This is a genomic window from Empedobacter sp. GD03797 (assembly GCF_029842105.1).
Classification (GTDB): domain Bacteria; phylum Bacteroidota; class Bacteroidia; order Flavobacteriales; family Weeksellaceae; genus Empedobacter; species Empedobacter falsenii_C.
On record NZ_JAOCFS010000009.1, the window covers coordinates 1 to 95,533 of the forward strand.

General features: G+C 31.3%; 84 protein-coding genes and 1 pseudogene. 36 read left to right on the forward strand and 49 right to left on the reverse strand.

All coding sequences use genetic code 11. The features are described 5' to 3' along the window. Positions 1 to 17: 17 nt before the first annotated feature. A complete protein-coding gene (locus N5D90_RS08140) occupies positions 18 to 2,522 on the reverse strand; it encodes a T9SS type A sorting domain-containing protein (protein WP_280062134.1) in 2,505 nt (834 codons plus the stop codon). Positions 2,523 to 2,849: 327 nt separating this feature from the next. On the opposite strand from N5D90_RS08140, the gene N5D90_RS08145 reads away from it, so the two are divergent. Continuing rightward, on the forward strand, positions 2,850 to 3,608 hold the full coding sequence (locus N5D90_RS08145) for a T9SS type A sorting domain-containing protein (protein ID WP_038335920.1): 759 nt from the start codon (positions 2,850 to 2,852) through the stop codon (positions 3,606 to 3,608). 34 nt (positions 3,609 to 3,642) lie between these two features. Here N5D90_RS08145 and N5D90_RS08150 read toward each other — a convergent pair whose 3' ends face one another. Beyond that, complete coding sequence (locus N5D90_RS08150; RefSeq protein WP_135835150.1) at positions 3,643 to 4,113, reverse strand: DUF1810 family protein; 471 nt, start codon at positions 4,111 to 4,113, stop codon at positions 3,643 to 3,645. A 63-nt stretch (positions 4,114 to 4,176) separates the two neighbouring features. Next, positions 4,177 to 5,949 carry an arginine--tRNA ligase gene (gene argS, locus N5D90_RS08155; protein ID WP_115001017.1) on the reverse strand — a complete coding sequence of 591 codons (1,773 nt, stop codon included), beginning with the start codon at positions 5,947 to 5,949 and terminating at the stop codon, positions 4,177 to 4,179. A gap of 110 nt (positions 5,950 to 6,059) precedes the next feature. Here argS and N5D90_RS08160 point away from each other — a divergent pair, with 110 nt between their 5' ends. After that, on the forward strand, positions 6,060 to 7,415 hold the full coding sequence (locus N5D90_RS08160; protein ID WP_038335923.1) for a DEAD/DEAH box helicase: 1,356 nt from the start codon (positions 6,060 to 6,062) through the stop codon (positions 7,413 to 7,415). Between the two features lie 28 nt (positions 7,416 to 7,443). On the opposite strand, the gene msrA is transcribed toward N5D90_RS08160, so the two are convergent. Both msrA and N5D90_RS08170 read right to left on the reverse strand, forming a co-directional pair. Further along, positions 7,444 to 7,977, reverse strand: a complete 534-nt coding sequence (gene msrA / locus N5D90_RS08165) for a peptide-methionine (S)-S-oxide reductase MsrA (protein WP_280062135.1) — start codon at positions 7,975 to 7,977, stop codon at positions 7,444 to 7,446. 66 nt (positions 7,978 to 8,043) lie between these two features. Then, on the reverse strand, positions 8,044 to 8,505 hold the full coding sequence (locus tag N5D90_RS08170; protein ID WP_115001022.1) for an Lrp/AsnC family transcriptional regulator: 462 nt from the start codon (positions 8,503 to 8,505) through the stop codon (positions 8,044 to 8,046). A gap of 329 nt (positions 8,506 to 8,834) precedes the next feature. Here N5D90_RS08170 and metK point away from each other — a divergent pair, with 329 nt between their 5' ends. Further along, a complete protein-coding gene (gene metK / locus N5D90_RS08175) occupies positions 8,835 to 10,094 on the forward strand; it encodes a methionine adenosyltransferase (RefSeq protein ID WP_038336123.1) in 1,260 nt (419 codons plus the stop codon). Between the two features lie 57 nt (positions 10,095 to 10,151). On the opposite strand, the gene N5D90_RS08180 is transcribed toward metK, so the two are convergent. Together N5D90_RS08180 and N5D90_RS08185 are read right to left on the reverse strand one after the other, a co-directional pair. Next, entirely contained in the window at positions 10,152 to 10,529 is a 378-nt protein-coding gene (locus N5D90_RS08180; RefSeq protein ID WP_280046299.1) for a hypothetical protein, read from the reverse strand. A 97-nt stretch (positions 10,530 to 10,626) separates the two neighbouring features. Further along, complete coding sequence (locus tag N5D90_RS08185) at positions 10,627 to 11,010, reverse strand: hypothetical protein (RefSeq protein WP_280062136.1); 384 nt, start codon at positions 11,008 to 11,010, stop codon at positions 10,627 to 10,629. Between the two features lie 145 nt (positions 11,011 to 11,155). On the opposite strand from N5D90_RS08185, the gene fabG reads away from it, so the two are divergent. Continuing rightward, positions 11,156 to 11,899, forward strand: a complete 744-nt coding sequence (gene fabG, locus N5D90_RS08190; protein WP_038336119.1) for a 3-oxoacyl-[acyl-carrier-protein] reductase — start codon at positions 11,156 to 11,158, stop codon at positions 11,897 to 11,899. An 82-nt stretch (positions 11,900 to 11,981) separates the two neighbouring features. Further along, a complete protein-coding gene (gene menD, locus N5D90_RS08195) occupies positions 11,982 to 13,652 on the forward strand; it encodes a 2-succinyl-5-enolpyruvyl-6-hydroxy-3-cyclohexene-1-carboxylic-acid synthase (RefSeq protein WP_280062137.1) in 1,671 nt (556 codons plus the stop codon). 20 nt (positions 13,653 to 13,672) lie between these two features. Here menD and N5D90_RS08200 read toward each other — a convergent pair whose 3' ends face one another. The 3 genes from N5D90_RS08200 to N5D90_RS08210 form a co-directional block, all read right to left on the reverse strand. After that, positions 13,673 to 14,119, reverse strand: a complete 447-nt coding sequence (locus N5D90_RS08200; protein WP_280062138.1) for a hypothetical protein — start codon at positions 14,117 to 14,119, stop codon at positions 13,673 to 13,675. 7 nt (positions 14,120 to 14,126) lie between these two features. Further along, the gene (locus N5D90_RS08205) at positions 14,127 to 14,609 is read right to left on the reverse strand and encodes a hypothetical protein (RefSeq protein WP_280062139.1); all 483 of its coding nucleotides are present in this window, start codon (positions 14,607 to 14,609) and stop codon (positions 14,127 to 14,129) included. A 506-nt stretch (positions 14,610 to 15,115) separates the two neighbouring features. Next, positions 15,116 to 15,772, reverse strand: coding sequence for a vancomycin high temperature exclusion protein (locus tag N5D90_RS08210; protein ID WP_280062140.1), 657 nt, complete (start codon positions 15,770 to 15,772; stop codon positions 15,116 to 15,118). Between the two features lie 155 nt (positions 15,773 to 15,927). On the opposite strand from N5D90_RS08210, the gene N5D90_RS08215 reads away from it, so the two are divergent. Both N5D90_RS08215 and N5D90_RS08220 read left to right on the forward strand, forming a co-directional pair. Beyond that, on the forward strand, positions 15,928 to 17,634 hold the full coding sequence (locus N5D90_RS08215) for a M64 family metallopeptidase (protein ID WP_280062141.1): 1,707 nt from the start codon (positions 15,928 to 15,930) through the stop codon (positions 17,632 to 17,634). 45 nt (positions 17,635 to 17,679) lie between these two features. Then, positions 17,680 to 18,459 carry a DUF2971 domain-containing protein gene (locus N5D90_RS08220; protein WP_280062142.1) on the forward strand — a complete coding sequence of 260 codons (780 nt, stop codon included), beginning with the start codon at positions 17,680 to 17,682 and terminating at the stop codon, positions 18,457 to 18,459. Positions 18,460 to 18,509: 50 nt separating this feature from the next. Here N5D90_RS08220 and efp read toward each other — a convergent pair whose 3' ends face one another. From efp to N5D90_RS08245, 5 genes are all read right to left on the reverse strand, one after another. Then, positions 18,510 to 19,076 carry an elongation factor P gene (efp, locus tag N5D90_RS08225; protein ID WP_038336113.1) on the reverse strand — a complete coding sequence of 189 codons (567 nt, stop codon included), beginning with the start codon at positions 19,074 to 19,076 and terminating at the stop codon, positions 18,510 to 18,512. 19 nt (positions 19,077 to 19,095) lie between these two features. Beyond that, entirely contained in the window at positions 19,096 to 19,881 is a 786-nt protein-coding gene (gene lpxA / locus N5D90_RS08230; RefSeq protein WP_115002092.1) for an acyl-ACP--UDP-N-acetylglucosamine O-acyltransferase, read from the reverse strand. A 17-nt stretch (positions 19,882 to 19,898) separates the two neighbouring features. Further along, complete coding sequence (locus N5D90_RS08235) at positions 19,899 to 21,287, reverse strand: bifunctional UDP-3-O-[3-hydroxymyristoyl] N-acetylglucosamine deacetylase/3-hydroxyacyl-ACP dehydratase (protein ID WP_135835139.1); 1,389 nt, start codon at positions 21,285 to 21,287, stop codon at positions 19,899 to 19,901. A 6-nt stretch (positions 21,288 to 21,293) separates the two neighbouring features. Beyond that, positions 21,294 to 22,319, reverse strand: coding sequence for a UDP-3-O-(3-hydroxymyristoyl)glucosamine N-acyltransferase (gene lpxD / locus N5D90_RS08240; protein ID WP_280062143.1), 1,026 nt, complete (start codon positions 22,317 to 22,319; stop codon positions 21,294 to 21,296). 87 nt (positions 22,320 to 22,406) lie between these two features. Beyond that, a complete protein-coding gene (locus N5D90_RS08245) occupies positions 22,407 to 23,597 on the reverse strand; it encodes an HD domain-containing protein (RefSeq protein ID WP_244957948.1) in 1,191 nt (396 codons plus the stop codon). A 277-nt stretch (positions 23,598 to 23,874) separates the two neighbouring features. Here N5D90_RS08245 and N5D90_RS08250 point away from each other — a divergent pair, with 277 nt between their 5' ends. Genes N5D90_RS08250 through N5D90_RS08265 form a run of 4 tightly spaced genes read left to right on the forward strand, consistent with a single transcriptional unit; the run spans position 23,875 to position 27,422 of the window. Further along, the gene (locus tag N5D90_RS08250) at positions 23,875 to 25,428 is read left to right on the forward strand and encodes a bifunctional response regulator/alkaline phosphatase family protein (protein ID WP_115001042.1); all 1,554 of its coding nucleotides are present in this window, start codon (positions 23,875 to 23,877) and stop codon (positions 25,426 to 25,428) included. Continuing rightward, positions 25,429 to 25,833, forward strand: coding sequence for a tRNA (adenosine(37)-N6)-threonylcarbamoyltransferase complex ATPase subunit type 1 TsaE (gene tsaE, locus N5D90_RS08255; protein ID WP_280062144.1), 405 nt, complete (start codon positions 25,429 to 25,431; stop codon positions 25,831 to 25,833). A gap of 6 nt (positions 25,834 to 25,839) precedes the next feature. After that, positions 25,840 to 27,045, forward strand: coding sequence for an alanine dehydrogenase (locus N5D90_RS08260; protein WP_280062145.1), 1,206 nt, complete (start codon positions 25,840 to 25,842; stop codon positions 27,043 to 27,045). 17 nt (positions 27,046 to 27,062) lie between these two features. Next, on the forward strand, positions 27,063 to 27,422 hold the full coding sequence (locus tag N5D90_RS08265; RefSeq protein ID WP_147280013.1) for a hypothetical protein: 360 nt from the start codon (positions 27,063 to 27,065) through the stop codon (positions 27,420 to 27,422). Between the two features lie 269 nt (positions 27,423 to 27,691). On the opposite strand, the gene N5D90_RS08270 is transcribed toward N5D90_RS08265, so the two are convergent. From N5D90_RS08270 to N5D90_RS08280, 3 genes are all read right to left on the reverse strand, one after another. After that, positions 27,692 to 28,927 carry a porin gene (locus N5D90_RS08270; RefSeq protein WP_280062146.1) on the reverse strand — a complete coding sequence of 412 codons (1,236 nt, stop codon included), beginning with the start codon at positions 28,925 to 28,927 and terminating at the stop codon, positions 27,692 to 27,694. A gap of 67 nt (positions 28,928 to 28,994) precedes the next feature. Then, positions 28,995 to 29,525, reverse strand: coding sequence for a YqiA/YcfP family alpha/beta fold hydrolase (locus tag N5D90_RS08275; RefSeq protein ID WP_219035345.1), 531 nt, complete (start codon positions 29,523 to 29,525; stop codon positions 28,995 to 28,997). Positions 29,526 to 29,669: 144 nt separating this feature from the next. Beyond that, on the reverse strand, positions 29,670 to 32,546 hold the full coding sequence (locus tag N5D90_RS08280; RefSeq protein WP_280062147.1) for a S9 family peptidase: 2,877 nt from the start codon (positions 32,544 to 32,546) through the stop codon (positions 29,670 to 29,672). Positions 32,547 to 32,664: 118 nt separating this feature from the next. On the opposite strand from N5D90_RS08280, the gene N5D90_RS08285 reads away from it, so the two are divergent. The 5 genes from N5D90_RS08285 to N5D90_RS08305 all read left to right on the forward strand — a co-directional run bounded on the left by N5D90_RS08285 (position 32,665) and on the right by N5D90_RS08305 (position 39,565). Then, on the forward strand, positions 32,665 to 33,606 hold the full coding sequence (locus N5D90_RS08285) for an MBL fold metallo-hydrolase (RefSeq protein WP_280051594.1): 942 nt from the start codon (positions 32,665 to 32,667) through the stop codon (positions 33,604 to 33,606). A 150-nt stretch (positions 33,607 to 33,756) separates the two neighbouring features. Further along, entirely contained in the window at positions 33,757 to 34,191 is a 435-nt protein-coding gene (locus N5D90_RS08290; RefSeq protein WP_038336095.1) for a hypothetical protein, read from the forward strand. 348 nt (positions 34,192 to 34,539) lie between these two features. After that, entirely contained in the window at positions 34,540 to 35,790 is a 1,251-nt protein-coding gene (locus N5D90_RS08295) for a site-specific integrase (protein WP_280062148.1), read from the forward strand. Positions 35,791 to 35,878: 88 nt separating this feature from the next. Then, the gene (locus N5D90_RS08300) at positions 35,879 to 38,329 is read left to right on the forward strand and encodes an McrB family protein (protein ID WP_260136335.1); all 2,451 of its coding nucleotides are present in this window, start codon (positions 35,879 to 35,881) and stop codon (positions 38,327 to 38,329) included. A gap of 3 nt (positions 38,330 to 38,332) precedes the next feature. Then, a complete protein-coding gene (locus tag N5D90_RS08305) occupies positions 38,333 to 39,565 on the forward strand; it encodes an McrC family protein (RefSeq protein WP_260136336.1) in 1,233 nt (410 codons plus the stop codon). A gap of 40 nt (positions 39,566 to 39,605) precedes the next feature. Here the strand turns inward: N5D90_RS08305 and N5D90_RS08310 are convergent, their stop codons facing one another. The 4 genes from N5D90_RS08310 to N5D90_RS08325 all read right to left on the reverse strand — a co-directional run bounded on the left by N5D90_RS08310 (position 39,606) and on the right by N5D90_RS08325 (position 41,664). Beyond that, the gene (locus N5D90_RS08310) at positions 39,606 to 39,887 is read right to left on the reverse strand and encodes a helix-turn-helix domain-containing protein (RefSeq protein WP_347881112.1); all 282 of its coding nucleotides are present in this window, start codon (positions 39,885 to 39,887) and stop codon (positions 39,606 to 39,608) included. Beyond that, a complete protein-coding gene (locus N5D90_RS17110; protein WP_317167696.1) occupies positions 39,884 to 40,228 on the reverse strand; it encodes a helix-turn-helix domain-containing protein in 345 nt (114 codons plus the stop codon). The genes N5D90_RS08310 and N5D90_RS17110 overlap by 4 nt, the downstream gene beginning before the upstream one ends. 52 nt (positions 40,229 to 40,280) lie before the next feature. Beyond that, complete coding sequence (locus tag N5D90_RS08320; RefSeq protein WP_059333860.1) at positions 40,281 to 40,664, reverse strand: hypothetical protein; 384 nt, start codon at positions 40,662 to 40,664, stop codon at positions 40,281 to 40,283. Positions 40,665 to 41,169: 505 nt separating this feature from the next. After that, positions 41,170 to 41,664, reverse strand: a complete 495-nt coding sequence (locus tag N5D90_RS08325; RefSeq protein ID WP_099366022.1) for a DUF3408 domain-containing protein — start codon at positions 41,662 to 41,664, stop codon at positions 41,170 to 41,172. A 543-nt stretch (positions 41,665 to 42,207) separates the two neighbouring features. On the opposite strand from N5D90_RS08325, the gene mobA reads away from it, so the two are divergent. From mobA to N5D90_RS08345, 4 genes and pseudogenes are all read left to right on the forward strand, one after another. After that, positions 42,208 to 42,642: a conjugal transfer protein MobA gene (gene mobA, locus N5D90_RS08330; RefSeq protein ID WP_280062149.1), complete on the forward strand. Its 435-nt coding sequence runs from the start codon at positions 42,208 to 42,210 to the stop codon at positions 42,640 to 42,642. Positions 42,643 to 42,646: 4 nt separating this feature from the next. Next, a pseudogene (gene mobB, locus N5D90_RS08335) lies at positions 42,647 to 43,905 on the forward strand (conjugal transfer protein MobB). Between the two features lie 168 nt (positions 43,906 to 44,073). Next, entirely contained in the window at positions 44,074 to 45,624 is a 1,551-nt protein-coding gene (locus N5D90_RS08340; RefSeq protein ID WP_002984843.1) for a type I restriction-modification system subunit M, read from the forward strand. 47 nt (positions 45,625 to 45,671) lie between these two features. Continuing rightward, on the forward strand, positions 45,672 to 46,826 hold the full coding sequence (locus N5D90_RS08345; RefSeq protein ID WP_280062150.1) for a restriction endonuclease subunit S: 1,155 nt from the start codon (positions 45,672 to 45,674) through the stop codon (positions 46,824 to 46,826). Here the strand turns inward: N5D90_RS08345 and N5D90_RS08350 are convergent. Beyond that, positions 46,819 to 47,409 (reverse strand): restriction endonuclease subunit S, encoded by a 591-nt coding sequence (locus tag N5D90_RS08350; protein WP_280062151.1) that lies wholly within the window; start codon positions 47,407 to 47,409, stop codon positions 46,819 to 46,821. The genes N5D90_RS08345 and N5D90_RS08350 overlap by 8 nt on opposite strands. Positions 47,410 to 47,533: 124 nt before the next feature. On the opposite strand from N5D90_RS08350, the gene N5D90_RS08355 reads away from it, so the two are divergent. Next, complete coding sequence (locus N5D90_RS08355; protein WP_260136724.1) at positions 47,534 to 48,028, forward strand: restriction endonuclease subunit S; 495 nt, start codon at positions 47,534 to 47,536, stop codon at positions 48,026 to 48,028. Here the strand turns inward: N5D90_RS08355 and N5D90_RS08360 are convergent. Next, on the reverse strand, positions 48,021 to 49,130 hold the full coding sequence (locus N5D90_RS08360) for a restriction endonuclease subunit S (RefSeq protein ID WP_280062152.1): 1,110 nt from the start codon (positions 49,128 to 49,130) through the stop codon (positions 48,021 to 48,023). The two genes, N5D90_RS08355 and N5D90_RS08360, sit on opposite strands and share 8 nt — an antisense overlap. Before the next feature lie 84 nt (positions 49,131 to 49,214). Here N5D90_RS08360 and N5D90_RS08365 point away from each other — a divergent pair, with 84 nt between their 5' ends. Continuing rightward, on the forward strand, positions 49,215 to 50,141 hold the full coding sequence (locus N5D90_RS08365; protein WP_078795224.1) for a site-specific integrase: 927 nt from the start codon (positions 49,215 to 49,217) through the stop codon (positions 50,139 to 50,141). A 90-nt stretch (positions 50,142 to 50,231) separates the two neighbouring features. Beyond that, positions 50,232 to 53,099, forward strand: a complete 2,868-nt coding sequence (locus N5D90_RS08370; RefSeq protein WP_280062153.1) for a type I restriction endonuclease subunit R — start codon at positions 50,232 to 50,234, stop codon at positions 53,097 to 53,099. Between the two features lie 284 nt (positions 53,100 to 53,383). Here the strand turns inward: N5D90_RS08370 and N5D90_RS08375 are convergent, their stop codons facing one another. The 6 genes from N5D90_RS08375 to N5D90_RS08400 all read right to left on the reverse strand — a co-directional run bounded on the left by N5D90_RS08375 (position 53,384) and on the right by N5D90_RS08400 (position 59,046). Next, the gene (locus tag N5D90_RS08375; protein ID WP_038336092.1) at positions 53,384 to 54,196 is read right to left on the reverse strand and encodes a purine-nucleoside phosphorylase; all 813 of its coding nucleotides are present in this window, start codon (positions 54,194 to 54,196) and stop codon (positions 53,384 to 53,386) included. Then, the gene (gene lpxK, locus N5D90_RS08380; protein ID WP_280062154.1) at positions 54,180 to 55,220 is read right to left on the reverse strand and encodes a tetraacyldisaccharide 4'-kinase; all 1,041 of its coding nucleotides are present in this window, start codon (positions 55,218 to 55,220) and stop codon (positions 54,180 to 54,182) included. The genes N5D90_RS08375 and lpxK overlap by 17 nt, the downstream gene beginning before the upstream one ends. Positions 55,221 to 55,341: 121 nt before the next feature. Then, complete coding sequence (locus N5D90_RS08385) at positions 55,342 to 55,959, reverse strand: DUF4230 domain-containing protein (protein WP_052217853.1); 618 nt, start codon at positions 55,957 to 55,959, stop codon at positions 55,342 to 55,344. Then, complete coding sequence (locus N5D90_RS08390) at positions 55,952 to 56,503, reverse strand: thioredoxin family protein (protein ID WP_280062155.1); 552 nt, start codon at positions 56,501 to 56,503, stop codon at positions 55,952 to 55,954. The genes N5D90_RS08385 and N5D90_RS08390 overlap by 8 nt, the downstream gene beginning before the upstream one ends. 35 nt (positions 56,504 to 56,538) lie before the next feature. Continuing rightward, entirely contained in the window at positions 56,539 to 57,696 is a 1,158-nt protein-coding gene (locus N5D90_RS08395; protein ID WP_280062156.1) for a M14 family zinc carboxypeptidase, read from the reverse strand. Positions 57,697 to 57,921: 225 nt separating this feature from the next. Beyond that, positions 57,922 to 59,046 carry a GNAT family N-acetyltransferase gene (locus tag N5D90_RS08400; protein ID WP_280062177.1) on the reverse strand — a complete coding sequence of 375 codons (1,125 nt, stop codon included), beginning with the start codon at positions 59,044 to 59,046 and terminating at the stop codon, positions 57,922 to 57,924. A gap of 204 nt (positions 59,047 to 59,250) precedes the next feature. On the opposite strand from N5D90_RS08400, the gene N5D90_RS08405 reads away from it, so the two are divergent. Then, positions 59,251 to 59,940: a zinc metallopeptidase gene (locus tag N5D90_RS08405; RefSeq protein WP_280062157.1), complete on the forward strand. Its 690-nt coding sequence runs from the start codon at positions 59,251 to 59,253 to the stop codon at positions 59,938 to 59,940. A 70-nt stretch (positions 59,941 to 60,010) separates the two neighbouring features. On the opposite strand, the gene N5D90_RS08410 is transcribed toward N5D90_RS08405, so the two are convergent. The 5 genes from N5D90_RS08410 to N5D90_RS08430 form a co-directional block, all read right to left on the reverse strand. Further along, entirely contained in the window at positions 60,011 to 61,786 is a 1,776-nt protein-coding gene (locus N5D90_RS08410) for a long-chain fatty acid--CoA ligase (protein WP_280062158.1), read from the reverse strand. Positions 61,787 to 61,907: 121 nt separating this feature from the next. Continuing rightward, on the reverse strand, positions 61,908 to 62,144 hold the full coding sequence (locus N5D90_RS08415; RefSeq protein ID WP_038336082.1) for a hypothetical protein: 237 nt from the start codon (positions 62,142 to 62,144) through the stop codon (positions 61,908 to 61,910). Between the two features lies 1 nt (position 62,145). Beyond that, positions 62,146 to 63,597, reverse strand: coding sequence for an MATE family efflux transporter (locus N5D90_RS08420; protein ID WP_280049542.1), 1,452 nt, complete (start codon positions 63,595 to 63,597; stop codon positions 62,146 to 62,148). 149 nt (positions 63,598 to 63,746) lie between these two features. Continuing rightward, positions 63,747 to 65,906: a carbohydrate-binding domain-containing protein gene (locus N5D90_RS08425; RefSeq protein ID WP_280062159.1), complete on the reverse strand. Its 2,160-nt coding sequence runs from the start codon at positions 65,904 to 65,906 to the stop codon at positions 63,747 to 63,749. Then, positions 65,903 to 66,391: a T9SS type A sorting domain-containing protein gene (locus tag N5D90_RS08430; RefSeq protein WP_280062160.1), complete on the reverse strand. Its 489-nt coding sequence runs from the start codon at positions 66,389 to 66,391 to the stop codon at positions 65,903 to 65,905. The genes N5D90_RS08425 and N5D90_RS08430 overlap by 4 nt, the downstream gene beginning before the upstream one ends. A 191-nt stretch (positions 66,392 to 66,582) precedes the next feature. Between N5D90_RS08430 and N5D90_RS08435 the strand changes: the two genes are divergently transcribed. The 3 genes from N5D90_RS08435 (at position 66,583) to N5D90_RS08445 (ending at position 68,774) form a co-directional block, all read left to right on the forward strand. Next, on the forward strand, positions 66,583 to 67,548 hold the full coding sequence (locus N5D90_RS08435; protein WP_038336079.1) for a nitronate monooxygenase family protein: 966 nt from the start codon (positions 66,583 to 66,585) through the stop codon (positions 67,546 to 67,548). Positions 67,549 to 67,556: 8 nt separating this feature from the next. Then, complete coding sequence (locus tag N5D90_RS08440; protein WP_280062161.1) at positions 67,557 to 68,426, forward strand: acyl-CoA thioesterase II; 870 nt, start codon at positions 67,557 to 67,559, stop codon at positions 68,424 to 68,426. A gap of 84 nt (positions 68,427 to 68,510) precedes the next feature. Beyond that, positions 68,511 to 68,774, forward strand: a complete 264-nt coding sequence (locus tag N5D90_RS08445) for a hypothetical protein (protein ID WP_280062162.1) — start codon at positions 68,511 to 68,513, stop codon at positions 68,772 to 68,774. Here N5D90_RS08445 and N5D90_RS08450 read toward each other — a convergent pair. The 4 genes from N5D90_RS08450 to N5D90_RS08465 all read right to left on the reverse strand — a co-directional run bounded on the left by N5D90_RS08450 (position 68,768) and on the right by N5D90_RS08465 (position 74,794). Beyond that, positions 68,768 to 70,354 (reverse strand): hypothetical protein, encoded by a 1,587-nt coding sequence (locus N5D90_RS08450; RefSeq protein WP_280062163.1) that lies wholly within the window; start codon positions 70,352 to 70,354, stop codon positions 68,768 to 68,770. The two genes, N5D90_RS08445 and N5D90_RS08450, sit on opposite strands and share 7 nt — an antisense overlap. Positions 70,355 to 70,846: 492 nt before the next feature. After that, a complete protein-coding gene (locus tag N5D90_RS08455) occupies positions 70,847 to 72,409 on the reverse strand; it encodes a hypothetical protein (protein WP_280062164.1) in 1,563 nt (520 codons plus the stop codon). A gap of 4 nt (positions 72,410 to 72,413) precedes the next feature. After that, complete coding sequence (locus N5D90_RS08460; protein WP_219034486.1) at positions 72,414 to 73,460, reverse strand: HlyD family secretion protein; 1,047 nt, start codon at positions 73,458 to 73,460, stop codon at positions 72,414 to 72,416. A gap of 2 nt (positions 73,461 to 73,462) precedes the next feature. Beyond that, entirely contained in the window at positions 73,463 to 74,794 is a 1,332-nt protein-coding gene (locus tag N5D90_RS08465; protein WP_257468115.1) for a TolC family protein, read from the reverse strand. 161 nt (positions 74,795 to 74,955) lie between these two features. On the opposite strand from N5D90_RS08465, the gene N5D90_RS08470 reads away from it, so the two are divergent. The 3 genes from N5D90_RS08470 to N5D90_RS08480 all read left to right on the forward strand — a co-directional run bounded on the left by N5D90_RS08470 (position 74,956) and on the right by N5D90_RS08480 (position 76,947). Beyond that, positions 74,956 to 75,768 carry an AraC family transcriptional regulator gene (locus tag N5D90_RS08470; RefSeq protein ID WP_280062165.1) on the forward strand — a complete coding sequence of 271 codons (813 nt, stop codon included), beginning with the start codon at positions 74,956 to 74,958 and terminating at the stop codon, positions 75,766 to 75,768. A gap of 15 nt (positions 75,769 to 75,783) precedes the next feature. Beyond that, positions 75,784 to 76,311, forward strand: a complete 528-nt coding sequence (locus N5D90_RS08475; RefSeq protein WP_280062166.1) for an NAD(P)H-dependent oxidoreductase — start codon at positions 75,784 to 75,786, stop codon at positions 76,309 to 76,311. Positions 76,312 to 76,401: 90 nt separating this feature from the next. Further along, the gene (locus N5D90_RS08480; protein ID WP_280062167.1) at positions 76,402 to 76,947 is read left to right on the forward strand and encodes an NAD(P)H-dependent oxidoreductase; all 546 of its coding nucleotides are present in this window, start codon (positions 76,402 to 76,404) and stop codon (positions 76,945 to 76,947) included. A gap of 61 nt (positions 76,948 to 77,008) precedes the next feature. On the opposite strand, the gene N5D90_RS08485 is transcribed toward N5D90_RS08480, so the two are convergent. After that, positions 77,009 to 77,425: an OsmC family protein gene (locus N5D90_RS08485; RefSeq protein WP_038336062.1), complete on the reverse strand. Its 417-nt coding sequence runs from the start codon at positions 77,423 to 77,425 to the stop codon at positions 77,009 to 77,011. Between the two features lie 119 nt (positions 77,426 to 77,544). Here N5D90_RS08485 and N5D90_RS08490 point away from each other — a divergent pair, with 119 nt between their 5' ends. Both N5D90_RS08490 and N5D90_RS08495 read left to right on the forward strand, forming a co-directional pair. Beyond that, positions 77,545 to 77,922: a VOC family protein gene (locus N5D90_RS08490; RefSeq protein ID WP_180904698.1), complete on the forward strand. Its 378-nt coding sequence runs from the start codon at positions 77,545 to 77,547 to the stop codon at positions 77,920 to 77,922. Positions 77,923 to 77,939: 17 nt separating this feature from the next. Further along, on the forward strand, positions 77,940 to 78,407 hold the full coding sequence (locus N5D90_RS08495; protein WP_280062168.1) for a DUF6265 family protein: 468 nt from the start codon (positions 77,940 to 77,942) through the stop codon (positions 78,405 to 78,407). On the opposite strand, the gene N5D90_RS08500 is transcribed toward N5D90_RS08495, so the two are convergent. Then, positions 78,408 to 79,601: a Pycsar system effector family protein gene (locus tag N5D90_RS08500; RefSeq protein ID WP_280062169.1), complete on the reverse strand. Its 1,194-nt coding sequence runs from the start codon at positions 79,599 to 79,601 to the stop codon at positions 78,408 to 78,410. A 24-nt stretch (positions 79,602 to 79,625) separates the two neighbouring features. Between N5D90_RS08500 and N5D90_RS08505 the strand changes: the two genes are divergently transcribed. Further along, complete coding sequence (locus N5D90_RS08505; RefSeq protein WP_280062170.1) at positions 79,626 to 83,348, forward strand: metallophosphoesterase; 3,723 nt, start codon at positions 79,626 to 79,628, stop codon at positions 83,346 to 83,348. Between the two features lie 32 nt (positions 83,349 to 83,380). Here N5D90_RS08505 and N5D90_RS08510 read toward each other — a convergent pair whose 3' ends face one another. The 4 genes from N5D90_RS08510 to N5D90_RS08525 form a co-directional block, all read right to left on the reverse strand. After that, complete coding sequence (locus N5D90_RS08510) at positions 83,381 to 83,794, reverse strand: SRPBCC domain-containing protein (protein ID WP_038336053.1); 414 nt, start codon at positions 83,792 to 83,794, stop codon at positions 83,381 to 83,383. 3 nt (positions 83,795 to 83,797) lie between these two features. Then, complete coding sequence (locus N5D90_RS08515) at positions 83,798 to 86,116, reverse strand: hypothetical protein (RefSeq protein WP_280062171.1); 2,319 nt, start codon at positions 86,114 to 86,116, stop codon at positions 83,798 to 83,800. A 65-nt stretch (positions 86,117 to 86,181) separates the two neighbouring features. Next, positions 86,182 to 86,937: a peroxide stress protein YaaA gene (yaaA, locus tag N5D90_RS08520; protein WP_280046276.1), complete on the reverse strand. Its 756-nt coding sequence runs from the start codon at positions 86,935 to 86,937 to the stop codon at positions 86,182 to 86,184. Positions 86,938 to 86,957: 20 nt separating this feature from the next. Beyond that, positions 86,958 to 87,578 carry an L-threonylcarbamoyladenylate synthase gene (locus tag N5D90_RS08525; RefSeq protein ID WP_038336126.1) on the reverse strand — a complete coding sequence of 207 codons (621 nt, stop codon included), beginning with the start codon at positions 87,576 to 87,578 and terminating at the stop codon, positions 86,958 to 86,960. A 195-nt stretch (positions 87,579 to 87,773) separates the two neighbouring features. On the opposite strand from N5D90_RS08525, the gene N5D90_RS08530 reads away from it, so the two are divergent. Beyond that, on the forward strand, positions 87,774 to 88,229 hold the full coding sequence (locus N5D90_RS08530) for a VOC family protein (RefSeq protein WP_280062172.1): 456 nt from the start codon (positions 87,774 to 87,776) through the stop codon (positions 88,227 to 88,229). A 4-nt stretch (positions 88,230 to 88,233) separates the two neighbouring features. Here N5D90_RS08530 and N5D90_RS08535 read toward each other — a convergent pair whose 3' ends face one another. Both N5D90_RS08535 and N5D90_RS08540 read right to left on the reverse strand, forming a co-directional pair. Continuing rightward, positions 88,234 to 88,557, reverse strand: coding sequence for a helix-turn-helix domain-containing protein (locus tag N5D90_RS08535; RefSeq protein WP_280062173.1), 324 nt, complete (start codon positions 88,555 to 88,557; stop codon positions 88,234 to 88,236). Positions 88,558 to 88,617: 60 nt separating this feature from the next. After that, the gene (locus tag N5D90_RS08540) at positions 88,618 to 89,589 is read right to left on the reverse strand and encodes an N-acetylornithine carbamoyltransferase (RefSeq protein ID WP_038336047.1); all 972 of its coding nucleotides are present in this window, start codon (positions 89,587 to 89,589) and stop codon (positions 88,618 to 88,620) included. A gap of 118 nt (positions 89,590 to 89,707) precedes the next feature. Here N5D90_RS08540 and N5D90_RS08545 point away from each other — a divergent pair, with 118 nt between their 5' ends. After that, positions 89,708 to 90,967: a M48 family metalloprotease gene (locus tag N5D90_RS08545; RefSeq protein WP_038336045.1), complete on the forward strand. Its 1,260-nt coding sequence runs from the start codon at positions 89,708 to 89,710 to the stop codon at positions 90,965 to 90,967. Between the two features lie 13 nt (positions 90,968 to 90,980). Here the strand turns inward: N5D90_RS08545 and N5D90_RS08550 are convergent, their stop codons facing one another. Together N5D90_RS08550 and N5D90_RS08555 are read right to left on the reverse strand one after the other, a co-directional pair. Then, positions 90,981 to 92,480, reverse strand: a complete 1,500-nt coding sequence (locus N5D90_RS08550; protein WP_152606185.1) for a DUF6770 family protein — start codon at positions 92,478 to 92,480, stop codon at positions 90,981 to 90,983. 36 nt (positions 92,481 to 92,516) lie between these two features. Continuing rightward, on the reverse strand, positions 92,517 to 93,398 hold the full coding sequence (locus tag N5D90_RS08555; RefSeq protein WP_280062174.1) for a DUF72 domain-containing protein: 882 nt from the start codon (positions 93,396 to 93,398) through the stop codon (positions 92,517 to 92,519). Between the two features lie 180 nt (positions 93,399 to 93,578). Here N5D90_RS08555 and htpG point away from each other — a divergent pair, with 180 nt between their 5' ends. Further along, entirely contained in the window at positions 93,579 to 95,456 is a 1,878-nt protein-coding gene (gene htpG / locus N5D90_RS08560) for a molecular chaperone HtpG (protein WP_280062175.1), read from the forward strand. Positions 95,457 to 95,533: the final 77 nt, after the last annotated feature.

Sequence of the window (95,533 nt, forward strand, 5' to 3'; positions counted from 1 at the left end):
ATTATAAAGCTATTTTATTATTTCTTTATAATTTTTTTAGTTTCAATACCATTATCTGTTTCGATTTGAACAATATAAATACCAGATTTCAATCCTTTCATTCCAATTGTTGATTGATTATTCACTTGTTTTACAACTTGTCCTAAAGTATTTAAAACCGTCACTTTATTAATCTTATTATTCAAATTAGATCTCACCTCAAATTTATCTTGAACTGGATTTGGATAAATAGAAATATTCGAATTAGTGATGCTAACTTCTGATGTCATCAGATTTTCTTTTTCAAATTCAGTTTTGATATAATATAAGTTAGCCGTATCGCCTTTTGTAATTTTATTTTCACCAATAGGAACATCATTTATAATTACAATACCATCTTTTGCCACATAATTTACGCTATTAAGCTTTATCTTACCATTAAAACTTGGATCAAAAACCAATGTTAAAGTTGATTTCTTTTTAGTCGTATAGCTAATAACTGTTGCTGATTCTATTTTCAGACGTTTTGTAAAAGTCAACTCATCATAAGTAGCCGTTCCATCTGTTGAATTAATATTAGCCGTTCCAGAAAATGTATAAAACTTACTTGATAAACCGTTTATTGTAAAATTATGCGTTTCTACGCTTGCACTTGTTTCATCTGTATCAATTGTAATGGTACCCGTTGCTGAAATTGGTGTTCCTGTACCAATAGTTTTAACCGTAAAACTTGTATCTGAAGTTGGCATACCAAATACCGATAATGTTTTTGTCGAAATATCTTTCGTAAAATCTATTCCATTTGCTGGAAGTCCAACTATTTCTAAATCACTTGCTGTTCCTCCCCAAACAAAATTCATTGGTTCTATTGCTGTATTTGATTTTACTGTTTGATCATTATTAGTTGGAATTGACAAAGTATGTGTACTTACAGGTGTATAATCTATACCTTGAACATAAACCAATGAAGATTTGTAATTTTTCAACAAGCTCATTAATGCCTGATTTACTGCGTACGATTTATCATCAACAGAATTATCAAACGTAAATTTTATATCTCCTCCCTGTACTCTACCTGCGTATTTCATAATTTTATCTTTTGCTATACTTGGTTCATCAACTATCAAATTCTTTACATAAAATGAAGAATTAGTATCAAAATTATTATAAACCGAAGCTCCTTTCAAAGATTTAATAGAAGAACTTAATACTTCATCTCTTGTTTTTGAAACATAAGCATCAAACTGAATAGGGTTTGAAGATGCATCGTAAGGCAAAAATGAATTAGCTCCTTCTATATAATTATTAAAAGCTTTTATAATTCCACCATCTTCATTAGAAAAAGTTCCTGTTGAATTAGATGCGATATCACTTCCTTGCTTAGAAATCAACATAGGATATTTTGAATTTCTGAAATAATTACCTTCCGAAAAAATTGAAGCACCCATAGTCGTTCCAATACCATATTTAGAATTACCATCGTAATAATTATTATAAACGTGGGTTGTATAAGTTCTTACGCGAGGATGTCTAGAATCTGAATGATCGAACCAATTGTGATGATAAGTTGCATAAGCATTAACTGTATTAGCTTCGCTTAAACCAAGCAGACTAGATTTACCATTATCCCAAAAATGATTATACGAAAAAGTGATATAGCCAGATTTTTTTGCATCTAAAGCACCATCTCCTTTTTCTTGATCGGCATCTTTACCAGGAAAACCATAAAATAGATCATTATTATGTACCCAGATATAATCGTTGGACTGTTGCAAGCTTATATTATCTCCTTCAGCTGCATCAGTTAACATAAATCCTAAATTACGAATTTCTACATTTGAAGCATTTTTAATTCGTACTCCCCATCCATTTGCTACAGCATCTATTCCAACACCTTCAACTGTGATATAACTTCCACTATTATTATTATTTTCTATAACAATATCTTCATTCAACATATATGAGAAATCAGTTACATTTCCTAAAAGACGTACAACAAGAGGTCTAGTATCCTTTCCTTTCTTAAAACCATCTAAGATATTTTGCAAACCAATACAAGGATTACTATTTGCCCCAGTAACATTAAGACTTATTGAATTTTTATTATCCTCTGACACATACAAAACAACCGCATCATTTTTTAATGTTCCATCAAAATTATACGCTCCTGGAGCTCTATTGTTACTATGTGCAAAACCATTACGGTCATAAGGTAATACAGTTACATTACTTGTGACAACATTCTCTTTTTCAACACCATTTACAACTGATACAACTTTAAAAGAATATTCTCCAGAGGTCAACCCTAAAATATCAGCCCTAAAAAAAGATCCATAATTCCTTATTAATTGAGTATCTATTTTTTTATTAGTGATTCCGTTACCCGAATAATATACATTGTAACTATCAACAGTTTCTGATGGAGGATTCCATTTAACATAAGCAGATTCTAACCACCCTGCTGATTCAGTAACATTAACTTTTTGAGCGGATAAATTAATTATACCTAAAACTCCAAAAGCATTTAATAAAATTTTTTTCATAAATAGTGTTTTAATTGTAATCGATTACATAATTATCTAAATTTTTACTTTAACACAAAATCACATCGTGTATTTCATACAATATTAATAATTATTTTAAATTATTAATAAAAAACAGTTGAAAATAATTATTCTATTAATCAATAACTTATATAATTATTCACACATTTATTTTAAAGCGTCATATTTACACTAATTAGATGAATTTTATTGGAAAATTAAATAATATATTTAACTTTATGCAAACGATTACATTAATATAAATCACAAAAAAAAATTGAAATTATGAAGAAATCTTTAATCTTTTCGGCATTATCTTTAACGATAATGTCACTTAGTGTTAATGCTCAAACATTAACTAAATCATGGGACTTTAGTACATGGAATAATGAATCAACTGGTTATTCTGAAACTAAAATTATTGATAACCTAGGCTTATTTGCTGGCGCAAGTGTTACAAATATGGGAGTTGTTGAAAGCAATAATGCTACATTTCCAGACACATGGAAAGGAACGAAGCGATTAAAATTAAACGGAGGAAGTTACGAAACTACTGAAACTTCTTTTATCTCTCCATCGAAAAGATATTTATTCTTTTCTGTCACAGAACCAGTTAAAATAAAAGTTTGGTTTAAATCAGGAAGCTCTTCTGGAACGAGAACATTATATATAACAGATGGAAAAGAAGTTATTAGTAAAGTTGATGTAAATGGCAATGATAATATTGCAACCGATTACATTGAATATAAGGGAGGTGCAGGAACTATTTATTTAGGAGGTGATCAAGCTTTAAATATATATAAAGTAGAAGTTTATGACGGAAAGCTAGGAACAACCTCTACTCTATCAACAAAAAACGTATCAACAAAAAATTCTGTAAAAGTTATAAGTTCTAATGGAAAGATTTTTATTTCCAACTTAAAAAACACGAATACTAAAATCAATGTCTATAATTTCTCCGGAAGTTTAGTAAAATCTTTAAGCTCTTCTCAAGACATTAACTTTGATTTAAATAATGGAAATTATATAGTTAATATTCAATCTGATGATGAAGTTACCTCAACAAAAGTTATTGTAAAAAAATAATTTCATAAAAAAATCTCGCAATTGCGAGATTTTTTTATTTATTCATTTGTTTCAATATACTTAATGTTTTTTTATCGACTTGATCTGCATAAAAAAACTTCAAAACATCTTTGATAATTTTTTCTTTCGGAACTATGAAGTTGAATAATGTCAAACTTGATTTCAGTTTCATTGCATCATTTTTTCCGAAAATTAATTGCGGAATTACGCCTTTATGTTGCATTAATAATACAGATAAAACTTCTAAATAATTTCCCCAAAGTTCTTCATCTTTCACAAAAGCTCTCGCCTCTTCTTTTGAAGAAATCGAAAATTCTAATGACGAATCACTCGAACCTAATCCAACTAATTGAGGAAACATAAAAACAATCCAATTCGTTTGTTTTTTTCCTGCATGAACTTCCATTAAGATTTCATCATACACAAAACTTTGCGCATCGTGAAATCGTTTCAAATTAAATTTATCGTGAGGATCTTTTTGTTTCAGTAAATCTCCTATTTTCATATTGTAAAGTTAAAAAAATACCTCACCAAATTGATGAGGCATTTTATTTATTTTATAAGTCGATTACATTCTTTCTGGAACACCAATTCCTAATAAACGTAACGAATTCTGAATTGTATTTGCAACCCATTGAGAAAGATATAAACGGAAGTTTTTCACATTTTCATCTTCATTTTTTAAGATTGGATTGTTTTGGTAGAATGAATTAAATAATTTCACTAATTCATACACATAATTCGCAATCAAAGCAGGGCTCATTTCTATTGCAGCTTTATCAATTGTATCTTCGAAATCGTATAATGCGCGAATAATTTCTTTTTCAGCATCATTCAATTCTAATGCATTTGCATCAAATTCTTTTGGTGATTCTTTTCTCAATAATGACTGAATACGCGCAAAAGTATATTGAATAAAAGGTCCTGTATTTCCATTAAAATCGACAGATTCTTTCGGATCGAATAAAATACGTTTCTTAGGATCTACTTTCAAAATGTAATATTTCAAAGCACCCATCGCAATTATTTCGTACAACTCAGCTTTTTCATCATCAGACATTCCGTCTAATTTCCCTAATTCTTCAGAAATCTCTTTTGCTGTATTGTAAACTTCTTGCATCAAATCATCTGCATCAACAACAGTTCCTTCACGCGATTTCATTTTTCCGTTTGGTAAATCAACCATTCCGTAAGATAAGTGATGTAAAGCATCAGCCCAAGAATAACCTAATTTTTTCAAGATTAAGAATAAAACTTTGAAGTGATAATCTTGCTCATTTCCTACAACATACGTTAATTCTTCTAACGTTGGATTATTTTTGAAACGCTCTACAGCAGTTCCCAAATCTTGCGTAATATAAACTGAAGTTCCGTCCGAACGTAAAACTAATTTTTCGTCCAAACCTTCTGCAGTCAAATCAATCCAAACAGAACCATCTTCTCTTTTGTAGAAAACACCTTTGTTTAAACCATCTTCAACAATATCTTTTCCTAAAATATAAGTATTCGATTCGTATAAATATTCGTCAAAAGCAACACCAAGACGTTTGTACGTTTTCGCGAAACCATCATATACCCAACCGTTCATTTTTTGCCAAAGCTCAATAACTTTTGGTTCATGTGCTTCCCATTGACGCAGCATTTCTTGTGCTTCTAAGAAAATTGGAGCTTCTTTTTTCGCTTCGTCTTCCGATTTTCCTTGTGCTTCTAATTCTTTGATTTCTTGACGATAATGTTTGTCAAATTCCACATAATATTTTCCAACCAAATGGTCGCCTTTCATATTTGCAGATTCTGGCGTTTCTCCATTTCCAAATTTTTCCCAAGCAATCATCGATTTACAAATATGAATACCACGATCGTTGATAATTTGTGTTTTAATCACATTATTTCCTGCTGCTTCAATAATTTGAGAAACCGAAAATCCTAACAAATTATTACGAACATGTCCTAAATGCAAAGGTTTGTTTGTATTTGGCGATGAATATTCTACCATTACCGTTCTCGAATTTTCATCAACTTTTGTAATTCCAAAAGTTGAATTTTGAGCATTTTGAGTAAAATTTTCTAAAAATTCTACTGAACTTAAACTCATATTCAAGAAACCTTTTACAACATTAAACGCTGTAATTTTATTATTTTCAACCAAATTTTCACCGATTTTAGCACCGATTTCTTCTGGTTTACCTTTCAAAGTTCTGATTAATGGGAAAACAACCAATGTATAATCACCTTCAAACTCTTTCCTTGTAAACTGAATTTCAACAGATTCAGGGTTAATTTGATAAACGTTTTGAATCGCTTCTAAAACATTCTGCGTGATGTATTGTTTTAAACTCATTTTTATTCCTTTTTACATAATCGAAATGCAAAAGTACGAAGTTTCAACGAATTTGAACGGATTGCACATTGAGTTTTTAAGAAGTCATCAAGAAAACTTATCTTTGCAAAATGAAAGCTACATTCGCGGATTTCGAATTAACAAAACAATTGAGTTCGGCTTTAGAAAAGTTGAATATCACAACCCCTACTCCAATTCAAGAAAAATCATTCAAACCGATTCTTTCTGGACGAGATATAATGGGAATTGCCCAAACAGGTACAGGTAAAACATTGGCTTACTTATTACCTTTATTGAATACATATCAATACTCTAAAACGAATCAACCAAAGATTGTTATTTTGGTTCCGACACGCGAATTAGTTGTTCAGGTTACCGATATTTTAGAGCAATTAACAGAATTTATCAATGTTCGTGTTTTAGGAATTTATGGTGGTGTAAACATCAATACACAAAAATTATTGGTGTATGAAGGCGTTGATATTTTGGTTGGAACGCCAGGTCGCGTCTTAGATTTGGCGATTGACAATGTGTTATCATTCAAAGAAATGAAAAAATTAGTAGTTGACGAATTTGACGAAATGTTGAGTTTAGGTTTTCGTCCGCAACTGATTCATTTATTTACAATGATGAGCGATAAACGTCAAAACATTTTATTTTCTGCAACGATGACAGATCAGGTTGATGATATGTTGCACGAATATTTCAAAAATCCTATTGAAATTTCGTTGGCTCGTTCGGGAACTCCTTTAGAAAAAATTTCTCAATCGGCTATTCCAGTTGAGAATTTCAATACAAAATTGAATTTAATTGTTCATCAATTAGATGATAAAGCGAAATTTGAGAAAGTTTTAATTTTCGCCAACAATAAAAAACATGCTGATTTAATCTTCAATCATTTAGATGAAATTTATCCAGATGAATTTGGTGTAATTCATTCTAATAAATCTCAAAATTATCGTTTGAGAACAATGGAAGCCTTTACTAGAGATGAATACCGAGGAATTATTACGACAGATATTATGGCTCGTGGTTTGGATATTCCAGATGTTACACATGTAATCAATTTCGAGATTCCAGATGTTCCAGAACAATATATTCACCGAATTGGACGTACAGGACGTGCGGATAAAAAAGGTGAAGCGATTTCTTATTTTTCTGAAAAAGAAATTGAGCGTTTAGATGATATTGAAGCCTTGATGGATAAAGAGATTGACGAGATTCCTTTCCCTGAAGAGGAAGTAAAAATCAATCCTGTAAAACGTGAATTCGAGAAAGATGTTGTAAAAATGAAACAGCTTACAACTGTAAAAATTGAAGAACGTGGTGCAGCATTTCACGAGAAAAAAGATAAAAATAAAAAGGTGAATTTAGGAGGTCCTACGAAACGTAAACCACCTAAATCTAAACCTAAAAACCGTGGTCAGCAAAAACAAAAAGCGAAAGCACGCAAAAAAGGAAAATAAAATGAAAGCGACCTATTGGTCGCTTTTCTTATTTTAAAATCTGTTTGAATTTAGATTTAAATTTTGCAATTTTTGGTCCAACAACTGCCGAACAATATGGCTGATCCGGATTTTCATTGTAATAACCTTGATGATAATCTTCCGCTGGCCAAAATTTATCTAAAGGCTCTATTGTTGTAACGAATTTATCTTCATACAAAGTTCCGTTATCAAACTCTTTTAACGATTCTTCTGCTTGCTTTTTTTGTTCTTCTGACGTGTAAAAAATACTCGAACGATATTGTGTACCAACATCGTTCCCTTGTCTATTTAACTGTGTTGGATTATGTATATTCCAAAAAATTTCTAATAATTCTTTGTACGAAATCACTTCATTGTCAAAAGTAACTTCAACAACTTCTGCATGATTTGTATCTGTATCACAAACCTGACGATAAGTAGGATTTTCTACATTTCCTCCAGCAAATCCAGAGATAGCTTGTTCTACTCCATTTATCGAATTAAAAATTCCTTCCACACACCAAAAACAACCAGCTCCTAAAACTGCTACTTCCTTGCTCATGCCTTTTCTATTTTTATTTATTCAATCAAAAAAAGGTTCTAATTTATCAGAACCTTTCTACTATTTTTATACCAATTGGAAAGCGGTATCATCTTTTACATCACCAATCACAAATGTACTGTGAGTACTACCAATTACCTTTATTGTTGTTAGTTTATTTACCATAAAATCTCTGTATTCGTCCATATTTTCGAAAGACATTTTGATAATGTAATCGTAATCACCACTTACATGATAACTCGCCTGAACTTCTTTTAAATTCACAATTTCGTTTTCGAAAATCTTGATGTTATCAGCAGAATGTTGTTGTAACTTAATATGACTAAATACCAAAAGTTCTCTGTTAATTAATCTTCTGTTTACAAGCGCAACATATTTAGAAATAATTCCAGATTTTTCTAATTTCTTGATTCTTTCGTGAATTGCGGTTGACGATAAATTTAACTTATCAGATAATTCTTTGTAGGTAATTTTACTGTTTTCTTGTAGGTACATTAGTAGTTGTTGATCGAGAGTGTCAAATTTCATTTCAATTAATTTTTTTCTAAAGTAACAACATTATTTTGAATAATTATCTATACAGAGTAAAAAAATTAACCAATCAAAGAAAATATATTTGTAATTTATTTAAATACACCATTTTTATTCTATTTCTAGAATTCACAAAATGTTAAACTCTATAATTTTTATATACTAATAAATGTTAAATATCTTTCTTTATTCATATTATTCATTGTATATTTGAACTCGAAAAAAAATCGAGAGGAATGATTTGACTGATTGCAACCTCATAAAACAATTGCTAAAACAGGACTTCAGTTTATCCTCCCCTCTATCATTTTAAAAAAAGTATAGAAATGTCATATTTATTTACGTCAGAATCAGTTTCTGAGGGGCATCCAGATAAAATTGCCGATCAAATTTCTGATTCAATTCTTGACCACTTTTTAGCATTTGATGCAAAAAGTAAAGTAGCTTGTGAAACTTTAGTAACAACGGGACAAGTTGTTTTAGCAGGTGAAGTAAAATCTAATTCTTACATTGATTTGCAACGTGTAGCAAGAGAAACAATTGCTGAAATTGGTTACACGAAAAGTGAATATATGTTTGATGCAAATTCTTGTGGAATTTTATCTGCAATTCACGAGCAATCTCCAGATATTAACCAAGGTGTAGACAGACAATCTGACGAAGAGCAAGGTGCTGGTGACCAAGGAATGATGTTTGGTTATGCTACAAGTGAAACTGAAAACTATATGCCTTTGGCGTTAGATTTATCGCACAGATTATTGAAAGAATTAGCGCATATCCGTAAATACGAAAAAGATTTATTGCCATATTTACGTCCTGATGCTAAATCTCAGGTAACAATTGAATATGATAATGACAACAAACCTGTTCGTATCGATACTATTGTAATTTCTACTCAACATGATGACTTCGCAAACGAAGAAGCTATGAGAGATAAAATTACAAATGACTTAGTAAGTATTTTAATTCCTCGTGTTAAAGCGCAATTACCTGTTCATTTACGTGATTTATTTACAGATAGTATTACTTATCATATCAATCCTACAGGAAAATTCGTAATTGGGGGACCTCACGGAGATACAGGTTTAACTGGTCGTAAAATTATTGTAGATACTTACGGTGGTAAAGGTGCTCACGGTGGTGGTGCTTTCTCTGGAAAAGATCCATCAAAAGTTGACCGTTCTGCTGCTTATGCTGCGCGTCACATTGCGAAAAACTTAGTTGCAGCTGGTGTTGCTGACGAAGTATTGGTACAAGTTTCTTATGCAATTGGTGTTGCTGCTCCAGTTTCTTTATTAGTAAATACATTCGGAACTCAAAAAGTTGAGTTAACAGAAGGAGAAATTTCTACAAAAGTTTCTGAAATCTTTGATATGAAGCCTTTCGCTATCGAGCAAAGATTAAAATTAAGAAATCCTATTTACAAAGAAACTGCATCTTACGGACACTTAGGTAGAGAACCAAAAACGGTTTCAAAACGTTTTGAATCTGCTAATGGACAAGATGTTGTTGAAGTTGAAGTTGAATTATTCACTTGGGAAAAATTAGACTTCGTAGATCAAATTAAAACAGCTTTCGGATTATAATCTGAAAATTTTAAATCATAAAAAAATCCACTCAATATTGAGTGGATTTTTTTATGTTTAATTTTTACTAATCGAATTGACTAACCAATATCGTTTTCCTTCTTTGTAAGAAATATTGATACTATCTCTGGAAAGTACAATCAATTTTGTTGGTGTCCAACCCACGTTTCTTAACGAATTGCTTCCTGTCATTTCCATTTGAATATTTTCTATCGGATCAATTTTTTGAGTTGTGATAAAATCAAATTTATATAAATTCTTAGATTGAGAAACTTGCACTACTCCACTATCTTGAACAATTCCTCCTAAAGAATCTTGAAAAATAATAAATCGTCTTTCATATTTTTCTTTGTAAATAGTATTCTGGCTATCATCCTCATTATTACAAGAAAATATCATCATTAATACTGAAGCAAAACATACAATCGTTCTCATAAAACATCATTTTATATTTAACTATTTTCAGCGAAAAATATTGTACAAAAAAAAGACGCTCACAACTGAACGTCTTTTCTATTATTATTCCTAAAAATTATCTTGTTGCATTCGCAGTCCAAGTTTTACCGTCTTTTGTGTAAAGAATTGTCAATTTAGCATTATCAATTCTAATATAAGATAATTCATCTGCTCCAACACTCACCAAAGTATTGTCACCTTTCTTTTCAAACTCAACACCGTTCAAATCTGGAATTTTATCAGAAAAAGCAAAATTATACTTTGTTCCGCTTGCAATTTTTGTTACAAATACACTACCACTTTGAGTTGATAATGAATTATTCGCGTCTTTATAACTTATACTTCCTTTGTAAGTTCCTGCAAAAAAATCATTGTTAGCTGGATCGTCATCATCATTACAAGCTGCGAATACAAATAAGGCGAAAAATGTTACCGCCAAAAATTTCAATAGATTCTTCATGTTTTTATTTTTTTATTGGTTATAACAATTAATATTTTCAATTATAATACCATAAAATGTTAAATAAAATTGATAAAGTATTTTTTAACATTTTTAACTCTCACAAAAAATCGTATTTTTGAAGCAATATATAATACCTATAAACATGAATTTATTGCAAGGTAAAACAGCAATCGTTACAGGCGCAACTCGCGGTATTGGAAAAAGTATTGCTGAAGTTTTTGTTAAAAATGGCGCTAACGTTGCCTTTACTTATGCTTCTTCTGTAGAAAAAGCTAAAGCTTTGGAAGAAGAATTGGGACAATTCGGTAAAGTAAAAGGATATCAATCTGATGCTTCTGATTACGAAGCTGCTCAAAAATTAGTAGAAGATGTAATTGCTGAGTTTGGTCAAGTTGATATTGTAATTAATAATGCTGGAATTACGAAAGATAATTTGTTGATGAGAATGTCTGCAGAGGATTTCGAAAAAGTAATTCAAACAAATTTAAATTCGGCTTTTAACTTAACAAAAGCAGTGATCAAACCAATGATGAAACAACGTTCTGGATCTATCGTGAACATGTCATCTATTGTTGGAATCAAAGGAAATGCTGGACAAGCAAACTATGCAGCATCTAAAGCTGGATTAATTGGTTTCTCTAAATCTGTTGCGTTAGAATTAGGTTCTCGTAACATTCGTTGTAATGCAATTGCACCAGGCTTTATCGAAACTGAAATGACAGAAGTTTTAGACCAAAAAGTAGTTGAAGAATGGCGCAATGGAATTCCATTAAAACGTGGAGGACAGCCAGAAGACGTTGCAAATGCATGTTTATTCTTAGCTTCAGATTTATCAAGTTATGTAACAGGACAAGTTTTGAGTGTAGACGGAGGTTTACATACTTAATTCTTAAAAATATCATACTTTTTGAAAGGTTTTGTTTAGTAAATTTGCTAATCAAAACCTTTTATAATTTAAGACAACTACGTTGAGAAAAATATCAAATAAATTAAATGTTCAATTGATTGCCGAAACCTTTTTGGCTTTCGGAATTGATCATATCGTATTATCGCCAGGATCTCGAAACGGAGCATTAACGATGCAATTTGCGAATGACAAACGTTTCAAAACTTATAGTGTAATCGACGAGCGTTCGGGTGGATTTGTCGCTTTGGGAATGGCTCAGCAAATTCAGAAACCTGTTGTGGTTTGTTGTACTTCTGGTTCGGCAACGGCAAATTATTATCCAGCAATTACGGAAGCTTTTTTTCAAAATGTTCCTTTAATTGTGCTTTCTGCCGATCGTCCCGAACATTTAGTTGATAATTTTGATGGACAAACCATTCGTCAAAATAATTTATTCGAGCAACATTCTGTTCATAATGTTCAGCTTTCCGAAAGTGAAGAAACAGATGATTTAACGCGAAATATGTTGTTGACGAAATATGCGTTGATTGATTGCATGCACAAATCTGCGCCAATTCATATCAATATGCCTTTTTCTGAACCTTTGTACGAATCTGTAACAACGCCAGATATTGAAATTGATACGATAACGATTCCTGCAAAAGATTATCCAGAAATTGATGTGATTGATTTTATGAAACGTTGGAATGCTTCGACGCGTAAAATGATTTTGGTTGGATTACATCATCCTGATGCCGAATTTGATCATTTTGTAAAACAATTAGCCCAAGATGATTCGGTTGTTGTGTTAACAGAAGTGACGTCAAATATTCATGATGAGCGATTTTTCAATAAAATAGATCAAGTTATTTTCCCTTATTCAGAAGAAGAATTAGAAGCGTTGAAACCTGATATTTTATTGACAATTGGGCAAAATGTCGTTTCGAAAAAAATTAAAAAATTCTTACGTGATCAAAAACCAACTCAACATTGGCATTTAGATGAATATTGGCAACCAGATACTTTCCAAGCGTTAACAGATAAAATAGAAACAAAACCTGAATTATTTTTAGAACAATTTGTTCCGTTTGTCAATCCAAAAGAATCTGAATATTACATTACATGGAATTCGATACGAGAGGCAAATAATATCAAACTCAAAAACTACATCAATATGATTCCGTTTTGTGATTTGAAAGCATTTGATTCTATTATAAGAAATTATCCAGAAAATTGGCAAATTCAGTACGGAAATTCGACAGTTATTCGTTACGGATTATTGTTCGATCATAACAATTCGAATCCTATTTTCTGTAATCGCGGAACAAGTGGAATTGATGGTTCTACGTCGACAGCAATTGGCGCTTGCATCGCTTCTGGTCAAAATACGGTGATGATTACGGGCGATATTTCATTTTTCTATGATTCGAATGCGTTGTGGAATGTCAATATGCCGAATAATTTCAGAATTATTTTGATTAATAATGGCGGAGGAAATATTTTCAAATTTATTCCTGGACCTTCTGAAACCGATGTTGTTGAAGATTATTTTGAAACAAAACATCATTTCACTGCCGAACATTTGGCTAAAATGTATGATTTTGAATATAACGTTGTTTCAAATTTAACAGATTTAGAAAATTCATTCAACGATTTTTATGCAGAAAGTAATCGTCCAAAGATTTTAGAAATTGATACGCGAAATTCTGCTAACGATGCTATTTTAAGAGGATACTTTAGTAGTTTGAAGTAAAAATGCTAGAAGAGAAATCATTAGTTAGATTTCTCTTCGACTTTAAAAGATATTTTATCTTCATTTTCTTCTTTCAAAACTATCTCATACTTATTTGTATTAAAATAATTTTTCTTTAAATATTTCTTGACTTCAATAGCTCTATTTTCTGATAAACCTTTTTTACTATTTTTCCTTTGAGTACTAATAATAACTAATTTATCAATTTTATTCTTTTTACTCAATTTTATTATTTCATCTAACATCTTTAAATGAAGACTTTCTAAATGTATTTGTTCAAAATTGAAGATTAATGATAAAGGAAATTTACAAATGATTTCTTGCCACTGACATCCATTATTTTCTTTTGGACCTTTTACAGTTGGGCAATGATCTTCAACATCAGGAATTCCATCTCCATCAGTATCTATCAACTCTTGAGCAAATAAACTTGAACTAAAAAATAGGTAAATTAAAAATTTTCTCATAAGATTTTTAAATATATGGTATATTATTTTTCCTCGGTTTATTTTTTAATTCCTTCTTTGATTTTAAAAGTTTTTGTATGTAAGTATCAAATACCATGAAATTTTTATATTCCTTATCTACATTGTTTCCTCCAACATCAAAAAGTGTTATGATCTTAGAATTTCTATTTTTTAAATTGAAATGGTATTTTGTTTCGTATGCTAAAGTTTCGAAAGAATTATTTTTTAAATAAATTTCTGTGTTATTTGGATAAGAAATTACATATCTTGTATACAAAATCTGAATTGTATCAAATTGTTGTTTTGACAAATTAAATATAATCGTATCATCTTTTTTATCATAAAAGTGAGTGATATATTGAGATTTTGGGTATTTAAGAATTATATAATTATTTAAAGATTTTTTTATATAAATAGACTCTACTGTTTCTTTTTTTATATTACACGCAGTAAATAAAGAGATAGATAATAACAAAGTTAATATTTTCATGTCTACCAAATATTTAAAAACCAGGCATATTAGACTCAGGTTTATTTTTCAATTCTTTCTTTAATTTAAGAAGTTTTTGTATATAAACGTCAAATTTTATGAAATTTTTAAATTCCTTATCAACATTATCTCCACCTGTATCTATTAGTGTTATAATTTTATTATTCTTATCATTTAAAGAAAAATTATATTTTTTAATACTTCCTCCAGTAAGAACTAAAGATTTATCTTTTAAATAAATTTCTGTATCTGTTGGATAAGATTTTACATATTCAGTATAAAAAGTTTGAATTGTGTCAAATTCTTTTTTAGATATATTAAATTTTATAGTATCATCTTTTTTATCATAAAAATGAATAATATATTGACATGTGGGATATTTAATATATATATATCATCTGTTCCTATAAAATTTATATGAATAGATTCAATTCCTCTCTTATTTCCTCCACATGAAGTAAATAAAAACACAAACAATAATATCGGAAAATTCTTTAGAAATTTTCTCATATGATCTCAATTTTCTCTCCTAAAAATTTTGGTTGAATACCAAAAAAACTATCAATAAAAACTTTCGTTCGGGCAAAATATTCGCGAATATTTGTTTTTAATCCAGCATGTTTATTGACATCTCTCGCATTGTAACCATATGCATTAATTCCGTTTTGACGGGCAATGTAAACCGCTCGTTGATTATGAAATCCTTGCGAAACTACAATAAATTCATTCTGTCCAAAAATTTCTTTTGCACGTATCATCGAATCCAAGGTTCTAAAACCTGCATAATCTAAATAAATCACATTTTCTGGAACTCCATTTTTTATCAAAGCTTGTTTCATCGCTTCAGGCTCATTGTAGTTTTTTCGGCCATGATCTCCACTCAAAATAAAATGCGTCACTTTCCCTGATTGATACAATTTTGTCGCTGCTTCTATACGATAAGTAAAATAATAATTTTGGTAACCACTCACCAAATTAGGCGCAGTTCCCAACACAACAGCAACTTTGGTTTTAGGCAAAATTTCTAATTTATCTGTGACAAATTCTTCTGTCGAGTTTTCTATTTTATAATTCGCAAAAGCAGTGAACAAAAGACTTAAAATTCCTAAAATAAGTAAAGTATAAAAAGATTTTTTCAGAAACTTTTTGGTTTTGATTTTCATAGTTGGTTCAAGATTATTTCTTGTCTTAAAAATACAATATATTCTTCAGTTTTATAATGATTTAAGAACTTCGATCAGATAATAAATATTTAAAACAAAATTTTATTAAAAAATCCATCTTACTATATTGCATATTATTTTTTCAAAACACAACTATGAGAGCAAAACTATTCGTTCTAGCCGCCACACTATTTACAGCTTCATTTCTATCAGCGCAAAAATTTGACATTGATACTTTGCAATATCAAGGAAGTGATAAAAATATCATTAATCTTGTTATTTTGGCTGATGGTTATACAAAAGATGAGTTAAAATATTACAAAGAAGATGCAAAACGATTTACTGATTATTTTTTTAAAACGGAGCCATTAAGTCAATATACCAATTACTTTAATGTATTTGTTGTTAACAGTATTTCTGAAGAATCTGGTGCAATTCATCCGTATTCTACCAAAGAATGTCCTACAGAAAAAGTGGATTGGGATCAATTACCTGAACGTTATAATAAATTTGTAAAGAAATATGAAGTTCCGAAAACTAATCCGAATACAATTTTCGGAAGTAGTTTTGATATTTCGGGAATTCATCGTTTGGTTGTACCAACGAAAAATGAAAAAGTATTACAAGTTCTGAAAGATAATATTCCCAATTATAGCCAAGTAGTAATTCTTGTTAACTCGCCTTTTTATGGTGGTTCTGGTGGAGAATTTGCGACGACAACTGTTAATTTTAAAAGCAATGATATTGCTGTTCACGAAATTGGACATTCGTTTGCTAAGTTGTCTGACGAATATTGGTCTGGACCATTATATACGATTCCTGGTCCAAATAAAACGCAGAATACGCAAGATGTTCCTTGGAAAAATTGGATTGGGACAAATGGAATTGGAATTTATGCTTACGGTGAAAAAGATGCAAGAGCGGAATGGTTTCGTCCGCACGAATTCTGTAAAATGCAATATTTAATCGCGCCTTTTTGTAATGTTTGTCAAGAAGAATTTATTGAAGTAATTCATCAAAAAACAAATCCAATTATTTCTACAAAACCTGCTGTTGACCGTACTGTTGATACAGAAAACATGAATGCTTTTACCCTTAATTTAGTTAAACCTATTCCAAATACATTGAAAGTAAAATGGATTTTGAATAATAAATTGATTGCAGAAAATTTGGATTCTATTCATCTAAATAGAGGTCAATTTAACTTAGAAAAAAATATTTTGAGGGCAGAAGTGATGGATACAACGCAATTGGTGAGAAAAGAAAATCATGCGAATCATATCTACACAACGCAATGGGAAATTACAAAACCTAATAATGAAAGCTTAACTCCACCAATTTTGACATGGGGTGAAAAACAAGAAAGTTGTTACAATGGACATCAGGCTTTAACAGTAAAAAATCCAGAAGCGGAAGTTGAATATTTTTGGTACGATACTCTAAATTCTACACAACCATTTGCAAAAGGAAATAACATTATTAGTCCAACTATTACTGAGAATAAGGTTTATTACGTAGAAAGTAATTGGAACAACAAAAAATCTGAACGAAAAGCGATCCAAATTACTGTTTTAGAAAAAATTAATTTTTCTGAAAAAGTTAGTATCAAACAAAATAAAAAAGACGGAACAATTATCCTTTCTTTAAAAAATGTTGACGATAAAAAATATAAATTCGAATGGTTGGATGAAAAGGGAAATAGACTCTACAATTTCGATCCAAAAGAGAATAAAACGGTCTATAAAGGAATTGATTCATCAACAATCACAATCAAAAATGAATTCTTAGGTTCTACAATTTATGTCAAGAAAATAGATAAAGAAACGACATGTTCTAGCGAAAAAGTTACAATAAAATTGTAAAATAATTGGGTATTTTAATTATATTTCAACGTTAAAAAAAACATTTTGGATCAAAGCAGTGAAAATTTATATTTCGATAATATTTATAAATTTATAAGTATACATTCATTAAAATTAGTTATTGAAAATAAAACATTGAGATTTACAAGAGGTGATTATTTTAATGACCCATTTGAATCTAACCCTTATTTAACTCCTCTTGACTGGAATGAATTATATAAGAATACAAAAAATAAAGATATAATTAAATTCATTGCTAATCAAGCATTTGTAAAATTACAATCTAAAAATTACTCATCCTGTTTTTCTAAATCTTATTTAAAAGACAATAACAAACTTATGTGGGCACACTATGGAGATTCTCACAAAGGATGTTGTTTTGAAATAAAAAAAGATGTTATAATTGATATTTCTCATAAATTTAAACTAGCTCCATTTATTATAAAATATGTAGATAATTTAGCTGAGAAAAGGGATAGTTTAATTAATGATTTTTCAGATAATAGAATTTTATTTTTATCAACATACAAAGAAAGGATATGGGAATATGAAGATGAAGTTAGATTATTATTTCATAAAGAGTTTTGTATAAAAAAAGATATTAAATTCGTAAACAACGATGCTAATGCTGATATAGAGTTTAAAACTGAATACATTAGTAAAGTTATCTTTGGATTAAAGTCAGATAAAAATGATATCATGAATATTATTAATTTATTCATTGAAAAAAAACATATTCCTGAATTTTATAAGATAGATATTAATCCTTTTACTTTAAATCTATTTGAAGTAAATCTTAATATAAAAGATTACCTAAACAAGTAATAAAAAAATCCCTCTAATTAGAGGGATTTTTTTATTATATTTCAGAATAATTATTCTTTAATTCTTTCTACGTAAGAACCATCTTCTGTGTTGATTTTTACTTTATCACCTTCGTTGATGAATAAAGGAACACGAATTTCAGCACCAGTTTCTGTCGTTGCAGGTTTTGTAGCATTTGTAGCTGTGTCACCTTTAAGACCTGGCTCTGTGTATGTAATTTCCATTACAACTGTAGTTGGTAACTCAGCTGCTAAAGCTGTTTCATCAGAAGCACGGAACAAGATTTTTACTTCGTCACCAGCTTTCATAAATTGTGAATTATCAATCAAATCTTTGTTTAAATAAACTTGAGAGAAATCATCATTATTCATGAAGTGGAAACCATTATCATCTTCATATAAATATTGGTAGTTACGTGTTTCTACACGAACTTCTTCAATTTTATGACCAGCAGAAAATGTATTGTCTAATACTTTTCCATTAGTTAATGATTTTAATTTTGTACGAACGAAAGCAGGTCCTTTACCTGGTTTTACGTGTAAAAATTCGATAATTTTATACGTATCATTATTAAAAATAATACATAAACCTTTTCTGATATCAGAAGTTGTTGCCATTTATTCTATTGTTATTTTATTAAACTCCCGAGCTATATCCTTTCATAATTCCACGATCACTTGTATTGATAAAATCAAGGATTACTTCACGATAATGTGAATCTGGGAATTTTTCTAAGATTTGTTCTACAGCCTGAGATACGTTATTTTTTTGTTGATATAAGATTCTATAAATACCTTGAATTTCGAAGATTTCTTCAGATGTGAAACCTTTTCTTCTCAATCCAATTGCATTAACTCCCGCATAAGCAACAGGATTTTTTGCTGCTTTAACGTACGGAGGAACATCTTTACGAATTTGTGTCGCACCAGCTACAAAAGCATGTTCTCCAATTTTTGTAAATTGATGAACCGCACTATAACCACCAATAAAAGCGAAATCTCCAACTTCTATATGTCCTGCTAAACCAACCGCATTTACGATTACGACATTATTTCCTACAACACAATCGTGCGCGATATGCGCAGTTGCCATAATCAAACAATTGTCACCAATCTTAGTATAACCTAATGCATTAGTTCCTTTGTTTACAGTAACACATTCACGAATCGTTGTATTGTCACCAATATATGTTAAAGTTTTTTCACCTTCGTACTTCAAATCTTGAGGCTCACCAGAAATTACTGTACCTGGATAAATTTTACAATTTTTTCCAATACGCGCTCCTGACATAATTGTTACATTAGGACCAATCCATGTTCCATCACCAATTTCTACATCTTCGTAAACAGAAGAGAAAGGGCTGATTGTAACATTTTCACCTATTATTGCAGTTGGATGAACATATGCCATCGGATGATTCATAACTTCCATTTCTTTAATTATTCTTTTGTAATAACTGCCATCATTTCTGCTTCCACAGCAATTTGATTGTTCACATATCCAATTCCTTGCATATGAACAATTCCTCTTCTAATTGGTTCAACCAACTCTAATTTAAACACCAATGTATCACCTGGAATAATTTTGCGTTTAAATTTAGCACTTTCAATTTTCATGAAATAAGTTGAATAATCTTGAGGATTTTCTAATTCTCCTAAAATTAATAAACCTCCTAATTGCGCCATTGCTTCGATTTGCAATACACCTGGCATAACAGGTTCTTTAGGAAAATGTCCAACAAAGAAAGGCTCGTTCATCGTTACATTTTTCACGCCGATTAAACCTGTCGCACTTTTAGAAATTACCTTGTCAATCAATAAAAATGGTGGACGATGTGGTAATAACTTCATGATATCATTAATATCATAAACTGGTTCTGCTGTCAAATCAAATTCTGGCACTTTGTTACGTTGCGCTAATTTAATTTGTTTGCTTAATTTCTTAGCAAAATTTGTATTGGTATGATGTCCAGGCTTTGTTGCAATAATTTTAGCCTTCAATTTTTTACCTACTAAAGCCAAATCTCCCACAACATCTAATAATTTGTGACGAGCAGCTTCGTTAGGATAATGTAAAGTCAAGTGATCTAAAATTCCATTCGGACGAATAGAAACATCATCTCTATTGAATGCTTTACATAATTTTTCTTTTGTTTCTGGCGTAATTTCTTTGTCAACATAAACAATTGCATTGTCTAAATCTCCACCTTTTACTAAACCAGCTTCCAACAATTGCTCTAACTCGTGTAGGAAACAAAATGTTCTTGCTTGAGAGATATCTTGTTTGAAATTTTTGATAGATGTTAAAGTTGCATTCTGAGTTCCCAAAACTTTCGTTCCGAAATCTACCATTGCTGTAACTTGGTATTCATCTGCAGGAATCGCTGTGATTTCTGATCCTGTTTCTGGATCTACATACGTTACAATTTCTTTAATTCTATAATATTCTCTGTCTTTATCTTGCTCTACAATTCCAGCAGATTCTATTGCTTCGACGAAAAAACGAGAAGAACCGTCCATAATTGGTGGTTCCGCATTGTCAATTTCAATGTAACAATTATCAATATCCATACCTACCAAAGCCGCCAAAACGTGCTCTGTTGTATGTACTTTAACTCCTTTCTTCTCTAAAGTTGTTCCTCGAGCTGTGCTCACAACATATTGTGCATCAGCTTCTACTTGAGGTTGACCTTCTAAATCTGTTCTAACAAATACAAATCCTGTATCTGGTTCGGCTGGTTTAAATGTTAAGGTAACAAATTTACCTGTATGTAAGCCAACACCTTTTAGAACGGCTTCATTCGCTAAAGTTTTTTGTTTATCAGACATTAACTTTTACTTTTGTTTGTTCTCTTTTTCTAATTTATCGATTCGTTTCACAATTTCTGGAAACTTTCTAAAATGTACATATGATTTTCTAAAGCTTGACGCTTCCATCGCTGGCGAACCATACAATTGCGTTTTGCTTTCTACATCTCCATTAATACCACTCTGAGCTTGTACTTGTACAAAATCTCCGATTGTCAAATGACCTGCGATACCAACTTGACCTCCAATCATACAATTGCGTCCAATTTTTGTAGATCCTGCTACTCCACTTTGCGAAGCAATAACAGTATTCTCACCAATTTGAACGTTGTGAGCAATTTGAATTTGGTTATCTAATTTTACTCCTTTACGGATAATTGTAGATCCCATTGTTGCTCTATCTATTGTTGATCCTGCTCCAATTTCAACATTATCTTCGATCAAAACATTTCCTATTTGAGGAATTTTTTCGAAAGAACCATCTGGATTTGGCGCAAAACCGAAACCATCAGCACCAATCACAACATTAGAATGAATGATACAATTTTGACCAATTTCACACTCTTCATACACTTGTACGCCCGAATGTAAAACGGTATTATCACCAATCTTAGCATGATCGCCAATCGTTACATTTGGATATATTTTTACATTATTCCCAATCGAAACATTAGCTCCAATATAAGAAAAACTTCCAATATATACATTATCTCCTAGTTGCGCAGTAGAATTTACTTTCGTATATTCTTCTATTCCAACTTTATTATTTTTTATCGTATTGTAATACTGCAACAGCTTTGTAAAGGCTTGATATGCATCTTCAACCACAATCAATGTAGACGAAATAGAATCTGTTGCCACAAAATCCTTACTCACAATCACAATAGAAGCGTTTGTTGTATAGATAAAATGCTCGTATTTCGGATTAGCCAAAAACGAAATCGAACCTTCTTTTCCTTCCTCTATCTTCGATAATGTGGAAACCTCTACATTTGCATCACCTTTTACGGTTCCTTGCAATAATTGCGCAATCTCTGCAGCTTTAAATTTCATAGTCTGCAAAACTAATAATTATTCTTAAATTTATAAAATGATTATTTAAGTTATTTAACTTTTTTGTCAAATTCTTCAAATCACTATTTAAACGCTGTGGTAATGATATTTTGTAATTTCTTGTTGCAAAAATTGCGTTAACAAACTTTTTTCTGAACTCGAAATTTCTTTTACCTCACCATTTTTATATAAAACCTTTATCGGACTTTTTGATTTTTCGTACGGAACAATTTTTATCGTTGTTTGCTCTACAAAATAACTTGCATCATCAATTCCTAAAGCTTTTTCTACTCTATTTTTTTCAACCAAAATTTCTTCTTCAGATAATTTTGTATCCATCAAATATGATTTTGGTAATGTACGCTGAATAATATTTTTGGATAATTTACTCAAAATTAAATCATCATGAAACTGCCATTCTTTTATCGCTGATAAAACATCCGAATCGTCTAAACGCGTAAAAATTTCTAAACCTTCTTTCGATAAACTTCCTACTTCATTTTCTTCTAAAAAGTATTTAAAAGCAAACGTAGCAAAAAGATTTTCTCCCGCTTTTGTCAATTCTTTTGCTCTTCTCAAAACGCTAATCAAAAAATTCTCTGCAGTAAACGATTTCTTGTGCATATACACTTGCATGTACATAAACATACGCGCCATCAAAAATTTTTCGACCGACGAAATTCCCTTGGCTTCTATCACCAACTCATCATTCGAGACATTCATCATCGAGATAATTCGTTCTGGATTGATATTTCCTTCTACCACTCCTGTATAAAAACTATCGCGCTTCAAATAATCCATGCGATCGCAATCCAACTGACTAGAAACCAATTGAGACAAGAATTTTTTCGGATAATTTCCTTTAAAAATCTGAATCGCTAAAGCTAATCGATTATCAAAAATTTGATTCAATTCTTCCATCAAACGAAGCGAAATTTCTTCGTGATGCGAACCATTAATTATAGAATGTTCAAGAGAATGAGAAAAAGGACCATGTCCCAAATCGTGTAATAAAATTGCAATTAAAGCTCCATTTTCTTCTTCTGGAGTGATATCTACGTTTTTTCTTTTGAGAATATTTAAGGCTTTTTGCATCAAATGCATACAACCTAAAGCGTGATGAAAACGAGAATGTCTCGCTCCTGGATAAACTAATTCTGTTAAACCCGTTTGCGAAATCCTACGAAGTCGTTGAAAATATGGATGTTGAATAATCTGATAAATAAGCTCGTTTGGAATCGTAATAAATCCATGAACTGGATCATTTACTATCTTCAACTTATTATTGTTTAATGGATTCAAACGTACTATTTTATCGGCAAAGATAAGAATTTTTACTCATTCTGAACGTTACTTTTTTGATTAAGAATGGTTTTTATAAAATATTTTAGATAAAAATCATTTTTGGAATTATTTATGCTAAATAATCATCGCAAACTTTGGGAAAACTCCAATTTTGTTTAACATACAATTTTGATTTTAACATTTCCGTTATCGCTATATTTGGAATAATTCTAAAATGTAGAAATCAATATAAAAAATAAAAATATAACAAATGGCTATAAAAATTTTATGGATTGATGATGAAATCGATTTATTGAAACCACACCAACTTTTTTTAGAGAAAAAAGGATACGATACAACAATGATAAATAATGCGACTGATGCATTAGAAGAAATAGAAAAAGAGAACTTTGCAGCTGTTTTAATCGACGAAAACATGCCAGGTTTGAGTGGATTGGAAGCCTTACCAAAAATTAAGGAATTGCGTCCAAACCTTCCTGTTATTATGGTCACAAAAAGTGAAGAAGAGCATATCATGGAAGATGCAATTGGTTCACATATAGCAGATTATTTGATTAAACCAGTTAATCCAAATCAAATTTTATTGAGTTTGAAAAAGATTTTGGATGCATCTAAAATTATTTCAGAAAAAACAGTTATCAATTATCAACAGGAATTCAGAAATATCACAATGGATATGATGAATGCGCGCGATTATGAGGATTGGCAAGAAATTTATAAAAAATTAGTTTTTTGGGAACTTGAACTTGAAAATATCGAAGATACAGCACTTTCTCAAATCATCGAAAATCAAAAAAGTGAAGCAAATGCAGCTTTCTTCAAATTTATAGAACGTAATTACGAAGATTGGTTGCATAATGATGAAGATCGTCCCGTTTTATCGCACACAATTTTCAATCAATTAGTTCGACCTCATCTTGGAAAAGATAAAAATGTTTTATTGATTATGGTTGATAATTTACGCTACGATCAATGGAAAGTTATTGAGCCAATTTTCAATCGTTATTATAATTCGGAAGCCGAAAATTTATATTACAGTATTTTACCTTCGGCAACTCAATATGCGAGAAATGCGTTCTTTTCGGGTTTAATGCCTTTGGAAATTGAGAAAAAATATCCTGAATATTGGTTGAATGATACCGACGAAGGAAATAAAAATATGTACGAAAGAGAATTGTTAGGAGAACAATTAAAACGTCTTGGAATGGGTGATTTATCGTATAATTATTTTAAAATTTTAAATTCTGATTTCGAGAAAAAAATTGCAGATGATTTTAATAATTACAAAAAGAATAACTTGAATGTAATTGTCTACAACTTTATCGATATTCTTTCGCATGCAAAAACGGACAACAGAATTGTTGGCGAAATTATTCGTGATGATAAAACGTATCGTTCGATCACAAAACATTGGTTTGAGAATTCATATTTAATGGAAATTGTGAAAAAAGCGGCGCAAGAAAAAATGAAAATTATTGTAACAACCGATCACGGAACAATTTACGTAAAGGAACCTACAAAAGTAATTGGTGACAAAGAAGCAAGTACAAATTTGCGTTATAAATTGGGGAAACAATTGCAATATGATCCGAAAGATGTTTTGGCGGTTGAGCAACCAGAAAAATTCCTTTTACCTAAGGTTAATGTTACGTCAAAGTATATCTTTGCAAAAGAAAATTTATTTTTAACGTATCCAAAAAATTACAATCATTTCGTTAATTATTACAAAAACACTTACCAACATGGTGGAATTTCGTTGGAGGAAATAATTATCCCAATGGTTGTTTTAACACCAAAAAATTAAATGGAATTTATCATCAATAATTTAGACGAATTACCAGAAGTTGCTCAAAAAATAATCGATCAACTTCAGTATAAATTAATCACTTTCGAAGGAGAAATGGGAGCTGGAAAAACAACTTTTATCAAAGAGTTTGTAAAAGCTTTGGGAACAAATGATGAAGTTTCGAGTCCTACTTTTTCGATTGTTAATGAATATGAAACAGATAAAGGAAAAGTTTATCATTTCGATTTTTATCGTCTAAATCACGAAGATGAAGCCTTAGATTTTGGGATTGAAGAATATTTATATTCTAATCAATATTGTTTAATGGAATGGCCAAATAAAATTGCTAACTTTATACCAGATGAGCACCATACAATTACATTGAAAAATGTAGATGGCGTTCGTCATTTAAATTTTAGTTAATAGTATATGGACGGAAAAAATATTTTCACGCCTTTTTCTCAAGAAGATCTTATTCCTCAACCCGAGCGTTTAGAGATTCCTCATAAGAAAGAACGCTTTGATATTGGAATTCCAAAAGAAACAAATAATCAAGAAAAAAGAATTTGTCTTTCTCCTGATGCAGTCGAAATTTTGGTCAATAATGGACATCAAGTTACGATAGAAACTGGAGCAGGAGAAGGTGCAAATTATTCGGATAAAGAATATTCGGAAGCTGGTGCGCAAATTTCTTACAATACGCAAGCTGTTTTCGAGAAACCTATTATTCTAAAAGTTGGTCCACTTACTTTAGATGAAATTGATTGGGTAAAACCAAATGCATTGATTATTTCATCTGTTCCTACAAATACTTTAAGACGCGAATATTTTCAGAAATTAATTACAAAACGTGTAAACGCTGTTGGATTTGAATTTATTCGTGATGAACAAAATCATTTACCAGTCGTTCGTTTATTAAGTGAAATTGCAGGAACAACGGCAATTTTGGTTGCAAGTGAATTGATGTCTTCTACAAACGGAGGAAATGGAATTTTGATGGGCGGCGTAACAGGAGTTCGACCAACAGAAGTTGTGATTCTTGGAGCTGGAACGGTTGCAGAAAATGCAGCAAGAACAGCTTTGGGTTTAGGTGCTTCGGTTCGTGTTTTTGATAATTCATTAACAAGATTAAGACGATTACAACAAAATATAGGACAACGAGTTTCTACGTCTACATTAGATCCAAAAGAATTAGGAAAAGCTTTGCGACGTTGCGATTTAGCAATTGGAGCACTTCGTGGAGAAACACGTACACCTTGCGTTGTAACTGAGATGATGGTGCAAAATATGAAAGCTGGCGCTGTGATTATTGATGTAAGTATTGATCAAGGAGGATGCTTCGAAACATCTGAATTAACAACTCACGACAATCCTATCATTATTAAGAATGATATAATTCATTATGCGGTTTCTAACATCACTTCTCGCGTCGCACGTACCTCTACCAAAGCGTTGAGCAATTATTTCTTGTCGTATTTATTCCAAATTTCAGAAGAATCTGGTTTTGCGAATGTGGTACAATCGGATAAAACTATAAGAAATGGCGTATATTTGTACAAAGGAAGAATTGTAAAAAAGAACTTATGTGATTGGTTTGATTTACCATTTCACGACATTAATTTATTGATCATATGACGTTTACGCAAAGATTTATGAAGTATTTGATGGGAGTTGGAATTGGGTTAGTTTTCGTCGCTATGGCGTTTGGACCTCGTGCTTTCTCATGTAATTACTTTCCAAATGCAAGAGTTTTGGATGAAGCTTTTTCAAAAAGATTAGCTATTTCACCAGAAGCTCAAGCATTTTTAAAAGCAGAAAATTTAGATTCTACATTCTTGAAAAAAGAATTATTCAAAAGAAGTAAAGTTGATTTTGATCACTCGAAAAAAGATCAGGTTCCTTGTAGAGAATATTTGGCAAACTATAAAAGCAAAGACAATACGAAAGATTATGATTTTGTATTAGAAATTTGTAAAGAAGATTCGAAATTAGTTTCCATCAAAAAGAAATAAAACAAAAAAACCACTTCGTTTGAAGTGGTTTTTTTATATGATTAATTTATAAATTTCAAAATTGCTAAAACAATTACAAAGATTAATATTGCGACAATAATTACATCTTTAAATTGTACTTTTTTAGTTCCGAACTCTACATTTCGGTTTAAACTTTTTCTTTTTTTATTGGCTTGCATGGGTTGATATTTGTACTGCAAATTTATAAAATATTATCAAATATCAAACCTTTATTTTATTCTAAGATATTTAATTTACAATAAGATATCTTAAATTCCAATTTCTATCTGAAAACGCGCGTACCAGTTGTTTTTCTTTTCCAAATTATAGAATTTTTGTTGTTCGTACGTGAACTCTGCTTGTAATTTGAACGCATGTTCCCAAATATATTTTGTCAAACCTAATGTGAATTGGTTTGTATTTGGCGTAAACTCAAAAATATCTTTATCTACTGTTTGAGTTGAATAACGTCCTATCACCTCCCAATGTTTCGGAAATGTGTACGAACCTTGAAAATCCATCCCTTCTCCATTATAAATATAATTAAAATCAGAAATATCAGCAGGGTTATAAAATAATACATTATCCGAATTACGATTCATATAAGAATACATCAAATTCCAACCACGATATTTTAACATCGCATCCAAAAACAATGATTTTATATTAGCTGTTCCTCCACCTACAATATCATCTCCTAACATTCCTGCCGTTCTATGCGCTCTATCATTATAACTATAAGCTCCCGAAAGCATCAATTTTGGTGTTTGTTCATGAACTAAATCACCTTCATAATTGCTCCCTCCTTTTGTAAATTCTCCAAGTGGAAACAACTCAACTTTTCCTGTATAAGCTAAACCAGTATCTTTAAAATTTGTCCAATTTCGTCCTTCACCAGTAGAAATAGCTCCTCTCAAAATATATGAGAATTTTTCTTGATTTCTTTTATTGTATAAAACCTGAAATCCAAAATCGCGATCGATATTAAAATCTGCATTATTGATAGATCGATCCGTTAATTGTAATGCTCCAGAAGAATTAACACGTTGTCTATTTCCCGGAAGTTTTGTTTGACCAAATCCTAAACTCCAATGTTTATTTGGGTAATAGAAAATCATCGCATCACGAATAATATTCGTATTCTTCCCCTCTTCTGCTTTTCCAACATCTCCTGCAGCGAAAGATAATTGCATCGAATAACCAAATTTTGGATCTCCGATATATCCATCAAAACGCAATCTTAAACGACGAATTTGACCATCAATATTATCTTCTTCTCCATCATTATGATTATAACTAATGCGATTTTGCATGCGAAATCTAATGTTGACCTGATAAAGACTATCTGGAGAAGTAATTCCCAATCCGTTACCATAGCTATAATAGGGCGACATCATATTCTTAAAATCCTGTACAGTTTTCTTTTTAGATTCTGTAGAATCTTTTACTTGCGCATACGAACTGATTGAAAATACAATAAGTATTAATGTTAAAACTTGCCTCATGTTTATTTGTTTCTTGATTCGTGTGCAAAAATGCAGTTAATAAAATTAAATAATTGTAAAGCGTAAATTAAATTAACGTTAACAATGACTCGAAGTTACGTATTCGATGATTGTCATCAATTTCTATGATTTCGATTTGTTGAGGAAAAATATTTTGTTGAATTTCGAAGAAAGTTTTTAGTTTCTCAAAATCCAAAACTTCGTCATGTACAGAAAGAAAAACCGTTGTATTTTCGAAACGATTCATATCGACTAAATATTGCGAAAGATTTTCAGGAAAATTATTTTCGACTTTCATCGACACATCAACCAAAGGATTTAACAAAATCAATTCGCTCGATTTTCCATTTTCCTTTAATTTTTGTTGCAATTGCCAACCAAAATTCCCTCCAGTAGAACTTCCTATAATCGCCAAATCATTTACCAAACCTTTTAAATGTTCGTAAGCTTCAAATAAAATAGTCGCAATATTATCCTCCGTTTTCCATTCAATACAAATCGCTGAAGGATAATTTTTTAGAATAGTTTTGAATTTAGTTGAATTTGCCGAACTATTTAGTCCATGGATATAAACAATTTGTCGATTATTTGTATTCATATTCAGTGCAATTAAACCTTTAAATTAAACTTTTTCAATAAGTTAATCAAAATGAATTGTAAATTTAACAATATAATTGTGTTGTAAGAAATTCTTTTCATAAAAAAAGCGACCAGATTGGTCGCTTTTAAATATTTACTATAATTATTTCTCAAGATCAAAGCCCCAATCAATACCTTTATTAATTGCAGAAACTCCTTCTGTCATCCATTTTGGAGCAGGTTTATCTTTAAGATAATGATCAAAAAACTGAACTTGACGTTGCTGAATATCATTTTTATTCGCACGTTTTATCAAGTTATGATCATCACCATTATAATTCAACATCCAAACTGGTTTTCCTAAACGACGCAACGCCATAAACATCTCAATTCCTTGGTACCAAGGAACAGCACCATCTTCGTCGTTATGCATGATTACAACTGGCGTCGTAACTTTTGGCATATTGAACAAAGGCGAATTTTCGATATATAATTCTGGCGCTTCCCACAAAGTTTTACCTATTCTACTTTGTGTTTGCTCGTATTGAAATTGACGACTCATACCCGTTCCCCAACGAATTCCACCATAAGCAGAAGTCATGTTCACAACAGGCGCACCCGTCCAAGCCGCAGCATACATATTGGTTGCTGTAATCAAATGTGCCACTTGGTATCCTCCCCAACTTTGTCCTTGTATGGCAATTTTACTACCATTTACCCACGTATTTTTCTTCAATGCTTCTACTCCAGAATTGATATAATCTTCGGCAGATTTCCCAGGATGACCAATTGTATACGAAATATCCGGTGTAAATACAATGTAATCGTTACTTACAAAATACGTATGATTGATACGAGAAGGCGTTGGCGCAGGCGCTTGATAACGATTCAAATTATCCGAAAGTTTTTCGTAGAAGTAAACAATCATTGGATATTTTTTATTTGGATCAAAATTCTCTGGTTTGTACACAACTCCTGTTGCATCTTTACCCGAATACGTTTTCCACGTTACCAATTCACCGTTCCCCCATAAATAATCTTTTTGTTGCGGATTGATTGCAGATATCTTTTTTTCATCTTTAAAATTCGTTGAAACATATACATCAGGCGAATTTCGGAACGATTCTTTTGTATAAATAAATTCGTTCGCATTCAACGCTTTTGTCATTTTTTGTGCTCCCCAAGTATTCGACATCACAACTTCTTCAGGATTTTTTGCTTTCGAAATAATTGTTTGATAAACTCCAGATTGTTTATTCTGATTATTAAAAGCACCTAAATAAACTAAATTATCACGATTAAGTGTTTTTATATCATCATTTAATTGATTGATATCAAACGTAATATTATGTTTACGACCGAAACCATTTGTCATATTTTCTGGACGACGATTTCCAGCCAAATCAAACTCCCAAATATCATAACGATCTTTGATTAAAACCGTTTCGTCATTATCCGTAAAATAAGCAACACCATATTCTTGCGCTAAAGTTGGCGAATCATTTTCTTCGTCATAGAATTTCACTTTTAGCTTTTTATTCAGAACTTTTGTTTCCTTTGTTTCGATATTATAGCTCGACCATAATCCATTTTCGGCATTATAAAAAACAGCAAATTTTCCATTCGGCGACATTTCCACTTTTCCAGCCAAAGCTTTTGCAAATAACTCGCGTTGTCCCGTTTTCGTATTAATGATATAATAATCTTTACGACCTGTTACATCCCAATTAGAGCTTAATCGATAGGCATTATCAGAAGTTCCTAAAGCAAAGTTTGAATTTCCTTCATTCAAAATTTCGGCTTGATTCATATCCAAATCCGCTAATTGTATCACTTTTGCAGGATTCGATAAATCAATCACTGATAAATACGAACGCTTTTTTTCACGCTCAAGATTCTTTAATTGTTGTGGTTGAATAAAATCATCTTTGTAACTCCAAACATCCACTTTTGCATAATCATCAGCGATTAAAGTTGTGTCTTTTTCTGCTAATTTCGGCATCAAACCAATGAACAAAGAATTTCCATCTTTACTAAATTTTGGTTGACGATTTTCTGAAACTTGCCAATCTTTTTTCAATCCTAACAATTCAGATTTCTTGATTTGTTGTGGATTATTTGTTGCAGAATAATATAAATAATATGTTTTATTTTCCTTTTTCTCTTCGTCAGAAGTTCCAACAAAAGCAACTTTATTTGCTAATTCATCAAACGCAAATTGTTTGAAATCTCCAATTGTATCAACCAATTGTTTTTGAACAAAAGTTGCTGTATTTACCAAGAAAACACCATATTTAGTTTTATCTAAACTGTCTTTTTTCTCTTGTTTTGTCGAAAAAATTAATTGTTTACCATTTTCGCTAAACTCATAATTCATTACATTTTTGAAAGATTTTTTCTGACCAGAAATCAAATTTCTCAACACCAATTCTAACGGCGTATCTTTTTTATCTTTACCCGCTGGTTTTGAAGGTTTATCTTTCGTTTTTGTAGAATCTGACTTGTCTTTTTTATCATTCTTCGCTTCTTCTTTTTCTAATAAATAAGCCAAAAAAGAACCTCCTTTTTTCGGTGTTTTGAATGATTTTATATTTGGTAATTTCTCAACTTGATTTGTTGCTAGATTTAATATTCCGATTGAATCTTTTGCAATTTCATGTTCTTTCTTTTTCTTAATTCGAACCAATTTCAAATCTTTATAAAAAGGTCGAATTTTAAAAACGGCAAATTTAGAATCTGCTGTAAAAACACTTTGTTCACCACGATGAAAACTTAGATTTTTATCCGTTTTCAAACCAAAAAAGTTCAATGTATTATCACTTTCTTGTGCATTGACTTGATAAGCAACCCACGAACCATTATTCGATAATTCTTTCATTCCAATTGATTGCCATTCATCAAAAACAGTCAAATCTAATGGTTTCTTTTGCGCATCAACATTTGTTGCCAATAAAGCGATTGCCGCAGCATACATTGCTTTTTTTGTCATCAGTTGAGTCGCATAATTTTTCAATATTTTAGTAGATAATTTCGATTTCATTCTAACTAATTTTATGCGTTAATTTTATAGAAGTGTGAAAATACTAAAGTTTTTACAAACTATGAGGATATTTTAGTTTAATAATACTTTCGGTTGTATTTTTGTTAAAATTCTTTTTATGAAAAAATATCTATTAAGTATTGGATTTGGAATTTCGATGATTGCCTCAGCACAAAATATTCAGGTTGTTCCACTTGGAGTTTATGGTGGTAGCAACGAGAGTAATCTTTCTTCTTATTTGATTGGTGAAGAAACGACAAATAGCTATTTGGCGTTGGATGCAGGGACAATTCTTTCTGGAATCAATAAAGCAATAGAGAAAGGTACTTTTGAAGAACAAAATAGTAAAGTTCTGAAAAATTATATCAAAGGATATTTTATTTCTCATGGACATTTGGATCATCTTTCAGGCATGATTATTAATTCTCCAGAAGATGCAAACAAGCCTATTTATGGTATTTCTGAAACAATTTCAGTTTTAAAAAATAAATATTTTACTAATGATGCTTGGGCAAATTTTGCCAATGAAGGCGAATCGCCAATTTTGAATAAATATTACTACAAATATGCAGAAATAGGAACACCTTTCACAATAGAAGGAACTAATTTTACAGGAACAATTTACGAATTGAGTCATGTAAATCCTTTGAAGAGTTCGGCAATATTAGTTGAAAATGGTTCAAGTGCAGTCTTATATTTTGGTGATACAGGAGCAGATCGTATCGAAGGAACTAAAAATTTAACAACTATTTGGAAAGCAATTGCGCCTAAAATTAAATCAGGTAAACTGAAAACAATGATGTTAGAAGTTTCTTTTCCTAATTCTCAACCTGAAAAATTATTATTTGGTCATTTAACACCAAAATTGATGAACGAAGAATTAGGTGAATTAGCGAAAGAAGTTGGAAAAAGTAAGTTGAAAGGTTTTACAATCATCGTTACTCATATCAAACCAAAAGATGATTATGAGCAAAAAATTAAAGACGAATTGTTAAAAGATAATCCATATAACATCAATTATATTTTCCCTCAACAAGGTGAAAGAATAATTCTTAAATAAATAATAATTACGAATTTATCATTTAAAGACAAGATAATTTTTAACCATTTTATTTTAGTCGGTCAATTTTTATCATTTTGATAAATTAGCGCTATTGATTTTTCATTAATTCGTGTGGCTATTCTACATTTGAATAAACCATAAGAAAAAATGACCGCGCAAATAGGAGAAATTTTATTAATCGACAACCAACAATATATTATAGCCGAACAACCATTACATCATTATTTTAGAAAATTAAATCATCCACCTTATTTTACTCCGCCTTCGCCAACATGCTGGAGAGGATATTATGGGAAATGGGAATTGAGAAATGACGAATTGTTTTTAATTAATTTCAGAGGATATTTGGATGGTTTGGATGAAGTTGAATTGAATTATTTATTTCCAAAAAGAGAAGAAGTTTTTGCGAGCTGGTATTCTGGAATTATTAAAATTCCACAAGGAAAATTATTACAATTTAATCAATTGACACATACATCAATTTATGAAGAGGATTTGATGTTATGTTTTGAAAATGGAAAACTAATCGATTATATCGTTCATAGCAATTGCGCAAATTCTGAACGAGAAGTTGAGATCTAATCAATCGAACGCTTCAAAGCTTGTCGGTGAATTCGTCTTGTTATTTGACCTTATTATTCTTTCGAATTCACCGATTTTTTTATAAAATAAATTTTCAGTAAAAATACATCAAACATTAATAACAGGGAAAACGGTTGTAAATAAAGGCTTTACAATCGTTTTTTGATTTTTTGGCAATGAGGTAAAAAGCAGAAAAAAGCGAGGTTAGGCAAAAGTAAGGTTACTAAAACGTTACTTTCAAGCATTAGAAACAACCGCTTTAAAATACTGTAATTCAGCTCTCTGCATAGTTTTTCATATTGTTTCGTAGCTCACATAGGTTTAATTTTATCATTAAGAATTGTGAGTATGGAAACGACAAAAAAATCAACGTTTAAGGTTCTTTTCTACCTTAAAAAGAATGCCCCGAAGAAGAACGGGAAAGTTACGGTTATGTGCAGAATTACCGTAAATGGTAATCAATCTGCATTCAGTACCAAGTTGGATATTTCGGCAACAAATTGGGATTTGAAGTACGGCAGGGTTTTAGGTAAAAGCCGAGAAGCCCAAGATGTGAACGGCAAGCTTGATAAAATCCGTTTGGGCATTGAGGAATGCTATTCCAAAATTCTGAAAACCGAGGGAGCTATAAACAGTTCTAAACTCAAAAATGCTTTTCTCGGTATGGAAAGTGGAGAAATTACCTTTTTCAAGTTTTATGAACAGTTCTTATCCGACTATGAGAAAAAGGTCAATAGCGGACTTCGGGTAAATGGAACACGAAGTAAGTATAAAACACTATTAAGACATCTTCGCAATTTTGCACTTACAAAATACGGTTACTCCGATGTGTCTTTTAACGACCTTACTCCTGATTTTATACAGGACTTTGATTACTACCTGCGTGGTGACCAAAGCTTGACACATAACACGATTTGGCTGTATATGATTGGCTTTACCACGCTTTGCCGATTGGCAATGAGCAGAAAGCATCTTGCTTTTAATCCGTTCAGCGAGTACAAGAATACCAAAAAGGACAAAGACAGGGGTTATCTGTTGCGGAACGAGTTGGAACAGCTTGTAACGTTTAACTGTGAGAAAAAGAAAGATGAATTGGTTAAAGACCTGTTTGTTTTCAGTTGCTTTACTGGTCTTTCCTATTCAGATATGAAAGGTCTTAGAAACAGCAATATTCAGGATTTCTTTGACGGTAACCAGTGGATTATAATACGTAGGAAAAAAACAGCCACATCGTCAAATGTGATGCTGTTGGATATTCCCAAAATGATTATCGAAAAATATGCAGGATTTTCAAAAGATGGAAAAGTATTTCCTGTACCATCAAATACAGTCTGTAATGATAGCCTAAAGAGAATATCACAACAGATTGAATGCCTGAAAGAAAAGAAAGTAACCTTTCATTTAGCACGCCATACATTTGCCACGCTGTTTTTGAGCGAGGGCGTTCCGCTCGAAAGTTTAAGCAAAATGTTAGGGCATAAAAACATTGCTACGACACAGATTTATGCTAAGATACTCAACGAGAAAGTTGGTAAGGATATGCAAAAAGTATCGCATAAATTTAAGGGGATGGAACGGTCTTTTACTTCACACCTATGAATCTATAAACTAATCAAGAAAAGTCAATGTTATAAACATTGGTTTTTTTTGTAATTTAGTCAGCTATATATTAAATCATTAATAAGCAATGACTGAAAACCTAAAAAACATAACTTATCACTTGATTGAGAAATATATTGACATTTTAGAAGAAAACGGAGAACCAAACGAAGCTTATAAATATTTAGCAATAAATACATTTCAACAGAATTGGGATTTAGAAGCAGAAGATTTTCATCAAATGTTTCGATCTTCATTCAGTAAAGTATCCAATTTACTTTATCAAAACTCGTGGGGATTTATCGAAAAATCAACTCAACTTTTTCCTAATGAAGTACGGGAAATGTTTCGGAATCTGTATGATGAATCGATAGAAATTTCACAAAGAATCAAAATTTTTCAAACCGAATCAGAAAAAATACTTCCCAAAGTTAGACAATCATTAAACCGAACTAATATTAACACTCAACAAGATGAGCGAACTATTTCGGTTTATTTGGCTTTTCGTTTTCCTGAAAAATATATGTTGTACAAAGCAGATTATTACAAGAATTTCTGTGAGCAACTCAATATAAAAGCGAAAAAATCGGGAGAACGATTTTTGCATTTACAAGAATTAGCCAACCAAATTATTCAGGAAAATCTATTAAACGACAATAATTTCAATTTCATCAATACCTATCGCAAATTTTATCAAAAACCAGATTGGGATGATAAATGTTTGATGATTCAAAATGTACTGTATGTTGTTTTCAGAGATGCTAAAGATTTTAATCTACTTGAACTTTTCAAAAAGTTTGACAAAAAACAATTAGAAGAATACTATGATTTTTTAGATTCAATAATTGAAAATTTTGGTTTTCAAGAAGACGACAGAAGATTGGTTTTTAATGCTGATAAAAACAAAATTGTTTTTACAATCGGACAAAGATATATTTGGAATACAGCAACTATCGGTAAAGATGATTATAAATTCCGAACAATTTCAGAACAACAAATAAGCAACAATTTTGTGAATTTTGACGGCACTCCAACCGCTTATTTATGCAAACTAAACGATATTTCAGAAGCTCAAAAAAATAAACAATCTGTATTTAACTCAATTGAGAACGAACTGAATCGTACTCAAATTTCAGGTTATTCCAAATACAATAAAAAAGAATTGGAAAGAATGGCTTTTGATATTGATTTTAGAAATGAAATTTTGAGCCAATTAGAATATCAAACAACAACCGAAAAAACAATGAAAAACATAAATTCTGATAAAAAGATTCCGCTAAATCAAATCCTTTTCGGAGCACCAGGAACAGGAAAAACATATACATTGAGAAACGAATATTTTCCTAAGTACACAATTTCTGAAAAAAGTATAAGTCCAGAATCTTATTTTGAAGAAATTGTGAGTGGATTGACTTGGTGGCAAGCCATTGCTTTGGCTCTTTTAGAAATGGGAACAAGCAAAGTCAATGATATTTTAGAAAACCGTTGGGTTTCTAAAAAAGCCGTTTTATCTGAATCAAAAAATGTTCGGGCAACGATATGGGGAAATTTACAATTTCATACTGTAATTGAATCAAAAACGGTCAATTACACGCAAAGACAAACGCCTTATATTTTTGACAAAACAAAAGATAAAAAATGGGAATTACTTGAAAATGAATTAAAAGAACAAGCACCCGAAATTTACGATATTCTCGATTCTGTCAATAATTTTAAGCCGAATCCTAATAAAGAAATCAAGCACTACGTATTTACAACTTTCCATCAATCATTTTCTTACGAAGATTTTATTGAAGGAATAAAACCCGTTATGGAAGAAGGTAAAGAAACTATTTCTTACCAAATTGAAAACGGAATATTTAAGGATTTGTGTTTAAAAGCACAAAACGACACAGAAAATCGTTACGCAATTTTTATTGATGAAATCAATCGGGGTAATGTTTCAGCTATTTTTGGAGAATTAATTACGTTGATTGAACCCGACAAGAGAATTGGTTCAACCAACGAACTTAAAGTAAAACTTCCTTATTCAAAGAGAGAATTTGGAGTTCCAAAAAATGTGGACATTATCGGAACAATGAATACAGCCGACCGAAGTGTAGAAGCTTTGGATACAGCTTTAAGAAGACGTTTTTCATTTGTTGAGATGCAACCCAATCCAAGTGTTTTGCTTAATTCTGAATATCAAGATGTTGATTTGAAACAACTTTTAGAAACTATCAATCAACGCATTGAAGTATTGGTTGACAAAGACCATCAAATTGGACATTCGTATTTTATTGGAATCCAAAATTTGGAAGATTTAAAACAAACTTTCAAAGACAAAATCATTCCGCTTTTGGAAGAATATTTTTACGGAGATTTCGGAAAAATAGGCTTGGTTCTAGGAGGAAGTTTTATTTATCAAGAAGAAAATAAAGCAAAATTCCCGAATAACTTCAATTATGAAAACGACTTTTTAGAAGACAAAAAAGTATATCGTTTTACGCCTTTTGAAAATTGGAACGAACAAACTTTTATTTCTGTTTACGAAGACTAATTGATGCAAAACAAAAAGTTTATACAAGTTTTTGAGTATCAAAAATTGCGATACGATGATTCGGGATATTTCCGAAAGCATCATTTTGATGCAATGGTAAAATTCAACGAACTGCATCAAAACAAATATTTCACGATTATTCACCAAGGAATCCGATTTGGGAGTTATGTTGGTGTCATTCAAATTGGTGGATTGACGATTGAGATTCTTCCGAAAGCCGATAATAACGAAAATGCAGACAAAAATTTATGGCAAAATGTGTTGCTCAATATGCTGAAAATCTGCAAGAAAATTCAGGTTGAATCTATTTCAGAAACGCAACTCAAAAAACGCTATCATTCAATTTTAGATGTTTATTTTGAGCTATATCTGAATGAAATTGAACGATTGGTAAAAAAAGGATTGATAAAGAAATACCGAAAAAAACAATCCAATCAAAATGCACTAAAAGGCAAATTGCTTTTTGCTCAAAACATTCAACAAAATGTTGTGCATAAAGAGCATTTTTATTGTGAACATCAGGTTTACGATAAAAACCATTTGTTACATCAGATTCTTTATAAAGGTTTATTGGTTTTGAAAGCTTTTGTCAATGATTCTTTGAAAGACAAATTAAACCGATTGCTATTTGAATTTCAAGATATTGAAAATATCAATATTCAGAAAAAACATTTCGATAAAATCATTATTGATCGAAAAAACAACGACTATCAAAAAGCGATTAATATTGCAAAAATTATCATTCTGAATTATTCACCAAGATTAAATTACGGAAACGAGAATTTGCTCACTCTTTTGTTCGATATGAATGCTTTGTGGGAAGAATATATTTTCCGTATTCTTCAAAAACACAAAACCGAAGAAATCGAAGTATCGTTTCAAAATTCCGATAAGTTTTGGGAGAACAAACGTATTCGTCCAGACATTGTATTGAAAACCAAAGACGAAACTTTTGTCATTGATACCAAATGGAAAATAATTGAAGTAAACAATCCGTCAGACGATGATTTAAAGCAAATGTTTGTTTATAATCTGCATTGGAAAGCTGAAAAAACATTATTACTTTATCCTAAAACTAATCAAATTGACAGCAATTTCGGAACATTTCATTATGACAATTTAGGCAAGAAATGTAAACTCGGTTTTGTGGATGTCACAAATGAGAATGAGAGATCAATCCAAAATAGTCGATTTATAGTAAATGAAATTTTAAAAAAACTAGAATCCTATTTATAAAAATAATCAGACAAGATATAAAACACTCCTAAACATTCGGCTAATGCTGATAGTTATTTTCCAACACCTTGATAATATCGCTTTCACGAAACAAGATTTTTCGTTCGAGCTTGATAAAAGGTATCAGTCCGTCATCTCTGTACTGTTGCAACGTCCGTTTGCTGATATGCAACATCTCGCAAACCTGTTCGCCTGATAGGTAGATTTCCCCTTTTAAGAGTGGATGAAAATATTCCCTGATATACAGCAGTTCATTTTTGATGCCTACCACAGCTTCGAGCAGTGCAAGCATATCTTCGTTTGAATCTCCAATCTGTTTCATTTCTTCTGCTTTTTTAATGGTCGCTCTCCCTGCATCAGTAATTCCACTTCGGATAATCTGAAATACGTCTTCCGATTGATTTGCGTTGCCCCAAGAATGCCTTTTGCCCTGTACGTCTGCAATGTTCGTTTGCTGATGTTCAGCAGTTGGCAGGCTTCCTGCTGGTCGAGCCATTTCGTTGCCTGTTGCAATGCCTTGTAGGGTGCGGTCATTTCCTTAATCAATAAAGAAACTTCCTTAACTTCCCTGTTCAATGCTTTTAAAATCTGAATGTCTAAAACTGTTATTTCCATATCTGCATCATTTAAACCTCGAAAATAAAAGCTATTTACATAGGTCATCCTAATGTTGCATCTGATGGCGGTATTTGGCGTACAGTTGCCAAATGCGGTATTAAAATCCCAGTTTTGGTTTATTGTTTTTCGGGCGAGCCTGTTGTGTTTTGACTGTATTGTCCATTCTCAAGGCAGGCTTTTTGTTAGGCTGTACAGTCTGGCTTTTTTCATCGTTTTTGAAATCCGAACGCATAACCGTTTTTGTAGCACCAATTACGCTTTCGGGCTGGGCAGGCTGTTTTGGCTGTTCGGCACGTCTGCCACCGAACAGCCTGTTCCAATTTATTAAGCCTTTTGTTTCCCTGAACTGGCGTTTAAAATTGGCTATGAAATTGGAAATCGGGTCGCCCTGCTTATCAACCTGCATCAAAGGGCTACGCTCTTCTTCCTTGATTTGTACTTTCTCTTTCCGCTCCTTGTCGGTTGTTGCTTTTTGTGCCATAGTTTCAAAATTTCCCCCAATATAGAACACAAGGGAATGTATTTTTTCCTTTGGCTTTATGTGGCAGTATTTGGCTCGTATTGGCACAATGTAAATGGAAAGCAATCCTCAAAACACTTTAAATTTTCCTCGCAAAGCCCCTTCACATTTAAAAAGTTTTGTACGGATAAGGGAAAGCATACCAAAAACACCCCATCGTTAGCCCACACGTGTTTTTTGTACCCTTTCATTATATTAGAATGGGATTAAAAAAAGAACAAAAGGTAGCAAAGATAAGGCGGACACCCACCGCACCGCCCAACCAAAAGACTACGGCATAATGGCAGGGCAGATAAGGTGGCTTCGCCGAGTTTTTTTGTTGCCCTGCCACCCTTCGGGACTTATTCCGTTTCCTTTTGGTTTTTCCACCTGTCCGCCTTGTTTGAATGGCTTTCTTTTTTTTCTGTTTTTTTGTTTTGGAAAATAATTTTAGGAGAGAGAACGTACCACCCACCACGTATATTTATTAGAATAACGGTTTGTGTTTCTCGTTGTAGATTTCCCTAATCAATTCACCAAACTCCTGAAAGTGGTATTCGATAATATTGTCCAGATACGCATAAATCGTCAGTTTGTCGATGCCCATAATATTGGTGAGCCTGTTAAATGTTTCGTGGTGTTCCTGCCGTACATAGACCGATTTCCCCCTGCTTGCTGTACTGTTCGGAATTTTAAAGAACTGTCCGTAGTAATCCTCTTTGGTCAGCTTCTTTGGCTTATAAATCATCTTTTTTGTATTACTCGCAGGTATTTTTGTATGTTGCGTTTCAGTTTCCGAAGGTTCTTCGCCTGCCATTACACGCATAATAGCTTCCTCATCTACTTCGGGTTTGGCAAAGTCTTCCCGATGTGTTACTACCTGTTGTTCCGTGAATGGTTGCTTCTTTTCATCAGTTAGGAAATTTTCAATAGAAAAATCCTCTTTTTCGGGTTGCTGATTTTTGTTTTCTTCGTGTACCATATCTCTTGTTTTTAATATTATATCCAATTAGCTGTTTGGTTAACTAAGCAATCAGCTGTACATACTGTTGCATCTATCTACCTATCTACCTAAGCACCTGCATACCCCTAATTGGTTAGTTCATTAACTCAAAAATCTGTAATTCGTCTGCATTCAATCACGCAGATTTGCTGTCAGGATTTATGCTGATTGGTTACATAGTTAAGGATATAAACAATCAGCCAGCTAACCATATACAAAGAAAGCAAAAGCAGTCCCAGTCTATGTTGATATGGCACTCAAAGGTAGCATTTGGCGTTCATTGTCGTTATGGTAAATAGCTGTTATTCAAATAGTCTTGCCGAAATTTGTAATCGGTAGCGATGGGTTTTTCCTGCTAACTCCAATCCGTTTGCAAAACGGATTTTCTGAACCCTTGTTCAGAGCAAGTTATCTCTTGAGGTCCTCGAAATGAATTTCGGTACCTCAAAAGCACTTGCCCTTGCAGGGGGCTGGAAACGGCTCCGAAGTCGCACGTTTATTAAAAATTAAAAATGGATTATTATGGAAGAGAAAAACAGAAAACAAATTAGGAAAACAGGAAGGAAACCAAAGACTGACCCTGCCGTAAATCGGTATTCCATTAACCTGAATGCAGAGGACAATGCCAAGTTTCTTGCCCTTTTTGACCAATCAGAAATGAAAGTAATCGCTCATTTTATTACAGCTTGCATCTTTCAAAAGACGGTAAAGACTGTCAAAATTAATATGGATGCAGTAGAATATCACGAAAAGTTGACCCGATTTTTTAGCCAATTTAGAGCAATCGGAACAAATTATAATCAGATTGTGAAGATATTGTACCGCAATTTTTCAGAGAAAAAAGCAGGAACGTACCTTTTTAAATTGGAAAAAGAAACCATAGAATTGGTAAAAGTCACTAAGGAAGTCATCCGTTTAACACAAGAATTTGAAGAGAAGTATCTGAAAAAAGAATAAAAATATGATTGCAAAAATCGGAAAAGGAAGCAATATGTACGGAGCTATTTTGTACAATCAGCAAAAAGTTAACACGGAAAATGGAGCGGTTTTATTGCTGAACAAAATACCCGACACAATGGACGGTAAGTATTCCGTAGCATATTTCAATAAGTGTTTTGAGCCTTATCTGTCTGCCAATATAAAAACAGAAAAGACGGTACGGCATATTTCGCTGAATCCAGATCCTTCAGATAAAGTCAGCGATGAGCAGTTTATGCAAATGGCACAGGAGTATATGGAACGTATGGGATATGGCAATCAACCTTACATCGTTTTCAAGCATACGGATATTGACAGAACGCATATACACATCGTTTCAACTTGCGTGGGCATTGACGGTAAAAAAATCCCCGATGATTACGACCATCCACGCTCAATGGCAATCTGTCGGGATTTGGAACAGAAATACAATCTGAACAAAGCCACTGAGCAGGAGCATAAACAAGCCAATAAAGTTTTCAGGCCTGTAAATCATAAAAATGGCGATATTAAAAGTCAGATTGCTTCGGTAGTAAGGTATTTGCCTAATTATTATAGCTTTTCTACTATGGGTAGTTACAATGCTTTACTATCACTTTTCAATATCACTGCGGAGGAAGTCAAGGGCGAGCGGAACGGACAACCTGTAAACGGGTTGGTGTATGTGGAATTGGACGAGAACGGAAATAAGGCAAGTAATCCGTTCAAGGCATCGCTTTTCGGGAAAGATGCAGGCGTTGCACAACTGCAAAAACACTTTGAGCAGTCCAAAGAGAAAATGAAAACCACGCCTGTAAGGTCTGTTCTGAAAAATACGGTGGAGCTTGCCATACATACCACAAGCAACGAAACAGATTTTAAAAAGCAGTTGACCGAGCAGGGTATTAATACAGTTGTAAGACGTAATAATGAAGGACGGATTTACGGAATGACCTTTATTGACCACGAAAGCCGTAGTGTTTGGAATGGTTCGGCTTTAGATAGAAACTTGTCGGCAAACGTATTCAATGATTGGTTTAATAACAGAAACAAACCGAATTGAAGATACAGGACAGCCCTGTTTCCAAAGCAAATGAAATAGACAACCTACCGACAAAAGACCTTTTTGAGTTTCTTTCAAATGAGAATTTGTCTAATTCTCATTTGGGATTGTTCAGCTTGTTGCCCGATGCACAGGGTGAGGATTACGAGGAAGAACAGTTTGCTAACCAAATGAAGAAAAAGAAAGGTAGAAAGTTATAACAGATGACATCATTGTCAATAAATAAATTTTAAAAAAATTCTAAAGCAAGTTTACCAATTTAGATATCCATCATTTTTATAGCAAGTATAATGTTTAGAATCTAAAAGTTTACTATTTTAGTAGATTCTTAAGGATTAAAAATCCCTAATCAAATAACGCTTATTTCAATGTCAGAAGAACAGAAGAAAATATTAGAGCAACAGCTCTGGAATATAGCCAATACGTTACGTGGAAAAATGAATGCAGATGAATTCCGAGATTATATTTTGGGATTTATTTTTTATAAATATTTGGCTGAAAAAATGGAAATCTATGCGAATTCCATTTTGGAAGAAGACCAAATTCAATTCAGAGATATCAAAGAAGATACGCCCAAAGGTTTAGAATATATTGAAGCTATTCGGGAAGAAGCTCTGGAAACATTGGGTTATTTTTTAAAGCCTTCTGAACTATTTAGTGAAATTACCAAAAGAGGTGATAACAATTTTATTCTTGAAGATTTACAAAAAATCCTGACCAATATCCAGCTCAGTACAATGGGTACACAAAGTGAAGAAGACTTTGAGGACTTGTTCTCTGATATGGATTTGAATAGTAATAATCTGGGGAGAACGGCTGATGCTAGAAATACACTTATCGTAAAAGTTTTGAAGCATCTCGATGAAATTGACTTCAAATTGAATGATACAGAATTAGATGTTTTAGGTGATGCCTATGAATATTTGATTGGTCAGTTTGCCAGCGGTGCAGGAAAAAAAGCTGGGGAGTTTTATACCCCTCAAGAAGTTTCTAAGATTCTTGCAAAGATTGTTACAACTGGAAAAAACCGTTTAAAATCGGTATATGACCCAACTTGTGGTTCAGGATCATTATTATTACGTGTGGCAAGAGAAGTAAAGGATGTAAATAATTTCTACGGACAAGAAATGAACCGCACAACGTACAATCTTGCCAGAATGAATATGATATTACATGGAGTGCATTATCGTCAGTTTGATATTAAACAGGAAGACACACTAGAACATCCACAGCATTTGAACGATATGCCATTTGAAGCGATTGTCGCAAATCCTCCTTTTTCAGCGAAATGGAGTGCCAATCCATTATTTTTAAATGATGACCGTTTTAGCCAATATGGAAAATTAGCACCATCAAGCAAGGCTGACTTTGCATTTGTGCAACACATGATTTATCATTTGGCAGAGAATGGAACAATGGCTATTGTTCTTCCACATGGTGTGTTGTTCCGTGGAGCAGCAGAATTACACATCCGTAAATACCTGATTGAACAGAAAAATTATTTGGATGCAGTCATCGGCTTGCCTGCCAATATTTTCTACGGTACAAGTATCCCGACCTGTATTCTGGTATTTAAAAAGTGTAAGGAAGATCCTGACCATATCTTATTTATTGATGCCAGCAAAGAATTTGAAAAGGTAAAGAACCAAAATATGTTGCGAGAAGAACATATCGATAAGATTGTAGAAACCTACCGTAACAGAACGACTATTGAAAAATACAGCCACTTAGCTACTTTAAAAGAGGTTGAAGAGAATGACTATAACCTCAATATTCCTCGCTACGTAGATACGTTTGAAGCCGAAGAAGAAATCGATATCCAAGCCGTAATGCAGGAAATCAAATCTTTAGAAGCGAAACGAGCGGAACTGGACAAAGAGATTGATGTGTACTTCAAGGAATTGGGACTTGTTTTTTAATTTTTTATATCCTTAATGTTTTTACTAACGAAAATTGAATCATCGAGATGATAAATAAAAAATTAAAAGTAGGAAACGTTCCTAATTTGAGATTTCCTGAATTTACTGAAGAGTGGGAAACTAAGAAGTTGGGAGAGATTTCTTCTGTTTCTTCGGGAGGAACCCCAAGTAGAGCAAATCCATTATATTGGGATGGAGATATCCCTTGGATATCAACTACATTAATTGATTTTAATCTTATTGAAAAATCTGAAGAATATATTACACAAGAAGGTCTTGAAAATTCATCTGCAAAACTATTTCCAATAGGAACTTTGTTGATGGCAATGTATGGACAGGGTAAAACGAGAGGGAAGGTTGCAATATTAAATATTGAAGCAACAACAAATCAAGCCTGTGGAGCAATAATAACTAATGAAGAAGTTCTTAATTCTTTTTTTGCTTTTCAAAACTTAGTAAAAAGATATGATGAAATAAGAGATTTAAGTAACCAAGGTAGTCAAGAAAATCTAAGTGGAGGAATCATTAAGGGAATAAAAATTACTTTTCCTAAGTTGTCCGAACAAATCAAAATCACTTCTTTCTTATCGCTAATCGATGAAAGAATCCAAACCCAAAACAAAATAATTGAGGAGCTGAAGTTATTAAAGAATACGATTCGCTATCAGCTATATGAACAAATTCTTAATCAAGAAAATGAATATATTCAAATTAAGGACACTTTAAATTACGAACAGCCCACTAAATATTTAGTTACAAATACTGATTATTCCCCTGATTCTTCCTTGAATCCAGTTTTGACAGCGAACAAAGCTTTTATATTAGGATATACAGATGAATTGTTCGGGGTTTACAATAAAGGTAACTGTATTATTTTCGATGATTTCACAATGGATATGAAGTTTGTTGATTTTCCATTCAAAGTAAAATCTTCAGCAATTAAAATACTGACGGCTAAACCAAATGTGAACCTAAAATTTATATTTGAATATTTGTCATTTTTAAATCTATCGTCAAATGAACACAAACGGCATTACATTTCCGAAATTGAGCCTATGAAAATTCAATTGCCAAATTATATTCAACAGAAACATGTTGCAGATTTTCTATCAAGTATTGATGATAAAGTAAAAACTGAATTTGAAATTCATATGCTATTAATTAAGCAGAAACAATATCTTCTAGCAAATTTATTCATATAAACAAATTTGCTAAAAAGTATGTCTTTTGTCTCTCTAACTTCTGTAAGATATTGGTTTCAATCTCAATTTTTCCATCGATAGATAATAAGAAGCTAGCTATTTTATGTTGCTCTTCAATTGTCGGAAAATCTATTTTAATTCCTAATAATGTAGTCTCATGTATCCGTTTGCTTCCAGAACCTGCTGCCAAATCTTCTAATCTTTTGTAAAAATCTACTCTGCCTAAAAAATAGATTAGATATGCCGTGTTAATTTTTGAGTGTTTAATATCCAAAGCAGGTACGTCTCCAGAAGATAAAAATCCATCAAATTCATCAGGAATAATACCAAAAGCTCCGTTAAAAAGATTTTGCTTTCCGTAAATAAATTGTCCTTTCTTTCTAATGAAATAATTTGTTGCACCTAATGATAAAGTATTTGTATTATCATTTTGAGAAACACCTTTTAAATGAAGTTTTACAGTAAGTAATCTACTTTTGTCAATATTCTTTGATTTTATTTTTTCTGGAACAGACATAACTTCTGCTAATTCTTTCGAGACCCATTCAGGAAAATTATTGCCATTTTTATCTTTAAATTTCAATTGACCAGAGATTATTTTCTTACTAAGCGTATTCACATAGGAAATAAAATCCTTAATTAAAGGGCTAAGTGAAAAGCTATTTTCGCAAGAAATCAGATTTAAGGAATTTACAGACAAATGGGAATTGAAGAAATTAGGAGACATATCAACCATAACAACTGGTTCTTCTAATAGAGAAGATTCTATGTTAAATGGAGAATATACGTTTTTTGACAGGTCACAAGATATTAGAACAAGTAGTAGATTTTTGTTTGATAAAGAAGCAGTAATTGTTCCAGGAGAAGGGCAAGAATTTATCCCTAAATATTTTATAGGAAAATTTGATCTTCATCAACGAACATATGCGATTTTTGATTTCAGTGGAATATATGGAAAATATTTATATTACCATTTACTTAATGATGATAAATATTTACAATCACAAGCAGTTGGTTCTACTGTAAAATCATTACGATTGCCAATGCTTCAATCTATGCCTATCAAATCTCCTTGTTTAGATGAGCAAACTACCATTGCCAATTTTCTTTCTGTTATTGAAACAAAAATTCAAACAGAAAAAAATATTTTAGATAAATACCATTCTCAAAAACAATATTTGTTACAGAACCTATTTATATAAACAAGTTCTGTAAAAGGTTCTTTTTTTGTATCTCATATTTTTTTAATAACGTCTTTTCAAGATTTATTTTCTCATCAAGTGATGATAGTAATTTCTCAATATTACCTTGTTCATCAAGTGATGGGCAAAAAATTAATGATTCTCCATAATCCTTGAAATAGATATGTGGAATCCCAGAGCCAACTTTGTATTTCTCAAAGTTGAAGAATTTTAAACAGAAAAAAATATACTTCAAATTAACATCTGGTTTTACAGTTAGATAGTTCAAAGTACCAATAACCGAAAACTTATCTGATGCGTATTGAACCTTTCCAACTCCAGAACCATCTTTTATTATTAAAATCGCATCTTCATTAATTTGAGAATTTTCCGTAAATGCAATAACACCTGTAGCTCCATAAATTGGGTAAATTCCATTTTTATCAATTACATCGGATTCTGTTAATGATGATGAATGGCAAGAAACACAATTATTTATTTTCTTATTTGGTACTTGATTTAGAATTAGTTTCTGACAAAGCCCTTTAATTAAGGTTTCTAATTGTTCAATTATTTTGTTTTGGGTTTGGATTCGAGAATCTATTAAGGATAGAAATGATGCAATTTTAGTTTGCTCATTGAGCGATGGAAAGTACAGAGTTACAGAAGCTAATATTTCTTGACCAATATTATATCTTGTACTTCCTCCCGATTTTGATGTTATTTGATTTCTTACTAAATCAGTTTTTAATGATTTATTCAAAAAAATAGGTTCATATTCTCCATTTTTTTTACCTCTAATTACAAATCCTCCAAATGTTGCAGTTTTGTCTTTATCTAAGTATACACTTGTGGTTCCCACTTCCTCTCGTGTCTCAGAACTTCGTTGAAACAGAATATCTCCGTAGTTCACTGGGAATTTATCAATGATTTCTTCATTGACATTTACACTCCCAATAATTTTATCGTGTGTTATAAACTCGTTATTGAGAATGTCCAATACGTTTATGAACTTGTATCCACTACCATATTGTTCTTTTGTAGCGTTAATACCATTCTTAAATTCCAAAATCTCTCCCAACTTCTTAGTTTCCCACTCCTCCGCAAATTCAGGAAATCTCAAATTAGGAACCTTAGTTCCAAATCTATCTGGGGGATAAAGTGTCCTTAATTGCTTTCCTTTGAGATTTTAAAAAATTAAATTATAATGAATGAACAAAAACAACTCTCAGAAGTTATCGATCTATGGAAAATAGACAAAAAACAGTATGTAAAAAAGTCAAGTTTCTCAGCTTATACGCTATTGATTGAAAATCATCTACTGCCTAATTTCGGCAACAAAATTGCGATTGAGGAAGCTGATGTTCAAAGCTTTGTTTTTCAAAAATTGGAAACGGGTTTAAGTCATAAAACAATTAAGGATATTTTAATTGTTCTGAAAATGATTTTGAAATTTGGAGCTAAAAACAAATGGTTACAGTATACCCCTTTTGATATTCAGTTTCCTACTGAACGAGAAAAGCACAATATTGAAGTGCTTACCAAGACTGATCAGAAAAAAATAATGAACTATATACAAGAGCATTTTACATTTAGGAATTTAGGTGTATATATATGTTTAAGTGCAGGAATGCGTATTGGGGAAGTATGTGCCTTAACTTGGGAAGATATTGATACAGATAACGGAATTATCAGTGTTAACAGAACTATCCAGCGTATTTATGTGATAGAGGATGGAACTCGTAGAACGGAATTGATTCTGGATACCCCTAAAACTAAAAATTCTATTCGTGAAATTCCGATAAGTAAGGATTTATTAAGAATATTGAAACCATTTAAAAAGATTGTGAATCCTTTATTTTTTGTATTGACAAACGATGCTAAACCAACTGAACCCAGAACCTACAGAAGCTATTACAAAAATTTAATGAAAGAATTAAAAATGCCTGAACTTAAATTTCACGGGTTAAGACATAGTTTCGCAACCCGATGTATTGAAAGTAATTGCGATTATAAAACGGTAAGTGTACTATTAGGGCATTCCAACATCAGCACTACGTTAAATCTTTATGTACATCCTAATATGGAACAAAAGAAGAAAGCTATTGAGCAGATGTTTAAGGCTCTTAGATAAGTTTTAGATTATGGATTAGGAGAACATTATATTTTGTTAAATTTGTACATAGGTAAAAAAAATAAGATAAACTCCTAATTCATAATTATTTTGAGCAAACAGTCCGAACAAATTCTAGAAGAGCAACTCATTGACCAATTACAGAAATTGGGATATAAATACGCTTTTATTGTTGATGAAAAAGCTTTACTGGCAAACCTGAAAATACAATTAGAAAAGCATAATCATATACAATTTAGCGATAGTGAATTTGAAAAAGTATTGAATATACTTAATAAAGGTTCTGTATTCGAAAAAGCCAAAGTATTGCGTGAAAAAAAACATCACATTATTCGGGATAATGGTGATAACCTGTATTTTGAATTTCTCAATGTAGAACATTGGTGTCAGAACGAATATCAGGTAACCAATCAAATTACACAAGAAGGGAAATATGAAAATCGTTATGATGTTACCTTACTGGTGAATGGATTGCCTTTAGTGCAAATCGAGCTGAAACGAAGAGGTTTGGAAATGAAAGAAGCATTCAACCAAATCAACCGTTATCAAAAACATAGCTTTGGTGCTGGAAAGGGTTTGTTTCATTTTGTACAATTATTCGTTATAAGTAACGGTGTAAATACCAAATATTTCAGTAATTTTGGAACACATAAGCAGGAATATCTTCAGACGTTTCATTGGACAGACGAACAAAATAATCCATTAAATAATATTTTAAACGGCTTTACCGATTCTTTTTTAGAACCTTGTCATATCAGTAAAATGATCTGTAAGTATATCGTTCTGAATGAAACTGATAAACGTCTGATGGTACTTCGTCCATATCAGTATTATGCGGTAGAAAGTATTATCAAAAAGGTAAAAGAAAACGAAATTCTGAATGGCTATAACATCGAAAAAAATGGTTACATCTGGCATACAACTGGAAGTGGAAAAACCTTAACCAGCTTCAAAGCCAGTCAGATTCTATCCAAAATTCCAGCTATCAAAAAAGTGGTTTTTGTGGTAGATAGAAAAGATTTGGATTATCAAACCAACCAAGAGTATGATAAATTTAGTAAGGGCTCGGTAAGTTCTGCTACTAATACGGATGACCTTATTCGTAAATTAAACGACCCGAATGTTCGCATCATCGTTACCACCATTCAAAAGCTAAATAATGCAATTTCAGGTAGAAACTTATCAAAAATGAAATCCATTCAGCACGAAAGGATGGTTTTTATCTTTGATGAATGTCACCGCTCGCAATTTGGTGATACCCACAAAAACATCGTCAATTATTTTACCAATATTCAATTATTTGGCTTTACAGGTACTCCTATTTTGGCAGAGAATGCAGATGGAGAAAAAACAACTGCAAGCTTGTTTGGAAAATGCCTGCATAAATATGTAATTACAGATGCCATACGTGATGAGAATGTACTGAAATTTTCTGTAGAATACATTCAGACTTTCAAACAGAAAGAACATATCATTGATTTAAAAGTAGAGCAAATCAATGAAACTGAAGTTTTTGAAGCTCCTGAACGAAAGGAAGCCATTATAGATTACATCATTCAATACCACGATCAGAAAACGCAAAACAGGAAATTTTGTGCAATGATGTGTGTACAGGATATTGATTCGGTCATTCAATACTATGAAATTTTCAAGCGTAAAAAACAAGAGGGACAGCACGATTTAAAAATAGCTACCATTTTTAGCTTTGCTCAGAATGAAGAGGAAATGGAAGATGCTGTTTATTCCCAATTAGGAATGGTTGCTGAACCACAAGCAGTTTACGGCTACAAACCTCATCGTAGAGAATTATTAGAAACGTATGTGCAAGACTTTAATGAATTATTTGGAGAGAAACAGAACGTAAAAGATACCGAAGGATTTTACAACTATTACAATGCAGTAGCAAAGAAGTCAAAACAAAATGAGACAGATATTTTGTTGGTTGCCAATATGTTTTTGACAGGATTCGATAGTAAATATTTAAACACATTATACGTTGATAAAAATCTGAAATATCATGGATTGATACAAGCTTTTAGCCGTACCAATCGTATTCTGGATAAGAATAAAACACAGGGAAATATTGTATGTTTCCGAAACCTTAAAGACAAGACAGACGAAGCAATCGCTTTATTCAGCAATAAAGAAGCAATTGACGAAATCATAGTTGAACCCTACGAAGCGTATGTAGAAAAGTTCAACGAAGCCACACAGAAATTATTAGAAATTGTTCCAGAAGTAGTGTCTGTTGATGGCTTATATTCGGAAGAAGATCAGCTACAATTTATTTTGGCTTTCCGCGCCATGATGCGTTTGCACAAGAAAATGAGTCATTATACAGAATTTACTTGGGATGATTTACAGATGGAAGAACAGCTTTTTGCAGATTACACCAGTAAATATTTGGATTTAAAGGAAAGACTTGATCCTGCTGACCCGTCTAAAAAAGCGTCTATTCTCAATGATATAGATTTTGAACTGGAATTGATTAGACGTGATACAATCAATGTAACTTACATACTTCAGTTATTGATTAAATTCAATTCGAAACATAGTGTAAAAGACAAAGAAAGTATCGAAAAAGATATTTTCAATTTACTGAACACCGAAGTATCATTAAGAAGTAAAAGGGAATTGATTGAGAAATTTATTCAAGAAAGTTTACCCCATATTGAAGATACGGATACCATTCCTGAAGAGTTCGAAAAATTCTGGACTGTAGAGCAAGAAAAAGCACTCAAGGAGTTAGTCAAGACGGAAAATCTTTCTGAAGAAAAAACAGAAAGACTTATAGAGAACTATTTGTTTACAGAACGTGAACCTTTGCGAAAAGAAATTTTAGATTTACGAAAAGAGGGAAGACCGAGTGTATTAAAATCTAAGGAAATCGGAGATCGTATTCTAAATAAAATCATAGGATTCGTAGACACTTTTGTTAATGGGATATCAGGAAATTAATGTTTTATTCTAGTAGGTATTCATAAGAATCAAAAATATTTAAGAGTGATAAATAAAGGATAGGTTTTAATTTTCCTATCCTTCTATTTTTGTATATTTGCCTTGAGCTAACGGAAAAACGTTGAAAAGCAAAGCAGTAAGCACCGTTACCAAATCGTTACCTGACTTTTTTGATAATCTTTATAAAAGCTTAGTATTCAACCGATACAGCTTTTTCCTGAAAACTTTAAAATAAAAAAAACCAACTTTTCAGTTGGTTTTTTCTTTTATCATCAAATCAAAAATTAACAATTTTCGATTACGCTTTTTACCACGCGAATTACATTTGGCATTGCTGTGTTTGCTGCATTTAATACATCTTCGTGCGAAACATCAAATGAAATTTCTGGTCCTCCTAAATCTGTAATAATAGATAAACAGAAAACGCGCATATCCATGTGACGAGCAACAATAACTTCAGGAACTGTACTCATACCAACACAATCTCCACCAATAAAACGAACCAATCCGTATTCAGATGGCGTTTCGAAAGTTGGTCCTTGTAATCCTACATAAACTCCTTGATGAACCAAAATATCATTTGCTTTTGCAAATTCTGCCGCTTCATTCAACATCTCTCTGTCATATGCTTTTGACATATCCACAAAACGAGGTCCTAATTCGTCGATATTTTTTCCACGTAAAGGATGTTCTGGCATCATATTGATATGATCTTTTACCAAACAAATATCTCCTACACTAAAACTTGGGTTAACACCTCCAGAAGCATTCGATAAAACAACTTTCTTAATTCCTAATCCATTGAAAACACGCATTGGGAACGTTACTTCTTCCATCGAATATCCTTCGTAATAATGAAAACGACCAGCCATCATCAAAACTTTTTTACCTAAAATAGTTCCGTATACTAAATGACCTTTGTGCCCTTCTACTGTTACTTGAGGAAAGTTTGGTATATCTTTGTAGCTAATAACAACTTTATTTTCTACTTCGTCTTCTAATTTTCCTAATCCAGACCCTAACACAATTACAAATTCTGGTTGATCTGGCAATAAATTATTGATGTACTTTACAGCCTCATTAATTCTGTCCAACATACTCTAAAATAGTTTGATTAAATTTTTCTTTATCGTTAATATCGATACTAATCGGAATGTAGTATAAATCGTCTTTTATCATGGATTCTTCCATCAAACGCATATAATCTTTCTCTGTTGTCATGATAATTTTATCAAAACGCTTTCTACCTTCCGTATCTTCGTATCGTTTGTAAATATACTCAATTTCTGATTGACTAAAATTATGATGATCTGGATATTCTAAATGCAAGACATTTGCAAAATTTTCTTCCGCAAATTTTACCAAACCATCTGTTTTAGCAATTCCTGTAACCAAAATAACATTCAGATTTTTCCAAGTTGATTTTTCAACATTATCCAATTTTCCAATCAATTTGTTGTCATAAACAATTTTCGAGAAAAATAATTGCTGATGAGATCTTAACTTAATCTTTTTCGAAATTTCTTTGTGCTTTTCCTCCGAAATTCTGTCTGGACATTTTGTTACAATAATAATATCTGCACGACGAACTCCACTTCTACTCTCTCTCAAATCACCTGCTGGCAATAAAAAATCTTTGTAATATGGATTATTGTAATCTGTTAACAAAATATTGAAACCAGCTTTTATTCCACGATGTTGATACGCATCATCTAACAAAATTGCTTCTGCATTGTAATGATCAATTAATTTTTGAGCTCCAAAAGCTCTGTCTTCGCAAACTGCAATCAAAATTCTGTTCTTGAAACGTTGAAAAAACTGCATTGGTTCATCTCCAATATCATAAACTTTGGATGAATAGTTTGCAATCAAAAAACCTTTTGTTTTTCGTCCATATCCTCTACTCAATGTTGCAATTAATTTTTCGTCTTTCAACAAATCAATTAAATACATAATATGAGGTGACTTTCCCGTTCCGCCAACAGACAGGTTTCCAACATTAATAATTGGAATTTTGAATGATGATGAACGCATCATTCCTATATTGTAAAACAGATTTCGAACCGAAGTTCCAATCCAATATAAACCAGAAAATGGAAGTAAAAATCTACGCCAATTCATTTTTATTTTTAATATTAAGCGAAAATACTATTTTCAATTTTAATTCTAAAGAAAGAAACACTTCATTTCTTTATTCAGCGAAAAAAAACCTATTCTATCGGAACAGGTTTTTAATTATTTATTAATCGTATAATTTATTCAATTCGTTGGCGTAACTCGTTTTATCCTCTATCTTCCAACCGTAGGTTTTGGCAAGGAAATACAAATCGCCAAGATTTTGAATTAATTGTTGATGTGCTTCTTGTTTTAGTTTGGTTTGATCAACGGTTTTTTCTACATGCTCCACAGCACGTTTCTTAATTCCGTTCAAATCATCTTTACTAAATTTATTAAAAACACTTTGATCCATATCATAAAAACTAACATCTGGATACACTTGGATTTCAACTGGAGGAATAGATTTGATGATAATTTTTTTGTTCACCGAATCCAATTCAATATCCATTTTTTTCAAATCATACGTTGCTTGTGCTTTGGCTTTCACCAAAAGTGTCACCTTTTTATCCGCAGAAAAAATATCAGTTAAACCTGGCAACGATTTCTTTGACGTGTGATTGTATAAATCTGAATATGTTTGTTCTGCAACAATCATTTTATTCATTCGTTCGATTTGATACGCAATTACATGAGATTGTTCGGTATAACTTTCAGATTTGAATTTGTCCATGATGAAATACGTTATCATCACACCAAAAATGAAGGCTACAACGACAAGAATTATTTTCTTTAAATTATTCATTTGCATAATTTGGAGTCAATGGCGTACCATTCACAATCTGTGCCAAATCTTCTTCTAAATAGCCCGAAACTGGAGATTCTACAATTCTACCAACTTCTTCTTTTTTATTATTATATACGATAATTGTCGGAACGTGCGTCACATTTTTATTGATTTCTTCTCCGTTGAAACTTTTCTTTTGACGGTTTACACCAATCACTTTCAAACGATTTTGAGGAAATTTAATATCATCTAAAATTTTGTACAAACGCGGCAATTCACGACGAGAATCTGGACACCAAGTTCCTACAAAAACTTCCAAACGATAATTGCGTAAATCTTTTAAACCTTTCAATTTACTTTTTTCAACTTCGTATGTGTCATATTCGTGGTGATACCATTCCTTAAAATCATCTTCTTCCAACGCTTTTCTAGTGAATTCTCCTGTCAACATTTTCTTCCCATTTTCAGCTGTAATCGTACGATTCAACACTTTATTTTGAGCAAAAGTTTGTGTAGAAAATCCCAACATTGCCACAAGTGCAATTGCCAATATTTTTTTCATTGTATTTTTAGTTTATAGGTTAAATGTATAAATAATTATGAAATGATTTGACCATTTTCAACTTTAATTGAGCCAATTTCGAAAGTCGCTAATTGATTCAATAAAGGATAATTTTTAGTTGTTCCTTTATAAACTTGTTTTTCAGCATCAATTTCGAGATGACCAATAAATTTTCGTAAATCACCAATTTCAATAATTTTCGCGATTTGCACTACCGAATTATTTTCTTCGTTGTATTCATCTTCAAAATAAATTCCCAAATCAACAACAGAAGAATTTTCTCTATTTTGGATTTGAACATTATGAATCACAATATCCAAATATTTTTGTCCATTTTGAGGAATCGATAAATATTCATCAAACGAAAAATTTTCTTGCGTAGCTAAAGCATTCAATCCAGCTAAAATAGCCAATGCATTGTATTTTCTTGTTGTATTACGTTGATAATCATTCGGAAAATGTCCCGCTTCAAATAATACACAAGGATAACCCATTTTTGTGAAATTATCTCCGGTTGACATCGGATAAAACTCTGATGTATAACGACCTACATGACCAGAAATTACTTTTTGTAATTCAGTATTCATTGCTTGAATAATTCCCATCGTTTTTTCGCGAACTTCGTTTACATCTTCTTCAACATTATAAGAAGGCGCCAAAAAAGAAAGCGTTGCAGGTTTTGCTGATTGCCCAACATTGAAAATCGTACGTTGATCGTGTAAATTGAATAAGGTTTGATAATTTCCTTTCTCTACTTGATTCAACAAAACGTGAATTTCTGTTGATTCTTTTGCTAAAAAATCACGGTTAATATCAATTCCAACCGCATTTCTACGTGTATTAACATTTGCACCATCAGGATTTAGCATCGGAATAAAATCAATCGTCAATTGAGATAAAATGGTTTGAGCTAATTCAGATTTTTGTTCAAAAAAATTAATTACATCAAACATTGCACGCGTTCCAGAAGATTCGTTTCCGTGCATTTGAGACCAAATCAATAAACGTTTTTCTCCAGTTCCGAAACTTAATTTATAAATTTCGTTTCCTAAAAAAGATGTTCCAATTTGTTCTTTTTGAATTGATTTTAATGAAAAATAGTGATTTAAAGCTTCAAAATTTAACCATTTCGAATCAAAACCTTCTTGTCTGAAAGTTGAATATTCTTTCTCTAATTGATGAATATCAAACATATTTTTTACGTTATACGTTTATAAGTTCTATGTTATAAATTTTGATTATCAAGTAAATAAAACCGTCAATTCGAGTGAAATTCGTTTAGAATTTTGTATCGAGAATAAGGTTTTAGAAGATATAATTCATCTTACTTCTCGATACAATTTTTAGAAATAATCTTTCTAAAAATCACTCGAATTGACAAATTTTAATTCAAAATATATAACATTATTATTTATATTTTACTGAATTGATTTCTTGAAAGTTTTACGACGTTTGTGGTTTACAGGATCATAAGCTTTCCACAAAACTTGAATACTTTCGTTGTCCGCTAGTTCAGGATTTGTTTCCAAAAATTTGATCCCGTTGTTTCTAAACGTATCAAACATTGCATTAAAAATCAATGCTGTAACACCTTTTCCTTGAAATTTCGGATCAATTCCAATCAAATAAAATTGAGCAGAATCATTATTTTTACTTGCTCTCATCAAATGCCACCAACCAAAAGGAAAAATTTTACCTTTCGCTTTTTGCATCGCTTTCGAGTAAGAAGGCATCGTAATAGCAAACGAAACCATTTTTCCGTCTTCATCAACAATACAGTTTACAAAATCTGGATTAATAAACGGAATATATTTCTTTTTGTAATATTCAATTTGATAATCCGCAATTGGTACATAAGTAGCCAATTCGCTGTAAGTTTTATCTAACAAATCGAACATCTCGTCAACATACGGAATAATCTCTGAAGTTTTTGTAAACTTCAATTCTCGTAATTTGTAACGTTCTCGAATAATTTTATTGAATTTGATAACTTTTTCTGGTAATTCTGTTGGTGCAGGCAATTCATATTCCACCCACTCATTCGCCGTTTCAAAACCTAACGATTCTAAGTGTTGCGCATAGTACGGAAAATTATATAAACCAACCATTGTAGCCAATTTATCAAATCCAAAAGTTAGCAAACCTGCCTTTTCCAAATTCGAAAAACCAACTGGGCCTTCTATATATTCTAATTGATTTTCTTTACCTATTTCCGCTACTTTTGCTAAAAGTGCTTTTGTGACGTCGATATCATCAATCATATCAAACCAACCGAAACGCATTTTACGTTTTTGTTGATTATTGACTTCTTGCCAATTGATAATTGCCGCAACACGCCCCACAATCTTCCCTTCTTTTTCGGCAAGAAAATAACGCGCTTCTGCATCTTTAAAAACAGGATTTTTAGAAACATCTAGTGTTTCCTTCTCCTCATTAATAAAGGGCGGAACGTAATATTGATTATCCTTATACAAATTCATCGGAAACTTAATAAATGCTTCCAAATCATGTTTTGATTGTACTTCTTTTATGCGAATACTCATAGCTGGCAAAGGTAATAAGTTTTGTAATTTCAATTCAAAAATTTTTGAGCAAAATGTCAGCTTTTGTTTATTTTTTATATGATTTAATACAGAACTCTGCCAAAAAACCAACTTTTCTGCTATTTTTGTCTCTATTCACTTATTGGAATACTTTTTGAATTTTGAATGAATATTAAAATTGATTAAAAAATAAAATAGAAATAGATGACAGGTTATTACATTATTATTGGACTGTTTATGTTGATTAGTTGGTTTGTTAGCAACCGACTTCAAAGTAAATTTAAGTATTATTCGAAAGTACATTTGGCAAATGGAATGTCAGGAAAAGAGATTGCAGAAAAAATGCTTTCTGACAATAACATTCACGATGTACGTGTTATCTCTACTCCTGGACAATTGACGGATCATTACAATCCTGCTGATAAAACGGTAAACTTATCAGAAGTTGTTTACCACGAAAGAAATGCAGCAGCAGCGGCTGTTGCAGCGCACGAATGCGGTCATGCAGTACAACATGCGGTTGGTTATAATATGTTGCAATTACGCTCGAAAATGGTTCCGATGGTAAACGTTGCATCGCGCTTAAATCAATGGATTTTGATGTTAGGATTAGTCGTGATGGCTTCATCTAAAAATGCAACTTTGCTGTGGATTGGTATTTTCTTATTTGCGGTAACAACTGTTTTTGCTTTTGTTACTTTACCAGTAGAATACGATGCTTCAAACCGTGCATTAGCTTGGTTAAAAGGAAACAACATGGTGATGCCAAACGAATATGAAGGTGCAAAAGATTCATTAAAATGGGCTGCAAGAACTTATGTAGTCGCAGCGATTGGTTCTTTAGCTCAACTACTTTATTTTGTCATGATGGCAATGGGCGGACGACGAGATTAAAACTTGATTATTATAGAATTAAAAAATCCCTTCAAAGCATTTTGAAGGGATTTTTTAATTTCTTTTTTATTTACTTTTTATCGTATAATTTATTGTATAAATCTTGATATTTAGCTAGCACATTTTTACGTTTCAATTTTAATGTTGGCGTTAATAATCCATCATCAATTGTCCATTCATCAGGCGTTAATTCGAACTTTTTGATTTGTTCCCAATGGCCTAAACCTTGATTCATTTTTTCAATTTCACGACCAATAATATCTAAAATTGCTGGTTCTTTAATCAAATCTGCATTCGTTGCAGGTTCAGCAATTCCTTTGATACGTAAATAATCTTTCAACACTTGGAAATTAGGTTGAATAATCGCACAAGGCATCTTCTCTCCTTCTCCAACAACCATTACTTGCTCGATAAAACGAGATTGTTTGAATTTATTTTCGATGATTTGCGGCGCAATATATTTACCTCCAGAAGTTTTGAACATCTCTTTTTTACGATCAGTAATTTTAAGTAAACCTCTTTCAAGAACTCCAATATCACCCGTTTTAAAATAACCATCTGGCGTGAATGCTTCAGCAGTTTTCTCAGGATCTTTGTAGTAACCTTGTGTCACATTAGGACCTTTAACTAAAATCTCTCCGTCTTCTGCAATTTTAACCTCGATTCCTTTTAAAGGAGCACCAACAGTTCCAATTCCGAAACCATCCTTCTTCATACAATTCACCGAAATTACAGGAGATGTTTCCGTCAAACCATAACCTTCTAAAATAGGAATTCCAGCACCCCAGAAAATATGATTCAAACGTGCTGCTAAAGGCGCAGATCCCGAAACCATACATACTAAATTACCACCAACTCCTTCTTTCCATTTACTGAAAACCAAACTTTTCGCAATTGAATGTTTCAAACCAAATAATCCACCTTTTGGATTGTAAGGATCGTAATCTTCAACAAGGCTTAAAGCCCACATAAAAATTTTCGTTTTAAGACCTCCTGCAGAAGCACCTGTATTGTAAATTTTATCGTAAACTTTTTCTACTAATCGTGGTACAACCGTCATTACATGCGGTTTCACCTCTTTCATATTATCTCCTAATTTATCAATGCTTTCTGCATACCAAATTCCTATACTCAAATGTTGATACAAATAAATCAACATACGTTCGAAAACGTGATTAATCGGAAGAAAACTCAATGCAATCGCATGATTTGGAAAATCTGGAATGCGATCAACGGACATTAAAACATCAGAAACGATATTTTCGTGCGTTAATACAACACCTTTCGGACGACCTGTTGTTCCAGAAGTATAAATCAAAGTCGCCATATCAGATGGTTTTATCATCTCTTTGATACTATCCACTTCATGTTGCGTTGAATTATCTTCACCCAAATCTAAAATTTCTTTATAATTTGGAACTCCAGCAATTTCATCAAAACTATAAATACCAACCAATGTTGACACTTTATCTTTTACGGCTGCAACCGTATCATATAAACCTTTATCAGAAACAATGATAAATTTACATTCAGCATTGTTTAAGATATAATCAAAATCGTCTTCGGAAAGTGTTGGATATAATGGAACGGAAATCGCTCCAACTTGCTGAATACCGATATCACAGATGTTCCATTCGGTACGATTAGTTGAAGTGACTATTGCAATTTTATCTTGTGGCTTGATTCCTAATTGTAATAATCCTCGACTAAATGCATTTGCTTTGGCAACGTATTCTTGCGTAGATGTTTTCACCCAAGTTCCGTTCACCTTAGACACCAATGCATCTTCTCGAGGATTATTTTCTAATTGATTTTGTGGAAAATCAAATAATCTTTTTATTTCCATGGTTTTGAATAATTTTCTTAGTTGCAAAATACTAATAAAAAAATTATAATGCAAGCATATAAAATTATTTTAGTGTAAATCTTACACCAATAAAAACATGGAAATTTTATTAATTTAAGACTTATTCTTCGTCATCTAACAAAGACATTTCTTGATCATAAAAATCTAAAGCGTCTTCGATTAAATTAGCAATTTCAGTATTAAATTCTTCGTTATCTTCTTCTTCAGAAATATCTTCAAACCACTCGATATCGTCAGTTTCTACGTCTAATAAAAAACGAGGATAATCTGTATGTAAAATAAAGATTTTGTCTGGCATTGTAGAGTTATCAGCCAATAAAAATTTTGGTAATTCCATTTTATATGTTTTTTAATTTATCTTCTAAAATTATTTCTGTATTAGGATTTTCCCTAATCATTTTCTTCGTTTGACGATTGTAACGAATCATCAAAAACACTGCCGAAGCTGTTAATCCAGTTCCTAAACCAATCCACATTCCAAACGCACGCATTTCGAAAACAATTGCTAATACTACACCAATCGGAATTGCGATTAACCAATATGATATAAACGTTAGAATAGAAGGAATTTTAACATCGGTCATTCCTCTCAAAGCACCTAATAATACCAATTGAACGCCATCTGACATTTGGAAAAGCGAGGCAATAATTAATAATGATGCAGCTAAATTGATAACGTCTGGATTGTCTAAATAAATTGTTGGTAATTGATAACGGAAAATAATGAATAAAATTCCGCACAAAATCATAAATGATAATACCATTAAAATACAAGACCAACCTGCTTCTCGTAAGGTTTTGTAATCTTTTAAACCTAATTGATTTCCGATACGAACCGTTGCTGCAACTCCAATTCCTGTACACATCATAAAAGTTGTGGAAGCTAAATTTATCGCAATTTGATGCGCTGCTAAATTTACTTTAGCTAATTCTTGATCTGCAATAGAATTTGTAAATGTATAACCGCAAACAAAGGCTGCCAAAGAGAATGCACTCATTTCGAAGAAAGAAGTTAACGCGGTTGGAATTCCAATTCCAGCAATTTTTCTGAAAATAGCTTTCTGAAAATTACTTGCCTTAAATTGAACTTCTTGTAATACAGATTTCGTTTTCTTAAAATTAAATAAAACAAGAATTAAGAAAATCATCATTACCAAACGCGCAACGAATGTTCCCCAAGCTGCACCAGCGACTTCTAAACGTGGGAATCCCCAGTTTCCATAAATCCAACCATAATTTAACGTAATATTAATCACGTTACTCAATACAGTTGCAATTGTAACAGGAATCGTTAAAGATAAACCTTCTGATAATTGACGAAACGTTTGAAAAATCATCAACGGTATCATCGAAAATGTCATAATCGTAAGATATGGAATACATTTTTCTACTACATCAGCGGGTTGTCCCATGTAGAACATCAGCGGTTTTAGGAATGTAATCAATAAGAATAAACCGATTGATAACGTAATATTTAAGACCAAACTGTGCGAAAAATAATTTGCAGCCATTTTTTTATCACCTTTCGAATCTTCTGCTGCAATCAATGGTGACAACGCAAAACTAAATCCGAAAGCAAATACTAAAACTGCAAAAAACAATGAATTTCCTAAAGAAGCTGCTGCTAGAGCTGTTTTACCCAAAACCTCATCTTCTATATTATCATATTTTCCACCTAAACCACCAACCATAATGTTATCAATAATGTTGACAGAAATTTGCCCCATTTGAGTAATCATTACAGGAAATGCTAATTTGATATTACGCCTTAAATGCTCTTTTAATTCCAATTTATTCTCTATTTACAATTGCAAAGATACAGCAAAGGTTTTGCTTCTACATTTAGAAATTGTGATGTAATTTAAAATTAATCAATAAAAAAAGATCAAAATAAAATTTTGATCTTTTTTCTATATCAGTATATTTCATTTAAATCGTTTTACAACGAAACAGTTGTCAACATAGTACTAACCGTAAATGATTTTGTTGTGCTTCCTTCAGTCACTGTTCCTCCCACAATATACCCACTTGGAGATTCTGTTCCTCCAGAAACTGAAGCCCCTTTACTAATTGTGTAACTTCCGTTTATAATCAAAGGATCTGTGATTAAAATAGTAACTGAATTACCATTTCCATTAGAAGAAAAAGCAGGAATTCTATATGTTAAGATTCGTGTTCCAGTAGAACTTTTTAGATTAATGATTGTTGATGTATTATTGGTAAAAGTTGTTGTGATTTTTATTGACCGTTGCGTACTTACATTCGTTGTAGGATTACTCGTTGCTCCACCCGTACCTATTATTGTACCTCCAGTTATTTTGAATGTATTATTATCACAATCAAAACCTTCTTCTGGTGATCTGGCTCCGTTTGAAACTGTAAACCCTCCATTTATAGTAAGCGTTCCATTACTATCAATCCCATCATTTCCTCTTGCTTTCACCCATGTATTTCCTCCATTAATTATTATAGCAGTAGCTGCATTAATTGCATCATCATAGGTTTCAATATTAATTATTCCATCATTAATTGTAAGAATTGCTTTACTTTCCAAACCTTCTCCTCCGTCTGCATTTTGTGTTCCTTTTATTGTTATCGTTCCACTATTAACAGTTAAATTACCATCTGCTTTTACAGCTTTAGGATTTGCGTAATCTGCATTATTACCAGATCCTGATACAAGAAATCTTTCTCCAGATGTTGTAATATTTAGATTTAACAAAGAATTATCTTTATTTAGCTCTCCTATTGTAATATTACCATCAGCCGAAATCCCTTTTCCTCCATTACCAGAACTTGTAGTTGTAATATTTCCTCCGTTAAGATAAATATTAGTATCAGCTGTTATAGCAGTAGAAGCATAAGAATCTTTTATTCCGCTTTCATTTACATAAACGGCACCAGTCGCAGCAGTTTTAATATTTATTGTACCTCCATTAATAATAATTTCTCCATCAGCAGAAATTCCTTTTCCTCCTTGAGAAGCAGAGGTTAACGTAAAATCATACGTTCCTGAATTAATTGTAATATTTTTGTCCGACTTTAATACTGTTCCATACGATGGATCATATCCACTTCCAATTGCTTCAAGAATTACTTTACTACTTATAGATGCTGTAATATTTGCATCTGATATATTAATATTTTGATTCGATTTTATACCTTTTGAAGCAGCACCTGAAATTGTTAAAACAATTGTACCTCCTGAAATATCAACATCTGCTGCACCATTTTTTATTGCTTTTACATCATCTGAAGTCGAAACAATATCAATATTTCCATTAGAAATAGTTATTTTCCCATCGCCTGCATCAATTCCGTCGCTTAAAGAATTTACTTTCAGATTTCCATTAATCATTGTAAAACCTTCTGAATGTAATCCATCGCTAACAGCAGTTTCAACAACAATATTTCCATTATTTACAGTAATCAAAGAACTCGAATTTATTCCATGCTTTTTATATCCTTTGATTGTTAAATTTCCTGTATTTTCAAAAATAAGCGCTCCATTACTTGTCACTACACCAGAATTACTTCCACTAGTTCCATCTATTAAAGTATTTTTAGAATTTTGTTTTACATCAATAGTTGTTGTTTTCTTTCCACTAATCGAGACTGCGGCTCCGTTTGGATTTGTTAAATTCAAATTATTAAATACTAATTTTGAAGACAAATCAGTATTAAGCGAAAAAGAACCATTTGATGATGTTCCGATTAAATTATAAACCAAGTTTGTAATTCCTGCAGTAGAAGTTGCCGAAACTATTCCTCCATTTACAGAAATCACAACGCCTTTATCATTATACGGATTAATAATTGTTGCGTTTTCTAATCCATTATAAATCACAAAAATTTCTCTTTCATTTATAGGATTAGTATCAAAGGAAATACTATCAATAAATGATTTCTGAATTTCAAAAGTTGACACAATTGAAGATTCTTTAATATTAACAAATTGATTCGTTAACTTGATACTATCAACTTTAGTAATTTCGGATTTGTAGATTGTGTTTCCTGCATAATGAACATTAATATTATGCTGAGCTTTTACTCCAAATGGAATCAAAGCAAGAATAAAAATCAGTAAAAAACTTCTCATTTCTTTATTAATTTTAAAGTTGAACCATTCACTTTTACAAAATAAATCCCAGGTAATAAATTTGATACATTTATTTCTTCATCTTTTTTGTAGACTTTAGATAAGACTAATTGTCCCGCTGAATTATAAATATTTAACGTAGATTTTGCTTCTTTAGAAGAAATTTTAAAATAATTAGTTGCAGGATTTGGATAAATGATGATTTGTTCTCTATTCTGCTTAATATCTTCTACTGCTAGAGAATTTTTAAACGTAATCTTAGAAATAATTGAAACTGGAATATTAATTTCAGTACTTTCAAGTGATGTTTTAATGATTAAATTATCATTTGAAAAAAATAATTTTCCAGAATCTTCAACAGCATATTGTTGCTGGGTTCCTGTATAGTAATTGATAACTATATTTGTTTGTGCGAGAGCATTATAACTTACAAACAAAAAAATCGCAAACAAGAACCTAATTAGAAATTTGTTATTTAGTTTCATATATAGTGTTTTGTCAAAACTAAAATTTCAATTATTCATTTCTAAATTTAATCGGTAAACCGTTAAAATTTGTCGGTAAATATTTTCTATAAAAGAACGTTAAATTCATTTTTTCTATTAAAAACTTCTAGATTTTCATTCTAAATTATCCTTATATTGCATCCTATACCACATCAAAAAAAAATTTTAGTATGACCCTACAAGAATTTAAAAATAGTTTAGATTTACCTTTAATCACTTCTCCTATGTTTCTTGTTTCTCGAACTGAATTAGTTGTAGAAGCTTGTAAAAATGGTGTTTGCGGAACTTTTCCTTCTTTGAATGGAAGAACTTCCGAAGATTTCGAACAAATGTTAATTGATATCACTTCTCAATTAAAACAATTTGAAGAAGAAACAGGTAAAAAAGCGGCTCCATTTGGAGTGAATTTAATCGTTAACAAAACAAACCCTCGTCTCGAAGGTGATTTAGCTTTATGTGCAAAATATAAAGTACCGCTTATTATTACGTCACTTGGTGCTGTAAAACAAGTTGTAGATGCAGTTCACAGTTATGGAGGTTTGGTTTTTCATGATGTGATCAAAAAACGTCATGCAGAAAAAGCTGCCGAAGCTGGTGTAGATGGAATTATTGCTGTAGCTTCTGGTGCTGGTGGACATGCTGGTACGGCTAATCCTTTTGCTTTGATTGATGACATTCGTACTTTTTATGATGGTTGTTTAATTTTAGCAGGAGCGATGAACAACGGAAATGATATCTTAGCAGCAGAAAATATGGGTGCTGATTTTGCATACATCGGAACTCGTTTTATTGCGACAAAAGAAGCGTCTGCGGATCAAGATTATAAAACAATGTTAGTCGATTCTACTTTCGAAGATGTGATTTATACAGATGGAATTTCTGGTGTAAATGCAAATTTCTTGAAACCAAGTATTATTCATTCTGGAATTGATTTAGACGAAAAGAAAGAAGAAGATTTTTCGAAATTAATTGGAGGCGATGGACATAAAGCATGGAAAGACATTTGGTCTGCTGGACACGGAGTTTCTGGAATTCATGATATTATTTCTACCGAAGAATTAATCAATCGAATGAAAAATGAATATAAATGTGCATTAGAACAAAATGTGCAGAAATTAAATAATTTGAAATTTTAAACTTAATAATGAAAACTACTCAAGAACTCATCGAATTAATTTCTCTCAAAAAACTAGAAGAAAATTTATTCGAAGGGAAAAGTTCTTTTATGGGAAGTCCAAATGTTTTTGGAGGACAAGTTGTAAGCCAAGCTTTGCATGCGGCGTATCAAACTGTTCCTGCAGATCGTTTTTGTCATTCCCTTCACTCCTACTTTATTTTACCTGGACATTTAGAAAAACCTATCTATTTTGAAGTAGCAAATCTTCGTGATGGAGGAAGTTTTAGTACGCGTGTTGTTACAGCAAAGCAAGATAGTGTGCCTATTTTTGTAATGGCTTGTTCTTTTCAGTTGAAGCAAGAAGGTTACGAACACCAAGAGGAAATGCCTGTTGTAACGCTTCCAGAAGAATTAATGAGTTGGAATGATGTAGCAGAACAATTTGGTTCGGTTTTACCAAAATCAATTATGCGATTTGTGTTAGCAGAGCGTCCATTAGATTTTAAACCTGTTGAATTTGTCAATCCTTTTGAGAAAAAAGATTATCCAAATTTCAGTAATGTTTGGTTAACTTTTAATGATGTTCCAAAGGATTTACCTTTACCGATTATTCAGCAATTAATTGCGTATAGCTCTGATTACAATTTGTTATCAACAGCAATAAAACCACATGCTTCTAAAGCTCATTTTGGAAATACACAAATGGCGAGTTTAGATCATTCGATTTGGTTTCACAGAGAGCCAAATTTACATGATTGGATATTAGTTAATGTAGAATCTCCAAGTGCAAATGACACAAGAGGTTTTACACGAGGAAATTTATTCAATCGTTCTGGTGAACTAATTTGTAGCGTTGCGCAAGAAGGTTTAATCAGACCAATCATCAAAGATAAATAACGCAAAAAGCTAACCAATTGGTTAGCTTTTTTGTTTGAATCTATTTTTTAATTTGATTTTACTATCTTTAATAAAACAATTAAAATGAACAAAGAAAAATCTTTGAGCGAATTATCATTAGAAGAATTAAATGAAAAAAGAAAAAAAGTTAACAAACTAAATCTTAGCATTCAAATCCCATTATTACTTATAGCAGTCATTCTATTAATTCTGAAAATGACAAACAAATATGATATCAATGTAACATTCGTTATTTTATTATCATGTTCTGTAACTTTTATTCCTCTTATAACAGGTTTAGCGAAAATAAATGCAGAAATCAATACCAGAAAAAAAGCAAATCAATAAGTTTCTTTTCTCTTTTTCCTAAGATGTAAAACGTTTTTGATTGGATTATAAATCATAATAAAAACCATCATTACAATTCCGAAATAAAATAAAGTTCTAAAAATTTGAATATCTGCAATCAACAAAGCTTGGTTATACAATTGAGATTTTAGATTAGTTGCTGTCAAGCTGATAGATTCATTTACTAAATGAGTTGTATCGTGTTTATTGAATAAATTATTCCATTGTTCTTGAAAAATCGTATTGGTAATATCTAGTTTTTTCGTCATCAAAAATTGATGTTTAGTCGTCAAGAAAAGAATTGCATTTTGCATAATCGAAAAACTAATTGTCGACGACCAATAACGCATTGCGACTGCTGCTTGCATGGTATTCATAGAAAAATTAGCATGAACAGAGCATACCATATATTGCAAAATTGGTGCAAACAACATTCCTTGTCCCATTCCTTCCATCAACAATGGCGGAATAACTGCATTCGGATGAGTATCTGGAACCAAAATGTAACTAAACCACAACATAGCAGACGTTAAACAGAAAAATCCTCCAAGAAATACATATTTATATTGCGTTTGAAATTGTGTAATAATGTAATAAGCAAACAATGCTCCGATATAAATTCCGGCGCAATTATAATATTGTATTTGTAAAACAAACTCCCAATGCCATTTCCAAACAACATTCATCACTTGATAAATGTTACTCATGCTCGATTTGAAAATATAAAATGTAAAAAACAACAACATCCCTACAATAACTCTTTCGGAACGAAGAATCTCGAAATGGAAAATCGGTTTTTTAGACGTTAATTGCTGCAAAATAAATAAACCCGAAAAAATAAGCATTGCAGCAAATGCAATAACGATATAAAGCGATTCGAACCAATAATATCTTTTACCATAAATCAATAAAAAAGCTCCTGCTATTAATGACATCATCATCAAAAAATAACCAGCTAAATTCAACTGATACAAAGGTTTTTTAGGATATAATCTACCATGACTAAAAAGAAACACATAAATCAACAATGACAAAACATGAAAAAAGATAACAGTATAAACCACCATATTGAAATTATAATTTTCAATGGCAAATTTTACAATAGAGGTTGTGTATTTATCAGCCGTCATCATAAATCCATACAAAAACGTATTTCCTAATAATCGTCCATATTCACCTTTTATACGCGACATAATTAGCGGAACTATAATACAACCTTCGAGATAAGATGTTGTTCCTTGTATCACACGAAGCAAATAAATCAATTGCGTATTTGTTGTCAATGAAATCAGTAACATTAATACAATATTGATAATCGTCATAAACAATAAATAGGAACGAATATTAAAGAACTGAAAAAGCCGTTCGTTAATAAAAAGCCCACATACAATTGTTGCGTAAGCCAAAGAAAAAATGAATTGTAAATCGTCTACATCAACATCTAGAAATGAAGCTGTAAACGTACTATTCATATTGAAAAGTGAGAGAATCATCACATGTGGAATCAACGCGGCAATGAGAATTGGAAGCACCAATTTTTCTGGTATCCATTTCTTGAAAATGGGATGTTGATTGTGCATTGAGTTATTTATTCAATTTTACAATCAAGTTCAAAACATTCATTCGAAAGTTTGTCTAATTAAAAATATTTTATTGATTTCGTGATTATCTTACCTAAAAAGTAAAAAAAGGAAGCTGCCTGAGAAAAGTCAAAAGGCTAAAATGTGATTCTGAATAATAAATCGTTAAAATACGATGATTCATTTTTATAAAACTATAACAAATTTAAAATCAATAAAATACAATTAATATTTTCTATAACATTAATCATTTTTCGTTTGATTTATTTTGATGGCAAAAGTAAGTGCTGTCTCAGAAAAACAAGTTGATTATTTGAGAATATAATTTGTTCATTTACGCCATTTTTAAATTTAAAAAACTTTAAAACATCTCCTTTTTACGGGATAATTTAGATAAAACATTCATTTTTAAAAATTTGTCATAAAAAAACGTACTTGATTCTATTAAATCAAATACGTCAATTAAATTAAAAGTAATATATAAAAATTATTTTAACGATGTAAAAGTCTATTTTTTATCGGTTGATAAAGAATGACAAAAATTGCAGCAATAATTCCCACAACAAACAATGTTCGGAAAATCTCAATATTACTAACCAACAAAGCTTGGTTGTACAATTTTGCTTTTAAAGCTGCAGCAGTAATACTTTCTGCTTCGTTTGGAAGATGATTCGCAATATTTTTATTGAACAAATTATTCCATTGTTGTTGGAAAATAGGACTCGTTTTATCTAAATTTTTGGTCATCAAAAATTGATGTTTAGTCGTCAAATATAAAATTGCATTTTGCATTAACGAAAAACCAATTGTTGTAGTCCAAAAACGAATCGCCGTACCTGCTTGTGCCGCACTACCAGTAATAGAAGGATGTACAGAACCTGTAATATACAACACTAATGGCGTAAAAGTAACACCTTGCGCAATTCCTTCTAACATCAATGTTGGCGCTATTGCCTCGACTTTTGTGTCTGGATAAAACAAATAACTAAACCACAACATGCTCATGGCTAAAAGTACAAATCCAAGAAAAAATATTTTTCTGAAATCAACTTTATTCTTAACCATAAAAAATGAAAATACAACACCAATGATAGAACCTGCCACATTAAAATATTGAATCTGCAACACATATTCCCATTGCCATTTCCAAACTGTCGACATAACTTGGTAAATATTGCTCATCCCAGCACGCAGAGTATAGAAAACAAAAAACATTAATATTCCTAAAATGACACGTTCTGATTTGAAAATCTCAAAATGGAACAAAGGTCGTTTGGCTGTTTTTTGATGCAATAAAAATAAACCACTAAAAACGAGTGTTGATGCAAATGCTATGATAATAATTGGCGATTCGAACCAATAATATTTTTTTCCGTAAATCAAGAAAAATGCACCAGAAATTAGGGAAATAATCATCAAAAAAATTCCTCCTAAATTTAATTGATACAATGGTTTTTTAGGAAACATTCTGTTGTGATTAAAGAAAAATACATAAATAATTAATGCAACAACATGAAAACTCATAATCGTATACACCATCATATTGTGGTTATAATTCTCAATCGCAAACTTCACAATAGAAGTCGTGAATTTATCTCCTGTTAACATTACGCCGTACAAAAACGAATAAGCAATCAATTTTGAATGTTCACTTTTAATATTCGACATAATGATTGGTAACAAAATACAACCTTCGAAAAGCGATAAAGGTCCTTGAATGAAACGCAGAATCAAAATCAATTCTGTATTTGTCGTCAATGTCATTCCAAACAATACCAAAATGTTGAGCATGGTCATTGTTAGCAAATAACTTCTGATATTGAAAAAGTGAAAAAATCGAACGTGAATAAATAAGCCACAAACAATAGTGGCATACGCCATCGAAAAAAGGAACTGCAAATCATCGACCTCCAAATCCAAAAATGATGCTGTAAACGTACTATTCATGTTGAATATCGTCAAAATCATCAAGTGAGGAAATAGCGCAAGGATAAAAATTGGCACAACCAATTTTTGCGGAACCCATTTATTGAATATTGAATTTTGTTGTGACATTTATTTAATTTACTTTTTCTGCGGAAACATTTACATTCATTCCGGTACGTAATTTTTCGTTATTTTTAGACTCTTTCAGAATTATTTTTACAGGAAAACGTTGTTCAATTTTCACGAAGTTCCCTGTTGCATTATCAGGTTTTATCAAAGCAAACTCAGACCCAGAAGCTGGCGAAAGTGATTCAATTTTTCCTTCAAACTCAATGTTTTTGTAAGCATCAGCTTTTATAATAACAGGTTGATCCAAATCGATTTCTCCAATTTGCGTTTCTTTAAAATTCGCAACAATCCATTTCTCTTTCGAAACCACTTGTACTAAGGCTTGTCCTTCTTTTATTAACTGACCTTCTTGAATATTTTTTGTTCCAACCCAACCATCATAAGGCGCCACAACATAGGTATATGAGAGAGTAAGTTTGGCATCATTCAATTGGGCTTTTCGTTGTAAAATTTGAGTTTTTGCAGGCGCAACTTTTGTTTGTTCAGCAGACGCACTAACATTTACTGCATTACGTTGTTGTTCCAAAGCACTCAAACTTGCTTTTGCTTGTTTATATTTTGCTTCAACTTCTTCAAATTGTTGCACAGTTGCAGCATCTTCTTGTACTAAATTTTTGAAACGATTATAATCTTTTTCCGTTCTCCAAACCTCTATTTTAGCAGCTTCTATATTTGCATTAACAATATTAACATCACTTGATTTTGTATCTACCGCTTTTTCGTAGGTTAAAACAGATTGCGAAGTCGATTCTAAATTTGCTTCGGCAATATCAATCTGATTCTGAAACTCTCTATTGTCAATCACAACAAGCGTATCACCTTTGTGCACAAATTGATTTTCTTCAAAATTTACTTTTTTGATAAAACCAGAAACTTTACTCGAAACTGGTGTAATATATTGTCGCACTTGCGCGTCATTTGTATTGACATGTGAACTCGAAAAGAAATAAAACCAAGCCACTGCAGTGATTCCTATGATAATAAAAATCCAAGCAATCGCCGAAAGCGTTCTATTCATTCGTTTTTCTCCTTTTGTCTGTTGTTTTCCCATTTTTATAAGTTTCCTAAAACGTATTGTAATTGATAGTATTTTAATTGTTTATTGATTTGCAATGAAATCAAATTCGATTGAGCCTCTAAATAAGCGTTATCCGCATCAATAAGTTCTGTAATCAAACTCAATTTGTTGACATATTTTGTTCGAACAATTCGATAATTTTCTTTGGCTTGACCAATTGCTTCTTCGGCAATTTTTATTTTATCGATCGATTCTTCTAATCGTTTATTCGCTGCAAAAACATCATGTCGAATTTGCTCTTCCTTCTCTTCTATTTCTAATTTTGCAATTGAAATGTTACGATCTGCGATTTGCATTTTTTGTTTATTCTTGAAAAAATTACTCAACGGAATCGAAACATTTACCCCAACAGAACCAAATCTGTACAAATATTCTTCTGGAGGAAAAAACATAAAGTTTGGATAATTATATCCATATTCCGCACCAGCAGTTATTTTTGGTAATGTATTGGCTTTGGTAATTTTCTTATCAATTTCTTTCAAATTCAAATCATCTTTCGCAATTTTCAAACTTTCACTTTGATCCATTGCTTCCAAAATCATTTCATCAACCAATCCCAAATGTTCTTCATTTGTAAACAAATCATTGGTATCAATATGCATTTCTTGATTTTCTGGTAAAGCCAAAATTGTTTTGATTTGATGTTCGATAATCGAAATTTCATTTGCCAATTCCGTAAAAGACATTTTATGATTTGACAACTGCAGTTCAGTTCTCAAAACTTCGTTATACGTTACCAAACCATTTTTTTTCAAGGATTCTGTTTGCTTTATCACAACCGAATCTTCTCTCATTTTATCCGAAATCAACTTTTGTTGCTCTTGTAAATGCAACGCTTGTAAATAAGCTGTGATAACTTGCATTCTCAATTCTCGCTCATCTTTTCGAACTTGTAGTTTCGAAATATTAGTTTCTATTTCAGATTTTTTCTCTTCATTTTTTAATTTTCCTCCCAAATAAATTGGAATTTCAGCCGAAAGTGTAAAATCATATTTCACACGAGGAACAGCATATTTTGTAGAAGGTTTTAGAACACCGTCTTCGAATTGGCGTAAATTACTCAAAACATTAAAACCAGTGTGAAAGTCTACATCTGGTAATTTTTCGTTTTTAAGATCTTTCTCTTTTAATTCAGCAATATTAGTTTTTAAAGCGCTAATTTGTAATTTTTTATTATTTTGAAGTCCAATTTCAATTGCTTTGCTTAATTTCAGTTGGTTATAGTCTATTTCATTTTGAGCATAACTCAACCCACTCAGCATTAACAACAATGTAAGCAACTGATATTTAACGAATTTAAATATCATTTTGTATTATTTATAAGTCTGTTATTGATTTTTAGTGATGCAAAGTTACATTGAAAACATGTTTACCCTCTTGATAAAAAAAGAAAATAATTTGCTCATTTACGCCAAAATAAAGTAATTTGCAAAAGCAAAATATTTCACTTTATAAAAGTATAAAAACAATGTTGTTTGATCAGTTTTTTTTTAATGAAGTTGACAAATCTAAAGTCCATTTTTACATACAACATGCACATTTAGATACGATAGGAACGCGCGTACATGAGCACAAAAAAGCACAATTATTATATGCAGAAGGCGGAATTGTACACGTTTTTGTAAACGACAAACATTGGTATTTGCCTGCGCGATGTTTTATGTGGATTCCTGCAAATACGCCACATTCTATCTTAACGAATAGTAAAACAGGCGATTTGTATAATTTTTATTTTAAGACCGAAAAAGAAGAAAACGATTTTTATTCGATTACAAATATTTATTACACGAATGAGTTATTAAGGGAAATGATTTTGTATACCAAAAATTGGAGTGGATCAATTTCAGAAAAAGATCCTGCAAAATATGACTTTGTAAAAGCCATACGATCTATTTTACCCGAAATGGAATCGAATAAATTACCCGCTTTCATCCAACATCCATTTCCAAAAGATCAGAAATTGATTGATATTGCTCAATTTCTGATGAAAAATATCGAAAAAAACTATACAATAGATGAAGTTGCACAACAATTTGGTTTGAGCACACGAACATTATCCCGAAAATTTAAAGATAATATGGGAATGAATTATGTTCGATTTCTACGTGCGTTACGTATCACAAAATCATTGGAATTAATTGCCGAAAACAAATATAATATGTACGAAATTGCGATGTTGGTTGGGTATAATTCGTTGTCATCTTTCAGTAATATTTTTCAGAAAGTTTCGGGAATTCGACCAACAGAATACGCGCAATTATTACACACAAAAAAACAATAACTTAAGATAAAAACTATGATTATTAAAGCTTTTGCTGGTAGTAACAGCTCTACTTCTATCAACAAACAATTGGTAACTTATGCCACTTCCTTTTTAGATGAATTTGAAATTGAAATTTTAGATTTAAACAATTATAATATTCCAACTTTTGACATCGATATTGAAAAAACAGAAGGCTTTTCTAATGAAATAAAACGTTTTTATCAAACTTTGATTGATACAGATGTTTTATTGATTTCTTTGGCGGAACACAATGCAAATGTAACCGCGGTTTTCAAAAGTTATATGGATTGGTGTTCTCGCATCAATCATAAATTTTTGGAAGGAAAGAAAATATTTGTCATGAGTACTTCTCCAGGCGGTTATGGTGCTAAAAATGCGTTAGAAAGTGGATCTAAATTATTGGTGAAATTAGGCGGAGAATTAATCGAAAATTATTCATTACCAAAGTTTAATGATAATTTCCAGAACGGAAAAATTATAAATGAAGAATTTGATGCTGAATTATTCGCTAAAATAAATGAGTTTAGAAAAAAAATATAAGTTTTTATCTTTTCCTAACATAGGTCAATAAAATTTATCGTTGCTTGCAATAACTTTGCTTCATCAAAAATAAAATTACTCAATTAGAATATGAAAATTTTAGCTTTCGCTGGTAGTAACAGCAAAAAATCAATCAATAAAGAATTATTAAATTATACTTTAAATCAAATCGAAAATGCAGAAATCGATTTAGTTGACATCAATGATTTCGAGATGCCTATTTACTCTATTGACCGTCAATTAGAAAATGGATTTCCACAAGAAGCACAAGATTTCTACAACAAAATCAAAGATGCAGAAGGTGTTGTAATTTCTTTGGCAGAGCATAATGGAAACTTTTCTGTCGCGTTAAAAAACATTTTGGATTGGGTTTCTCGTATTGAAATGCCATATTTGAAAGATAAAAAAGTATTGTTATTAAGTACATCTCCAGGTGCTTACGGAGGTGGAAATGTAATGGAAGTTGCGACAAAATATTTTGGAATGTTTGCAAGTGGAGAAATTGTAGCAAGCACGACTTTCCCATCTTTCAACGATAATTTCCAAAATAGTGAAATTGTAAATGAAGAATTAAAAAATAAAGTATTATCGCAAATTAATATCTTTCAAGAAGCTTTAACTACTGTTGAAGCTTAATTGAAAATGTATGTATTGAAAAAAGGTCTTTCGAACGAAAGACCTTTTTTTTGTTATCAATTTAATTCACATTTATCTCGTAGGTGATATCAATCCCGCCATTTGCAAGCATATCATGTACACTACAATACTTCTTAACCGCTAATTCAGCAGCTTTATTTGCTTTATCTAAATCAATATTTCCTTTTAAGAAAAATTTGATGTGAATATTCGTGAAAATATTTGGAATTTCATCTCTACGTTGGCCTTCAACTTCAACTTTAATATCTTCAATTTCTTGGCGTTGTTTCTTCAAAATCTCATTCAAATCAAAAACACTACAACTTCCCAAAGCAATCAAAACTAACTCCATCGGGCGAACTCCTTTTCCTTCTCCTCCAATCGATTCTGGTCCATCAATATTTACTTTTACCGAAGAACTTGGCGCTGTCGCTTCATAATGAGAAGCCTGATTTACTCTATTTAATTCAATTTTCATCTTATTTATTTTAAAGTATAAAAATAATCATTCTCGAAAGATTTATTCTAATATTTGATTGAATAATGATTTTCTGAATAAATTTTCACTAAATTTAAATTATAGAAAATTTACCACAGATGAATAGCATTGTATATTTTGAAATTCAAGCAAATGATCCACAGAAATGCATGACATTTTATGAAAATGTTTTCGGATGGAGTTTTTTAAAACAAGAAGGTTTACCACTCGAATATTATCGTATCAATACATCTGGAATGGAGGGAGGAATGTTTAAGCGCCCTGCCGAAACACCTCCTCTAAATTGTGGTACAAATGCTTTTACATGTACCATGGAAGTAGAAAATTTTGATAAAACTGCTCAAAAAATCCTGGAAAACGGAGGAATAATAGCTATGCCAAAATTTGCAATTCCTGGAATGTGTTGGCAAGGTTATTTTTTGGATACAGATAACAATGTTTTTGGAATTTTTGAAGTTGATAGGCACGCGAAATAAAACTGAAACACACCAATATGAAACAATTTACTTTTCTAATTTTATTTATTTTTTCGCTGAATTCTTGCGAATCAACTAAAACTTCTGCTGATAAACCAAGTTTTGATTTTTTGGTTGGAGAATGGATTAGAACAAATGAAAAACCTGATCGAAAAACGTATGAAAACTGGAAAAAAGTTGATAAAAACACTTTTTTAGGTTGTGGTTTTACTATCAAAAATAATGATACAATTTCGCAGGAACATCTTACTATCACAAAGATTGATGATAAATGGATATTGAAAGTTAACTTGGACAAAACTAAAAATGAGACAACTGATTTTAATTTGATCAATTCTGATAAAAATTCGTTTACATTAGAAAATCAAGAGAATGATTTTCCTAAACTTATCAAATATTGGAAAGTTGGAAATCAGTTAAAAGCTGAGATTAGTAATGATGAATCAAGTAAAATTGCGTTCGATTTCGAAAAAGTAAAGAAATAATTAAGCAACATTCGTGATCATCGCGTAAGCAAACGTTAGAACGGATAAAATTGTTCCGATCATAAAAATTGTGTACGTGATGCTTAACAAACGATATTTTCTTTCCAAAACTTTTCCTAAATAATACAAATCTCTTGTCATAGAATTATATAAATAATCGCGGTCTTTCATCAATTCTTGCATAGCTTCTTCGTACGCATCAAGCGACATTTGATAAAAATTTCCGAAGAAAAGTAAATTCACTTTTTTGTTTTTTACATCTTCTTCGTTAAAACTTTCGTACGTTACATTTGGTTTAGTTGCTAAAATTGCAAAAATAATTGAAACAACGCTTGATAAAAGCATTACAATTGAAGGTAAAAGTAAATATTCATTCTTTGGACTTCCTAATTTTGGAACCAAAGTAGAAAGCGCAATCGAAATCACAATGGCATTTACAGACAATAAGATATTGGCTTTACTATCTGCAATATCACTTAAACGCGTATGATTGTTTAACGTCACACGAAAAAGTGTATCAACTCCGCGTTCTGGTTGCTGAATTTTATCGTTTTTCTTTTTCTTAATTTCATACTTATTGGGAATATCACCAATCAACTCTATCTCTTTGATTTTGTTTTGTGTATAAATTAAGTTTTCTTCTTTTCCTTTTTGCCAATGTTTTTTTGCGGCATCTGTATAAAAATGATGAACATTTAGAAAGAAATTTCTATTTTCTAGATGCCATTCGTAGTCCGAAAATTCTTTGTGACAAATTTTGGCAATTTCATCACGTAACAACTCAGAAATTTTAGGATATTCAGTTTGTCCTAAATGATAGTTATCTGCATCTTTTACAATTGCTTCACCTATATTTTTCGGAACACTATTTAAAGTTGTGATTAAAATATAATCTTGGACTTCGTTGATGTAATTTTCGTCGAAATTATGCTCGCTCAAATACTGTTTTGCAATATTTGCACTTTCTTTTTCATGACCTTGCACGGTTTTTGTATATCCCGTATCATGAAACCAACCAGCAATTAATAATTTTTCTTGTAAATCTGTAGAGATTTGTTCCTCCGCGCTCAAAGTTTTTATGGCTTCTACAACTTTTACAGTATGCATAAAATTATGATACGTAAAATCTAAAGAAAGATTATCTTTGAACAGATTGAAAACATAGTTTTCTATATCTAATAACAATTGGTTCATCACAAGTTTTTAACGCTTAAATGTATGAAATTATTACCAACACTGAACAACAAAAAATTGAATTATCCATTTTTGGCTTTAGTAGGTTCTTGCCTTTATATGACATCTTGCGCAACGCAACATCCTCAATACGGGAAAAATATTAAGACTGAAAAAGTTCAAGAAGTTGAAGGAAAAAAGATTCAATCTATTTATTTAATCGGAGATGCCGGAAATTTAGATCAACCAAAAAATAAACAAAATTTAGAAATTTTAAAGAATCAATTAGCGAAAGCTGACTCTTCTTCTTACCTTTTCTTTTTAGGTGATAATGTTTACGAAAATGGAATTGTAACAGATTCTACAAAAGCTGAATATACAACAAGTAGAGAAAAACTTCAATTTCAGATTGATTTAGCGAAAGAATTTAAAGGAAAAACTCTTTTTATTCCAGGAAATCATGATTGGAGGAATGGTGTAAAAGGATTAAAAGAACAAGAAAAATTAGTCAAAAAACAATTGGGTAATAAAAAATCTTTTTTACCAAAAGATGCATGCCCAATTGATAAAATAAATGTAAATGATAGCATCGGAATTATTGCGATAGATTCTGAATGGTATTTGCAAGATTGGGACAAACATCCTGGTCTGAATGAAAAATGTGATATCAAATCGCGCGAAGCTTTCTTCGAAGAACTAGAATCGCAATTGAACAAATATCAAAACAGAACAACTGTTATCACGATGCATCATCCGTTATATTCGAACGGAACACATGGTGGACAATTTGATTTCAAAAAACAGTTTTATCCATTAGGAGATAATTTCAAAGTTCCATTACCAGTAATCGGATCTTTCATCAATTTACTAAGAAGTACAACAGGTCTTAGCCCTCAAGATGTTAACAATTTCAAATACAGAGAAATGGCTTCTCGTATTGCAACACTTATCGAAAATAGAAATAATGTAATTGTTGTTTCTGGACACGATCACAACTTGCAATACATTCAACAAAACAATGTCAAACAAATTATCAGTGGTTCTGGTTCTAAAAAAGAATCGGCAAAAGCGGTTGGTAAAAACGATTTTTCTTACGGAGATAATGGTTTTGTTGTCTTAGATTTGTATGATAATGGTGCTTCTAAAGCTAATTTCTATGGTTTTAAAGACGGTGGAATCGAATTATTATTAGCAAAACAAATTACAGAAAAGAAAAAGGAATATTTGGCTCAAGTTTATGATGACAAAAAAATGCCGAAAACGAAAGAAACAAGTGTATATCCATTAGAAGATACACGTAAATCTGATCCGTATAAATTCTTTTTTGGTCGCCATTATCGTCGAACATATGGTCAAACAATTACTGCTAATACCGTTAATTTAAGTCAGCTAAATGGAGGTTTAACCCCTGTTAGAATGGGCGGTGGACATCAAACGCAAAGTTTACGATTGGTGAATGCGAAAGGTGAAGAATACAATATGCGATCGGTGAAGAAAAGTGCCACGCAATTCATTCAGCAAGTTGCATTTAAAAATAAATATGTTGCAGATGAGTTTGAAGATTCGTTCACAGAAAAATTTTTGATGGATTTCTATACAACCAATCATCCATATTATCCATTAACAGTTGCTAATTTGATGAAACCGATCAATATTATGCATTCTACACCAAAATTATATTATGTTCCGAAACAAGAAGCCTTGAAAGAATATAATGAGAATTTTGGTGATGAATTATACATGATAGAAGAGCGACCAATGTCTGGATATCAAGATGGTGTTTTCGGAAAACCAAAAGATATTGTTAGTACAGATGATATGTTGGCTGCAATTCACAAAAACAAAGATGTTGTTGTAGATAAACAAGCCTACATTCGTGCTCGACTTTTTGATATGTTAGTTGGTGATTGGGATCGACATTCTGATCAATGGCGTTGGGGCGTTTACAAAGAAAATAATCAAACTGTTTACAAACCAATTCCACGTGATAGAGACCAAGCATTTCCACGTTATGACGGACTTTTCTTTCATTTGATTATGAAAATTCCGCCGCTTAGACATATGCAAGATTACAAAGATGATATCAAAAATGTAAAATGGTTCAACAGAGAACCTTATCCGTTGGATTTAGCCATTTTAGAATCATCCGATCTTGATTTATGGAAAAAAGAAGCAAAATATATTCAAGATAATTTGAGTGATGATTATATCAAACAATCATTTGAATTAATTCCTGAAGAAACAAAACAAGAATATGATCAAGAGGTAATCAATAATCTTATTGCCCGAAAATCTAAATTAGAAAAATTTGCTGAACAATATAATAAAGTTCTTCGCAAATTAATCATTCTGAAAGGAACAGACGAAGACGAAGATTTTGTAATAACTCGTTTACCAAAAGGAAAAACAAATGTAAAAATCTATTCAGGACAAGATCGAACTTTAATTCTTGATGAAGATTTTGATAAAAAAGAAACGAAAGAAATTCGTTTATACGGATTAAACGGAAAAGATAAATTCAAGGTTGAAGGAAAGCCAAATAATGCTATTTTAGTTCGTATTATTGGTGGAATAGATGACGATATGTACGAAGTAAAACGTTCTGCAAAAATAAAAGTATATGATTACGCAAACGGAAGTGATGCATCGGAATCTACCTTTTTAACGTCGAAAAATTTTGTCAACGATTACGAGGTTAATACATACGATTACAAACAACCGATGTATAATTTCTTTACTATGTTACCTAATATTGGCTACAATCCTGATGACGGAATAAAAATTGGTTTATCGCCAACCTACACTGTTAACGGTTTTGATCGTAAACCATATTCGCAACGTCACAATTTGCAATTAAGTTATTATTTTGCGACAGGCGGTTGGGATGCAAAATACAAAGGAACCTTTACAAAAGCTTTGGGTAAATGGAATTTAGACCTTAATGCTGCTTACACGAGTCCAACTTACAGTACAAATTTCTTTGGCTTAGGAAACGAAACCGTGAATAATCAAGAAGAAATTGGAATGGATTATAACCGTGTTCGATTAGAAAGTTATAGTATTGGACCATCTATTTTCAAGATTATGAATAACAATGGTCGTTTAGATTTTTCTGCGATTTATAGTTACAAAAAGATTGAAGAAAATCAAGATCGTATCGTCGAAGATTTACCATCAATTAATAGAGACGTTTTCAAAGGACAACATTTCGGAGAAATTGGAGCCAAATATTTGTTCAAAAATTACGATAACGAATCATTACCAAAATTAGGCATGACATTTTTAGCTAATGCAAAATGGATTTCTAACTTGACAGATTTTGAACGTAATCATTTTTACACAGAACTTAATTTAGGTTTTACGCATAAAATTTCTGCAAATGGAAGATTAACAGTTGCTTCTATGCTAAAAGGTAAAGCAGTTTGGGGTAATTTTATGGAATTCTACCAAATGGCTAATTTAGGTGGAGATCAAGATTTACGTGGTTATCGATTAGGTCGTTTTGCTGGAGACAAAGTTTTCTTACAAACATCTGATTTACGATTTGATGCTTTACGTTTCAAAGCAGTTGTTCCATTACGATTAGGCGTTTTTGTTGGAGCTGATTATGGACGAGTTTGGTTAAACGGAGAAGACTCAAATAAATGGCATTCATCTATGGGTGGTGGACTTTGGATAAACGGAGCACAATCTATTACCGCAACAGTTTCATACTTTAAAGGTGAAGATCCAGGGCGAATCGTTTTCGGTTTGAATTTCGGATTTTAGAATACAAAAAAATAACCTTCAAAATTTGAAGGTTATTTTTTTTGTACATATTTCTTAATTGCTTGCATCATATTTATCCACGCATTTTCTGAATGTGAGCGTTCAAAATCATCCGCAAAATCTTTTCCTTCAATTGATAGATAAGTAAAATTACCCGAAGCTTTCAAGTTAAAAATCACTTCAATCTCATGGTTTGTATTTTGTTTTTTATAATTATATCGTAATCGTTCATTCTCCATAATAGATGTAATCAAAGCTTCATCTATCAACGTTTCATTATTTTTTTGTGATACAAACTTTATCTTCTCTCCTACTTTCCAATCGTTACAAGTCATTTTTATGTTTTCAAAACATTCATTAAACGCTTGTTCATCAGTCAAAACTTTCCAAATATTTTCGGCAGTACTATCTATCGAAATATTAAGCAATACATCATCTTTTTCCATTCTTTATTCTTCTATTTTAGTATATTTTTCGAGTTTATTTTTATAATTAATCGAAACTCTAATTGCTTGCAAACCACTTATACCCTGCAAATCATCAATTTCCAAATATTCAACATCTTTTTTCAAAAAATTCTTATCAATTAATAAATTGATATAATTTGAGTATTCTTCTTTTAGGATATCTTCGGTATAAATAATACAAATTTTGTGTGGCAAATTGATTCGTTCATTTGTCCCTTTCACAAAAGCTTTACTCAATCTTTTCTTGATTATTTCATATTTTGCATTGTTGTATCCATTAACATCAAAACGTTTCTCATCTAATTTGAACAAAATATCTAAAGTGGTATTCGTTGCAAAAATCAACGAAGCAACCTCAACTTTTAATGGTGTTTTTTTCTGAATTTCTTTGTAAGATTGTTCCAAAGCTATCATCGCTTGTAGTTGCCAATATCTAATTTCTCGAATATTTTGATAGGAGAATTTTTTGAACGGCGCAATACTTCGTCCAACATACAAATTATAATCAATTCCATCTGTCTTGAAACGTTCGTAATAATGCGGAAATACACCTTGAGCATCTTTCTGAAAAGTATCTAATTTGTTCGACAAAAGTGAATTTGTCATTACAATTGTTTGGTCAAATTTTTTGCGATCAACATAAAATAATCCCGTTGTAGAATCTAATTTTTTTAGATATTCTTCGATAATCGATTTCTCATCATCCTTTACATATTTGGGAATTTCAGGATGAATATGCAACGTAATGTAATCAAATAATTCACTTTCGAAATAGATTTTATCTACATTATCTATTCGTTGCAAAAAATCAGTCAAATCGTCACTATAATCCAAAAATTTATTCTTTTTTGTACGATTATATAACTCGTTACAAATCAAAATCAAGTAATTAATCTGATTAGTGTAATCTTTTTTTAAACATTGATTTCGAATCACTGACGAATTTCTCACATCCAATTCACCATAAATTGGATATACATTTTGAAAAGAAATCTGCGATTTTTGTTTTGTGTTTCCCGGATGCAATATATGTTCACGAGCTTTTTCTCTAAATTTCCAATCTACACTTGGATGCAACGATGTGTATTCGGTTTGTATATAAGCATTGATTTGATTCTCAAATTCTACCGTATAGCGATAAATAGATTCTTCTAAAAGAGGCGTGATTTCGCGTAAAAGGTTTGCATTAATTCGATTGAAAACTCCAGCTTCTTTCGAGCCTATTTCTAAAATACCTAAATGAGATTTTCCGTTTTTCAATGGATAAAGAATCAAACTTTTCAGACCAGATTCATTTGCCATTCTCAACATTTTATCTTGTGGAAACTTTTCTAAAGCTGCGTCAATATTAGAAACAACATAATAATCTGATTTCGATATTTTGTTCTCTAAATCAGCACAAAAAACTTCATTCAGTTTTATTTTTTTATGATTATCAATCAGTAAACTATCATTCAATTGTAATAAATGACTAATTTCTAATTGATTTTTATCCGAATTATAAGCTGAAAAACCGACTTCTAAATTATTGATCCTAAAAATAGATTTTAATGCAGAAATAATATCATTTCGAACAATATTAAAAGGTTCTCCATAAGATAATAATTTAGATTTTAAGTTAGAAAGTGCAATTTCAGTCGTATTGTCAAAAAATGAAACAAGATTAAACCCTTTTGCAATCCAAGATCCAATTGGAATTTTTCTCATCCACAAAGCTGTATCTTCATAATTATTCAACAACTCTTCAATTTCATCTTCAGTCAATTTAAATTTATCTTCAGATGGATAAATACGAAAATAATCATGGTTTATATCAGTACCAAGATAAGTTCTGTAGCCATTTTGATTGTCTATCACCAACTGATTTGATAAATTAAAATCTAAATTTTTATGATAATATTTTGATAAGATAAAGCAACAACAAAACTTATATAATGTATCATAATCTAAATCTTCGAAATTGAATTTTAATCGCGATTCATTATTATTAATCAACTCTTTAAGTCGATCCGTTGCAAAAATAAATTTATCTGAAAAGGGAAAAGTTATCGCTTTTAAATTATATTTTACAAATGGTTTTGGAATAATTTTCTCAATAATAGGCTCAACATCTTTGATAATTTTCTGAAAATCTTCAAATGTTTCAACACCATTAATCAACTCTGGTCGAGTAGCTTTCAGGTATTCTAGAAAAGCTTTAAACTCTCCAAAATTGTATTCAGATCGTTCTAATTCTTCAATCAGAGATTGGAACGAGTAAATAATTTTGATGGGTAATTTATCGATAAAATTTTCTTTCATATATTATTTAAAAATAACAAAAGACTACTAATAAAGTAGTCTTCAAGTTATTATTTTTTTAGTCATTATCTTGTAAATACCAAAATTTCTTCGGCAGAAAGGTTCTCATCAAAACGATAACCATCCACGTCAAATGCTTTCACTTGATCCAAAGTTTCAACTTTATTTTCTGCACAATAACGCGCCATTGCACCACGAGCATGTTTAAAATACATCATGATTTTTTTCAATTCACCGTTTTTGTAATCTTGAAACTCTACATCAATCATCGGAACTTTTAACGATTTTCTATCCAAAACTTTTGCATATTCATTGCTTGCTAAATTTAAGATAAACTCGCCTTTCTTCAATTTTGAATTTAGAAAAGATGTCAAAATTTCTTTCCAAAAACCATACAAATTTTTCGAACCATGAACATCTAATTTCGAACCCATTTCCAATCGATACAACATTACTTTATCAGAAGGACGCAACATCCCATAAAGTCCAGATAACAAAAATGCATGTTTATTAAAGTAATCAAATGCATCATCATCTAAAGTTTCAGCATTCAACCCTCTATAAACTTCACCTTTGAAAGCTAAAGCTGCTGGAATAGCTTGTTTTGCAGTAGGTTTAACATTCCAAACCTGATTACGCTCCACATTCATTTCCGCAATATCTTTCGAAATTTTCATTAATTTTTCAAGATCTGTTGTACTCATCTCTTTCATAACATCCATAATTTCTTGCGAATGTTCCAAAAATTGAGGTGTTGTTGCTCTCCATTTAGCATTCGTTTCCAAATTCATCATCTTCGCTGGAGAAAGTAATATTTTCATAGTTTTTTCTTAAAAATAAATTATAAATAATCTTCAATATCACCTTTACCTTCACGTAAAACCTCTACTCCATCTGTCATATCAACAATAGTAGACGCAATATTATCTCCATAACCACTATCAATCACAGCATCCACAAGTTTCTCCCATTTCTCAAAAATCAATTCAGGATCTGTTGTATATTCAACAATTTCATCTTCATCATAAATAGAAGTTGAGGCAATAGGATTTCCTAATTTTTCGACAATCATTTGCGGAACAGCATGATCTGGAACACGAATACCAACCGTTTTTTTTCCTTTGTAAGCGACAGGTAAATTGCGCGATGCATTCATGACAAATGTAAATGGCCCTGGTAAAGCGCGTTTCAAAATCTTAAACGTACTATTATCAATTGGCAAAGTGTATTGAGACAAATGGCTTAGATCATTACAAACAATAGAAAAATGAGATTTTTCTAATTTAACACCTTTCAATCGTGCCAATTTTTCCATCGCTTTGATATTCGTAATATCACATCCTAATCCATACACAGTGTCGGAAGGATAAATAATTAAACCTCCATTTTGTAGAATCTTAACCACTTGATCAATCGCTTTTTCTTGTGGATTTTCTGGATGAATTCTGATATAATCTGCCATTTGTAAATCTTTATTCAAAGATACAAAATTGCAATCAATAAAATTCTTTCCTAAATTTTTGTTTTTGATTGGATGATTGAAGAAATTGATATTCTTCTTTAGTTGCATGATATTTTCTTAAAAAACTCCAACTAACAATTTTGTAAGTTCTTGTAAAGAGATGTCAACCATACTAATTTTACAGAAAAATTAAACATGATTTTAGCAGAAAATATAGTAGCCTTTCATCATTATTCTTTAAAAGTAAATGACTTTGAAAAAACATTGAAATTTTATGATTCTTTAGGTTTTGAAGAGGTTCATTCATGGTCATTGCCTTCTTTTAAGTTAAAAAAAGCTGTAATGATTTACAATAAAAATATCAATTGTTACATCGAATTATTTGATAAAGATGCTGAAATTCCAACTCAAGGTAGAAAAAGGCAAGCGGATGATGAATACATTGAAAATTCAATCTTACATATTTGTTTTATGGTAAAAGATGCAGAAAAAGCTCGAGAAGAGGCAATAAAAAATGGAGCTTTTGATTTGAGTAAAGGTGTTCACGAACTTTTATTAAGTAACGATAAAAAACCGGTTAATGTTCGTAATAGTCTTGTTTATAGTCCTAATGGAGAGGTTATTGAATTTTTAGAAAATGTACATTTTTAAATTTTTATAAATCTAATTTATTGATATTTTCTAATAGTGATAAAACTTTATCTCCTTTTGAAGATAACTTATAAATTGATTTTGTTTTATCTTTTTCATTCTCAATCAAATGATCTATTTGCAATTCTTTCAATTGTTTTGTCAAAATTCTATCAGTAAGATTAGGAAATTCTAATTTCAAATCAGAATAACTTTTTGTAGTTTCCTTTAAAGTAAAAATTATTGAAACCTTCCATCTACCAGTGATTAAGGATAAAACCTTGTAAGCGTTACAAAAGTTTTCTAAATATTTATCATTAATAGAATTTGTAGAATTTTCTTTCTTCATAATTGAATGAGATTGAAAAAAAATAAGGCTAAAATTTAATCTTTAGCCTTGTTTTTTTATCTACTTATTTTTCAGAATTTCGTGGAAAACAGTTTGAGCAGAGAAAATTCTATTTGTTGCTTCATCAATTACGATAGAACGATCAGAATCTAAAACTTCATCAGATACTACCACATTACGACGAACTGGTAAACAGTGCATAAATTTTCCGTTATTTGTCAAATTCATTTTATCCATTGTCACTTCCCAATCTTTATCACCATCATTCGCTTGACCATAATTTTCATAAGAAGACCAGTTTTTTGCATAAACAAAATCAGCATCTTTCAACGCTTCATCTTGATCATAAGCAATCGTTGCTCCATCAGTAAATTTTGGGTCTAATTCATAACCTTTCGGTTGTACAACTGTAAAATCTACCCAATCTACTTTAGAAAACCACTGTGCAAAAGAATTCGGAACAGCTTGTGGCAAACGACGTGGATGCGGCGCCCAAGTCATCACAACTTTCACTTTCTTTGCAGGTTTTGTTCCTGGCGTATAACCCGTTTTTTCTGCAATTGTAATTAAATCCGCAAAAGACTGTAATGGATGTAATGTTGCACTTTCCAAAGACACAACAGGAACAGAAGATAACTCTTTTACTTTATTGAACATGATTTCGTTGTAATCCTCATCACGATCTACTAATTTCGGAAAAGTACGAACTCCTAAAACATCACAATACGCACTCATTACCTTGATTGCTTCCTTGATATGTTCTTGCGAATCTCCATTCATCACAGCTCCATCAGCCATTTCCAATGTCCAAGAATCTGCTCCAGCATTCAAAACCCAAGCATTTGCTCCAAGATTATAAGCCGCTTTAATAGAGCTTAGACGTGTACGCAAACTTGGATTAAAAAAAATTAAACCAACTGTTTTGTTTTTACCAACTTCTTGTTGAGCAAAAGGATTTGCTTTAATTTCTAAGGCTGTTTTTAGTAATTCGTCGATGTTTTCTACATCATAAACCGAAGTAAATTGTTTCATAATTGAGAAGAATCTTTTGTTTTATTTGTTCTGCAAAATTAGTTGAAACAATCGAGGTTTAAAGAATTATTTGTATATTTTTGTAAGAATTATACACTAAAAATTTTCACAAAATAGAATGAAATACTTTATACTTTTTTTCTCTTATTTATTATTTATTCAAACTGTTAATTCTCAAACAAAAGAATTAGATTCTAAATATGTTAAAAATATAAAATCAACCCTTAGTAATTTCAAATCAAAAGAAGAAAGAAAAGAATATGATAATTATTTTGAATTTTTAGAACATCGAATTTCTCTTAATTATACTAAAAATAATTACATGTTAGATAATGATTATCAAAAGCTTACTCAAAACACTTTTAATCAAATCATTTCTAAAAACACTGATTTAAAATCGAATACAAATAAATTCTATATTATTAAATCTAATATTCCTAATGCTGCTTCGTTAGGTTTTAATATATATTTTATAGAATCTGGTTTATTTAATTTGTTAGATAATCAATTTCAATTTGCAGCCGTAATTTGTCATGAGATTGCGCATAATCAATTAAATCATACAAGATTATCAATAGAACAAGATGCAGAATTTGAGAAAGATTTTAAAAGAGAAATCAAGTCTATCAAACGACAAGATTTTTTAAAATTGATTAAATCTCAAGATGTAGTTATTCAAAAAAAGTATGATTTAGCAGAACAATCGCGCAAAAAAGAAATTTCTGCTGATAGTTTGGGATATATTTTATATAAAAATCTTAATTATCCTAAAAGTGAATATTTTCATCTTTTAAAGAAAATTGAAGAATTTGATCAAAACGATAAATTTATACTTGATGATTCTATCTACGCTTATTTATTTGATTTACCTGAACAAAAATTCAATCCTAAATCGATTAAAATAGAAAAAAACTCATTGTTCGAAGGATTAAATTTTACTGAATATATTGATAAAGATTCTATTCGTACACATCCAAATTTGAATGATCGATTAAATTGGATTCAGAAAAATTTTCAAGAAGATTTTACGAAACAAAATGTAACTCCTTCGGCAGAATTTGAAAATGTCAAAGCAAAAGAAATCCAAAATTATTACGAAAATTATATTCACAATGAAGAATATACAACAGCACTTTTGGAGTTGATGTATGAGAAGCAAAATCATTCGAATAGAACAGATTTAGACAAATATATTGGAATAATTTTCACTAAGTTGTATGAAGGTCGAAAATCATTAAAATTTAATAAATATGTTGCTCAAGTTGATGCAAATGACAAAAATATCAATAAGCAAAAGTTACTGAGTTTCTTATGGAGTTTAACAAATGACGAATTAAAAAATATTGGAGAATATTATACAAAAAAAGCAACTAATTAGTTGCTTTTTCCTTTTATAAATTTAGTTTTTCTATTCGAACTGAGCTTTCTTTCTCATCTTTATTATATTCACTAATAAAAATATAGCCATATTTAGCTTTACCAAAACGCATACTTGTTTCCTTTGTTTTGAAAGGCATTTTATCTTGAGTTAACACGCCATTTTTAAGCTTATTAATGATTAAATTCCAAACTTTTTTATCATTTTTATCTTGTTCGCTATAAAAAAACAAAACTTCGTTTTCAGCTTTATTTTCTTGAGAAAAAAGATAACTATCAAACATTTTTTGTTTCGATTTTTCTAAAACAATATGATTTTTAAAAATTCCATTTTTATCAAAATTAGCGATAATATAGTCTGTAGATCGAATAATAGTAAAGCTATTATCTCCTTTTTGCTTTTCTAATAAAACCGTAAACGAATTATCATCATAATTAAAAAACTCTTTCAAAGCATAACGATAACCATCATTATCTCTTAATGTTTTAAAACCAATATCAGAAAATATTTCGTTGTAATTAATTCTTTTTTCTAACAATTGCTTTCCTACACTATCATAAATTGTTCGCATCAATCCAATAGTTGGTCCAAATCTAGAGTATGGAATAGCATGTTCTGAAGATTCTTTTATTTCTCCTATTACAAGTAGTTTATTATTTTGTATTTCCATCTCAGGAAAAACATAAATACCTTCTCGGTTAGTTTTTGAACTATATACAATATTTGATGTGTTTTTTCCGTCAGCCAAATCATACGTTAACAACCTCTCTACACCAATTTTAGAAAATCCAGAAGATTCATCAACCTTTTTTTGCAATAAAACTAATTGATCATTTTTAAAAGTTCCTAGTTCAAACTTATAACCATCTTTTTTCATTTTTTTATCAATCACATAAGAAAATGTATTCTCATAATTCTCGTTATAAATATTTATACTTTCTAAAAGATTTTCGAAACCAATCTTAAAATCAACATAATAAACTTGATTTTCGTCTTTATACATTTTAAATACATTGGCAGAATACATCGAAGTGTTCAAAAATTTCATCTTATCAAAACTTTCAACTTCAGAAAACGAAGTATAACCACCATTTCTATAAAACATAACATCTTCGGTTTTATTTGTTTTCAAATCAAGCTTCATCAAAATATTTCCATATTCTCCAAAACTTTTAGCATGGTATAATTTCGAATTGATATACAATTTTTGCTTCAAAAATTCTATTCCTGTAAAGCTATAAATTGACTTTGCAATATTACGAAGCTCAAAATCTCCATTCGTAATTTTGTTCAAATTATTGTCTAACAATACATATTCGTATTGAACAAATTTATCTTCTTTTATTAAACCTTTGTTGAAAATGAATGCATATCCAATCACATTTCCATCGTTGTCATTAAGTCGAGAAGATTGCTCTAAAACTCCAGTAGACAACTCTTTCAAATTCTGAACTTGAGCAAAAGAAAAAGTGAGAGTTATAAATGTAAGTAGTACAAATAAAAGTTTTTTCATATAGTTTTTAAAATAATTTCTAATAATCTTAAACGTCTAAAACAACGTCAATTCATCTTGCGGACCACGAATGTCTAAATCTAAATCATTGTTCAATTTCTTGATGAAATATTTGGCTAACATTGGCGATTCTAACTCTAAATTTTGATGAATAAAGAAATACAATTTCTGCAAACCTTCTGCTTTCCAAAGTTTAATTGTTTCAATCCATTCATCTAATCGTTCATAATCGGATGGAATATTTGCTCCAACAAAATGCACAAAAGCTTCATTCGAAGTCAATCGCATATGCACCATATCTCTCCTACCCGCTGTGTCAACAATGATATTTGAAATGTTATGCTTTTCTAATAACGAAACTAATTGATTAAAATTTTCTTCATTCGAAAACCAATCTTCATGACGAAGTTCTACAGCTAACGGATAACCTTTCGGAAAATTTTGAATGAAATTTTCTAATTTTTCAAAATCTTTTGGGGCAAAATTTTCGTGCATTTGTAAGAAAATCATTCCTAATTTTTCTTCAAATAACGCAACTGCATCCAAATATTGATTCAGTTTATCTGTCACATTTTGCAATCGACCATAATGACTAATACTTTGCGGAATTTTTGGGAAAAATTTAAAATCTTTTGGCGTTTTATTCGCCCAAGTTTCTACATTTTCTTTACTCGGAGAACGATAATATGTCGCATTTAACTCGATACTATTAAATTGTGTTGAATAATAACTTAATTCATCTTTTGTTTTAGGCGGATAAAAATTCTTCAAATCTTGCTTATTCCATTTCGCACAGCCTACATATACTTCAAAATTATCTGATTTATCAGCCTTATTCAACAAATCAATCGTTTCTTTTGGCGTTTTTGGTAATGTAAAATCAACCAATTCTGGGTTTTCTACTTTTCCGAATTTCATCTTTCTAAATTTGAACGAAAATTAAGCAATTATAAGCAGTTCGCAAGATCTATTTTACGACAAAATGTCAGAAAAATTTCATTTGGAATATCTTTTGAAATTTAGAATTCGTCAATAAATCTCATGATTTAGACTATTTACAAGAAAAACTAATTATTAAATAATAAAAATACAATAACGATGAATAAAGGAAATATTAATGTTTCGGTAGAGAATATCTTTCCATTAATTAAGAAGTTTTTATACAGCGATCACGAAATTTTTTTGCGTGAATTAATTTCGAATGCTTCTGACGCAACCCTGAAATTAAAGCATTTAACAAGTATTGGTGATGCAAAAGTAGAATACGGAAATCCAAAAATTGAAGTAAAAATCAATAAAGATGATAATACTTTACACATTATTGACCAAGGTTTGGGAATGACAGCTGATGAAGTGGAGAAATACATCAATCAAGTAGCGTTTTCTGGAGCGGAAGAATTTATCAATCAACACCAAGATGCGGACGGAATTATCGGACATTTTGGTTTAGGTTTTTATTCTGCGTTTATGGTTGCGGATAAAGTAGAAATCATTACAAAATCATACAAAGACGAGCCTGCAGTTCATTGGACATGTGATGGTTCACCTGAATTTACGTTAGAAAATTCGGATAAAACTGAGCGTGGAACTGAAATCGTTTTACATATTGCTGAAGATTCGAAAGAATTTTTAGACGAATGGAAAATCCGTGAATTATTGAATAAATACAATAAATTCATGCCAATTCCAATCAAATTTGGAACGAAAAAAGAAACACTTCCTTTACCAGAAGGTGCTGCTGAAGATGCAAAACCTGAGGAAATCGAAGTTGATGATATTATCAATAATACAAATCCAGCTTGGACAAAAGCGCCATCTGAATTGTCTGACGAAGATTATCAAAATTTCTACAGAGAATTGTATCCAATGCAATTTGAAGAACCTTTATTCCACATTCATTTAAATGTTGATTATCCATTTAATTTGACTGGAATTTTGTTCTTCCCAAAATTAGGAAACAATATCAATATTGATAAAGATCGTATTCAATTGTACCAAAATCAAGTGTTTGTAACAGACGAAGTGAAAGGAATTGTACCTGATTTCTTGATGTTATTGCGCGGTGTGATTGATTCTCCAGATATTCCGTTGAATGTTTCGCGTTCGTACTTACAAGCTGATGGAGCAGTGAAGAAAATTTCTGCGCATATTACGAAAAAAGTGGCGGATAAAATGTCATCATTAATAAATCAAAATCGTGAAGATTACGAGCAAAAATGGAACGATATTAAAGTTGTCATTGAATATGGAATGATTTCGGAAGATAAATTCTTCGAAAAATCTGACAAATTTGCATTGTATCCAACAATTGATGGTAAATATTTCACTTGGGACGAATTGAATGTTGCAATCAAAGACAATCAAACCAACAAAGACGGAAAATTAGTTATTCTTTATGCTTCTGATGTTGATGGACAAGATCAATACATTCAAATTGCTAAAGAGAAAGGTTACGAAGTAATTTTATTAGATTCTCCTATTTCTTCTCACTTGATTCAGAAATTAGAATCAACAAAAGAAAATGTAACATTTGTTCGTGTTGATGCAGATCATATCAATAATTTGATTGAAAAAGATGAAGTTAAAATTTCTAAATTATCTGATGATGATAAAGAAAAATTGAAAACTGAAATCACAGAATCAATCAACAACAAATCATATACAATTCAATTAGAAGATTTATCTGGAACAGACGCGCCTTTCATCATTACGCAATCAGAATTTATGCGTCGTATGAAAGACATGCAAGCTTCTGGTGGAGCTGGAATGTTCGGAATGGGTAATTTCCCTGAAATGTATAATGTTGTGGTAAATGCAAACTCGGATTTAGCAACAGAGATTTTAGCTAAAGATTCGAAAGAAGAAAAAGATGCGTTGATTAACCAAGCATTAGATTTAGCAAAATTATCACAAGGTTTGTTAAAAGGTAAAGAGTTAACAAATTTTATCAATAGAAGTTTTAAGAACATTAAATAATCTCAGAACACTATATTTTAGTAATCTTAAACTTAAAATCCAGCACATCATGTGCTGGATTTTTTATTTCTCAATAG

What these genes read in the sequence shown, in the direction of transcription:
- N5D90_RS08290 (WP_038336095.1), top strand. Translation starts at nt 33,757, where the DNA reads ATGACCGCGCAAATAGGAGAAATTTTATTAATCGACAACCAACAATAT.
- N5D90_RS08200 (WP_280062138.1), bottom strand. Translation starts at nt 14,119, where the DNA reads ATGAGAAAATTTTTAATTTACCTATTTTTTAGTTCAAGTTTATTTGCT.
- N5D90_RS08320 (WP_059333860.1), bottom strand. Translation starts at nt 40,664, where the DNA reads ATGGCACAAAAAGCAACAACCGACAAGGAGCGGAAAGAGAAAGTACAA.
- N5D90_RS08215 (WP_280062141.1), top strand. Translation starts at nt 15,928, where the DNA reads ATGAGAGCAAAACTATTCGTTCTAGCCGCCACACTATTTACAGCTTCA.
- N5D90_RS08480 (WP_280062167.1), top strand. Translation starts at nt 76,402, where the DNA reads ATGAAAATTTTAGCTTTCGCTGGTAGTAACAGCAAAAAATCAATCAAT.
- mobA (WP_280062149.1), top strand. Translation starts at nt 42,208, where the DNA reads ATGGAAGAGAAAAACAGAAAACAAATTAGGAAAACAGGAAGGAAACCA.
- lpxK (WP_280062154.1), bottom strand. Translation starts at nt 55,220, where the DNA reads ATGAATTGGCGTAGATTTTTACTTCCATTTTCTGGTTTATATTGGATT.
- N5D90_RS08340 (WP_002984843.1), top strand. Translation starts at nt 44,074, where the DNA reads ATGTCAGAAGAACAGAAGAAAATATTAGAGCAACAGCTCTGGAATATA.
- N5D90_RS08530 (WP_280062172.1), top strand. Translation starts at nt 87,774, where the DNA reads ATGATTTTAGCAGAAAATATAGTAGCCTTTCATCATTATTCTTTAAAA.
- N5D90_RS08280 (WP_280062147.1), bottom strand. Translation starts at nt 32,546, where the DNA reads ATGAAATCGAAATTATCTACTAAAATATTGAAAAATTATGCGACTCAA.
- metK (WP_038336123.1), top strand. Translation starts at nt 8,835, where the DNA reads ATGTCATATTTATTTACGTCAGAATCAGTTTCTGAGGGGCATCCAGAT.
- N5D90_RS08140 (WP_280062134.1), bottom strand. Translation starts at nt 2,522, where the DNA reads ATGAAAAAAATTTTATTAAATGCTTTTGGAGTTTTAGGTATAATTAAT.
- N5D90_RS08160 (WP_038335923.1), top strand. Translation starts at nt 6,060, where the DNA reads ATGAAAGCTACATTCGCGGATTTCGAATTAACAAAACAATTGAGTTCG.
- N5D90_RS08400 (WP_280062177.1), bottom strand. Translation starts at nt 59,046, where the DNA reads ATGAGTATTCGCATAAAAGAAGTACAATCAAAACATGATTTGGAAGCA.
- N5D90_RS08475 (WP_280062166.1), top strand. Translation starts at nt 75,784, where the DNA reads ATGATTATTAAAGCTTTTGCTGGTAGTAACAGCTCTACTTCTATCAAC.
- N5D90_RS08250 (WP_115001042.1), top strand. Translation starts at nt 23,875, where the DNA reads ATGGCTATAAAAATTTTATGGATTGATGATGAAATCGATTTATTGAAA.
- N5D90_RS08405 (WP_280062157.1), top strand. Translation starts at nt 59,251, where the DNA reads ATGACAGGTTATTACATTATTATTGGACTGTTTATGTTGATTAGTTGG.
- N5D90_RS08515 (WP_280062171.1), bottom strand. Translation starts at nt 86,116, where the DNA reads ATGAAAGAAAATTTTATCGATAAATTACCCATCAAAATTATTTACTCG.
- fabG (WP_038336119.1), top strand. Translation starts at nt 11,156, where the DNA reads ATGAATTTATTGCAAGGTAAAACAGCAATCGTTACAGGCGCAACTCGC.
- efp (WP_038336113.1), bottom strand. Translation starts at nt 19,076, where the DNA reads ATGGCAACAACTTCTGATATCAGAAAAGGTTTATGTATTATTTTTAAT.
- N5D90_RS17110 (WP_317167696.1), bottom strand. Translation starts at nt 40,228, where the DNA reads ATGACCTATGTAAATAGCTTTTATTTTCGAGGTTTAAATGATGCAGAT.
- N5D90_RS08465 (WP_257468115.1), bottom strand. Translation starts at nt 74,794, where the DNA reads ATGATATTTAAATTCGTTAAATATCAGTTGCTTACATTGTTGTTAATG.
- N5D90_RS08470 (WP_280062165.1), top strand. Translation starts at nt 74,956, where the DNA reads ATGTTGTTTGATCAGTTTTTTTTTAATGAAGTTGACAAATCTAAAGTC.
- N5D90_RS08495 (WP_280062168.1), top strand. Translation starts at nt 77,940, where the DNA reads ATGAAACAATTTACTTTTCTAATTTTATTTATTTTTTCGCTGAATTCT.
- N5D90_RS08150 (WP_135835150.1), bottom strand. Translation starts at nt 4,113, where the DNA reads ATGAAAATAGGAGATTTACTGAAACAAAAAGATCCTCACGATAAATTT.
- N5D90_RS08545 (WP_038336045.1), top strand. Translation starts at nt 89,708, where the DNA reads ATGAAATACTTTATACTTTTTTTCTCTTATTTATTATTTATTCAAACT.
- N5D90_RS08300 (WP_260136335.1), top strand. Translation starts at nt 35,879, where the DNA reads ATGACTGAAAACCTAAAAAACATAACTTATCACTTGATTGAGAAATAT.
- N5D90_RS08510 (WP_038336053.1), bottom strand. Translation starts at nt 83,794, where the DNA reads ATGGAAAAAGATGATGTATTGCTTAATATTTCGATAGATAGTACTGCC.
- N5D90_RS08455 (WP_280062164.1), bottom strand. Translation starts at nt 72,409, where the DNA reads ATGTCACAACAAAATTCAATATTCAATAAATGGGTTCCGCAAAAATTG.
- N5D90_RS08505 (WP_280062170.1), top strand. Translation starts at nt 79,626, where the DNA reads ATGAAATTATTACCAACACTGAACAACAAAAAATTGAATTATCCATTT.
- lpxD (WP_280062143.1), bottom strand. Translation starts at nt 22,319, where the DNA reads ATGAAATTTAAAGCTGCAGAGATTGCGCAATTATTGCAAGGAACCGTA.
- N5D90_RS08205 (WP_280062139.1), bottom strand. Translation starts at nt 14,609, where the DNA reads ATGAAAATATTAACTTTGTTATTATCTATCTCTTTATTTACTGCGTGT.
- N5D90_RS08180 (WP_280046299.1), bottom strand. Translation starts at nt 10,529, where the DNA reads ATGAGAACGATTGTATGTTTTGCTTCAGTATTAATGATGATATTTTCT.
- N5D90_RS08145 (WP_038335920.1), top strand. Translation starts at nt 2,850, where the DNA reads ATGTCACTTAGTGTTAATGCTCAAACATTAACTAAATCATGGGACTTT.
- N5D90_RS08555 (WP_280062174.1), bottom strand. Translation starts at nt 93,398, where the DNA reads ATGAAATTCGGAAAAGTAGAAAACCCAGAATTGGTTGATTTTACATTA.
- N5D90_RS08535 (WP_280062173.1), bottom strand. Translation starts at nt 88,557, where the DNA reads ATGAAGAAAGAAAATTCTACAAATTCTATTAATGATAAATATTTAGAA.
- msrA (WP_280062135.1), bottom strand. Translation starts at nt 7,977, where the DNA reads ATGAGCAAGGAAGTAGCAGTTTTAGGAGCTGGTTGTTTTTGGTGTGTG.
- N5D90_RS08185 (WP_280062136.1), bottom strand. Translation starts at nt 11,010, where the DNA reads ATGAAGAATCTATTGAAATTTTTGGCGGTAACATTTTTCGCCTTATTT.
- N5D90_RS08490 (WP_180904698.1), top strand. Translation starts at nt 77,545, where the DNA reads ATGAATAGCATTGTATATTTTGAAATTCAAGCAAATGATCCACAGAAA.
- N5D90_RS08260 (WP_280062145.1), top strand. Translation starts at nt 25,840, where the DNA reads ATGGACGGAAAAAATATTTTCACGCCTTTTTCTCAAGAAGATCTTATT.
- N5D90_RS08540 (WP_038336047.1), bottom strand. Translation starts at nt 89,589, where the DNA reads ATGAAACAATTTACTTCGGTTTATGATGTAGAAAACATCGACGAATTA.
- N5D90_RS08485 (WP_038336062.1), bottom strand. Translation starts at nt 77,425, where the DNA reads ATGAAAATTGAATTAAATAGAGTAAATCAGGCTTCTCATTATGAAGCG.
- N5D90_RS08430 (WP_280062160.1), bottom strand. Translation starts at nt 66,391, where the DNA reads ATGAAACTAAATAACAAATTTCTAATTAGGTTCTTGTTTGCGATTTTT.
- N5D90_RS08375 (WP_038336092.1), bottom strand. Translation starts at nt 54,196, where the DNA reads ATGTTGGACAGAATTAATGAGGCTGTAAAGTACATCAATAATTTATTG.
- yaaA (WP_280046276.1), bottom strand. Translation starts at nt 86,937, where the DNA reads ATGAAAATATTACTTTCTCCAGCGAAGATGATGAATTTGGAAACGAAT.
- N5D90_RS08390 (WP_280062155.1), bottom strand. Translation starts at nt 56,503, where the DNA reads ATGAAAAAAATATTGGCAATTGCACTTGTGGCAATGTTGGGATTTTCT.
- N5D90_RS08210 (WP_280062140.1), bottom strand. Translation starts at nt 15,772, where the DNA reads ATGAAAATCAAAACCAAAAAGTTTCTGAAAAAATCTTTTTATACTTTA.
- argS (WP_115001017.1), bottom strand. Translation starts at nt 5,949, where the DNA reads ATGAGTTTAAAACAATACATCACGCAGAATGTTTTAGAAGCGATTCAA.
- N5D90_RS08265 (WP_147280013.1), top strand. Translation starts at nt 27,063, where the DNA reads ATGAAGTATTTGATGGGAGTTGGAATTGGGTTAGTTTTCGTCGCTATG.
- N5D90_RS08410 (WP_280062158.1), bottom strand. Translation starts at nt 61,786, where the DNA reads ATGGAAATAAAAAGATTATTTGATTTTCCACAAAATCAATTAGAAAAT.
- N5D90_RS08325 (WP_099366022.1), bottom strand. Translation starts at nt 41,664, where the DNA reads ATGGTACACGAAGAAAACAAAAATCAGCAACCCGAAAAAGAGGATTTT.
- N5D90_RS08270 (WP_280062146.1), bottom strand. Translation starts at nt 28,927, where the DNA reads ATGAGGCAAGTTTTAACATTAATACTTATTGTATTTTCAATCAGTTCG.
- N5D90_RS08500 (WP_280062169.1), bottom strand. Translation starts at nt 79,601, where the DNA reads ATGAACCAATTGTTATTAGATATAGAAAACTATGTTTTCAATCTGTTC.
- N5D90_RS08445 (WP_280062162.1), top strand. Translation starts at nt 68,511, where the DNA reads ATGAACAAAGAAAAATCTTTGAGCGAATTATCATTAGAAGAATTAAAT.
- N5D90_RS08385 (WP_052217853.1), bottom strand. Translation starts at nt 55,959, where the DNA reads ATGAATAATTTAAAGAAAATAATTCTTGTCGTTGTAGCCTTCATTTTT.
- N5D90_RS08310 (WP_347881112.1), bottom strand. Translation starts at nt 39,887, where the DNA reads ATGAAACAGATTGGAGATTCAAACGAAGATATGCTTGCACTGCTCGAA.
- N5D90_RS08450 (WP_280062163.1), bottom strand. Translation starts at nt 70,354, where the DNA reads ATGCACAATCAACATCCCATTTTCAAGAAATGGATACCAGAAAAATTG.
- tsaE (WP_280062144.1), top strand. Translation starts at nt 25,429, where the DNA reads ATGGAATTTATCATCAATAATTTAGACGAATTACCAGAAGTTGCTCAA.
- N5D90_RS08395 (WP_280062156.1), bottom strand. Translation starts at nt 57,696, where the DNA reads ATGTTTGATATTCATCAATTAGAGAAAGAATATTCAACTTTCAGACAA.
- N5D90_RS08305 (WP_260136336.1), top strand. Translation starts at nt 38,333, where the DNA reads ATGCAAAACAAAAAGTTTATACAAGTTTTTGAGTATCAAAAATTGCGA.
- N5D90_RS08365 (WP_078795224.1), top strand. Translation starts at nt 49,215, where the DNA reads ATGAATGAACAAAAACAACTCTCAGAAGTTATCGATCTATGGAAAATA.
- N5D90_RS08440 (WP_280062161.1), top strand. Translation starts at nt 67,557, where the DNA reads ATGAAAACTACTCAAGAACTCATCGAATTAATTTCTCTCAAAAAACTA.
- htpG (WP_280062175.1), top strand. Translation starts at nt 93,579, where the DNA reads ATGAATAAAGGAAATATTAATGTTTCGGTAGAGAATATCTTTCCATTA.
- N5D90_RS08170 (WP_115001022.1), bottom strand. Translation starts at nt 8,505, where the DNA reads ATGAAATTTGACACTCTCGATCAACAACTACTAATGTACCTACAAGAA.
- N5D90_RS08425 (WP_280062159.1), bottom strand. Translation starts at nt 65,906, where the DNA reads ATGAGAAGTTTTTTACTGATTTTTATTCTTGCTTTGATTCCATTTGGA.
- N5D90_RS08435 (WP_038336079.1), top strand. Translation starts at nt 66,583, where the DNA reads ATGACCCTACAAGAATTTAAAAATAGTTTAGATTTACCTTTAATCACT.
- N5D90_RS08345 (WP_280062150.1), top strand. Translation starts at nt 45,672, where the DNA reads ATGATAAATAAAAAATTAAAAGTAGGAAACGTTCCTAATTTGAGATTT.
- N5D90_RS08295 (WP_280062148.1), top strand. Translation starts at nt 34,540, where the DNA reads ATGGAAACGACAAAAAAATCAACGTTTAAGGTTCTTTTCTACCTTAAA.
- lpxA (WP_115002092.1), bottom strand. Translation starts at nt 19,881, where the DNA reads ATGAATCATCCGATGGCATATGTTCATCCAACTGCAATAATAGGTGAA.
- N5D90_RS08275 (WP_219035345.1), bottom strand. Translation starts at nt 29,525, where the DNA reads ATGAATACAAATAATCGACAAATTGTTTATATCCATGGACTAAATAGT.
- N5D90_RS08235 (WP_135835139.1), bottom strand. Translation starts at nt 21,287, where the DNA reads ATGTCTGATAAACAAAAAACTTTAGCGAATGAAGCCGTTCTAAAAGGT.
- N5D90_RS08460 (WP_219034486.1), bottom strand. Translation starts at nt 73,460, where the DNA reads ATGGGAAAACAACAGACAAAAGGAGAAAAACGAATGAATAGAACGCTT.
- N5D90_RS08415 (WP_038336082.1), bottom strand. Translation starts at nt 62,144, where the DNA reads ATGGAATTACCAAAATTTTTATTGGCTGATAACTCTACAATGCCAGAC.
- N5D90_RS08550 (WP_152606185.1), bottom strand. Translation starts at nt 92,480, where the DNA reads ATGAAAAAACTTTTATTTGTACTACTTACATTTATAACTCTCACTTTT.
- N5D90_RS08525 (WP_038336126.1), bottom strand. Translation starts at nt 87,578, where the DNA reads ATGGCAGATTATATCAGAATTCATCCAGAAAATCCACAAGAAAAAGCG.
- N5D90_RS08285 (WP_280051594.1), top strand. Translation starts at nt 32,665, where the DNA reads ATGAAAAAATATCTATTAAGTATTGGATTTGGAATTTCGATGATTGCC.